This window comes from Sodalis sp. dw_96, from assembly GCF_018449575.1.
Classification (GTDB): domain Bacteria; phylum Pseudomonadota; class Gammaproteobacteria; order Enterobacterales; family Enterobacteriaceae; genus Acerihabitans.
On sequence record NZ_JAAVUT010000019.1, the window covers coordinates 1 to 104,779 of the forward strand.

At 54.7% G+C, this 104,779-nt stretch carries 83 protein-coding genes and 2 tRNA genes; 56 read left to right on the top strand and 29 right to left on the bottom strand.

The window, feature by feature from the left end; translation table 11 throughout:
* The 3 genes from HB631_RS21090 to HB631_RS21100 form a co-directional block, all read left to right on the top strand.
* Window positions 1-499: glucosaminidase domain-containing protein (locus tag HB631_RS21090; protein ID WP_213993146.1), on the top strand; the 499-nt coding region annotated here is incomplete at its 5' end.
* Complete coding sequence (locus tag HB631_RS21095) at window positions 496-870, top strand: hypothetical protein (RefSeq protein ID WP_213993147.1); 375 nt, start codon at window positions 496-498, stop codon at window positions 868-870. The genes HB631_RS21090 and HB631_RS21095, both read left to right, overlap by 4 nt.
* A 623-nt stretch (window positions 871-1,493) precedes the next feature.
* The gene (locus HB631_RS21100; RefSeq protein ID WP_213993148.1) at window positions 1,494-2,522 is read left to right on the top strand and encodes an NAD(P)H-quinone oxidoreductase; all 1,029 of its coding nucleotides are present in this window, start codon (window positions 1,494-1,496) and stop codon (window positions 2,520-2,522) included.
* A 125-nt stretch (window positions 2,523-2,647) separates the two neighbouring features.
* On the opposite strand, the gene HB631_RS21105 is transcribed toward HB631_RS21100, so the two are convergent.
* Window positions 2,648-4,243 carry a hypothetical protein gene (locus HB631_RS21105; RefSeq protein ID WP_213993149.1) on the bottom strand — a complete coding sequence of 532 codons (1,596 nt, stop codon included), beginning with the start codon at window positions 4,241-4,243 and terminating at the stop codon, window positions 2,648-2,650.
* 734 nt (window positions 4,244-4,977) lie between these two features.
* Here HB631_RS21105 and HB631_RS21110 point away from each other — a divergent pair.
* A complete protein-coding gene (locus HB631_RS21110; protein WP_213993150.1) occupies window positions 4,978-5,700 on the top strand; it encodes a tetratricopeptide repeat protein in 723 nt (240 codons plus the stop codon).
* 132 nt (window positions 5,701-5,832) lie between these two features.
* Window positions 5,833-6,990, top strand: a complete 1,158-nt coding sequence (locus HB631_RS21115; RefSeq protein ID WP_213993151.1) for an MFS transporter — start codon at window positions 5,833-5,835, stop codon at window positions 6,988-6,990.
* A gap of 138 nt (window positions 6,991-7,128) precedes the next feature.
* Here HB631_RS21115 and HB631_RS21120 read toward each other — a convergent pair whose 3' ends face one another.
* Complete coding sequence (locus tag HB631_RS21120; RefSeq protein ID WP_213993152.1) at window positions 7,129-8,055, bottom strand: LysR family transcriptional regulator; 927 nt, start codon at window positions 8,053-8,055, stop codon at window positions 7,129-7,131.
* Between the two features lie 139 nt (window positions 8,056-8,194).
* On the opposite strand from HB631_RS21120, the gene lysA reads away from it, so the two are divergent.
* Window positions 8,195-9,478 (top strand): diaminopimelate decarboxylase, encoded by a 1,284-nt coding sequence (gene lysA, locus HB631_RS21125; RefSeq protein ID WP_213993153.1) that lies wholly within the window; start codon window positions 8,195-8,197, stop codon window positions 9,476-9,478.
* 23 nt (window positions 9,479-9,501) lie between these two features.
* Here lysA and galR read toward each other — a convergent pair whose 3' ends face one another.
* The gene (galR, locus tag HB631_RS21130; RefSeq protein ID WP_213993154.1) at window positions 9,502-10,515 is read right to left on the bottom strand and encodes an HTH-type transcriptional regulator GalR; all 1,014 of its coding nucleotides are present in this window, start codon (window positions 10,513-10,515) and stop codon (window positions 9,502-9,504) included.
* Window positions 10,516-11,458: 943 nt separating this feature from the next.
* Here galR and HB631_RS21135 point away from each other — a divergent pair.
* The 3 genes from HB631_RS21135 (at window position 11,459) to lplT (ending at window position 15,727) form a co-directional block, all read left to right on the top strand.
* Window positions 11,459-12,175 (top strand): GNAT family protein, encoded by a 717-nt coding sequence (locus HB631_RS21135; protein WP_213993155.1) that lies wholly within the window; start codon window positions 11,459-11,461, stop codon window positions 12,173-12,175.
* 175 nt (window positions 12,176-12,350) lie between these two features.
* Window positions 12,351-14,507, top strand: coding sequence for a bifunctional acyl-ACP--phospholipid O-acyltransferase/long-chain-fatty-acid--ACP ligase (gene aas / locus HB631_RS21140; protein ID WP_213993156.1), 2,157 nt, complete (start codon window positions 12,351-12,353; stop codon window positions 14,505-14,507).
* On the top strand, window positions 14,504-15,727 hold the full coding sequence (lplT, locus tag HB631_RS21145) for a lysophospholipid transporter LplT (RefSeq protein WP_213993157.1): 1,224 nt from the start codon (window positions 14,504-14,506) through the stop codon (window positions 15,725-15,727). Before aas ends, lplT begins: the two co-directional genes overlap by 4 nt.
* 19 nt (window positions 15,728-15,746) lie before the next feature.
* Here lplT and HB631_RS21150 read toward each other — a convergent pair whose 3' ends face one another.
* The 4 genes from HB631_RS21150 to mutH all read right to left on the bottom strand — a co-directional run bounded on the left by HB631_RS21150 (window position 15,747) and on the right by mutH (window position 18,912).
* Window positions 15,747-16,787 (bottom strand): NADP(H)-dependent aldo-keto reductase, encoded by a 1,041-nt coding sequence (locus HB631_RS21150; RefSeq protein ID WP_213993158.1) that lies wholly within the window; start codon window positions 16,785-16,787, stop codon window positions 15,747-15,749.
* A gap of 132 nt (window positions 16,788-16,919) precedes the next feature.
* Window positions 16,920-17,138: a YgdI/YgdR family lipoprotein gene (locus HB631_RS21155; protein ID WP_213993159.1), complete on the bottom strand. Its 219-nt coding sequence runs from the start codon at window positions 17,136-17,138 to the stop codon at window positions 16,920-16,922.
* A 160-nt stretch (window positions 17,139-17,298) separates the two neighbouring features.
* Complete coding sequence (locus tag HB631_RS21160) at window positions 17,299-18,039, bottom strand: TerC family protein (protein WP_213993160.1); 741 nt, start codon at window positions 18,037-18,039, stop codon at window positions 17,299-17,301.
* Between the two features lie 180 nt (window positions 18,040-18,219).
* Window positions 18,220-18,912, bottom strand: a complete 693-nt coding sequence (mutH, locus tag HB631_RS21165) for a DNA mismatch repair endonuclease MutH (RefSeq protein ID WP_213993161.1) — start codon at window positions 18,910-18,912, stop codon at window positions 18,220-18,222.
* 691 nt (window positions 18,913-19,603) lie between these two features.
* Here mutH and rppH point away from each other — a divergent pair.
* The 12 genes from rppH to recD all read left to right on the top strand — a co-directional run bounded on the left by rppH (window position 19,604) and on the right by recD (window position 38,247).
* Window positions 19,604-20,131: an RNA pyrophosphohydrolase gene (gene rppH, locus HB631_RS21170; RefSeq protein WP_213993162.1), complete on the top strand. Its 528-nt coding sequence runs from the start codon at window positions 19,604-19,606 to the stop codon at window positions 20,129-20,131.
* Window positions 20,132-20,143: 12 nt separating this feature from the next.
* Complete coding sequence (gene ptsP, locus HB631_RS21175) at window positions 20,144-22,393, top strand: phosphoenolpyruvate--protein phosphotransferase (protein WP_213993163.1); 2,250 nt, start codon at window positions 20,144-20,146, stop codon at window positions 22,391-22,393.
* A 118-nt stretch (window positions 22,394-22,511) separates the two neighbouring features.
* The gene (gene lgt, locus HB631_RS21180; protein ID WP_213993164.1) at window positions 22,512-23,384 is read left to right on the top strand and encodes a prolipoprotein diacylglyceryl transferase; all 873 of its coding nucleotides are present in this window, start codon (window positions 22,512-22,514) and stop codon (window positions 23,382-23,384) included.
* Window positions 23,385-23,390: 6 nt separating this feature from the next.
* Complete coding sequence (thyA, locus tag HB631_RS21185) at window positions 23,391-24,185, top strand: thymidylate synthase (RefSeq protein WP_213993165.1); 795 nt, start codon at window positions 23,391-23,393, stop codon at window positions 24,183-24,185.
* Window positions 24,186-24,507: 322 nt separating this feature from the next.
* Window positions 24,508-24,987 (top strand): prepilin-type N-terminal cleavage/methylation domain-containing protein, encoded by a 480-nt coding sequence (locus tag HB631_RS21190; RefSeq protein WP_213993166.1) that lies wholly within the window; start codon window positions 24,508-24,510, stop codon window positions 24,985-24,987.
* Window positions 24,981-25,550 carry a prepilin-type N-terminal cleavage/methylation domain-containing protein gene (locus HB631_RS21195; RefSeq protein WP_213993167.1) on the top strand — a complete coding sequence of 190 codons (570 nt, stop codon included), beginning with the start codon at window positions 24,981-24,983 and terminating at the stop codon, window positions 25,548-25,550. Before HB631_RS21190 ends, HB631_RS21195 begins: the two co-directional genes overlap by 7 nt.
* Window positions 25,547-26,002: a DUF2509 family protein gene (locus HB631_RS21200; protein WP_213993168.1), complete on the top strand. Its 456-nt coding sequence runs from the start codon at window positions 25,547-25,549 to the stop codon at window positions 26,000-26,002. The genes HB631_RS21195 and HB631_RS21200 overlap by 4 nt, the downstream gene beginning before the upstream one ends.
* Window positions 26,003-26,057: 55 nt before the next feature.
* Window positions 26,058-26,423 carry a prepilin-type N-terminal cleavage/methylation domain-containing protein gene (locus HB631_RS21205; protein WP_213993169.1) on the top strand — a complete coding sequence of 122 codons (366 nt, stop codon included), beginning with the start codon at window positions 26,058-26,060 and terminating at the stop codon, window positions 26,421-26,423.
* Between the two features lie 82 nt (window positions 26,424-26,505).
* The gene (gene recC, locus HB631_RS21210; RefSeq protein ID WP_213993170.1) at window positions 26,506-29,916 is read left to right on the top strand and encodes an exodeoxyribonuclease V subunit gamma; all 3,411 of its coding nucleotides are present in this window, start codon (window positions 26,506-26,508) and stop codon (window positions 29,914-29,916) included.
* 19 nt (window positions 29,917-29,935) lie between these two features.
* Entirely contained in the window at window positions 29,936-32,821 is a 2,886-nt protein-coding gene (gene ptrA, locus HB631_RS21215) for a pitrilysin (RefSeq protein WP_213993171.1), read from the top strand.
* Window positions 32,822-32,836: 15 nt separating this feature from the next.
* Window positions 32,837-36,391: an exodeoxyribonuclease V subunit beta gene (gene recB, locus HB631_RS21220; protein WP_213993172.1), complete on the top strand. Its 3,555-nt coding sequence runs from the start codon at window positions 32,837-32,839 to the stop codon at window positions 36,389-36,391.
* The gene (gene recD, locus HB631_RS21225; RefSeq protein ID WP_213993173.1) at window positions 36,388-38,247 is read left to right on the top strand and encodes an exodeoxyribonuclease V subunit alpha; all 1,860 of its coding nucleotides are present in this window, start codon (window positions 36,388-36,390) and stop codon (window positions 38,245-38,247) included. Before recB ends, recD begins: the two co-directional genes overlap by 4 nt.
* A gap of 123 nt (window positions 38,248-38,370) precedes the next feature.
* Here recD and argA read toward each other — a convergent pair whose 3' ends face one another.
* Window positions 38,371-39,705 (bottom strand): amino-acid N-acetyltransferase, encoded by a 1,335-nt coding sequence (gene argA / locus HB631_RS21230; protein ID WP_213993174.1) that lies wholly within the window; start codon window positions 39,703-39,705, stop codon window positions 38,371-38,373.
* A 233-nt stretch (window positions 39,706-39,938) separates the two neighbouring features.
* Between argA and amiC the strand changes: the two genes are divergently transcribed.
* Complete coding sequence (gene amiC, locus HB631_RS21235) at window positions 39,939-41,204, top strand: N-acetylmuramoyl-L-alanine amidase AmiC (RefSeq protein ID WP_213993175.1); 1,266 nt, start codon at window positions 39,939-39,941, stop codon at window positions 41,202-41,204.
* Between the two features lie 138 nt (window positions 41,205-41,342).
* Here amiC and HB631_RS21240 read toward each other — a convergent pair.
* Window positions 41,343-41,419 (bottom strand) — tRNA-Met (locus tag HB631_RS21240).
* 62 nt (window positions 41,420-41,481) lie between these two features.
* Window positions 41,482-41,558 (bottom strand) — tRNA-Met (locus HB631_RS21245).
* A 214-nt stretch (window positions 41,559-41,772) separates the two neighbouring features.
* On the opposite strand from HB631_RS21245, the gene mltA reads away from it, so the two are divergent.
* Both mltA and tcdA read left to right on the top strand, forming a co-directional pair.
* Window positions 41,773-42,939 (top strand): murein transglycosylase A, encoded by a 1,167-nt coding sequence (gene mltA, locus HB631_RS21250; protein ID WP_213993176.1) that lies wholly within the window; start codon window positions 41,773-41,775, stop codon window positions 42,937-42,939.
* A 106-nt stretch (window positions 42,940-43,045) separates the two neighbouring features.
* A complete protein-coding gene (gene tcdA / locus HB631_RS21255) occupies window positions 43,046-43,900 on the top strand; it encodes a tRNA cyclic N6-threonylcarbamoyladenosine(37) synthase TcdA (protein WP_213993177.1) in 855 nt (284 codons plus the stop codon).
* A 114-nt stretch (window positions 43,901-44,014) separates the two neighbouring features.
* On the opposite strand, the gene csdE is transcribed toward tcdA, so the two are convergent.
* Window positions 44,015-44,467, bottom strand: coding sequence for a cysteine desulfurase sulfur acceptor subunit CsdE (csdE, locus tag HB631_RS21260; RefSeq protein ID WP_213993178.1), 453 nt, complete (start codon window positions 44,465-44,467; stop codon window positions 44,015-44,017).
* Window positions 44,468-44,538: 71 nt separating this feature from the next.
* The gene (csdA, locus tag HB631_RS21265) at window positions 44,539-45,747 is read right to left on the bottom strand and encodes a cysteine desulfurase CsdA (RefSeq protein WP_213993179.1); all 1,209 of its coding nucleotides are present in this window, start codon (window positions 45,745-45,747) and stop codon (window positions 44,539-44,541) included.
* 193 nt (window positions 45,748-45,940) lie between these two features.
* Between csdA and HB631_RS21270 the strand changes: the two genes are divergently transcribed.
* From HB631_RS21270 to rlmM, 4 genes are all read left to right on the top strand, one after another.
* Window positions 45,941-46,162 carry a YgdI/YgdR family lipoprotein gene (locus tag HB631_RS21270; RefSeq protein ID WP_213993225.1) on the top strand — a complete coding sequence of 74 codons (222 nt, stop codon included), beginning with the start codon at window positions 45,941-45,943 and terminating at the stop codon, window positions 46,160-46,162.
* A 464-nt stretch (window positions 46,163-46,626) separates the two neighbouring features.
* On the top strand, window positions 46,627-47,565 hold the full coding sequence (locus tag HB631_RS21275; RefSeq protein ID WP_213993180.1) for a transcriptional regulator GcvA: 939 nt from the start codon (window positions 46,627-46,629) through the stop codon (window positions 47,563-47,565).
* A gap of 99 nt (window positions 47,566-47,664) precedes the next feature.
* A complete protein-coding gene (locus HB631_RS21280; RefSeq protein WP_213993181.1) occupies window positions 47,665-48,060 on the top strand; it encodes a DUF423 domain-containing protein in 396 nt (131 codons plus the stop codon).
* On the top strand, window positions 48,053-49,153 hold the full coding sequence (gene rlmM / locus HB631_RS21285) for a 23S rRNA (cytidine(2498)-2'-O)-methyltransferase RlmM (RefSeq protein WP_213993182.1): 1,101 nt from the start codon (window positions 48,053-48,055) through the stop codon (window positions 49,151-49,153). Before HB631_RS21280 ends, rlmM begins: the two co-directional genes overlap by 8 nt.
* 147 nt (window positions 49,154-49,300) lie before the next feature.
* On the opposite strand, the gene HB631_RS21290 is transcribed toward rlmM, so the two are convergent.
* From HB631_RS21290 to queF, 4 genes are all read right to left on the bottom strand, one after another.
* Window positions 49,301-51,226 (bottom strand): glycoside hydrolase family 3 protein, encoded by a 1,926-nt coding sequence (locus HB631_RS21290; protein WP_213993183.1) that lies wholly within the window; start codon window positions 51,224-51,226, stop codon window positions 49,301-49,303.
* 243 nt (window positions 51,227-51,469) lie between these two features.
* Window positions 51,470-52,225 carry a flap endonuclease Xni gene (gene xni, locus HB631_RS21295; protein ID WP_213993184.1) on the bottom strand — a complete coding sequence of 252 codons (756 nt, stop codon included), beginning with the start codon at window positions 52,223-52,225 and terminating at the stop codon, window positions 51,470-51,472.
* A gap of 80 nt (window positions 52,226-52,305) precedes the next feature.
* Complete coding sequence (ppnN, locus tag HB631_RS21300; RefSeq protein WP_213993185.1) at window positions 52,306-53,670, bottom strand: nucleotide 5'-monophosphate nucleosidase PpnN; 1,365 nt, start codon at window positions 53,668-53,670, stop codon at window positions 52,306-52,308.
* Between the two features lie 130 nt (window positions 53,671-53,800).
* Window positions 53,801-54,649, bottom strand: coding sequence for an NADPH-dependent 7-cyano-7-deazaguanine reductase QueF (gene queF, locus HB631_RS21305; protein WP_213993226.1), 849 nt, complete (start codon window positions 54,647-54,649; stop codon window positions 53,801-53,803).
* 104 nt (window positions 54,650-54,753) lie between these two features.
* On the opposite strand from queF, the gene syd reads away from it, so the two are divergent.
* The 5 genes from syd to HB631_RS21330 all read left to right on the top strand — a co-directional run bounded on the left by syd (window position 54,754) and on the right by HB631_RS21330 (window position 58,543).
* Complete coding sequence (syd, locus tag HB631_RS21310) at window positions 54,754-55,302, top strand: SecY-interacting protein (RefSeq protein ID WP_213993186.1); 549 nt, start codon at window positions 54,754-54,756, stop codon at window positions 55,300-55,302.
* A 708-nt stretch (window positions 55,303-56,010) separates the two neighbouring features.
* Complete coding sequence (locus HB631_RS21315; RefSeq protein WP_213993187.1) at window positions 56,011-56,802, top strand: YdcF family protein; 792 nt, start codon at window positions 56,011-56,013, stop codon at window positions 56,800-56,802.
* Between the two features lie 140 nt (window positions 56,803-56,942).
* Complete coding sequence (locus HB631_RS21320; protein WP_213993188.1) at window positions 56,943-57,287, top strand: YqcC family protein; 345 nt, start codon at window positions 56,943-56,945, stop codon at window positions 57,285-57,287.
* A complete protein-coding gene (gene truC, locus HB631_RS21325; protein ID WP_213993189.1) occupies window positions 57,280-58,065 on the top strand; it encodes a tRNA pseudouridine(65) synthase TruC in 786 nt (261 codons plus the stop codon). Before HB631_RS21320 ends, truC begins: the two co-directional genes overlap by 8 nt.
* A gap of 25 nt (window positions 58,066-58,090) precedes the next feature.
* Entirely contained in the window at window positions 58,091-58,543 is a 453-nt protein-coding gene (locus tag HB631_RS21330) for a flavodoxin (RefSeq protein ID WP_213993190.1), read from the top strand.
* A gap of 62 nt (window positions 58,544-58,605) precedes the next feature.
* On the opposite strand, the gene HB631_RS21335 is transcribed toward HB631_RS21330, so the two are convergent.
* The 4 genes from HB631_RS21335 to map all read right to left on the bottom strand — a co-directional run bounded on the left by HB631_RS21335 (window position 58,606) and on the right by map (window position 63,679).
* Window positions 58,606-58,998, bottom strand: coding sequence for a DUF3461 family protein (locus tag HB631_RS21335; protein ID WP_213993191.1), 393 nt, complete (start codon window positions 58,996-58,998; stop codon window positions 58,606-58,608).
* A gap of 137 nt (window positions 58,999-59,135) precedes the next feature.
* A complete protein-coding gene (gene dapD, locus HB631_RS21340; protein ID WP_213993192.1) occupies window positions 59,136-59,960 on the bottom strand; it encodes a 2,3,4,5-tetrahydropyridine-2,6-dicarboxylate N-succinyltransferase in 825 nt (274 codons plus the stop codon).
* A 56-nt stretch (window positions 59,961-60,016) separates the two neighbouring features.
* Window positions 60,017-62,692: a bifunctional uridylyltransferase/uridylyl-removing protein GlnD gene (gene glnD / locus HB631_RS21345; protein ID WP_213993193.1), complete on the bottom strand. Its 2,676-nt coding sequence runs from the start codon at window positions 62,690-62,692 to the stop codon at window positions 60,017-60,019.
* Window positions 62,693-62,884: 192 nt separating this feature from the next.
* Entirely contained in the window at window positions 62,885-63,679 is a 795-nt protein-coding gene (gene map / locus HB631_RS21350; protein WP_213993194.1) for a type I methionyl aminopeptidase, read from the bottom strand.
* Window positions 63,680-64,073: 394 nt separating this feature from the next.
* On the opposite strand from map, the gene rpsB reads away from it, so the two are divergent.
* From rpsB to HB631_RS21440, 18 genes are all read left to right on the top strand, one after another.
* On the top strand, window positions 64,074-64,799 hold the full coding sequence (gene rpsB / locus HB631_RS21355; RefSeq protein ID WP_213993195.1) for a 30S ribosomal protein S2: 726 nt from the start codon (window positions 64,074-64,076) through the stop codon (window positions 64,797-64,799).
* 115 nt (window positions 64,800-64,914) lie between these two features.
* Window positions 64,915-65,772, top strand: coding sequence for a translation elongation factor Ts (gene tsf, locus HB631_RS21360; RefSeq protein ID WP_213993196.1), 858 nt, complete (start codon window positions 64,915-64,917; stop codon window positions 65,770-65,772).
* Window positions 65,773-65,870: 98 nt separating this feature from the next.
* Window positions 65,871-66,596 carry a UMP kinase gene (gene pyrH, locus HB631_RS21365; protein WP_132923230.1) on the top strand — a complete coding sequence of 242 codons (726 nt, stop codon included), beginning with the start codon at window positions 65,871-65,873 and terminating at the stop codon, window positions 66,594-66,596.
* 215 nt (window positions 66,597-66,811) lie between these two features.
* The gene (gene frr, locus HB631_RS21370; RefSeq protein WP_213993197.1) at window positions 66,812-67,369 is read left to right on the top strand and encodes a ribosome recycling factor; all 558 of its coding nucleotides are present in this window, start codon (window positions 66,812-66,814) and stop codon (window positions 67,367-67,369) included.
* 154 nt (window positions 67,370-67,523) lie between these two features.
* Window positions 67,524-68,720 carry a 1-deoxy-D-xylulose-5-phosphate reductoisomerase gene (gene ispC, locus HB631_RS21375; protein ID WP_213993198.1) on the top strand — a complete coding sequence of 399 codons (1,197 nt, stop codon included), beginning with the start codon at window positions 67,524-67,526 and terminating at the stop codon, window positions 68,718-68,720.
* Between the two features lie 323 nt (window positions 68,721-69,043).
* Complete coding sequence (gene ispU, locus HB631_RS21380; RefSeq protein ID WP_213993199.1) at window positions 69,044-69,805, top strand: (2E,6E)-farnesyl-diphosphate-specific ditrans,polycis-undecaprenyl-diphosphate synthase; 762 nt, start codon at window positions 69,044-69,046, stop codon at window positions 69,803-69,805.
* Window positions 69,806-69,814: 9 nt separating this feature from the next.
* Complete coding sequence (gene cdsA, locus HB631_RS21385; protein ID WP_213993200.1) at window positions 69,815-70,672, top strand: phosphatidate cytidylyltransferase; 858 nt, start codon at window positions 69,815-69,817, stop codon at window positions 70,670-70,672.
* Window positions 70,673-70,692: 20 nt separating this feature from the next.
* Window positions 70,693-72,048 carry a sigma E protease regulator RseP gene (rseP, locus tag HB631_RS21390; protein WP_213993201.1) on the top strand — a complete coding sequence of 452 codons (1,356 nt, stop codon included), beginning with the start codon at window positions 70,693-70,695 and terminating at the stop codon, window positions 72,046-72,048.
* A gap of 36 nt (window positions 72,049-72,084) precedes the next feature.
* Window positions 72,085-74,511 carry an outer membrane protein assembly factor BamA gene (gene bamA, locus HB631_RS21395; protein ID WP_213993202.1) on the top strand — a complete coding sequence of 809 codons (2,427 nt, stop codon included), beginning with the start codon at window positions 72,085-72,087 and terminating at the stop codon, window positions 74,509-74,511.
* 55 nt (window positions 74,512-74,566) lie between these two features.
* A complete protein-coding gene (gene skp, locus HB631_RS21400) occupies window positions 74,567-75,064 on the top strand; it encodes a molecular chaperone Skp (RefSeq protein ID WP_213993203.1) in 498 nt (165 codons plus the stop codon).
* 3 nt (window positions 75,065-75,067) lie between these two features.
* Window positions 75,068-76,090 carry a UDP-3-O-(3-hydroxymyristoyl)glucosamine N-acyltransferase gene (gene lpxD / locus HB631_RS21405; RefSeq protein WP_213993204.1) on the top strand — a complete coding sequence of 341 codons (1,023 nt, stop codon included), beginning with the start codon at window positions 75,068-75,070 and terminating at the stop codon, window positions 76,088-76,090.
* Window positions 76,091-76,241: 151 nt separating this feature from the next.
* A complete protein-coding gene (fabZ, locus tag HB631_RS21410; RefSeq protein WP_213993205.1) occupies window positions 76,242-76,697 on the top strand; it encodes a 3-hydroxyacyl-ACP dehydratase FabZ in 456 nt (151 codons plus the stop codon).
* A 4-nt stretch (window positions 76,698-76,701) separates the two neighbouring features.
* Window positions 76,702-77,490 (top strand): acyl-ACP--UDP-N-acetylglucosamine O-acyltransferase, encoded by a 789-nt coding sequence (gene lpxA / locus HB631_RS21415; RefSeq protein ID WP_213993206.1) that lies wholly within the window; start codon window positions 76,702-76,704, stop codon window positions 77,488-77,490.
* Window positions 77,491-77,492: 2 nt separating this feature from the next.
* On the top strand, window positions 77,493-78,641 hold the full coding sequence (gene lpxB / locus HB631_RS21420; RefSeq protein ID WP_213993207.1) for a lipid-A-disaccharide synthase: 1,149 nt from the start codon (window positions 77,493-77,495) through the stop codon (window positions 78,639-78,641).
* Window positions 78,638-79,231 carry a ribonuclease HII gene (gene rnhB / locus HB631_RS21425; RefSeq protein WP_213993208.1) on the top strand — a complete coding sequence of 198 codons (594 nt, stop codon included), beginning with the start codon at window positions 78,638-78,640 and terminating at the stop codon, window positions 79,229-79,231. Before lpxB ends, rnhB begins: the two co-directional genes overlap by 4 nt.
* Window positions 79,232-79,362: 131 nt before the next feature.
* Entirely contained in the window at window positions 79,363-82,845 is a 3,483-nt protein-coding gene (gene dnaE / locus HB631_RS21430; RefSeq protein WP_213993209.1) for a DNA polymerase III subunit alpha, read from the top strand.
* Window positions 82,846-82,857: 12 nt separating this feature from the next.
* The gene (accA, locus tag HB631_RS21435; protein WP_213993210.1) at window positions 82,858-83,817 is read left to right on the top strand and encodes an acetyl-CoA carboxylase carboxyl transferase subunit alpha; all 960 of its coding nucleotides are present in this window, start codon (window positions 82,858-82,860) and stop codon (window positions 83,815-83,817) included.
* Window positions 83,818-84,160: 343 nt separating this feature from the next.
* On the top strand, window positions 84,161-86,323 hold the full coding sequence (locus HB631_RS21440) for a lysine decarboxylase LdcC (RefSeq protein ID WP_213993211.1): 2,163 nt from the start codon (window positions 84,161-84,163) through the stop codon (window positions 86,321-86,323).
* Here HB631_RS21440 and HB631_RS21445 read toward each other — a convergent pair.
* Entirely contained in the window at window positions 86,320-86,658 is a 339-nt protein-coding gene (locus tag HB631_RS21445; RefSeq protein ID WP_213993212.1) for a hypothetical protein, read from the bottom strand. The genes HB631_RS21440 and HB631_RS21445 overlap by 4 nt on opposite strands.
* Window positions 86,659-86,667: 9 nt before the next feature.
* Window positions 86,668-88,332 carry an inositol phosphate phosphatase SopB gene (locus HB631_RS21450; protein WP_213993213.1) on the bottom strand — a complete coding sequence of 555 codons (1,665 nt, stop codon included), beginning with the start codon at window positions 88,330-88,332 and terminating at the stop codon, window positions 86,668-86,670.
* 443 nt (window positions 88,333-88,775) lie between these two features.
* Between HB631_RS21450 and HB631_RS21455 the strand changes: the two genes are divergently transcribed.
* A complete protein-coding gene (locus tag HB631_RS21455) occupies window positions 88,776-89,165 on the top strand; it encodes a VOC family protein (protein ID WP_213993214.1) in 390 nt (129 codons plus the stop codon).
* Between the two features lie 211 nt (window positions 89,166-89,376).
* Window positions 89,377-90,702 (top strand): tRNA lysidine(34) synthetase TilS, encoded by a 1,326-nt coding sequence (tilS, locus tag HB631_RS21460; RefSeq protein ID WP_213993227.1) that lies wholly within the window; start codon window positions 89,377-89,379, stop codon window positions 90,700-90,702.
* A 42-nt stretch (window positions 90,703-90,744) separates the two neighbouring features.
* On the opposite strand, the gene rof is transcribed toward tilS, so the two are convergent.
* Window positions 90,745-91,002, bottom strand: coding sequence for a Rho-binding antiterminator (gene rof / locus HB631_RS21465; protein ID WP_213993215.1), 258 nt, complete (start codon window positions 91,000-91,002; stop codon window positions 90,745-90,747).
* Between the two features lie 247 nt (window positions 91,003-91,249).
* Between rof and HB631_RS21470 the strand changes: the two genes are divergently transcribed.
* Complete coding sequence (locus HB631_RS21470; protein ID WP_213993216.1) at window positions 91,250-91,795, top strand: YaeQ family protein; 546 nt, start codon at window positions 91,250-91,252, stop codon at window positions 91,793-91,795.
* A gap of 303 nt (window positions 91,796-92,098) precedes the next feature.
* The gene (locus tag HB631_RS21475) at window positions 92,099-97,960 is read left to right on the top strand and encodes a hypothetical protein (RefSeq protein ID WP_213993217.1); all 5,862 of its coding nucleotides are present in this window, start codon (window positions 92,099-92,101) and stop codon (window positions 97,958-97,960) included.
* A gap of 212 nt (window positions 97,961-98,172) precedes the next feature.
* On the opposite strand, the gene proS is transcribed toward HB631_RS21475, so the two are convergent.
* The 6 genes from proS to metN form a co-directional block, all read right to left on the bottom strand.
* Window positions 98,173-99,900, bottom strand: a complete 1,728-nt coding sequence (gene proS, locus HB631_RS21480; RefSeq protein WP_213993218.1) for a proline--tRNA ligase — start codon at window positions 99,898-99,900, stop codon at window positions 98,173-98,175.
* Between the two features lie 130 nt (window positions 99,901-100,030).
* On the bottom strand, window positions 100,031-100,741 hold the full coding sequence (gene tsaA, locus HB631_RS21485) for a tRNA (N6-threonylcarbamoyladenosine(37)-N6)-methyltransferase TrmO (protein ID WP_213993219.1): 711 nt from the start codon (window positions 100,739-100,741) through the stop codon (window positions 100,031-100,033).
* Entirely contained in the window at window positions 100,738-101,148 is a 411-nt protein-coding gene (gene rcsF / locus HB631_RS21490; RefSeq protein WP_213993220.1) for an Rcs stress response system protein RcsF, read from the bottom strand. Before rcsF ends, tsaA begins: the two co-directional genes overlap by 4 nt.
* A gap of 120 nt (window positions 101,149-101,268) precedes the next feature.
* Window positions 101,269-102,084 (bottom strand): MetQ/NlpA family lipoprotein, encoded by an 816-nt coding sequence (locus HB631_RS21495; protein ID WP_213993221.1) that lies wholly within the window; start codon window positions 102,082-102,084, stop codon window positions 101,269-101,271.
* Window positions 102,085-102,284: 200 nt separating this feature from the next.
* Window positions 102,285-102,938 carry a methionine ABC transporter permease MetI gene (locus HB631_RS21500; RefSeq protein ID WP_213993222.1) on the bottom strand — a complete coding sequence of 218 codons (654 nt, stop codon included), beginning with the start codon at window positions 102,936-102,938 and terminating at the stop codon, window positions 102,285-102,287.
* Complete coding sequence (metN, locus tag HB631_RS21505) at window positions 102,931-103,962, bottom strand: methionine ABC transporter ATP-binding protein MetN (protein WP_213993223.1); 1,032 nt, start codon at window positions 103,960-103,962, stop codon at window positions 102,931-102,933. The genes HB631_RS21500 and metN overlap by 8 nt, the downstream gene beginning before the upstream one ends.
* Before the next feature lie 183 nt (window positions 103,963-104,145).
* On the opposite strand from metN, the gene gmhB reads away from it, so the two are divergent.
* Window positions 104,146-104,718, top strand: coding sequence for a D-glycero-beta-D-manno-heptose 1,7-bisphosphate 7-phosphatase (gene gmhB, locus HB631_RS21510; protein WP_213993224.1), 573 nt, complete (start codon window positions 104,146-104,148; stop codon window positions 104,716-104,718).
* Window positions 104,719-104,779 lie beyond the last annotated feature (61 nt).

Below are 104,779 nucleotides of genomic sequence, written 5' to 3' on the forward strand. Positions count from 1 at the left end.
GGTGTTTCTGGATGCGATTGCTCAGGTTCTCAGGGAAGTGGGGAAAGTCATAGGAAAGGAATTTGTAGATTTCGTTTTCAATCAAGCTAAAAATGATGAAGTTAATTCTCATGTCCCGGCTGCTGTAACCACTGCCCAAGCGATATTGGAAACTGGCTATGGCAAGGCTGTGCCTGTTGATATTTATACTAATAAATACAGTTATAATTTATTTGGTATAAAAGCGCACGGTAATCCGAACTTTGTCTGGGTTAATACACATGAATATATAAGAGGTGTAAAGACTAAAATTGTTGATAAATTTATGGCTTATTCTTCTTATGAAGAGAGTATCGCTGGACGCTCTGCTTTTTTTGTGAAAAATAAAAGATATCATTTCTTGTTTGATTACCAAGATCCCTGTGATTGGGCGAAAGGGTTACAGCGCGCTGGTTATGCCACAGATCCGTCTTATGCTGATAAATTAATCAGCATAATGAAGAGAGAACGATTGATATGATCAAATGTTATATATTTATGCTTCTTTTTATTCCATATGTTTCCTTTGCAAATGTTTTTTGTGAAAATCTAAACAGGAACGTAGAACGTGAGCAATATTATATAAACAGCAATGAGTCAGGTTATAAAGTTGGATCAATTGGCAGGGCATATTTCTACAGCGCGCCCAGCGAAGAATGCAAGATAAAGAGTTTGTTTATTGTCCACGGTGATCAGGTGGATGTGCTGGCTGAATACAATGGATATTCATCTATAATTTATTTTAAAAAAGATGAAAATCCTATATTGGGATGGATCAAAACAGAGGCTTTGATCTCAGCAGGGACGGGGATCGGGCCTAAAAAGTGTAAGTCAATTCCCCTTATACACTAACGAGATGCCTCGGCCCGGTTAAGGTTTTTCTCATACAATCTGGAGCCGAGGAAGAAAAGCCCGCACGGCATTGGCCGGCAAAGACGGGAAGACACTTATATATACAGCTTAAATGAATTCTTTTGTATGAAAAGATTCCGTTTAAATAGATTCGCTGGAAAATCTATGGGCACTATATACGACCACGTATAAGAATTATTTCGAGCATCACCGAAACTGTGGAATGATTTGCGTTCTCGAGCTCGAAATGAGAAAAGAGATTGACTTAAACTTCACGCCGAAAACAGAGAGGTAGATATAGGAGTGCACAGAGCGGAATTATTGGAAAGCCAATGTGAGCTTGATGCGGTCTCTGATTTCTATAATTTTATTAAAATATATATGATATCAATGGATGATAATTGATATCTTTCCAAAGAACCGCAATTCCTGTAGAGCATCTTTTCAGCAGCATTCAGCTAAATCATATTTTATCACGGCGCGATCTGCCTATCCACCTGCCTATGTGTCTCCCGTTCACGGCAACGACCTTTGACCCGCCGGATTTTGCCAGTTATCCGCTTTACCGTTATCACGGCATGGGGCTATTATCGCTAAAACCTACTCATAACGGGACGAGAGCCATGACTGCTAGTGCCATTCCATCTGTAATGCAAGCGATTGATATCAAACAGCCCGGCGGACCGGAGCAATTGGTGGCCATTGAAATGCCGGTTCCCCGGCCGGACGCGGGATATTTGCTGGTGAGAGTGGCAGCGGCGGGGGTCAACCGTCCCGATGTGATGCAACGGGCGGGATCCTATCCGCCCCCTCCCGGCGCTTCCCTGATCCCCGGTCTGGAAATCGCCGGTGAAGTGGTGGCGGTGGGACCAGATGTCAGCCGTTACGAGGTGGGAGATAAAGTATGCGCCCTGATTGCCGGCGGCGGCTACGCCGAGTATTGCGTCGTCCATGAAACCAACGCGCTGCCAATCCCCAGAGGCTTCTCTTTATTGCAGGCGGCGGCGCTGCCGGAGACTTTCTTTACCGTTTGGGCCAACCTGTTCCAGCGCGGGAAATTACAGGCAGGGGAAATCCTGTTGGTGCATGGCGGGACCTCCGGTATCGGCACGGTCTCAATCATGCTGGCAAAAGCGTTCGGCGCAACGGTCCTGACCACCGCGGGGTCGGAAGAAAAATGCGCGGCGGCTCTTAAACTGGGCGCCGATCACGCCATTAATTATCGTACCCATGATTTTGTCGCCGAGACGAAACGGCTGACCGACGGGCACGGCGCGGATGTGATTGTGGATTTGGTCGCCGGCGATTATGTGGCGCGAAATTATGCCGCCGCCGCGGTGGAAGGCCGGATTCTGCAAATCGGTATCCAGCACGGTCCGGCCAAGGAGCTCAATCTGATGCCGCTGCTGTCTAAACGTCTTACCCACACCGGCACCACGTTACGTCCGCGATCGATCGAGGAAAAAGCCGCCATCGCCGGCGATTTGCGGCTGAAAGTCTGGCCGTTGCTGGAGGAAGGCCGTTTGCAGCCGTTAATCGATCGCACATTTCCCTTATACCGGGCCTGCGATGCCCATACCCTGATGGAGGCCAGCACCCATATCGGCAAGATAATGCTGGTGACGCCGGGTTACGCCGAGCTGATGGCCTGAAGGGGCGTTGCAGGCTTCCAGGCAGACTTATTTGGACTTGACGATGTGGCACAGGATAAGTGAGGGGTAATCCGTCCGCGCCGGCGCGGCACGGATCTGGCCACCCGTTAGGTTATTTATGTCACTCAACCAGCCTGACGACTAAATCCTATATCGTCGTTAATCACCGCGGTGGGGCCGATGGGCACGCGTGCCGGCTGGGCCAGGGGCAGTTTGCGAAAGACAATTTTCTCTTTCCAGACTTTGCGCAGAAAATCCTCAAACACCTGGATGGTCAGTTGCTCCCCCGGACAGCGCCGGTAGCTGAAGCCAAACGGTGCGAAGCCGGCAAAATCGCAAACCGGCTTGGGCTGTCCGCCGGCTACGCCAAATACCGTACCGAAACCGCTATTGGTAATACTGACCTTGCGCCCATCTTTGACCTCGAAAGAGGTCATATCGAACGGGCAACGCGCCAGGCCAATCTGCCGGCATTTTGCCTCGTCGATTTCGGCGCTGGTGGGAACCTGGCGATAACGTTCGGGATCAAACGCCTCCGGCTCTTTCCACAGCTCCCGGCTATGGCTGGTGGTGGTATGCGGTGTGATAATATAGCTGTTGCGCTCAAACGAGAGGCCGAGCCGGCGATGGGGCGACTCGCCATAAGCGGAATTACGGGCGTCGTCTATGGCCGAAATACTGCCGCTGTTGGGCGAGATAGTACGGAACAATTCCATTACGAATAATTCCAGCGGGGTATAAGGGGCGCCGTTGGCATTATCGTAGTCTCCGCTCATGGTTTTTTGGAAACAGCTCCGCACGGCCTTGTCGCCGTCGTCTTCGCTTAAGCGCGACATGATGCCGTACAGGGAGTTGCCCCATTGGCTTAGGGCGACAAAGTTATGGAAACATTCAAAGATGATATCCTTCTTACTGAAATGGGCGCCGTCACCGGCATTTTTCAACCAATACCAGGCCAGGGTTTTTTCCGGATTGGCGATGCGGCCGGCGGCAATGTCCTCCACCCGTTCATTGATCCATGCCCTGAGGAAATCCAGCCGTTTGCGTACCGCCATATAATTTTCATACACGATGGGCTGTAGCGGATTGCGATAGGCCAGCACCGTATTGAATGCCTCGCCGATTTCGCGCACCTCGGCGGGAATGGCCTGCCCCTTTACCCCCACATGCAGGTCCCAGTAAATATCGAAATAGTAGTCCAGGTAGTGGCGCATAAAGGGGATGTCGGCAAATTTCGGATCCATTAACTCATCAAAGAAAGTCATCACCTTTTTGCTGTACATGGGCTGGTAGAGATCCGGCGTCATGGCGGTGAAATAGATGCGTTTACGCAGGTTATTTTCCCCGCGGTTTTCCAGCCCCTGCAAAAATACCGTGCTGCCTTCTTCCGGCATCGGCCGCCACTCTGAATAAATCAGCCCCCAGAGATCGTGGGGCAGGGCATTTTCTTTGCTCAGGATAAGATCGATTAACGGCAGCATCGGCCTTTCCCCTTCAAAAAAACTGCTGAGAAAATAGGGGACCACCACATTCTCAACGTAGGCCCGATCGAAATTGACGGGAATCGTTTCACGAAAACGCGCCAGCGCCGTGGCGATTTCATCTGGTAATGCTGACGTTTCCTGGGGATTGCCGTTATCGGCAGCGGCGGCATGTACTGCCGAGGTACCCGCTGTGAGACCTAACGCGGCAGCACCTTTTAAAAATGTACGTCTCTTCATAGGGGGACTCCTCAAAAAAGGTTAATAGTCGGTTTCATTCACTGTCCGACATCCTGAGTATTTATTTTTTTCAAACTGATCGGGCATAACACTCGTGATCGCATTTAATCATTCAGGTTATTAATTGATTGTTGCAAAAACGGTAGTGATTCCAGGAGGTTAAAATAGTACAGTTCGATGGTCTTCCCAGCTACCGTGACCGGCGCTGATATAATCATATATATTATCGGTTATCAAATTGCTGGCAAGATAAATGTTAGCATAGGTAGCTAATTAGATTCTAATTAAGGTTATAAATAAAAAATTCATTTTGAATTCATAATGCAATATTTTTTGTATTAATTTTTATTGAATTTAAAAATTTAAATGTTAGCCATTTTTATATTAATTATTGGAAATATTTTATTTTTCATAACGCTTTGGCGGGTATTTAATATGACGAAGCAACTACCTGGTCTGATGGACCCGTCTTACTTCAAGTTGCGGGCGTGTTGGCAATAGAGCCTCGCCCCTCTACCCGCTGCAAGCAGCGTTCGAATCTGTTCCAGACAGATTTGTTGCTGCGTCGCCGCTTTCCTGCAATTCGAATTAAATTGGGTATAGCAGTCAAATTCGCCACGGTAATTGCGAAAGAAACGTGAGGAGACTTTATCGAAAGGTGGTGACTTTACTTATCGCTTCCCGCCCTTCATTATTGTTATCGGACGATTGTCTTCCACAATTAATGAGCGTTTATGCACTGGAAATGTAAGGCATGGGTATTGTTCGCCGGGCTCTATGCGGTTACCGGTTATGCAGCGCAGGAAGATGAACAGATCAAAACCGACTGTGGCAAGATCGACGGCTACGGGAAGGCGGGCGCGGCGGCCTACCGGCAGGGAGATATGGCCCGCGCCGTTGAGGAGTTCAGCGCCCAGGCTGCCTGGGGAGAATTCTGCCGCCTGCCGGCGGCGGCTCTGGATACCGCTTATAATAATACCGCGCTGGCGTTGATTCGATCCGGTGAACCCTTAAAAGCCAACGCCTGGCTTTCGCTGGCCCCCCATTCCGCTAAAAGCGGGGTGAACCTGACGCTTATTCAGCCTGTGCTGGATCGCCTTAAGCCTGCGCTGGCGGCCACGCCGATGGGAAACTATTGGCGATATGCAGGTCAGGGACTGTGGAGCGTTTTGTCGGTCATGCCCGAGGGCAATACATGGAAAATCACTTTTAACGGATATTATATGCCGGGCATGGGGATGTATTATGGCCCGAATATGGGTTCGTTCTCGGTTGTGCAGCCTATCAGCGACGGCAAGGCGGTCTATCGTCAGGACGCCGCCGACGGCGATTCGGCCTGTCAGGTGAACATGACCTTTAACCCGCGGGAGGCACAGCTTGATACGGTCTCAGGCGATTGCGGCTTTGGCATGAACGTCCGGGCCGACGGAAAGTTTTTGCGGGTTTCGCTCTATTAATGCCGTGGCGTTGGCGCGGCATAACAATTGTGTTACTTTCCTAATCATAAAAACCATAACGATCTTCCTCTCTATCCCTCCGTTTTTTTCACAGCCTGCCCGTCCGGCGGCGGTTAAGTCATGGAGTATGTTATGCCTATTGCCCTATTGGCGCTGGCCCTGAGCGCCTTTGCCATTGGAACCACTGAATTCGTTATCATGGGGTTATTGCCGCAGGTGGCGGCGGATCTCAAGGTTTCTTTGCCGGATGCCGGCTGGTTGATAAGCGGTTATGCCCTGGGCGTGGCCATCGGCGCGCCTATCATGGCGGTGCTTACCGCCCGCTTGCCGCGTAAAAGCTGTCTGGCGTTATTAATGGTCATCTTTGTGGTGGGTAACGCCTTGTGCGCCTGGGCCTATGGTTATGGCCTGCTGATGGTTGCCCGTGTGGTGACGGCGCTTTGCCACGGCGCGTTTTTCGGTATCGGCTCGGTGGTGGCCGCCGGGCTGGTGGCGCCGAATCGCCGCGCTTCGGCGGTGGCATTGATGTTCACCGGCTTGACGCTGGCCAACGTGCTCGGGGTGCCCATCGGCACCTGGCTGGGGCAGCTTTACGGTTGGCGCGCCACATTCTGGTGCGTGTCGGCCCTCGGCGTGGTGGCTTTTATCGCCTTGCTGGCAAGCTTGCCGTCGCAACGAAACGCGACGCCTCCCGACCTGGCCCGGGAGTTTTCCGCCCTGCGCAACGGCAGCCTGTTGCTGTCGCTGCTGATGACGGTCTGTTTTGCCGCGGCAATGTTCACCTTATTCAGCTATATTGCGCCGCTGTTGCTACAGGTCACCGGCGTGGGGGATCGCGGCGTCAGCTGGACCTTGTTCTTGATCGGCGCCGGCCTGACCTTGGGAAATTTTATCGGCGGCCGCCTGGCCGACTGGCGGCTTTCCTTCAGTCTGCTGCTGAGTTTTTCGTTTATTGCGGTGTTTTCACTGCTGTTCAGTTGGACCAGCCATCAACTGCTGCCGGCGGAAATCACTCTGTTTTTATGGGCATTGGCCACCTTCAGCACCGTACCGGCATTGCAAATCAACGTTGTGACCCACGGCGACGATGCGCCCAATCTGGTGTCGACCCTGAATATCTCGGCATTCAACATTGGTAATGCGCTGGGGGCCTGGGCCGGCGGCAAGGTTATCGCCGTGGGTTTGGGACTGACCCGGGTGCCCATGGCCGCCGGCGCGCTGGCGCTGATAGGGCTGGCGGTCTGTCTGGTGACTTTTTATCGCCCAACGCGCCGAGCGGCGGTGGCGTAAGGGCCTGTTCCGGAGTCTGCCGGCAGTCTTTTATCACTCGTCGCGTCACCTGGTGGTGGCATAACGGCCTGCCCCGGGATTTGCCTGGCGGCCCCTCATTGGGCGCCAGGCCGTCCCTCGGCGCGCGAGGGTCTGTTATCAGGCGCGGCCCGTGGCCTGCGCCAGCCTGGCCGGTATGCTGTCGGCAAGGGTTTGCAAATGGTGGACGAAATGATTAACCAGGGATGAGGCCGGCCGATGCAGCGGCCGGACTATACTCACGGTAAAAGGTACGTCGATGCTAAAGGGTTTGATGACTATTCCGCTGGCGGCGTAGTCCAGGGCGGTAAGCGGATTGACAATGGAGATGCCCACTCCGGCGCGCACCATGGCGCATACCGATGCGGCGCTGTGCGTCTCCAGCATCAGCCGGCGGGTTATTCCCTGTTGCCCGAACAGCCGGTCCAACAGCTGGCGATAACTGTCGGTGACGGACAGGCTGATAAAAGGCAGGTCGTGGAAATCCTCCGGCGTCAGAACGTCCTTGGCGCTTAAGGGATGTCCGGCCGGCAGCACGCAGACTTCATTCAAGGTCATCAGGGTTTGCCGTTCGGTGCCGGCCGGGGTAAAGGTATTTTCCGTCAGGCCGAGATCATGGCGCTGGGCGGAGAGCCATTCATCCAGCAACGGCGATTCTTGCGGAATAACGCTCAGGCTTACCGCCGGGTAGTGCTGGAAAAAGGTCCGGCACACGTCAGGCAACAGCGACTGGGAGAATACCGGCAGGCAGGCCACCGAGAGCTGGGTCTGACGGTATTGGCGAATCGCCTGGGCGGCGCCGAGAATACGGTCCAGGCCATAATAGGAACGCTGCACCTCTTCAAACAGGCGTAACCCTTCGCCGGTGGGCTTCAGCCGTCCTTTACTCCGCTCAAACAAGGTCAATTGCAGCAGATGCTCAAAACGCGCCAGCTCGCGGCTTACCGTGGGTTGCGAGGTGTGTAGCAGCGCCGCGGCCGCCGTGAGATTGCCGGTGGTCATTACCGCATGAAAAATATCGATATGGCGCAGGGAGATGGCGGCCATGCTGGGGCTCCAAAACGGCAAAACCATATCATAGATGAATAGCTTTCACCTATATAGATATTTTATCGCCAATGAAAAGGTAGCGGATAATAGCCGGAGAGAAAACTCCCCCCGGAAAACGGAGTAAGAAGAGGAAGCCATGCCCCATAGCCTTTATGAAACCTCCGGCGCCCTGAACGCGAAGAATCTCCGTTCCCTGGCGCAATACTTCGGCGGCCCGGTCTGGGTTTATGAAGCGGAAATCATCATCGATCGTATTCGCCAGCTGAAAAAATTCGATGTTATCCGTTTTGCCCAAAAAGCCTGTTCCAATACGCATATTTTGCGCCTGATGCGAGAGCACGGAGTAAAGGTGGATTCAGTTTCCCTGGGGGAGATCGAACGCGCCTTGGTGGCGGGCTTTAAGCCGGGTCGTTCGCCAAGCGATATCGTTTTCACCGCCGATGTGTTCGACCAGCCGACCCTGCTGCGGGTGGCGGAACTGGGCATACCGGTGAACGCCGGTTCGGTGGATATGCTGACGCAGCTGGGCGAGCATTCGCCGGGGCACGGGGTCTGGCTGCGGATCAACCCTGGTTTCGGCCACGGCCATAGCCAGAAAACCAATACCGGCGGAGAAAACAGTAAACACGGCATTTGGCATGGGGATTTGCCGCGGGCTTTCGCCGAAATTCAGCGCTATGGGTTGAAACTGATTGGTTTCCATATGCATATCGGTTCCGGGGTGGATTACGATCATTTGCGGCAGGTGTGCGAGGCCATGGTGCAAACGGTCATCGCCTCCGGCCAGGATTTACATGCCATCTCCGCCGGCGGGGGATTATCCATACCCTACCGGCTTGACGAAGAGGCCATCAACACCTCGCACTATTTCGACCTATGGGATGCGGCGCGCCAGAAAATCAGCCGCCACCTGGGGCATCCGGTTACGCTGGAAATTGAACCGGGGCGTTTTTTGGTGGCGGAATCCGGGGTGCTGGTGGCTCAGGTGCGGGCGGTAAAAGAGATGGGCAGCCGCCATTTCGTGCTGGCGGATGCCGGTTTTAATGACCTGATGCGCCCGGCCATGTACGGCAGCTATCACCATATTTCAGTCATTCCCGCCGACGGACGTCCGCCCCGGGAGCAGGGAGACCGTGCCACGGTGGTGGCCGGCCCGTTATGCGAATCCGGCGATGTCTTCACGCAGTTGGCGGGGGGCGGCGTTGAACCGCGCTTATTGCCCGAGGCGCGGGTGGGGGATTATCTGGTGTTTCATGATACCGGCGCTTACGGCGCGTCCATGTCGTCAAACTATAACAGCCGGCCGTTATTGCCGGAGGTGTTATATGAGCAAGGACATGCGCGCCTCATTCGCCGCCGCCAAACCCTGGATGAACTGTTGGCGCTCGAACGGGTCTCGGAGGAACTGCCCCCGGCGTAACCGCTATCCACGATGACTTTAGTTCAGGGTGCGTCCAACGGCGGCGGCGCCACCGAATGGCGTCTGACAAGGGTTGGGCTGAAGGTATTGGTCACCTCCGGCAACGGATCGCCGTTAGCCAGCGCCAGAGCCAGCTGTGCCGCCTGAGTAGCCATCGCCACCACCGGATAGCGGATGGTGGTTAAACGGGGGCGCAGGTAACGGGAAATCAGGACATCGTCAAAACCCACCAGCGAAATTTGTTCCGGCACGTCGATACCGTTGTCGCTTAACACCGCCAGCGCGCCGGCAGCCATGGAATCGTTATAACAGGCGATGGCGGTAAAATTCCGGCCGCGGCCCAATAAATCGGTGATGGCCTGCTCGCCCCCCACTTCATCGGGCTCGCCATAGGCAATGAGCTTCTCGTCAATGTCGATATGGTGATCCGTCAAGGCGTCCAGATAACCCTGCAAGCGATCGGTGCTGTCGGAGATCGGATGACTCGAACAGATAAAAGCGATGCGCCGGTGGCCCTGCTGAATCAAATGCCGGGTTGCCAGCCAGGCGCCATATCTGTCGTCCAGCGCCACGCAACGATTAACATAATCGGGTAAAATGCGGTTAATCAGAACCATGCCGGGGATATGCGCCATCAAGGCGCTTAATTCCGCCTCCGGAATCATCTGGGCGTGCACCACCAGCGCGGCGCAACGATGCCGTATCAACTGCTCGATGGCCTGACGTTCTTTGTCAATGATATGGTAGCCGTTGCCGATCAATAAAAAATTGCCGGTACGGTATGCAACCTGCTCCACCGCCTTGACCATCGCGCCAAAAAACGGATCCGAGACATCCGCCACAATCAACCCCAGGGTTTCCGTTGACTGCTGCGCCAATGCGCGAGCATTGGCATTCGGATGGTATTGCAGCTCTTCCATGGCGCCGAGCACCGCCTGACGCGAACTGTCACTGGCTTTTGGCGAATTATTGATAACCCGCGAAACGGTGGCGACGGATACGCCCGCCAGTTTCGCTACGTCCTTTATGGTGGCCATATCGCTTTACAGGCTCTCAAAGAGTAATCGTTTACATTTCTAAGTTTTACGGAAAAGCCTCGCCGATGCAAGGCGTTAGCGCACAGGTTGAGCAAACAATCCATAAATAGGATTATCGGCAGATAGGGAAAGTCGGGGTTTACCTTTTTCTCCGTCGGTACATCACGTCCCAGTCCGCGGCTCATCGCCGCCGCGGTTAAAAATCGGTGGTGGATATAATCCTGGGGTAAATTTTACAGTTGGTTTCATTTCGAGCAGTAATCTTTCGATTGAACGGTAGTTTATTCATTTCACCCCCTTTAGAGTAGGTATTCCCAGAGGTATTGATTGGTGAGAAATCAGCATACTCTGTATGTTGAGACCATTTCAGTTGCACCAACCTACGCGGATGCGTAGGTTTTTTTTGCCTGTCGTTTAGCCTGCGAATTCCCATCCGGCCCCGCGTGTTTGTGGTATAGATCGCGTCTTTCACCGGCATTTACCCGTGTTGGTTGCGAAAGCTCCCCGTTATCAGGCAAGTTATCTATCGGCGTAACCCTTTTAACCAACGCGGAATAATTAGGATAGTGTTTTTATACCCGTCATACTTCAAGTTGCAGGCGCGTTGGCAATACTCGGCTCATCCCTGGGCCTCGCCCCCGCGGGGCCGCTGCAAGCAGCGTTCAAATCTGCTACCGGCGGATTTGTCCTCGCTCACCCCAGTCACTTGCCTATTCTTAATCGAATAAGTAAAGCTCCTGGGGATAGATGAACCTCATCCCTGAGGTTCACCCTGCGGGCCATCGCAAGCGCTGTTCAAATCTGTTCCAAACAGATTTGTCACTGCGTTGCCGCCTTCCTGCAACTCGAATTATTAGGGTATATATTCCTAATGGATGTCGTACCGCAGCACCAAGATAATGGATTTAACGCTAAATTCCTGCTTTCCAAGGAGATCCAACCGATGCCAACCGTGAATCAATATGATCAGCCTCTGGGGGACGCCTTACCTGACTGGCAACCCAGGGAACGCCCTGAAAAACGGATACTGACGGGCGGCTTTTGTCGCCTGGAGCCGCTGTCCCTTAAGCACAGCGCCGCGCTTTTTACCGCCTGGCACAGTATCAACGATGAACGGGACTGGACCTATTTTTCGATTGGGCGCCCGGCGACATCGGCGGCGTGCGATACCCTGGTAGCCGGCAATGCGGACTCCGGCGACCCGATGCATTATGCGGTAATCGATTTGATTACCGGCCTGGCGGTGGGCACCGTGGCATTGATGCGCATCGATCCGGCCAACGGGGTACTGGAGATTGGCTGGGTCAACTGGTCGCCGTTGATGAAACGTTCGGTATGCGGTACCGAAGCTTTGTTCCTGCTGCTGAATCATACCTTCGATACCCTGGGCTATCGACGCTGCGAATGGAAATGCCACAGCCTGAACCAGGCCTCCGTGCTGGCGGCCAAACGGATGGGCTTCCAGTACGAAGGAACCTTCCGCCAGGCAGTGGTCAATAAAGGCCATAATCGCGATACCTGCTGGTATTCCATTATTGATAAAGAGTGGCCGCCAATCAGCCGGGCGCTGCAAGGTTGGCTGCAGGGGGATAATTTCACCGCCGTGGGCGGGCAAAAAAGGCGGTTGAGGGAATTTATGGCGGCCAGGGGGGGCTTGTAACCTTCGGCGGAATTTTTGCATTGTGGCGGCGGGGGCCCCTCGGTTTTAAACCCTAACCGGGGGCCGAAAGGAGCAAGCGGTTGCTTAAAGATTCCCTTAACCTGCTAATATAACAGGGAGAAGCCGGTATGGAGCTCTTGTGCCGGCCACAATAATGCAACGATAAGGAGATGGCATGCTTTTTTACCTGCTGCGACACTTTTTCCGACTGCTTTACCGGGTGGAGGTCATCGGCGATACGCAGGTGCTGGGACAGCCCGGGGTGATGATCACCCCCAACCATGTTTCCTTTCTCGATGGCATGCTGCTGGCCCTTTTTTTGCCGGTGAAACCGGTATTCGCCATTTATGCCGATATCACCGATGCCTGGTTTATGCCGGTGGTCAGGCGTTATGTGGATATATTGCCGCTGGATCCCACCAAACCGGTAAGCATTAAAAAACTCATTAAATATGTCGGCCACGGCCGGCCGGTGGTGGTATTTCCGGAAGGCCGGATTTCGGTTACCGGTTCATTGATGAAAATCTACGACGGCGCCGCTTTTGTCGCCTCTCGCTCCGGCGCCACCGTTGTGCCCGTCTGGCTGGACGGGCCGGAATTGACGCCCTTTAGCCGCATGGGCGGTATTATCAAGCGTCACTGGTTTCCCAAGATCATCATCCATGTGCTGCCCCCCACCAAGCTGCCCATGCCCGATGCCCTCCGGGCGCGGGACCGCCGCCGCATCGCCGGTGAAAACCTGCATCGGATCATGATGGAGGCGCGGATGGCGTGCCGTCCGCATCCCACGCTGTACCGGGCGCTGCTGGCGGCGGCATGGCGCTATGGCTCGGACAAACCCTGCATCGAGGACATTGCCTTCAAAGCGGACAGCTATCGCGGATTATTAAAAAAAATCTTCGGCGTCAGCCGCATACTCGAGCGTTTCAGCGCGCCGGGGGAGTCCCTGGGGCTGCTGTTGCCCAATGCCACCATTACCGCGGCGGTTATCCTCGGCGCGAGCCTGCGCGGACGGGTCCCGGCCATGCTTAACTACACCTCCGGCGCCAGCGGCCTGAACAACGCCGTCAAAGCCGCCGAATTAAAAACCATCGTCACTTCACGGCAGTTTCTGGACAAAGCAAAATTGACCTCCTTGCCCGGACAGGTGACCGGCGTGCGCTGGGTCTATCTGGAGGACCTGAAAGACAGCCTCGGCCTGGGGGATAAGTTCTGGATCCTCCTTCATTTACTGGTGCCTTATCATGCCGAAGTGCCGCGACAGGCCCATGACAATGCGCTGATTCTGTTTACCTCAGGTTCCGAAGGCACGCCGAAGGGGGTGGTGCATTCCCATGACAGTATCCTGGCGAATATAGAGCAAATCCGCTCGGTGGCGGATTTTACGCCGCGGGATAAATTTTTGTCGGCGCTGCCGCTTTTTCATGCGTTCGGCCTGACGGTGGGGCTGTTTACTCCTTTGTTGACCGGCGCCAGGGTATTGCTTTACCCCAGCCCGCTGCATTACCGGGTAATACCGGAACTGGTGTATGACCAAAATTGTACCGTACTGTTCGGCACTTCAACGTTTTTGGCCCAATACGGCCGCCTGGCCCACCCTTATGATTTCGCCCGGGTGCGTTATATCGTCGCCGGGGCGGAAAAGCTGGCGGAAACCACCCGGCAGCTGTGGCTGGAAAAATTCGGCATCCGTATTCTGGAAGGCTATGGCGTAACGGAATGCGCGCCGGTGGTGGCTATCAATGTTCCGCTGGCGGCCAAATCACATACCGTCGGGCAAATCCTGCCGGGTATGGAGGCGCGCATCATCCCGGTGCCGGGTATTGAACAGGGCGGGCAGTTGCAATTGCGCGGGCCGAATATCATGAACGGCTATCTGCGGGTGGAGCATCCCGGGATGCTGGAACCGCCGGCCGCTGAAAACGCGGGAGGCCTACGGGAAGAGGGATGGTATGACACCGGTGATATCGTCACCATCGACAGTCAGGGGTTCTGCGCCATTCAGGGCCGGATCAAGCGCTTTGCCAAACTGGCGGGGGAAATGGTGTCCCTGGAGAGTGTCGAACAGCTGGCGACCCGCGTTTCGCCGGAGGCTCGCCATGGCGCGGCGGCAAAAACCGATCGTTTGAAAGGAGAATCACTGGTGTTGTTTACCACCGATACGACGTTAACCCGCGATTTGCTGTTACAGCAGGCGCGTAAAGAGGGCATCGCTGAAATCGCTGTGCCGCGGGATATCCGCCATATAAAGGAAATACCGTTGCTCGGCAGCGGTAAGCCCGATTTTGCCGCGCTGAAAAAAATGGCGGAAACGCCGGAGACCCAGGCATGAGCCAACCGGTGGTATTATCCGATCGCCTGCTGTCACGGCCCATGATCGCGGTGATCTGCGCGCAGTTTTTTTCCGCTTTCGGCGACAATGCCTTGCTGTTCGCCACCCTGGCGCTTATCAAGCAGCAACATTATCCCACCTGGAGTCAACCGGTATTACAAATGCTGTTTGTCGCCGCCTATATCGTATTGGCGCCCTTTGTCGGCAAATTTGCCGACAATTTCCCCAAGGGACGGGTTTTGATGGCGGCCAACGCGTTGAAACTGGCCGGAGCGCTATTGATTTGTTTCGGATTGAACCCGTTCTTAGGCTATTGCCTGGTGGGCGTGGGAGCGGCCGCCTACTCACCCGCCAAGTATGGCATCCTGGGCGAGCTTACCCAAGGCGGGCTGCTGGTGAAGGCCAATGGTTTAATCGAGGCGTCCACCATTGCCGCCATCCTCACCGGGTCGGTGGCCGGCGGGCTGCTGGCGGACTGGCATGTGCTCGCCGCACTGTCCATTTGCGCTCTGACCTATGGCGTGGCGGTGGCGGCTAATCTCTTTATTCCACGGCTGGCCCCGGCGCGCTCCGGCGGTTCCTGGCATCCCGCCCGGATGCTGGGCAGCTTCACCGCCGCCTGCCAAAGCCTCTGGCGGGATGGTGAAACCCGTTTCTCCATCATCGGCACCAGCCTGTTCTGGGGGGCGGGTGTTACACTGCGCTTTTTACTGGTCCTGTGGGTGCCGGTGGCGCTGGGCATCAACGATAACGCCACTCCCACCATGCTCAATGCCATGGTGGCGGTGGGGATAGTCTTCGGCGCGGCGGCGGCGGCGAAATTCATCAGCCTGGAAACGGTGCGGCGCTGCATGCCGGCGGGTATCATCATGGGCGGCGTGGTGGTGGCGCTCAGTTTGCAACATCACTTGCTGCCCTCCTACCTGCTGCTGGTTTTTATCGGTATCCTGGGCGGGTTTTTTATCGTACCCCTCAATGCACTGTTGCAGCATCGCGGCAAACTGAGCGTAGGGGCGGGCAACGCCATCGCGGTGCAGAATTTCGGCGAGAATACCGCCATGTTGCTCATGCTCGGGCTTTATTCGCTGGTGGTGAAACTGAATGTCCCGGCGGTCATCGTCGGTATCGGCTTCGGCCTGCTGTTTTCGGCGTCGATAGCTTTGCTGTGGTTCGGGACACGTACGGGTAAAACTGCCCGTGCCGGCGACCCCCGGGAATGAGAGCCACCGGGCTGCGGGTTTACGGCGCGGGAATGGTGAAGCGTTGATGAATTTCTTCCAATGCGCTGATGATTTCATCGTCCAGCGTCAGCGTCAGGCTGGCAAGATTGCTTTTTAGCTGATCCAGGGTCGAGGCCCCGAGAAGGGTTGATGCCACAAAGGGCTGCCGGCGCACGAACGCCAGGGCCATTTGCGCCGGGTCCAGGCCAAAACGTCCCGCCAAAGCGACGTATTCGGCGATTGCCCGCTGGGTATGCGGCGAACTATAACGGGTGAAACGGCTGAACAGGGTATTGCGCGCGCCGGCGGGCTTCGCGCCGTTAAGATATTTACCGGTCAGAGTGCCGAACGCCAGGCAGGAATAGGCCAGCAGCTCCAGCCCCTCAAACTGGCTGATTTCCGCCATGCCCACTTCAAAACTGCGATTGAGCAGGCTGTAGGGATTTTGCACCGTAACGATGCGCGGGAGATCGTGTTTTTCCGCCAACTGCAGATAACGCATGGCCCCCCAAGGGGTCTCGTTGGAAATGCCGAGATAGCGGATCTTTCCGGCCCGCACCTGCTCATTCAACGCTTCCAGTGTTTCCAGGATGGTCACCGCCAGCTTTTCATCGGTGTACTGGTAATTCAGTTTACCGAAACAATTGGTGGCCCGCTGCGGCCAATGCACCTGATAAAGATCGACATAATCGGTTCGCAGCCGCTTCAGGCTGTCATCCAGCGCAATGCGGATATTTTTGCGATCGAGAATTTGCTGTGGCCGGATACCGGCGTCGTTGCCACGGGACGGGCCGGTGACCTTGGTGGCCAGGATGATTTTTTCCCGTTGGCCGTGTCTGTGCAGCCAATTGCCGATATAGGTCTCCGTCAGGCCCTGGGTTTCAGGCCGGGGTGGAACCGGATACATTTCAGCCGTGTCGATCAGGTTGACACCCGCGGCGACGGCATGATCCAGTTGCTCATGGGCCTGGGCCTCCGTGTTCTGTTCACCAAAGGTCATGGTGCCCAAGCCCAGAACGCTGACTTCAAGAGAACTGTGGGGGATACGGTGATAATACATTGAGGCTGGTTCCTTAGTGTCTGAAAAGAGCAGGCGTTAATCTTCCTCCGATTTAATCGACTATAACCAAGCCAGGCCGCGGGGAAAAGCAAAAACGGCCGGGCCGACGGGTATAAATCGCCACGGGCGGTATTAACGCTGGATCATTTGCGACACGTCATTACCGTTGATTTGCATTTCATTGCCTTGCTCATCGGTATAGCTGATCATCCCGGTGGTTTTATCTACTTCGGGTTTCCCCTTGGTCAGAATCATCCGACCGTCTTTGGTGGCCATAACATAATCACTGGCACACCCCGACAGAAAACCCGCCAGGAGAATCGCCGAACAAATCATGATGCTTTTTTTCATTGTGATTTCCATCCATTGAGCGTTGGGATTGACCCTAAGTTTAGCAAAGCGCCGACACTCCATCCGCTGCCAAGCCCATTTTCAGACTGGTTTTCAGACAGGGCGAAAGTCATCAAAACGGCCCCGTCCGCATCAAAACATCAGCATTCCTTGAACAGCGTCATCCCTCAAGATCCGAACCGGAGCGATGGGCGGGGTTGGTTTTTTTGCTTCTGGCGAGATTGAGCGCTTCCACCGCCATTGAAAAAAACATCGCGAAATAAATGTATCCCTTGGGCACATGAACATCAACGCTTTCCAAAATCAGCGTAAAGCCAATCAGTATCAGAAACGACAGGGCCAGCATTTTCACGGAAGGATGCCGGGCGACAAACTCGCCGATGGGTCGGGCGGCATACAGCATCACCCCCACGGAGATCACCACCGCCAACATCATGATGAACAGATGATTGGACAAACCCACCGCGGTTATCACCGAATCCAGGCTAAAAATGATGTCCAACAGCATAATTTGTACGATGGCGCCGAGAAAGGAGGTGACGCGGCTGTCTTGTTCCTCATCTCCGCCCTCCAGCGACTGGTGGATTTCCTTGCTGGATTTCCAAATCAGGAACACCCCGCCGAGCATTAAAATCACATCCCGGATGGAAATGGCGTTATCGAAAACGGTGAATAGGGGATGAGTTAAACGGATCACCCAGGAAATGGATGCCAGCAGGCACAGCCGCATTAACATTGCGCCAAACAGCCCCATGCCGCGCGCTTTGTTTTGCTGGGCGGCGGGAAGCTTGGCAACCACCAGAGAAAGGAAAATGATATTATCAATACCAAGGACGATTTCCAAGATAGTCAGGGTGCCCAGCGCCAACCACGCGTCGGGGTCCAGGATCCAATCAAACATATAATGTTAACAACCTAAACGAATATTAAACAAATAGTATATACCCAATAGATTTCAAGTTGCAGCGGCCCCGAAGAGGCGAGGCTCATGAATGAGCCGGGAAACCAAGCCAGCACGGCTGCAAGTTGGTAGATGATGGGTATAAACAACACTGAATACCCACGGGCAAGAGCCTGCTGTTCAAATCAGGAAATGCCTGGCCAGCAATGGGCCGGTGAAGGTTTTCTTCAGGTAAAAACCCCGTGGCAGCGTCATGATCGGCTGCCCGAACTCGCCGATGGCGGCGGTAAGGGCCCGACTATTGGCGGCCTTTGGCCGCAACTGCAGGACTTCGCCGTGGCGGGCGGTGATTTTTTCCACCTGACCCAATACGATGAGATCCATCAGTTCCTCCCAATCTTGCCGCAGTCGCAGCTCTTCCTGTGCATCGGGGCTCCACAGCAAAGGCGTACCGACCCGGCGCGCGGCCAGCGGTATTTCCCGGCTGCCTTCCACAGGTATCCACAACACCCGCGCCAGTTTATAGCGCACATGGCTGGTTTCCCAGGTAACGCCACTGTTGCCGGTGAGGGGCGCGACGCAGACAAAAGTGGTTTCCAGCGGTCGTCCCGCACTGTCCACCGGGATGGTCTTGAGTTCAACGCCGATATCGGCAAAGTCCTGTTCAGGTTTGCTGCCGGCGCTGGCGCCGAGATAACGCTCCAGCAGCACGCCGATCCAGCCTTTGTCCCGCTTGAGATTGGCGGGCAGTACCAGGCCGGCGTGGGCTGCCAGTTCGCCTAAAGTATAGCCCGCCAAGGCACTGGCGCGGGCCAATAATTCCACTTCATTGCCCGGCGGCGTAACGAGGGTTGAAATCAACGGCAGGGTCATCGTTGTGTTATCCGCATGGTGTTTAAAAACTAGGCTGTCATAACCAATGTTCGTATTTAAATGATCATACAAAACCGGGTAAGTAATAATAGCATGATTTTCCTATTATTTTTTTCCTTACTTTTAACTTTTGCCCTATAGGCGACAGGGTTGTACACCAGTAGAGGGTAACAATGAACAGGATCTTACACCATGTTATCCACAGATCTATGGGATAACCTTAACAAAAATCCACTACTGTAGCTATTTACAGGCTTGACGACCGGTTTTATAGCTGGTTTGTTCCGATTTGGCAGACATTTATGCATCAAATTGTGGATAAAACCAGCATTGTCTGTTTTTTAGCCTTATTAGCTACCCGATCCACGCCACGAGATCCTTAAGGATCTCAGCATGATGGGATACGATCCCTAGCTGCATGAAATCGAAAGGTATTTCGCTGCCGCGAATCTGCTTCGTCCGCTTCCGGCCAAAAGTTTTCCCCCACTAATTCAGCGTTCTGCACAGTACTATCCACAGAAAAAGTGCATAAAGCCGTCGGCGGCGCAGCGTAACTGTTAATAACCTGGGCGCTTAATCCCGTTAAAACCGGGATTAAGGCCGGACATTACTGAAAAGCAGTGGTTTACCCTATTGAGGGGATGTGAAACAATCAAGACATGTTTGCACTATAAGTAATCGAGGTAGTCCGGTGATCGATGATGATGGCTACCGCCCGAATGTTGGTATTGTAATCTGTAATCGTGATGGACAGGTCTTGTGGGCCCGGCGCTACGGACAACACTCATGGCAATTCCCTCAGGGCGGCATAAATGCCGGCGAGACCGCTGAGCAGGCTATGTATCGTGAATTGTTCGAAGAGGTGGGATTGAGCCGCAAGGATGTGCGCATACTGGCCGCCACCCGGAACTGGCTGCGTTATAAACTGCCTAAACGCCTGGTCCGCTGGGACACGAAACCGGTCTGTATCGGTCAAAAACAAAAATGGTTTTTGCTGCAGATCATGTGCCAGGACGCCGATATCAATATGCAGCGCGGGGGCACCCCTGAGTTTGACGGCTGGCGCTGGGTCAGCTTCTGGTACCCGGTCCGCCAGGTGGTTTCGTTTAAGCGGGACGTTTACCGCCGTGTCATGAAAGAATTCTCCACCATTGTCATGCCGTTGCAGGAAGGCGCTCCGCAACGGTCTTGCCCTGCTTATCGACGGAAGAGGGGTTGAGCTACGCAGAATATGCTCACGCGTTTACGAGAAATCGTTGAGAAGGTTGCCGCCGCGCCGCGTTTGTCGGATACGCTGGATATCCTGGTTAATGAAACCTGTCTGGCGATGAATACCGAGGTTTGCTCGGTTTATCTGGCGGACAACGATCGTCGCTGCTACTACCTTATGGCTACGCGCGGTTTGCAAAAACCGCGCGGGCGCACCATCACGCTGGCGTTCGATCAAGGGATCGTCGGACTGGTGGGACGGCTGGCGGAACCTATCAACCTGGCCGATGCCCATACCCATCCCAGCTTCCAATACATTCCCGCCGTTAAAGAGGAGCGTTTTCGTTCCTTCCTCGGCGTACCGATTATCCACCGTCGCCAACTGCTGGGCGTGCTGGTGGTGCAGCAGCGTGAACATCGCCAGTTTGATGAAAGCGAAGAGTCCTTTATGGTGACGCTGGCCACGCAAATGGCCGGCATTCTTTCGCAATCGCAGCTGAACGCCCTCTTCGGCCAGTATCGCCAGACACGCATCCGCGCCCTGGCGGCAGCGCCGGGGGTGGCCATCGCCCAGGGCTGGGTGGATACCAGCCAGCCCTCGCTGGATCAGGTCTATCCGGCATCGTCCCTGGACAGCGCCCTGGAACGGGAGCGGCTGACCTCCGCCCTCGGCGAGGCGGCGGCTGAATTTCGCCGTTTCAGCAAACGTTTTAACGCCAGCGCCCAACAAGACAGCGCGGCCATCTTCGATCTTTATTCCCATTTGCTTAACGATGCCCGTCTCAAGCGCGAGTTGTTTGCGCAAATCGATGCCGGCGCGGTGGCGGAATGGGCGGTGAAATGCGTCATCGAACAATTTGCTGAACAATTTTCCCAGCTTAACGACAGTTACATGCGCGAGCGGGCCGGCGATTTACGCGCGCTGGGGCAACGGCTGTTGTTCCACCTGGACGACAGTACCCAGCGCGTGACCCAGTGGCCGTCCCGTTTTGTGCTGGTGGCCGACGAGCTGAGCGCCACGCTGCTGGCGGAAGTGCCGCAAAGTAAAATGGTCGGCGTCGTGGTGCGCGACGGCGCGGCCAATTCCCATGCCGCCATATTGGTCCGCGCCATGGGCATCCCGACGGTGATGGGAGCGGATATCCAGCCCATGCTGCTAAACCAGCGACTGCTGGTGGTGGATGGTTATCGCGGCGAGCTGCTGGTGGATCCGGAACCGGTACTGGTTCAGGAATATCAGCGCCTCATCAGCGAAGAAAAAGAGCTCAGCCGCCTGGCGGAAGATGATGTGGAACAGCCGGCGCGGCTAAAAAGCGGCGAGCGGATTCAAATCATGTTGAATGCCGGTTTAAGCGCCGAACATGAGCAGCGGCTGGGCGACCGGGTGGACGGCGTCGGGCTCTATCGCACCGAAATTCCGTTCATGCTGCAAAGCGGCTTTCCGTCGGAAGACGAGCAGGTGGCCCAATACCAGGGCATGTTGCAGCTGTTTCCCACCAAATCCGTCACGCTGCGCACACTGGATGTGGGATCGGACAAACAGCTGCCTTATATGGCCCCCATCAATGAAGAGAATCCGTGTCTCGGTTGGCGCGGAATCCGTATTACCCTGGACCAGCCGGAAATTTTCCTGATCCAGGTGCGGGCCATGCTGCGCGCCAATGCGGCCACCGGCAACCTGAGCATACTGCTGCCGATGATTACCAGCGTGGACGAAATCGACGAGGCCCGGCGGATGATCGACAGGGCCGGCCGCGAAGTGGAGGAGATGTTGGGTTATGCGTTGCCGCCCCTGCGGGTGGGCGTGATGATTGAAGTGCCCGCCATGGTGTTTATGCTATCTGCCCTGGTGAATCGGGTGGATTTTATTTCGGTGGGCACCAACGACCTGACCCAATATCTGCTGGCGGTGGATCGTAATAATACCCGGGTGGCGGCGATGTATGACAGCCTGCATCCGGCGATGCTGCAGGTATTGCAGAAAATTATTGTCGAATGCGGACGGCTCGGCCTGGATTGCAGCCTGTGCGGGGAGATGGCGGGCGATCCCATGGGGGCATTGCTGCTCACCGGCATGGGTTATCGTTCCCTGAGTATGAACGGTCGCACCGTGGCCAGAATTAAATACCTGCTGCGCAGCGTGGAGCTCGGCGATGCCGAACTGCTGGCGGAACGGGTGCTGGCGGCGCATAACGCCATTGACGTACGCCATCAGGTGTCGGCATTTTTGGAACGTCGCGGACTGGGTGGTCTGATTCGCGGCGGCCGCTAGGCGTAACCGCTATAGAACAACGTATATCATCGACGGGTAAATTTACCGCCGGTCCGCCGCGAAAAATGTACCCCCTATGCTATGATATGCCCTGAAATAAACTCAGTTCTGGTGATGAATGACAACGAATTATCTGGCTTTTCCTCAGTTTGATCCGGTGATTTTCTCCGTGGGTCCGGTTTCCCTTCATTGGTACGGTCTCATGTACCTGATTGGCTTCGTTTTTGCCATGTGGCTGGCGGTGCGCCGCGCTAACCGTCCCGGCAGCGGCTGGAAAAAGGATGAAGTGGAAAACCTGCTATACGCCGGTTTCCTAGGGGTATTCCTCGGCGGCCGCATCGGTTATGTGCTGTTTTATAACCTGCCGCTGTTTCTTGCCAATCCGCTTTACCTCTTCAAGGTATGGGACGGCGGCATGTCATTCCATGGCGGCCTGATTGGGGTCATTTGCGTCATGCTGTGGTTTGCCCATCGCACCAAACGCCATTTCTTCCAGGTATCGGATTTTATCGCGCCGATGGTTCCCTTCGGCCTGGGCGCAGGCCGGCTGGGCAACTTTATCAACGGCGAACTCTGGGGCAGGGTTACCACCGACACTCCCTGGGCCATGTTGTTCCCCGGATCTCGTGACGAGGATTTGGCTCTGTTGCCGTTTCATCCTGAATGGCAGTCGATCTTCGATCGCTACGGCGTATTGCCCCGTCATCCCTCGCAGCTCTACGAATTATTGCTGGAGGGGGTGGTGCTGTTTATCATCCTTAACTTTTTTATCCGCAAACCGCGCCCGTTGGGCAGCGTATCGGGTCTGTTTCTCATCTGTTATGGCGCGTTTCGCATTATTGTGGAATTCTTTCGCCAGCCCGATGCACAGCTGGGGCTGTTCGACGATGCCATCAGCATGGGGCAGATTCTGTCGTTGCCGATGATTATTGCCGGTGTGATTATGGTTATCTGGGCCTATCGCCGTCGCCCGCAGCAGCAATTGTCCTGAGGTTACATGAAACAGTATTTGGAATTGATGAGGCAGGTACGTGAACAAGGCACGCCGAAAGCGGATCGTACCGGTACCGGCACGCTGTCGATTTTCGGCCACCAGATGCGCTTTAATTTGCAGCAAGGTTTTCCATTGGTGACCACCAAGCGGTGCCATCTTCGATCGATTATTTATGAGCTGCTGTGGTTCCTTAACGGCGATACCCATGTCGGTTATCTCCATGACCATAACGTTTCCATCTGGGACGAATGGGCCGATGGGGATGGCAATCTCGGTCCGGTTTACGGTAAACAGTGGCGCGCCTGGGGCGCGGCGGACGGTCGCCAAATCGATCAGCTAAGCCGGGTGCTTGAGCAACTGCGCCAGGATCCGGACTCGCGGCGTATCATCGTTTCCGCCTGGAATGTCGGGGAACTGGACCAGATGAAGCTGGCTCCCTGCCATGCGCTGTTCCAGTTTTATGTCGCCGACGGCACGCTTTCCTGCCAGCTTTACCAGCGCTCCTGCGATATTTTTCTCGGTCTGCCGTTTAATATCGCCAGCTATGCGCTGTTGCTGCATATGGTGGCGCAGCAATGCAGTCTGAAGGTGGGCGATTTTGTCTGGACCGGCGGCGATACCCATCTGTACAGCAACCATCTGGAACAGGCGGATTTGCAATTGACCCGCGAGCCGCGCCCTTTGCCGACGCTGGTGATTAAACGCAAGCCGGCATCGCTGTTTGATTATCGCTTCGAGGATTTCGATATCCAGGGTTACGATCCTTATCCCGCCATCAAGGCGCCGGTGGCGGTGTGATCGGAGATATAGTCCGCTGGCCCGACTGCTACAAATATGCTCGGAGTCAATGAGGCGGGGCAGGATGATAGGGGAGTAAACCGTCCACGCCAGGGATGGCGTGGATCGAGCCTACAAGGACGTATTCATGGCGTGTTTACGATCTAGCATCCTGTCCCGGCTGGTGCACGTTGTCAGCCCGGTGGGACAGCCTCTATAATTGCAATATTCCTCGCATTTTTTTGTCGTTTTACCTTCACTTCCTCGTTTGTTTGCGCGCTGCTTTGCTCCCTGGAATTAACCCCATGGCGTGACCGGGCGGGTTCACGTTACGCTTTGCGGTATGAAAAAACCTATTCCCTCGCAGCAGGGTTATACCCTGATTGAAATGATGCTGGTGCTGTCGCTGGTGGCATTGATAGCGCTTACCGGCGGTTTCTCCTGGCAACACTATCGTCACCAGTCCCGGTTGTCCGAGGCGGGGCAACAGATAGCGGATTTTTTATCGCGTTGGCAACTGCATGCGGTGCGTAATAATCACAGCTGCCGAATCGGGATAAAAACCGGCGCCGATGCGGAGCTTACCGCTGTCTGTCACTCCCGTCCGGATGAAAGGTTTCGGTTCCGGCCGCCGCTGGTCGATATCCGCCTGGAGGTGTCGTCACCGGGCTATCTCACCTTCAGGGGGCTGCACAATACCGCCACGCCTGCGCACGTGGCGATCAGCAATCCGGCCGGAAGCATCAAAATCATTGTCTCGGGAACCGGGCGGCTGCGTTTGTGCAGCGTCAAGGGGCGCTTTGGGGGAATTCCCCCATGTTAAAAATCGGACAATCAGGTTTCAGCCTAGCGGAAACCTTGTGTGGCATGGCGATAGTCAGCCTGGTGCTGCTATCCGCAATGCGGCTGTTACCGCTGATGTATGGGCAGTGTTATGGCGGTATTCAGCACCTGCGGCTGGTCCGGCAACTTGACCACAGTCTGTTGTTGCTTGAAAAAGATCTGCGGCGGGCCGGGTTATGTTCGCCATCCTGCGGACGTCCGGCGGTTACCCTCAGCCAGCGGCGCGGCGAGAGGCCACACTCTTGCCTGCTGGTGACTTACGCCTTTTTGCCCTCCTCGGGGGCAACCGTGGGGGGCGTGCTGGTAAACGAAACCTTCGGCTACCGGTTGCGGCGTGGGGCGCTGGAGACGCAGCGCGGCGTAACGCACTGCGACGGCCCGGGTTGGGTAAACATGCACGATCCCCGCTTATGGGTCATAAAGCAGGTGCGGTTTGACGCGGTGGCGGACAATGCCTATCGGGTAACCCTGACCGGCGCTGCGCGAAGCGCACCGGCAATCAGGCATCGTTCCAGCCGGATCATGGTGGGGCGCAACGGATGACCCCGACTGGTGAACAAGGCGGCGGGGCACTGGCGGTTCTGCCGATTCTGCTGGCTATCGGACTGTCAGCCATGCTGGGCTGGCAGCGTTTTTTGGATGCCTCGGTGGCCCTGATGCATGACGAGCAGCGTTATCTTGAAGCATTCCATCGGGCTGAATCCGCGCTGTCCTGGGCAATGACCATACCCTGGCGGGGGGAGGACGGCGAGTGCCGCCGCCCCGAAGGAGAAGCATTCAGGGCCTGCCTTTGCGCGCCGCGTCCGACGGTCGGTTGGGTGCTGCATGCACAAAGCGGCGCTCTTGACGATGCGCGTGTACTCGGAGAAATAAACCTGTATCGACGGGTGGCGCTAGACAGAATGAAAGTGGCACCCGGGGGGACGGACATGGAACGGCGAAACTGCATGCTGACGCCGCTGGCCAACGGCTGGCTGGATTTTTACCCTGGCTGAATATGCCCGGCCGAACATCCCGGGGGCGTTGTATCGATGGGAAAGGAGACAGTTTATGCATAACGGCGATGAGCGGGGCCTGGGCATGGCGGAAGCAATGGTGACGGTGCTGCTGTTTTCCATGATTGCCTTGGCCTTGATGGACTATCTGCAGGCGCTCAAGCAAAGCCAGGACGGACTGGTTCGGCGTCAGCAGGCGTTGACCTTCGCTCATCAGGGGCTGGAGCTTTACCGCCTTGAAGGGATGAATTTTTCATTGGACCTGCCTCCCGGCTGGCGATTGCATAGGAGAGAGCTGCCCCGTGGACCGGCATGCCGACGTGTAACCGTCGAAGTTCGGATCCCGTCGGGGCGCGGTGTGACGCTCAGCGAATGGTTCTGCCGGGAAAGCGACGGGAATGTTGCGGCCCATGGCCGCTGATGACAGCTTGTTTTCAGCGCCAATCCAGTTAAAGTGTCCCCATGAATAGCGGGAAGCGGCAGGGTAGGCTCGGAGGAGCGGCATGTTTAGAATTTACCACTCAAATCAGCTGGATTTGCTTAAGTCCCTGGCCGCTGCCTTGATTGAAGGCCAGCCGCTACCGGATCCTTTCCAGCCGGAAGTGATCCTGGTGCAAAGCACCGGGATGGCCCAATGGCTGCAAATGGAACTGGCGGCGCGTTTCGGCATTGCCGCCAATATCGAATTTCCGCTACCGGCCAGTTTTATCTGGCAAATGTTTACCCGCGTACTGCCGGATATTCCGGCCCAGAGCGCTTTTTCCAAAGACGCCATGACCTGGAAATTGATGGCGCTGTTGCCGCAGCTCTGCAAGCAGCCCGGCTTTGAGGTGATTTGCCGATATCTTGAAGACGATGATGACCAGCGCAAATGCCATCAATTCGCCGCCAGGCTGGCGGATCTCTACGATCAGTATTTGGTGTTCCGCCCCGACTGGCTGGAAATATGGCAACGGGGCGAACGGGTGACGGGACTGGGTGAAGAACAGGAGTGGCAGGCCCCGCTCTGGCTGGCATTGGTTGAGTATACCGAACGTGCGCAGCAATCCCCCTGGCACCGGGCCAATTTGTACCAGCGCTTCATTCAGGCACTGGAACAAACGGAACACTGCCCGCCGGGGTTACCGCCGCGCGTGTTCATCTGCGGTATATCCGCGCTGCCGCCCACCTATCTCCAGGCCTTGCAGGCGCTGGGGCGCCATATCGATGTTCATCTGTTATTCACCAACCCCTGTCGGTATTACTGGGGCGACATCCGCGATCGGACTTTTCTGGCCAGGCTGCAAAACCGCACGCGCGGCCACTATCAGGACCGGCTGGATAAAAATATTTTCCGTCGTCCCGAGCAGGCCGGCAGCCTGTTTAACGATGAAGGCGAGCAGGCCGTGGGTAATCCGCTGCTGGCCTCATGGGGAAAACTTGGGCGGGATAATCTTTACCTGCTCGCTCAGCTTGACAATACACAGGAAGTGGATGCGTTTGTCGACCCCGCCGACAACCGGCTGTTATCCCTGTTACAGCGGGATATCCTTGAGCTTGAAGACCATAGCGTGGTGGGGATGAGCGCCGAGACGCTAGGGAACAGCCGGGGAAAACGCCTGCTGGCGACCGATGACCGGACCTTGAGCCTGCATGTTTGCCACAGCCCGCAACGGGAGGTGGAAGTCTTGCATGACCAACTGCTGGCCATGATGAGCGCCGATGGGGAACTCTCGCCGCGAGACATTATCGTGATGGTGGCGGACATCGATCGTTATACCCCGGCAATCCAGGCGGTGTTCGGCAATATCGGCACCGGGCGCCATCTGCCGTTCGCCATTTCCGACCGGCGGGCGCGGCAGATTCATCCGGCGCTGCCGGCGTTCCTCACCCTGCTGGAATTGCCCCGCAGCCGTTTTGCCGCTGAACAGGTACTGGCGCTGCTGGAAGTCCCGGCCCTGGCCGCCCGTTTCTCCATCAATGAAGATGACCGGAAGCTGCTCAGGCAATGGGTGGACGAATCGGGCATCCGCTGGGGGCTGGACGACGAGAATATCCGCGAACTGATGCTGCCCGCCACCGGCCAGCATACCTGGCAGTTCGGCCTGGCGCGCATGTTGCTCGGTTATGCCATGGACAGCCATAGCGGCGATTGGCACGGAATATTGCCCTATGATGAATCCAGCGGATTGATTGCCGAACTGGTGGGCCACCTGGCGGAGCTGCTGGCACAGCTCAGGCGCTGGCGCGACATCTTGAGCCAGCCGCGGATGCTTGAGGATTGGCTGCCCTGTTGCCGGGCCTTGATAACCGATTTTTTCCTGCCGGATCCCGAAGCCGAGGTTGCCCTGGCGCTGCTTGAAAGCCAATGGCAACAAATTGTGCAGTTCGGTTTGCAGGCCGGACTTGGTCGACCTGTCGCCGTAACCCTGCTGCGGGACGAGTTATCCGCGCGCCTGGATCAAGAGCGTGTCAGCCAGCGGTTTTTAGCCGGTACCATCAATTTTTGTACCCTGATGCCGATGCGTTCCATCCCCTTCAAAGTAGTCTGCCTGCTGGGCATGAATGACGGCGTCTATCCCCGCTCGCTGCCGCCCATGGGGTTTGATCTCATGGCAAGGCAGCCCAGGCGCGGCGATCGCAGCCGCCGCGACGACGATCGTTACCTGTTCCTGGAGGCCATGCTCTCAGCGCAGCGGCGTTTTTATATCAGCTTTATCGGTCGCTCCATTCAGGACAATACCCCGCGCTATCCTTCGGTGCTGGTGAGCGAACTCACCGATTATATCGCCCAAAGTTTTTATCTGCCCGGGGATGAAGACGCTGATGTGGATACCAGCGCCGAACGTATACGGGAACATCTTTATCAATGGCATACGAGGATGCCGTTCGCGGCGGAAAACTTTATCGCCGGAGCCGAATTGCAAAGTTATGCCGCGGAATGGCTGCCCGCCGCCAGCGCCGGCGGCACGCCCCACCCCGAGTTTAGCCGGCCGCTGGTGAACCGGCCCATTACGATGCTGTCCTTCGACGACCTTAAACGCTTTTACAGCCATCCGGTGCGCGCCTTTTTTCAGCAGCGCCTGGGGGTCTATTTCCATCTTGAAGAGCGGGAACTTTCCGCCGACGAACCCTTTGTCATCGAGGGCCTGACGCGTTATCAGCTCAACGGTCAGTTACTGAATACCCTGATTGCCGACGAAGACCCCCGGCAGCTATACCGCAAGGTCCGTGCAGCCGGTTATCTGCCCTACGGCGCGTTCGGCGAGCTTTATTGGACCAGGCAGTGCGACGAAATGGCCCGGCTGGCCGAGACCGTGCGTGAACATCGCCGCGAGGAGGCGCCAAGTCAGGAAGTGCGCCTTATGCTGGGGGAGATTGAATTAAGCGGTTGGCTCTCCCAGGTGCAAAACGACGGTTTACTGCGCTGGCGCCCCGGCGTTTTGTCCATGAAGGACGGGTTGTCTTTATGGCTGGAGCACCTGGTCTGGTGTGCCATGGGCGGTGTGGGCGAGAGCCGGATGTTCGGCACCAAGGGGGAATGGCGATTTGCACCTTTATCTCCGGAGAGGGCAAAATCATTTTTACTTAGGCTGGTATCGGGTTATGTTCAGGGTATGGATTCCCCGTTGTTGTTATTGCACCGTTCAGGCGGCGCATGGCTTGATTATTGTTTTGACCGTGACAAAGGCGGAATCGACTGGAGCGAAGAACGCCAGCGCCCGGCACGGGACAAACTGTTGTATGCATGGCTTGGTGACGATTATCTGCCTGGTGATAGCCAGGATCCTTATATCCAGCGGCTGATGCGACAGCTGGACGGGGATCATGTCGAGGCGATAATCCAGGCCGCGCAAAATTATTTATTAACGCCGTTCAGCCTTAATCTGGCCGCGACATCGGAAAAGTCAAAGCGGCCAAGGGCGGCCCTGTAGGGATTTGTTGGAGAGTGGAATGCGAAGACTGGTTAGCGGATTATTAAGCGGTATTTTATTTAGCGTTTTTTGCTTTTCAACCGGTTGGGCCGCCACCGGCTGGCAACCCATCAAGGAGACCATTCAAAAAAGCAGCAAGGACGCCCGGCAATACCAGGCGATAAAATTAGCCAACGGTATGACGGTCCTGCTGGTCAGCGATAAACAGGCGGTGAAATCCCTGTCCGCCATTGCGGTGCCGGTGGGGACGTTGGAAAATCCCGATAGCCAGCTCGGGTTGGCCCATTATCTCGAACACATGATCCTCATGGGTTCCAAAAAATACCCCCAGCCGGACAACCTGTCGGAATTCCTGAAGAAGCATGGCGGCGATCATAACGCCAGTACCGCCGCCCACCGAACCGCTTTTTACCTCGAGGTGGAAAACAGCGCCCTGCTGCCGGCGGCGGATCGTCTGGCGGACGCCATTGCCGAACCGCTGCTGGACCCCGGCAGCGCAGACAAAGAGCGCCATGCGGTGAATGCCGAGCTCACGATGGGCCGCTCCAATGACGGTTTGCGCATGGCGCAAATCCGTGCTGAAACCATGAATCCGGCCCATCCCGCGGCCCGTTTCTCCGGCGGCAATCTTGAGACCCTGAGGGATAAGCCCGGCAGCAATCTGCATCAGGCGTTAACGGCGTTTTATCACCGTTATTATTCCGCCAATCTGATGGTGGCGGTGCTTTACGGAAACCAGCCGCTGCCGCAACTGGCGGCCATCGCCACCCAAACCTACGGGCGCGTCGCCAACCACAATGCCGCTGTGCCGCCCATTACCGTGCCGCCGGTGACTAAAAAACAAACCGGCATAGTGATCCATTACCAGCCGGTACAGCCGCAGAAAATGCTGCGGCTCGAATTCCCCATCGCCAATAACAGCAGGGCGTTCCGCAGTAAAAGCGATACCTATATTAGTTATCTGATCGGCAATCACAGCCCCAATACCCTGGCGGACTGGCTGCAAAAACAGGGCCTGGCGGATGCTATTGACGCCGGCGCGGATCCGATGGTGGATGGAAACGGCGGCGTTTTCTCCATTGCAGTTTCACTGAGCGATAAAGGCTTTGCCCAGCGGGATGAAGTGATCGCCGCAATTTTCAGTTATCTTAAGACCCTGCGCGATCGCGGCATCCAACGGCAGTACTTCGACGAAATCGCCCATGTGCTGCAACAGGACTTCCGTTATCCCATCATTACCCGCGATATGGATTACATTGAGTGGCTGGTGGATTCCATGCTCAAGGTGCCGGTACAGCATGTACTGGACGCGCCCTATCTGGCGGATCGTTACGATCCCAAGGCAATCGCCGCGCGTCTGGACGGCATGAAACCGGAAAATGCCCGTATCTGGTTTATCAGTCCCGACGAGCCTCACGACAAGATTGCCTATTTCATGAACGCGCCCTACCGGGTGGATCCCTTGACGCCGGAACACCTGGCGGACTGGCGGCAAAAACAACAAAAAATTGTTTTGTCGCTGCCGACCCTCAATCCGTTTATCGCCAGCGATTTTTCTTTGATTAAACCGGGCAAGACGCCTGAGCATCCTGAGACCCTCATCGATAAGCCCGGACTGCGTCTGCTGTATATGCCCAGCCGTTATTTCGCCGATGAACCACGGGCAGATATTACGTTGAATTTCCGCAATGCCAACCTCATGGACACCCCCCGGGATCAGGTGCTGTATGCCATGAATGATTACATCTCCGGCCTGAATCTGGCGGAGCTGAGTAATCAGGCCTATGTGGGCGGCATTAATTTCTCAACCTTTGAGAGCGACGGATTGACCGTCAAAGCCAGCGGTTATACCCAGCGGCTGCCGCAACTGGTGATAAGCCTAATCGAACGTTATGCCTCATTCACACCCACCGAAGACCAGTTGACCCAGGCCAAGACCTGGTATCGCCAGCAGCTTGACGGCACCGATCGGGGCAAGGCCTATTCCCAGGCGGTCATTCCGGCCAGGGTCTTATCCGAATGGCCCTATGTGGAGCGGGACGAACGGCGGGGGCTGATTGACGGCATTACGGTGCAGGATTTGGTTGATTACCGCCAGAAATTATTTAAACCCGCCGCGCTGGAAATGCTGGTGGTGGGCAACATGACGCCACAGCAGTCCGCAGCGCTGGCGGATCAGTTGAAAAAACACGTCGGTTGGACCGGTATCCGCTGGCAACGAACCCCAAAAGTGGAAATCAGGCAACCGCAGCGGGCGTTGATTCAAAAAAACGGCGGCAGCACCGATTCGGCGCTGGCGGCAGCCTATGTGCCCACCGGTTACGATCGGATTCAAGGCATGGTCAATAGCTACATGCTGTCGCAGATTGTCGAGTCCTGGTTTTATCAGCAATTGCGGACCCAGGAACAATTGGGTTATGCCATCTTTATGACGCCGCTTTTTATCGGCGATCAGGGCGGCATCGAATTTGTGCTGCAAAGCGGCACCAGGCAACCCGCTTATCTTTATGAACGTTTCCAGGCGTTTTTCGCCCAGACCGAACAGCGTTTGCGCGCCATGTCTCCGGCGGATTTCGAACAATACAAACAGGGCGTCATCAGCCAGCTGTTACAGCAGCCGCAGACATTGGGCGAAGAAGTAGATCAATATACCGATGAGATGGCCCGGGACAATACCGCTTTCGACACCCGTGATAAAGTGGTGGCGGGGCTGCGGCAATTGACCCTGGACCAGATGGTGGCGTTTTACCATCGGGCGGTGATAGAGCCGCAGGGACTGGCGCTGTTGTCGCAAATCAGCGGCCAGAGTCACGACCCGGTATCTTTCGCCGCGCCCCAAGGCTGGACGCTGTATCCGAACGCAGCGTCGCTGCAAAAAACCTTGCCGCTTATCCGGCCTCAATAAAGGAATCCCTTATCCTTGACCCCGTTGACACTTGATCCGCTGACCCTGCCGCTGCAGGGGGCGAGCCTGATAGAGGCCTCGGCGGGCACCGGAAAAACCTATACTCTGGCGGCGCTGTATCTGCGCCTGCTGCTGGGTTTGGGACAACAGGCGGCTTATCCCCGCCCGTTAAGCGTGGAAGAGATCCTGGTGGTGACCTTTACCGAAGCGGCCACCGAGGAGCTGCGGGGCCGCATTCGTGAAAATATTCATCGTTTGCGGTTGGCCTGCGCGCGCGGCGGAAGCCAAAACCCGTTATTCAGCAGCCTGCTGGAGCAGATACCCGATACCGATTATGCCGCCCGTCTGCTGTTGGCGGCGGAACGCCAGATGGACGAAGCGGCGATTTATACCATCCATGGTTTCTGCCAGCGGATGCTCAGCCACAGCACCGTTGAATCCGGACTGTTGTTTCAGCAGACCCTGGTGGAGGACGAATCGGAGTTGCGGCGTCAGGTGTGCGCCGATTTCTGGCGCCGCCATTGCTACCCGCTGCCGGTGGCCGTGGCAAGGGTCATCAATAAAGACTGGGACGGTCCGCAAAAGCTTCTGGCGGAATTGCTGCCTTATTTGCAGGGTGAGGCGCCGGTGGTGCGCAACCCGCCGGAAAAGACCGAATCCATCCTCCAGCGCCATGAGCGGATCATTGCCCGTATCGATGAACTCAAACGGCGCTGGCGTCAGGCCGCTCCCGAACTGTTTCCGCTCCTGAGCGGATCGGGGGTGGATAAACGCACCTATAGCAGTAAAAACCTGCCGGCGTGGTTGGAAAAAATCTCTCTTTGGGCCGCTGCGCCCACCGAGGATTATGACGTGCCAAAGGAGCTCGAACGATTCCGGCAATCGGTGCTCGAGGCTAAAACCCTCAAGGGAACGCCGCCTAACCATTGGATGTTCGACTACATCGATGAATTCTTGCGGCAGACGCTTACCCTGCGTGAATTGATTTTTGTGATGGCGCTGGATGAGCTGCGCCTGGCGTTGGAGCAGGAGAAAAGGCTGCGGGGAGAAATGGGTTTTGACGATTTGCTGAGCCGTTTCGACCAGGCGTTGCACGGCCCCGGGGGGGAGGCGCTGGCGCTGTCGGTTCGCCGGCGGTATCCGGTGGCGTTGATCGATGAATTCCAGGATACCGACCCGCAGCAGTATCGTATTTTCCGCTGTCTCTACCAAGGGCAGCCTGACTGCGGGCTGGTGCTGATAGGGGATCCCAAGCAGGCGATTTATGCGTTTCGCGGCGCGGATATATTCACCTATATGCGCGCCAAGAATGAGGTGAGCGCCCACTATACTTTGGACACCAATTGGCGCTCGTCGCAGGCCATGATCAATGGGGTAAACCGGCTGTTTCAGTCCCTGCCGCTGCCGTTTATCTTTGATCAGATTCCCTTTTTGCCGGTGCGTGCCGCCGCGGACAACCACGGGCTGGCGCTGGAAATTGATCGGCAGGTCCAGCCGGCCCTGCAGCTGTGGCTGCAGCCGGGGGACGGTGTGGGTGTAAGTGAGTACCAGCATCTGATGGCGCGCCACTGCGCCGCCACCATTCGCCATTGGCTAAGCGCAGGTCAGGAAGGCCGGGCCGCCCTGGTGGGTCCCAAAGGGCGAAAGACGCTGCAGGCTTCCGATATTACGATACTGGTGCGTAACCGCAATGAAGCGGCGCTTATTCGCGATACCTTAAGCGCGCTGTCGATTCCGGCGGTGTATTTGTCCAATCGCGACAGCGTGTATGAAACCCCCGAAGCGCGGGAACTGCTCTGGCTATTGCAGGCGATACTGATCCCGGGGCAGGACAGCGCCCTACGCTGCGCGCTGGCCACCAGCCTGATGGGACTGGATGCGCCGGCCATTGAAGAAATCAACAATAACGGGCCGGCATGGGATGCCCTGGTGGATGAGTTCGCCGGGTATCGCCAGGTCTGGCGGCAGCGCGGCGTGCTGCCGATGCTGCGTCAGCTGATGATTCGTCACCGCATGGCGGAAAATCTGCTGGCCTCGGTGAACGGCGAGCGGCGTTTAACGGACCTGATGCATCTGGCGGAGCTATTGCAGGAGGCCTCGGCGACGCTGGAAAATGAGCACGGGCTGGTACGCTGGCTGGCATTGCAGATTGAATTGCCCGATACCCAGGCTGAAAACCAGCAGCTAAGGCTGGAAAGCGATCGCCATCTGGTACGAATAATCACCGTGCATAAGTCCAAAGGGCTGGAATTTCCCATTGTGTTCCTGCCGTTTATTGCCGATTTCCGCCAGCAGAAACGTCCGCTGTTCCACGATCGCCGCGATTTTCAGGCCTGGCTGGATCTCTCCGGGTCCGCCGAGAGCCTGCAGTTGGCGGAGGAAGAGCGCCTGGCGGAGGATCTTCGCCTGCTCTACGTGGCGGTGACCCGTTCCATCTATCACTGCGGCATCGGTATCGCCCCTCTGTTTCGCGGCGGACGGAGCAAAACCGGCAAATCCGATTTGCACCAGGGTGCGCTGGGTTATCTGGTCCAGCGGGCTGAGGCCTGTGACGCCGCCGGGCTTGAGACCCATTTGCAGACTCTGGCGGCGCAGGACATCGCCGTGACCGTTATCGGCCAGCCTGATGCGCAGCCCTGGCGACCGCAGGATGGCGCCTTGCAGCATCTGGCGGCCCGGGACTATCGGCCGCGGGCCGCGGAAAATTGGCGTGTGACCAGCTATTCCGGCTTACAGCAGCATGGCGGCGGTTCATCGCTGATGGATCTGCAGCCCAGGCTGGACAGCGACGCGGTGGGGGAACGGCAACAGGACGCGGAACCGGTCCTCTCCCCCCATACCTTCCCCCGCGGCGCGTCGCCGGGGACATTTCTGCACGGCCTGTTTGAAACCGTGGATTTCAGCCAGCCGCTGGATCCGGTCTGGCTGGATGCGCAGCTTTTGCAAAACGGTATTGATGAACGCTGGCAGCCGATCCTGGCCCGTTGGCTGACGGATGTGCTGCACGCGCCCCTCAACGGGGACGGTGTCCAACTGTCCCGGCTGGCGCCGGGGGACCGGCAGGCCGAGCTACAATTCTATCTTCCCATCGAGGCGCTCCTCACCGCCGGCGAGCTTGATGCGCTGTGCAAACGTTATGATCCCCTGTCCGCCGCCTGTCCGCCGCTGAGCTTCCCCCAGGTCAAAGGCATGCTGAAAGGCTTTATCGATTTGGTTTTTCGCTACGATGGCCGCTACTACCTGCTGGATTATAAATCCAACTGGCTGGGGGAGGATAAGGCCGCCTATACGCCCCAAGCGATGCAGGGTGCCATGGCCGAGCACCGCTATGATTTGCAATACCAGCTTTATACCCTGGCATTGCACCGTTACCTGCGGCATCGTCTGCGGGATTATGATTACGGCCGCCATTTCGGCGGGGTATTTTATGTGTTTTTACGCGGCGTCTCACCGGACAATCCTGGTGACGGGGTGGTGTTCCGACGTCCCGAACCGGCATTTGTCGATGCGCTGGACGCCCTGTTCGGCGGGGTAATGCTTACACCGGCGGAGCCTGAGGCGAACAAATGAATTCTCTTTTTGAGCAGGTGCGGCAACTGCGACTTTGGCGTCCCCTGGATATCCAGTTCGCCCGCATGCTTGCCGCGCCGGACGAGATAGCCCTGATGCTGGCCTGCGCCTGCCTCAGCGCCGACGCCGGAGCCGGACACGTCTGTCTGCCGCTAATGCGCCTGTCCCCCGACCGGCTGTTTGACGGTCGTTATCCCGAACTGGCCCGCCGCGCCTGGCGGCTTGCCGGCGAACCATCCCTGGAAGACTGGCGGAGGATATTACTGGACTCCGCGGCGGTAAGCGACGGTTCACGGCCCACGCCCCTGGTGCTGGATAACCAGCGGTTATATTTGCAGCGCATGTGGCAAAATGAATGCCGGGTGGCGGATTTCTTCAACGCTATCCGGCCCGTGGTCCTGGAGGATGAAGCGGCGGTCGGGCAAGTGTTGCAGCGCTTTTTTCCCACCGCCGAAGGCGTACCTGATTGGCAGAAAGTGGCGGCGGCGGTGGCCGTCAGCCATCCGGTTTGCCTGATTTCCGGCGGACCCGGCACCGGAAAAACCACAACGGTGGCTAAAATACTGGCGTCACTGGTGGTGCTGGGGGAGGGCCGGCGCATGCGAATCCAACTGGCGGCGCCCACCGGCAAGGCGGCGGCTCGTCTGAGCGAGTCCCTGGGCGACGCTCTGGAAACTCTGGGCCTTGATCAGGAGCAAAAGCGGTTGTTTCCGCCGGAGGCGGTGACGTTGCATCGTCTGTTGGGGGCACAGCCCAACAGCCAGCGTTTACGTTATCACCGTGGCAATCCGCTGCATGTGGACGTATTGGTGGTGGACGAGGCCTCCATGGTGGATCTGCCGATGATGGCAAATCTGATTGCCGCGCTGCCGGCGCAGGCCAAGGTGATTTTTCTCGGCGACCGCTGCCAATTGGCCTCGGTGGAGGCGGGCGCGGTGCTGGGGGATATCTGTTATTTTGCCGAAAACGGCTACAGCGCGGCCCGTAATGAGCAACTGGCGCGGTTGACCGGCTGTGTCCTGCCCCCCTGCAACGACGGAACGGGGCCCGCGACCGGGGACAGCCTGTGCCTGCTGCGTAAAAGTTACCGGTTCGACGATCGTTCCGGCATCGGCCGGCTGGCCAATGCGGTCAATGCCGGGGACGCTGCCGGTTCTCTGGCGTTATTGCACGGTGGACAGGATGCGGATGTGCGCTATGCTCCGGTTCGGGACGGCGATGACTACCGGCGACTGCTGACCGGGGTAGTCGAAGGTTATCGGGATTATCTGTCGCGGGTCAAGGCCGGCGAAAGCCCCGAGATTATTCTCAAGGCGTTTAATCAATTCCGCTTGTTATGCGCCCTGCGGGAAGGGCCGTTCGGCATAACCGGATTAAACAGCCGCATTGAGCAGGCCCTGGCCCTGGCCGGGCTGATTCATCCGCCGGCGGACTCTCTGGCAAAGGGATATGCCGGACGTCCGGTGATGATCGTGCGCAATGCTCCTTCCCTTGGACTCTACAATGGTGATATCGGCATTATGCTCACCGATGAATCGTCGGAATTGCGGGTCTATTTCTCCTTGCCCGACGGTAGGCCCAAACCGGTTCCCCTCAGCCGGTTGCCCGAGCATGAGACCGCTTTCGCCATGACGGTGCATAAATCCCAGGGATCGGAATTCGATCATACGGCATTGGCGCTGCCCAATCAGCTGTTGCCGGTGTTGACCAGGGAGCTGTTATATACCGCCATTACCCGTGCTCGTCGGTGTCTGTCCCTTTATGCCAATGATGACGTATTGAGCTATGCCATCGCCACGCCGACCCTGCGGCGCAGCGGCCTTATTGACCGCTTACGGAAGGGGATGGGCGGCTAGGAATGGTTTGCACGCTGTTGTCCGCGTTTTTATCCATGGTTTTTTATGCATGGCTTTTTATTCATAGCTCTTTATAGATAGTTTTTTATATATAACTTTTTATATATAAAAAGGGGGGCCGATTCAGCTATCAAGCAGGTCGGTCACCAAAATTTTGGAGCGGCGGTGGTAATTATAAAGCGCCTGTTTTTGCCGCGGCAGCACTTCCACCTCCGCCGGCGTAAAACCACGCTCCTGAAACCAGTGTATGCTGCGGGTGGTGAGCACAAACAGCTTCTTCAGCCCCATTTGGCGGGCCTGCTGGGCGATACGCTGCAAGAGCATCTCCCCGCGCGAGGAACTTCGGTAATCGGGATGCACCGCCACACAGGCCATTTCACCGACCTGTTCCTCGGGGAAAGGGTATAAGGCGGCGCAGGCGATGGTCAGATTATCCCGTTCGATAATGGTGAATTTATCGATTTCCATCTCCAGCTGTTCCCGGGAACGGCGCACCAGAATCCCCTGCTGTTCCAACGGGCGTATCAGCTCCAGAATACCGCCGATATCGTTAATGGTCGCCCGGCGAACCTGTTCGGCGCTTTCCATAACAATCTGTGTGCCGATGCCTTCGCGGGAAAACAGCTCCTGCACCAGCGCGCCGTCGTCCTGGTAGCTTATTAAATGACAGCGTCGTACACCGCTGCGGCAGGCTTTGACCGCTCCGCGTAAAAAACGGATTGTGCCGGAGTAATAATCGCCGGTTTTTTCCAATACATCGATATGCTGTTGCGCATCGTTGGGAAACAGCTCGGAGATGATCTCTCCCTTGTCGTCAATAACCCCCTGTGAAGAGCAAAAACCGATCATCTTTTCCGCTTTAAGCTTAATCGCCAGCTGGGTGGCCACTTCTTCCGCCGTAAGATTGAAACTTTCTCCGGTAACGGATACCGCCACCGGCCCCAGCAGCACAATGGCGTTGCTGTCCAACTGACGATGTATGGCTTCGTCATCGATGCGGCGGATCCGTCCGCTGTGACAATAATCCACCCCGTCATCGACGCCAAGAGGCTGCGCGATGATGAAATTGCCGCTCACCACATTGATGTGGGCGCCCTGCAGCGGCGTATTGTTCAGGCTCATGGATAAACGGGCGGTAATATCCAATTGCAGCAAACCCGCCGCCTGCTTCACCAGCTCGAGAGTCGGGGCATCGGTGACCCGGGTATGCTTATGGTAAATAGGCTCCAGATGATGCACCGCCAGATTGGCGTCAATCTGCGGACGCGCGCCGTATACCAGCACCAGACGGATGCCCAGGCTATGAAGGAGACCGATATCGTTGACGATATTGGCGAAGTTTTCATGTTCTATGGCTTCACCGCCCAGCATGACGACAAACGTCTTGCCACGATGCGCGTTGATATAGGGAACTGAGTGGCGAAAGCCCTGGACCAGTTCAGTACTACGTTCCTTCACGGCAAACCCTCTGTGAATGATTATTCGGATTTTGTGTATTTTTATGCTATTAACGCCAGGATGGCAAGCGGCATTTATCGCCAATTTCCTTTGTAAAGAAAGGAAAATTAACCCTCGGCACATAAGCATAGAGGGTTTTGGGGATGACAGAAACCGGCAGTTTAGCTAAAGTTTTCAGCCTTAACTAAAAAAACCTGATTTATCATTAGAATAGCTTCAACTATTGGGGGTTCATGCCAGATCATGATTTTATGCCTTCTCGCCGCCTTTTGTTAAAGGGTACGGCCGCCGCCTGGCTATTAAGTTTCAGCCGGGCGGGCATCGCCGCGCCGGTGACGCTGATTGCAGTACGTATCTGGCCGGCCACCAGCTATACCCGCATAACGCTGGAATCCCTGGCGTCCCTGCAATACCGGCATTTTATGCTGCGTGATCCCCATCGGCTGGTACTGGATATCCAGGGAATGCATTTGAATGGGGTAATGCAGGGTGCCGGTGCATTGGTGAAAGAACAGGATCCCTATATCCGGCGGGTAAGGGCAGGGCAGTTCAACAGCAATACCGCCCGGCTGGTGGTGGAACTCAAACAACCGGTGGATCCGCGTTTTTTAACCCTGTCGCCGGTGGCCGGTTTCAAGCATCGTTTAGTGATGGATCTGTATCCAAAGGCCGGCGGACGGGGCGCCGTGCAGGACGATCCGCTGCTGGCGCTGCTGGAGGATTATAACCAGGGGGATCTGTCTCGCAGTTTGCCGCCGGCATCCCGGGCGCCGCGGGCGGGCAAGGCGGGCCGGGATCGGCCCATCGTGATTATGCTGGATCCCGGTCATGGCGGCGAGGATCCGGGGGCCATCGGCAAGAGACGTACCCGTGAAAAGGATATTGTCCTTAAAATAGCACGGCATTTGCGGGCGTTAATTGAACGCGAAGCCCACATGAAAGTCTATATGACCCGCAACGAGGACGTCTTTATCCCCCTTAAGGTCCGGGTCGCCAAAGCGCGCAAACTTCGCGCCGATCTGTTTGTTTCCATCCACGCCGACGCGTTTACCGACCGATCCGCCCGCGGCGCCTCGGTATTTGCCCTGTCAACCAAAGGCGCCACCAGCGCCGCCGCCCGTTTTCTGGCGCAGACACAAAATGCCGCCGATGAAATAGGCGGCGTCGGCAAGAGCGGCGATCGTTATCTGGACCATGTTCTGTTTGATCTTGTGCAAACCGCCACCATTACCGATAGCCTGAAATTCGGCCGGCAGGTATTGGGTCGACTGGGTAAAATCGCCCATTTGCATAAAAATACCGTCGATCAGGCCGGTTTCGCCGTGCTTAAAGCGCCGGATATCCCTTCAATTCTGGTGGAGACCGGCTTTATCAGCAATATCGATGAGGAGCGCAGATTGACTACCACGCGATATCAACAGCAGGTGGCGGAGTCGATATTGGCTGGAATCAAGGCATATTTTGTGGCGGGGGGCGTCTTGGCGCATCGTGACGGATGACTAAAGCACAAAAATCGCCTTAAAAAAAAGGCCGGTTAATTTATTATCAGACAATGAGGTATTAAACGCTTGACTGTCAGAGGGTTGAATGTGAGATGCCTGCTTGAGGCTGGGTTCTTGAGGCTTATTTCTTGAAGTTGGTTGCGGGGGCCGGATTTGAACCGACGACCTTCGGGTTATGAGCCCGACGAGCTACCAGGCTGCTCCACCCCGCGTCCGATTATGACATCTGTGAGCAGTCAGATGTTGACTTCGTACGGTATGACGTTCTGTTAATTGGTTGCGGGGGCCGGATTTGAACCGACGACCTTCGGGTTATGAGCCCGACGAGCTACCAGGCTGCTCCACCCCGCGTCCGTGGATGCGCACTATACTCCGGACAGCATCTGATGCAACCCCTTTTTGCGATTAATCCCTTAGAATAATGATTTTTGTTTAAACAGGGGCGTTTTTGCTGGATTTATAGCCATATCCCACTGTTCTTTTTGAATTAATGCATTTATCTATTGAAAAACGTTTGCTATCTTTCGCCCTAAACGCAAGCACATGGTTTCAACATGAGAATAATATGAACAAGCATTGGCTAAGCTATCTTTCCATCGGTCTGGTTATCGCCATTCTGGCCGGATGTTCGTCCCGACCCACCGAACGCGGACAGCAGTATAAAGATGGTCGTCTTACGGAGCCTTTTGGGCTGGTGAACGAACCCAACGCCAAAGGGCGTCCGGTCAATGCCAAGGATTTTGCCGATCAGGTGACGCAAACTCAATATGCCGCCGCCGGGCTTTATAATCGCAATTATGCCGATTACGACGCGATCAAGCGCTGGGCGATGGCGGGAGCCGATACCCGGCAGCTGAGTCAATTCGGTATAAAAGCTTTCCAGATGGAGGGTGTGGATAATTACGGTAACGTCCAGTTCACCGGCTATTATACCCCGGTGATTCATGCCCGCTATACGGCGCAAGGGGAGTTTCAATATCCTTTATACCGTATGCCGCCGCGCGGGGCCAAGCGCCGGTTGCCGGATCGCGCGGCCATTTATGCCGGTGCCCTTGAAGGTCGCGGTCAGGCTATCGCCTACAGCAATTCGATGCTGGATAACTTCCTGATGGAAGTCCAGGGCAGCGGTTATGTGGATTACGATGACGGGCGGCCGATGATGTTTTTCGGTTACGGCGGCAATAACGGCCGTCCTTATCGCAGCATCGGCAAAATACTTATCGACCGCGGGGAAGTGGCGCGGGAAAATATGTCGATGCAGGCGATACGACAATGGGCCGCCCGTCATAGCCCGTCTGAAGTGCAGGAGCTGTTGGAACAAAACCCCTCCTATGTGTTCTTTAAGCCGATTCCCTTCGCGCCGGTTAAAGGCGCCAGCGCCGTGCCCCTGATAGCCAAAGCATCGGTGGCGTCGGACCGTTCCCTGGTGCCGTCGGGAACCACCCTGCTGGCGGAAGTGCCGTTACTGGACGATAACGGGAAGTTTACGGGCAAATATGAAATGCGCTTGATGATAGCGCTGGATGTCGGCGGCGCCATTAAAGGACAGCATTTCGATATTTACCAGGGGATTGGCCCGCAGGCGGGACAGGCCGCCGGCTACTACAATCATTATGGCCGGGTGTGGGTGCTGAAAGGTACGGGGTCGCTGAACGGCGGACCGTTAATGATCGGCAATAGCGGCACGCCTGCCGCCCAGGCCAATACCGTGCAGGTCAGTTACGATAACTGAATGGCGATTACCGGCCAGGTGTATGGGTCGGGACAGGGTAATAGATAGTAAACACGCCGTGAACCCATCCCTGGGGGAAAGAGCTTTTTCATTCGAGGTTTCAGTCATGAGCGGGCAGTATTCAGACGGATATTTACAACGTTTCGGCGGCACCGCCCGGTTATACGGTCAGGAAGCGCTGGCGGTGTTTCACCGCGCCCATGTTTGCGTGATCGGTATCGGCGGCGTGGGATCCTGGGCTGCGGAAGCGCTGGCGCGCACGGGGATTGGCGCGTTAACCTTGATCGATATGGACGACGTTTGCGTCACCAATACCAACCGGCAGATTCATGCGCTGCGGGAACAGGTGGGACGGCCTAAAACCGTGGTGATGGCCGCGCGTATCGCCTCCATCAACCCCGAATGCGTCGTCACCTGTGTTGATGATTTTATTACCGCGGACAACGTCGCCGCTTTGCTGGATCGCGGGTTTGATTATGTTATCGACGCTATTGACAGCGTGCGGCCGAAAGCGGCCCTGTTGGCCTATTGCCGGCGCAATAAAATCCCGGTGGTGACCATCGGCGGCGCCGGCGGGCAAATCGATCCCACGCAAATACGCGTCGCCGATTTGGCTAAAACCATTCAGGATCCGCTGGCGGCAAAATTGCGTGAGCGTCTCAAGCACGATTTTAACGTGGTGAAAAGCAGCAAGGGCAAGCTGGGTATCGATTGCGTGTTTTCCACTGAGCATCTGGTCTATCCGCAGCCGGACGGGACGGTGTGCGCGTCCCCTTCCACCGCCGAGGGGCCAAAACGCATGGATTGCGCCTCGGGTTTTGGCGCGGCCACCATGGTAACCGCCAGCTTCGGTTTTATTGCGGTTTCCCATGCGCTGAAAAAGATGCTGGCCCGCCAGGCCCGGCTGGCTGAAGTCACAACGCCGCCGGAGTCACAGACCGAGCCTGATCACGTGCAATGAGCGGTCATCGGCGGCGGACAGGAGTCCCGGCGCTTTCGTCAACCGCCGTGCCGGCGCCCACGTCACCCTCTCGGGATGTCATTGTCGACAAAAGCTTCAAACTCTCCGCCCCTATCATCCGGCGAGGTAGCTATCGACAATAGCGTTGATTCGACCGGCAATAGCCGCCAGCCCGCCGGCCCGGCTGGCGCTGAGTTCAGCCCGCAGGCCCAGGGCATCGAACGGCGCCAGTGGGTCCTGTCCGGCTAATTGTTGCGGGGTTTTGCCTTCCACCGCCGTCAGTACGATAGCCAGCAGTCCTTTAACGATACGGCCGTCGCTGGCGGCATAAAAATGCAAACTACCGTCCTCCAGCCGCACATGGCCGAGCCAGACGCGGTTCTCACATCTCGTCAGGGCGTTTTCGGGGGTCTTTAATGCCTCCGGCAATTCCGGCAGAGCCTTGGCCAGTAAAATAATTTGTCGCAGGCGGTCTTCCCATCGATGGCAGCGGGAGAAGCGCTCCTTGACTTCTTCAAGAGTAATAGCGTGGCCGAAGGGGTGCCGGTCCGATGTCGATTCATTCATGGCGTCAATTCTTCCGTTGGTTCTTTCGTTCTTTATCGTTGATATTAGGCCAGTAAAGGGTCCGGCGATCATTAATCCCGCAGCAGAGTCAGCGCTTTTTCCACCGCCGCCGCCAGCCGGTCGACATCCCGGCGGGTATTGTAAGGGGCGAACGAGGCGCGCAGCGTGCCGGTAACCCCCAGCGCCGCCATCAGCGGCTGGGCACAGTGCTGCCCGGCGCGAAGGGCAATGCCTTCTTGCGCCAGTATCATGGCGATATCCTGATGATGAATACCGGCAAAATCGAACGAGAGCAGGCTGGTGCCGGGGCAACGAAAGGCGCGAAAGCCCGGCAGCGCCGACAGGCGCTCTTGCGCTAAATCCGCCAGGGAACCGCTGTAGCGCTCCGCCGCCTCCCAATCTTGCTGTGAAAGCCACTCCAGGGCGGCGCTCAGCCCAATCACGCCGGCAATATTCGGCGTGCCGGCCTCAAAGCGCTGCGGGGCGGCCAAAGGGGTGAAACCCTCGAAAGTGACCGCGCTGAGCATTTTACCGCCCCCTTGCCAGGGCGGCATCTGCGCCAATAACCGCGGTTTGCCGTACAGCACGCCAATCCCGGTGGGACCATAAAGCTTGTGGCCTGAAAAAGCATAAAAATCTATATCGTCTTTAATGACATCCGGCGGCCGGTGCACCGCTCCCTGGGCGCCGTCCAGCACGATAACCGCCTGGGGATAACGGCGGGTGAGGGCGGTTATCGCCGTTAAATCCGGGCACCCCCCGGTCACATTTGACATTTGCGTCACGGCAACCACACGGGTACTGTCGTTCAATAAACTCGCCAGAGCGGCGGGCGAGGGCAGTAGATCCGTACCCAGCGGCCATTTAACAACCTTGGCGCCGGTTTGTTGCGCCACCATCAGCCAGGGCACCAGATTGGCATGATGCTCGGTTTCGCTGACGATAATCTCGTTCCCCGGACTCAGGCGCGGGCGGGCGTAACTTTGCGCCACCAGGTTGAGTGATTCGGTGGTGCCGCGCGTCCAAACCACGCTGTCCGGATCCGGCGCATGCAGCCAGTTCGCCACCTGCCGCCGGGCCTGCTCATAACGGGCAGTGAGGGAAACCGCCGCCGCATATTGGCTGCGGTGTACATTGCCGCTGTCATGGCGATAAAACGCCTCGGTGGCCGCAATGACCGCCTCGGGTTTCAATGCGGTGGCGGCGCTGTCCAAATACACCACTTCATCGTTGAGCGCCGGGAATTGCCCCCCGAAAGTCATGAAATCAAATTCACGCATTACCATGCTCTCACTGTCATAAAATTACAGACTTGTCCTATTATCGCCGTCTATGACGAGGAAGCGGCAGGATTTAATCCCGTTTTGTGGAAAAATGACGATTACTTGTTATGCTAATTAACATAAGGTAAGAAAAATGACCTGCTTACCTAAATACTTCAGTTAAGTTTTTTTAATCTGCGAGGAGTTAATGATGAAGAAAACAGCCGCAGTAATCACTGTTTTTTTGCTTGGGTTAACCCTGAGTGCGTGTTCAAGTAATTATGTGATGCATACCAATGATGGTCGCACTATTGTCTCTTCCGGTAAACCCAAAGTCGATGATGAGACCGGCATGATCAGCTACAAAGACGCCAACGGTACTCAGCAGCAAATTAACCGTGCGGATGTAAAAGAAATGATGGAATCGAAATAATTCACTGCATATTAAGTGTTCGAATCCATTTATTTTAAACACATAAGCCAATTAAATTATCTCTAGTCCTCAGGTTGCGCTTAATAAAAGCACCGCTTTCGCGGTGCTACATATTCACTCTGGACAGACAGAAAACTTACCTATAATCCATGGAATACCAAGCGGCCTTATCCAGACCAAACCTGCAACACAACATCACACGATTAGCCAAAAGCCATTCAGACTCTCCACGATCTTCGACTCTTTACAACTCACACTTCACTGCTTTGCGCGAGACGTTGCGCGAGTCTCATACCCTGCAAGAATCCGCATGTCTTTTCGTTCCGGCTCATCGGTAGCGCAACTATAGGTATTTGCTGGTACATCGACAACGGACAATTTATAATGGCTCGGATAAAAAAAACTAATAAGTCAGCTATCCATGCTTATTTTGCCATCCACCGGCTCTGATAAAGTGTCCCGACATGTCTAAACGCCTACCGCCGCTTAATGCCCTGCGGGCATTTGATGCGGCAGCCCGTCATTTAAGTTTCACCAAAGCGGCGGAAGAACTGTTTGTTACCCAGGCCGCGGTCAGCCATCAGATCAAATCGCTGGAGGATTTCCTGGGGTTGAAGCTATTTAGCCGCCGCAACCGTTCGCTGTTGCTAACCGAAGAGGGACAGAGTTATTATATTGATATAAAAGAAATTTTCTCGAATTTGGCGGACGCAACGCGAAAATTACAGTCGCGCAGCGCGAAAGGGGCTCTGACCGTTAGCCTGTTGCCCAGTTTCGCCATCCAATGGCTGGTGCCGCGACTGTCCAGTTTCAATGCCGCCTGGCCGGAAATCGATGTGCTGATCCAGGCGGTGGATCGCGAAGAGGACAAGCTGCCGGACGATGTGGATGTGGCGATATTTCATGGGCGCGGCAACTGGCCGGGGCTTAAGGTAGAAAAGCTCTACGCCGAGTATCTTTTGCCGGTATGCGCGCCATCTTTGCTCAGCGGCGAACATCCGCTGACGTCTCCGGCGGAGTTGATTAACCATACCCTCTTGCATGATGCTTCTCGCCGGGATTGGCAGGCTTTTACCCACCAGCTCGGGCTGTCGCATATCAATGTCCAGCAGGGGCCGATTTTCAGCCATAGCGTTATGGTATTGCAGGCGGCGATCCACGGCCAGGGCGTCGCTTTGGCGAATAATGTCATGGCGCAGATGGAAATCGAAGCAGGTCGGCTCATCTGCCCCTTTAACGATGTGCTGGTAAGTAAAAACGCTTTTTATCTGGTTTGTCATGACAGCCATGCGGAAGTGGGTAAAATAGCCGCCTTTCGTCAATGGATAATTGGGCGTGCCGCCAGCGAGCAGGAAAAATTTCGGGTTCGCTACAACAACGGCCAGACAGTTGGACCACAATGACACTAATAATATCCCCAATAGATTTCATGCTGCGGGCAGCCAACACACCCGCGTCTTGAAAGATGAAGGGTATAACAACGTAATCGTTAGGATTGTGATATGCGAAGTCGTTCCATGTTGGTTTTTGCCGCCGTCAGCGGCCTGGTCTATGTCGTGCTCGGCGCTTTCGGCGCCCATGTGTTGAGCCAGACGCTGGGTGAGTTGGAAATGTCCTGGCTGAGAACCGGCCTGCAGTACCAAGCTTTCCATACGCTGGCCATTATGGCGCTCAGCGTTGCGACGCAGCGCCACGCCAGCCTGTGGTTTTATTGGAGCGGCGTCATGCTGGCTATCGGCATCGTGCTTTTCAGCGGCAGTCTTTACTGCCTGGCCTTGTCGCACCTGCATATGTGGGTGTATATCACCCCCGTGGGCGGGGTCTGCTTTTTAGCCGGTTGGCTATTAATGCTCACCGGTGCGCTGCGTCTCAAAAAGAAGGCCGAACGCCGTGAATAAAGTGATTTTGTATTGTCGACCCGGGTTTGAAAAAGAGTGTGCGGCGGAGATCACCGATAAAGCCGCCGCGCTGGAGATTTTTGGTTTTGTGCGGGTAAAAGAGCACAGCGGCTATATCATATTCGAGTGCTATCAGCATGATGAAGCCGATCGATTGCTGCGTGAAATTCCCTTCGCCGACCTGATCTTTGCCCGGCAAATGCTGCTCACCGGCGAGTTATTGCGTGATTTGCCGCCGGAGGATCGCATTACACCTATCGTCGGAATGTTGACCGGCGCCGTTAATGGCGCGGGGGACGTACGGGTGGAAGTGCCGGATACCAATGAAAGCAAAGAACTGATGAAGTTCTGCCGCAAATTCACCGTGCCCCTGCGAGGAGCTCTGCGTGCCCAGAAGCTGCTCACCCCGCAGGAAAAAGCCAATCGCCCGGTTATCCATGTGTTTTTTATCGCGCCGGGCTGTTGTTATGTGGGCTACTCCTACAGTAATAACAACTCGCCCTTTTATATGGGGATCCCCCGCCTCAAGTTCCCTTCCGAGGCTCCCAGCCGGTCCACGCTTAAGCTGGAAGAAGCGTTCCACGTCTTTATCCCCAGCGATGAATGGGATGAACGGCTGGGCAGCGGCATGTATGCTGTGGATTTGGGGGCCAGCCCCGGCGGCTGGACCTATCAATTGGTGAAGCGCAGCATGATGGTGCATGCTGTGGATAACGGCGACATGGCCCAAAGCCTGATGGACACCGGCCAGGTCATCCATCACCATGCCGACGGGTTCAAATTCGAGCCGCCGCGCAACAATGTCTACTGGCTGGTGTGCGACATGGTGGAACAGCCGGCGCGGGTGGCGCAGCTTGCCGCCGATTGGCTGGTAAAAGGCTGGTGCCGCGAAGCCATCATCAATCTCAAATTGCCGATGAAAAAACGATATGAAGAAGTCTGCCAAAGCCTGGATCTGCTGCGCAATAGCCTGAAGGAAAACAGCGTCCATGGGGAAATCCATGCCAAACAGCTTTATCACGATCGCGAAGAGGTGACTGTGCATATACGCCGCTTTTGGAGCGCCGTACCCGGACGCCGCGATGAGCGATAATCGACGGGCCCGGGTAGAATAAGGGTCCGAAAGGGCCTTTGGTGACATGCACCTTACCACTCCCGAACATAAGCGCAGCCATGGGACGCAAATAACATTGAAGTCATGCGGGAGCGCTCTGACACCCGCTATGGTTGCTTCCGACGCCTAGCTTGTCAGCCCGAAGCCGCGGGGATATAGTAGCCCCGCGGTATGACCGAGACTGTCGACATTATAAATATTGACCGGCAATCCGCCCTTCGCCGACAGTTTGCCGATGATAACCTCAGTGGCCGCGTTCAGGGACATGCCGCGCTGGTTATGCTTATCGGATCCATAAAAAGAGTAGGTCGCCAACACCGCATCGGCCTTGTCGTGATAATTAGCAACGTCATAGGGCGCTTTCAACGAGAGATAGATCACCTTCTTACTGGCTGCTTTAGCGATGTTAATGGCTTCCTGAATTTTATCTTTTTCAGAAGAGGCTGAAGAGGACGGATCGGGTGATTTCGACGATCCGGCGACGTTTATTTTCTCACTGACGCGGTCAGACATATTACCGATAATCAATATATCGTATTTTTTGATGTTCAACTTCCGCAGCCAGGCCTTTTCATATGAATCCTCACTCCGTACCGAATGGTAGCCATTTTCACGCAGGGTATATTCAATGGCCGCGCTCTGTTCAGCCCAGGGCATTAAAATATAGATATTTTGAGATTTTTCTTTTAGGGGGATAACTTGATTGTCATTTTTTAATAAGGTAACTGAGCTGTCGGCAATCTCCTTTTCCAACGTTCTGCTCAGCGTTACGTCATGAGAAAAATCTTTTCTAACCGGCGCTATAATGTTTTTTTCCAATTTTAAATCGATAATCCGGCTGACGGAGGCTGTAATGGCCTTTTCATCAATAACCTTTTCGGTAATTTTTTTAGCCAGGTAATTTATCAAAGTCTTCAATTTAAACTCGTCTTCAGCGCAGTATACGCGCAGGGGCATAAGCGCGATATCGACACCGGCCTTGAATATCTCTTCCATTACAGTATGTATATGAAAATTATCACTGATCGCTTTCATATCCAGCGCGTCGGTAATGGTGACCCCTTTAAACCCCAGTTCGCCGCGTAATAAATCGGTCTGTATTTTTTTTGACAAGGTTGCCGGCAGGATGATCTCTTCTCCTCCTTTGTTCTTCACCTTAGTGTCGTCAAGGGCCGGATATTGGATATGGGCGGTCATAATCATATCCGGCGCTTCACCGGAGGTTATAGCGTCGCGGTAGGGGGCCAGATCGATGTCGTGAGCATCCTGGCGGCTTTTGGTCACCACCGGCAGGCCAAGATGAGAGTCGGTTACCGTATCCCCATGGCCGGGGAAATGTTTGGCGACGCTCACCACGTTTTTGCTGCCAATGCCTCCGATCATCTTCCGGGCCAGAAGGCTGACTGTTGCCGGATCGTCGCCAAACGAACGAACATTTATCACCGGGTTGTTCTGGTTATTGTTGACATCCATCACCGGTGCGAAAAGGGTATTAATACCGAGGGATAACACATCCCGTGCCATGACGCACCCCTGCTTGTAGGCCAGTTCGTTTTCCCCCCGGCCCTCCATGGCGGCGCCCAATGCCATATTACCCGAAAAAGAGGAGAACTCGCCCCGGGGCAGCCGAAAGACGCTGCCGCCCTCATTATCAATGGCGATAAATAACGGAATGCCTTCCGCCGTCATGGTTCCCCGGAGATCTTCAGTGAGTTTTTGTATTTGCTCTTTATTCTTCAGATTATTGGCAAACAGAATAATTCCACCAATGTGATTATGCCAGATGATGTTTCTTATGGTTTCGGTGAGCAGCACCATATCCTGCTTATCGTTAATTAAGTTATCTTCCCACCAGAAACGAAAATCCAGCATGATTTTTTGACCTATTTTTTCTTTTAAGGTCATTTTTTCCACTATTTTGTCGCTATTGCTTACCTCCGCCAAAGCGTTGTTGAGAGCCTGGTTAACCTTCGGATCGTCATTGGGGAAATCAGCAAGACGATCAATGGACGGCAAGGCATTAGCAGAGGCAGGAAATAATATTGGGAGCATATATTTCTCACAATTATAATGTGCAATTGAATGACAAGATATATAAGTAATGAATGAAAAGCGTTGCCGGCAGAATATAATACAGTTTGAAAAATACAATGTTGATATTATCTTAACAGACTAACTTCAACTGAAAGAGAACGGCCTTCCAATATTAAACACGGCGACTTCGAAGATATTTTGGGCAAAACGCGGAGCGGTTTATGTCACCGAAGGCGGCGCGGTGGCCACCTGAATAGAGATTCAACGGGGTAGCCGTAACTGCTGCAGATTGCCTTGCAGTGTAACGCCGGTATCAAGCGTCGCCACCCGGCGGCATATAAAGGCTATTTCCCGCTGCGGCTCAAGTTTGTTCCGCCATTTTGGCGGGACATCGGCCAATTGTTCATAAAGGTTTTCCAGGCTGCCGGCCTGGCTGATGAGCTGCGCCGCGGTTTTGGCGCCGATACCGGCGACGCCGGGAATCTTGCTGCCGTTGATGCCGGCCAACCCCCAGTAATCGGGCAATTGCTGTGGCTGTACACCGAAGGTACCGGTGATAAACGGCAGGTCCAGCCAGCGTTTCTGAAAATAATCCCTGATTTGGATCGCCGGAGACAATAGCTGGCAATATCCCTTATCGGTGGAAACCAGGGTAACGCGATGCCCGGCGGCGGCGACTTTAAAGGCCAGCGTCGCGGCGATATCGTCCGCTTCATAACCGGTTAACTGCCAGGATGCCACCCCGGTTTGGCTGAACAGATGCTTGATGTCGGGCAACAGTACGCGCAGCTCGCCGGGCATCGGCGCGCGTCCGCTTTTGTAGCCCGGCAATAGTCGATGACGCCAGCTTTCGTTACGCTGTTCATCGTCGAACACCGCCACCGCGTGGGTCGGTTCACTATGAAAAATCAGCTGCTTCAGCGCATGGTCGCAGGCTGAGGGGCAGGATGGACCCTGGGTGGCGTGCATGCGGCGAATGAGATTCAAGGCATCCACAATCAATAAATGAACCGTCATGGCGTGTCGTCCTTATCATCATCCAACGGGAGGGGGACAGGGTATCCATGTTTCACCCTGTCCCCTGGCAGGTCTGGGGGCTAAATGCAGATCTCGTAGCAGGGAATATAGGCGCTGCCCGGCAATTTCATGCGGTGTTGCGCGACAAAACCTTGCAGCAGGAGATCCATGCGTTTCATGATATCCGGGTCGCCGCGAAGTTTATAGGGGCCGTGCTGTTCAATGGACTGGATGCCGTTTTCCTTTACGTTGCCGGCGACAATGCCGGAAAATGCCCGCCGCAATGCCGCCGCCAGCTGTTCGGCCGGCTGATCGCGGTGCAAATTCAGATTAGCCATGTTTTCATGGGTGGGATCGAACGGGTGCTGCAGATCCTGCGCCACCTTCAGCGACCAATTGAAGCTGTAGGCATCGCCGCTGCTGCGCCGGTTTTCCTTGACCCTGGGCATGGCTTTTTTCATTTGGCGGGCCACTTCCGCCGCATCGTCAATGATGATGGTGTAATGCCTGCGGGCCTCTTCCCCCAGGGTACTGACGACAAATTCGTCCAACACCCGGAAATAATCGGCGCTGATGCCCGGACCGGTAAGAATCAGCGGCAATACCTGTTCCTTATTGGCCGGATTCATCATGATCCCCAGCAAATATAACAACTCTTCGGCGGTGCCCACCCCGCCCGGGAAAATAATGATGCCGTGGCCGATGCGGACAAACGCTTCCAGCCGTTTTTCAATATCCGGCATGATAATCAGTTCATTCACCAGCGGATTGGGCGGCTCGGCGGCGATAATGGACGGTTCGGTCATACCGATAAAGCGTCCTTCCTTGTAACGCTGCTGGGCATGGCCCACCGCCGCGCCTTTCATCGGCGCCTCCATGGCCCCCGGCCCGCAGCCGGTGCAGATATTCAGTTCACGCAGGCCCAATTGGCTGCCTACTTTACGGGCATACAGATATTCGGTTTCACTGATGGAATGACCGCCCCAGCAGACAATCATATTCGGCGCTTCCCCCACATGTAAGCCGCGGGCGTTGCGCATAATGGAAAAGATTAAATTGGTGATATGCACTGAATTATTCAGGTTAAGACTCTGATGGTGGCCGGCTGAGACAATCTGTCCATTAACGAACAGAATATCCCGCAGCACCGCGAACAGGTTCGCCTGGATCGAGCGGATAAGACTGCCGTCGACAAAGGCCTCTTCAGGCGGGTTCACCAGTTCCAGCTTCACCCCGCGCTCACGGCGCAGCACATTGATATCGAAATCCTGGAAGCGGGCCAGCAGTTCTTTGCTGCTGTCGGTCTGGGCGCCTGAATTTAATACCGCCAGCGAACAGTTGCGGAACAGACGATAGAGATCGCTGCTGGCAGTGCGTTTGAGCATATCCACTTCAAGTTGTGACAATAAATCCATTGAACCGAGGGGGCTGATATGCGTAATCAAAATAACTCCTTGGTGCGCGGTTTCGCACAAAATTTTTATTCAAATGCTCGTCGTTATATACCCAATTGATTTCGAGCTGTAGCCAGGCGCAGCCAACGCACCTGTAACGTGAAAGATGACGGATAAAACATTATTGCCGCGCCAGACGGCCGGACGACGGCACAAATTGCGTATTGCTGCGCCACGGGTTGATATCCAGTCCGCCGCGACGGGTGTAGCGGGCATAGACCGATAGCTGCTCCGGGTGGCATAAATGCATCAGATCGGTAAAAATCCGTTCCACGCATTGTTCATGGAATTCGTTATGATGGCGAAAAGACACCACATAGCGCAATAAGGCTTCGCGATTGATGCGCGGGCCGCGATAGGTGATTTGCAACGATCCCCAATCCGGCTGATGGGTGATCAGGCAATTAGATTTCAACAAGTGGCTGACCAGGGTTTCGCTGACCGTTGCGCCATCGTCCGCGGCGTGCCGAAGCCATTTATTGCTGAAGGTATAATCGTCGATGCGGATATCCTGCCCGTCAATGCATTCGCCGGAAAATTCGGCGACGCCCCGGCTGCCCATCTCGCCAAGGGGCATCAACGCCAGATTCACGTCCCCTTCGGCGCAGCGGGCGAGATCGCGGATTAAAACATCCCGTACCGTAGCCCAGTCGGCAAATCGGGTCTGGTTAAAGCTGTTAAGATAAAGCTTGAAGCTTTTGGATTCGATGAGATTGCGGCTGGCGGCGTCAAGACTCATTTCACCAATGGCCACCTGCGGCACGCCCCGGTCGTTGAGCCAGGACAATTCGTACAGCGTCCAGATATCGGCGCCGTGAAATCCCAGCGTTTGCGGCGTCAAACCCAGGGGCTCGCGGTTAAGGGCGCGCGGCACCGCCTGCAGTAAGGCGGCGTCATAGCGATCGCTATAGGGAGTGGGTTTACCCAGCGTCAGCGATGCCAACGCCTGTTGATTTTCATAAGCGGACATATCTTTCGTAGACATAGCTTTAGTGGACATAAAATAGTTACCCTGAATCCTTCTTGTTACTATGGGTCTAGTGTAACGTAGAGCGCCGCAAGATGAGAGAGATTATGGATTACCAAGTGTCACAGGCATTGCAGGCATTCACCCGCCGCTATCAGCAGCACTGGCAGACCGCCACCGGCGGCGCCCCCGCCAGCCGCGCGCTGTTCGGGGTGCCGTCCCCTTGCGTTATCGGTGAGCATGGGGATCAGGTCTACTGGCAGCCCTGTCCGCCGCCGGAAGGCCTGACCCTGGCCGGGGTGGAGCGGGCGCTGGAGATGCAATTGCAGCCGGCGGCGGAAGCGTTTTATTGCAGTCAGCTGGCGGGAGATATGTCGGCACGTTATCTCGATCGCCCGCTGGAATTGCTGCAGGTATGGAGCGAGGCCGACGGTATTCGCATCCAGGAAAATCTTATCGGCCATCTGCTGATGCAAAAAAGGCTGAAATTGCCGCCGACGCTGTTTATCGCCACTACCGAATCCGAACTGACGCTCATCTCCGTTTGCAATCTCAGCGGGCAAATTCTCCTGGAAGAACTCGGCCGAAAAAACCGCACGGTGCTGGCTGATAACCTGCCGGCGTTTTTATCTCTGCTGGAACCTGAAGTAGCCTGAATGAATTTGTCGTATTTGTTGAAAAAAATGTAAGAGATCTCTTACAAATACTGTGAGACATTGCAGGAAAAATAACTTTAAATTCTGGCCTGAAATGCTGATAATTTCCCATTAATCAATGAATTAATTAGCAGTATTAGCAGTGCAAGTGAGAACAATATCTTCCGTTATGTATAACTGTCTTGTATAAAGCCTTCAATTAAGCGATCTTATCAATCAATTTAACGACGCGGCTATTTTAAATGTTTTAGCCGCCGACGGACAAGGATGGGCTCAGGAAGAGCCGGAATAGGGAGGGACGCAGGAACGCGCCCGGATATTACAGGACGATGATCGGGACACCTCCAGGATGGAGAATGTGAGTGGATCAGGGAGAATCCGCGGGCAGGAAGGCCACAAGGACATACGTCGGACGACGTAGTCGGTTTCAAGGATGGAAATTGCCGATACGGATCGTTGCAAGGTTATAGCGTTTATAACTTTTCATGGATGAACGCAGGGAGCACAGCGATAGCGGGAGTGCTATAAATGAACCGGGGGTACTGTTTCGACAGTACCCCCTTTTCTTTGTGCGTTTATCCCCTCGTTAATGGCGGAGATCCACCATGATGGTCTATCATGGGCGGCTATATACCCCTCATCATTCAAGTTGATACGCTTAGCCGCAACTCGACTTCCATCGGGTATGGTTAATTAAGGAGCGTCGCCATGTTTTCAGCCGCCCAGGTAGCGGATCTCAATCTGCTGGCATCGTTTTTGTCCTGCGATCAAACCCGGGGTGCTTCGCCGCAGCAGCTTGCCGGCTGTGGCAAAGCCGACCTGCTGGTGCTGCTGGGCAACGCGGTGCTTATTACCGCCGAACGCGTCTTTCAGGCCGCATCCGCCGGCGTCGCGCCTAAAATTCTCATCGCCGGCGGCGTGGGGCATGCCACTGAATTATTGTACCGGGCTGTGCAACGACATCCACTGTATCACGACGTCGCCACCGCCGGGCGCAGTGAAGCGGAGATACTGCGGGATATCGGCCGGCGGTTTTTTGGTCTGGCCGATGAGCGGATCCTGCTGGAAACCCAGTCCACCAACTGCGGCGACAATGCCCTACGGGCCCGTCAGGTATTGACGGCGGCCGGTGAACGGCCGCGCACCCTCATCCTGACGCAGGATCCGCTGATGCAGCGACGAACCGACGCCAGCTTCCGAAAGGTCTGGCAGGATAGTCCGGAAGTGAGGTTTATCAATTGGCCGACGCTGGTTCCGGGCTTTGAGGCGAAGGCGGGTCAGGTGGTATGGAGCCCGCGGGACAGCGCCGAATCATGGCCGTTGCCGCGTTTCGTTTCCCTGCTGCTGGGGGAAATCCCCCGGCTGCGCGACGCCCCGGGGGGTTACGGCCCGGCGGGGTCCGGTTTTATTGCCCACGTGGAGATCCCGCCGCGCATTGAAGCAGCCTATGCCCGTCTTGAGCCGGCGTTAAGATCAGAATACGGTGACCGGCTGATGTGAGCCTAGGCATTGCGGCATTAGCGCCGGGCCGGGTTCAGTGCTATTCTCTGGCGTTTTGCAACCGGGGGGCAACGGCCTTTTAATCAGGTCTGTGTCGTTTCACAACCTCGGGGCGGCGGCCTTTCAGTTTGGAGCGCATCATGAACTTACACCTTGAGATTCGGCAACATTTGTTTGATATCGAGCAGACGATGCAAGCCTTGGCGATTTGGCAATCGCAGCCGCCGGCGCAAACGGCATTCGACAGCATCGAGCCTTTCTGTATTGATACGATGCAGGCGGAGCAGTGGCTGCAATGGATTTTGCTGCCGCGCATGCATGCATTATTGGATAAGCACGCGCCGTTGCCGGCCCGTTTCTCCATCACCCCCTATTTCGAAGAAGCATTACCCGATGCCGCGCCGCTGTTGATTCAACTGCGGCGGCTGGATGATTTGCTTAACTCGAACCCCTCTTCCGGCGAGCGGACAGTCCAGCATGATTGAAATATGTTATCAGGATGAGTTTTTAGTGGCGGTGAACAAACCAGCCGGTTGGCTGGTGCATCGCAGCTGGCTGGATCGCCGGGAAAAGATTGTGGTCATGCAAACGGTACGGGATATGCTGGGACAGCATGTGTTTACCGTACATCGTCTTGACCGGCCCACCTCGGGGGTGTTGTTGCTGGCGCTGTCCGCCGAGGTAGCCCATACCTTGTCCGGGGAGTTTGAGCAGCATCGGGTGAAAAAAACCTACCATGCGGTGGTGCGGGGTTATATGGATGGCGACGGCACTATTGATTATGCCCTGACGCAGGAGCTTGACAAGATTGCCGATAAATTCGCCCAGCCGGATAAAGCACCGCAGCCGGCCATAAGCCACTATCGCGCCTTGGCCCAGGTGGAAATGCCGGTGGCTATCGGCCGCTATCCCACCTCCCGCTACAGTCTGATGGAGCTCACGCCGCAAACCGGCCGCAAGCATCAACTGCGCCGCCATCTTTCCCACGTCCATCATCCACTGATTGGCGATTCCACCCATGGCGATCTGCGCCAAAATCGCGGCTTCGCCCGCACGTTCGACTGTCCGCGCCTGATGCTGCACGCCAGCCGTCTGGAACTGGCGCACCCGGTAACCGGTCTGCCGCTGGTTATCGACGCAAAATGGGATCAGACCTGGCAAAATCTCCTGGGCCGGTTTCAATGGACCGGCATTCTCCCTGCTTATGAAAGGGTTGAGTTTGCCGCGGCCACGGGTCAGGATATGGCGACATTGACACGATAAATATTTATGCGAGGGAGTTAGGCCAATGGCACAAGTGGGTATTTTTGTCGGCACGGTCTACGGTAATGCGTTATTGGTTGCCGAAGAAGCGGAAACCATTCTGGTGGAACAAGGCCATGAGGTGAAGCTGTTCGAAGAGGGTACGCTGGAATCCTGGCAATTTTATCGGCATCATTTTGCGCTGATCGTTACCTCCACCACCGGCCAGGGAGATTTTCCCGACAGCATCGCCCCGCTGTTCCAGGCGGTGAAAGAGCACGTGGGTTATCAGCCGGAATTGCGTTACGGGTTGATTGCATTGGGAGACAGCAGCTACGAGAATTTCTGCGGAGCGGGGCATACCTTTGATGCTCTGCTACAGGAGCAGGGCGCTGTCAGGATCGGTCAACTGCTGGAAATCGACGCACAGGAAAATCCCGAACCGGAAGTTGTGGCCATCCCCTGGGTGGAGAAGTGGAGCGGTCTGATCGGCGCCTGAAGCGTCCAGCCCCGGAGTCTCTGACCGCCGGGGACGGAAGCCTTGGGGCCTTGGCCCTGCCCTCAGGATTTGCCGCGGGTCAGCTTTTCCAGATCCGCCTCGATCTCGGCTATTTTATTGGTCACCACGCTGTCAAGATGGCGCAGATCGTCCAGGATTTTTTGCTTTAAATCCACTTCAGTTTGATCCCGCAGGCAGAGCTGATCCAGCTCGTCGATCACATAACGCAGGTTGGGGCTGATTTCGTTGATTTCACGGTAACCCTCTGCGGCGTTATCGGAAACCACGGTTTTACGCTGGCGCGGGTATTTAAATTTCACGCTTTTAGCGAAAAATTCACCTTTGTCCCGGCGAAAATAAATTTTCAGAATATCGTTATTGGCTTCCTGACGCAGGCTGTAACGGTCGATATCGTCCGGATGATTTACGCCAAGGCTTTTCAAGTTATCGTACATAGGGCTACCTCTGGTGTGTAATATCCTGTGATGAGTATGACGCCCTCAGGCGCCATAAAATGTGATAAACGGCTTGCATTACAGCCGGCTCTCTATCCGTGGGGGCCGCGCGGGAAGCGCATTCGCCAATAAAGATATTAGTCTATCGTTCTTAATAACTCATTGATGCCGACTTTACCGCGGGTTTTTTCGTCGACTTTTTTAACGATAACCGCACAGTACAGGCTATAACGCCCATCTTTAGACGGCAGGTTGCCTGATACCACCACTGAACCGGCCGGAACGCGTCCATAATGCACTTCACCGGTTTCGCGATCGTAAATTTTGGTGCTCTGCCCGATAAAAACCCCCATGGAGATAACCGAACCGGTTTCAACAATGACCCCTTCCACCACTTCGGAGCGTGCGCCGATAAAGCAGTTGTCTTCAATAATGGTGGGGTTGGCCTGCAGCGGCTCAAGCACCCCGCCGATGCCGACACCGCCGGACAAATGGACATTCTTGCCGATTTGCGCGCAAGATCCCACTGTGGCCCAGGTATCCACCATGGTGCCTTCGTCCACATAAGCGCCGATATTGACATAAGAAGGCATCAACACGGTATTGCGGGCGATAAACGCGCCCTGGCGAACGGTGGCGGGGGGCACCACCCGGAAACCTTCCCGCTGGAAGCGCGCCTGATCGTAACCGGCAAATTTCATCGGCACTTTATCAAAATAGCGCGTTTCCGCCCCGTCCATAAGCTGGTTGTCGCTGATACGGAATGACAGCAATACCGCTTTTTTCAACCATTGATGGGTTATCCATTCGCCATTGATTTTTTCCGCCACCCGCAGCGTGCCGCTGTCCAACTGGGCGATGACCTGGTTAACCGCATCGCGGGTAACGTTATCCGCCGTTGCCGGCGTGATGTCCCCACGGCGTTCAAAGGCATTTTCAATGATCTGTTGTAATTGCTGCATCCTATCTGTGTCCCGTGTCTTGTCGAATGAAATGAATTAACTCGTCATCACTTGTATCATATTTTTTCGTTTGGAGTGAGCGCCTCCGTTAAGCGCCGCTGCAATTCCTGGCGGATCGCCGGACTCAATGCGCGTCGGTCGCTGCCGGCCAGGATAAACAAGTCCTCCACCCGTTCGCCGATGGTGGAAATCCGGGCGCCGTGGAGCGATACGCCCAAATCCACAAACACCTCGCTGACCCGTGCCAGCAGGCCGGGCTGATCCAGTGCCGTCAACTCCAGATAACTACGCCGGTCGGAGTGTCCCGGCAGGAAATCCACCAGAGTGGGCACAAAGAAATGACGGAGTTTGGGCGAGGGTCGCCGCGAGCGCGGATGCTGGTATTTGCCGGGTTGCAGCGTTTGCAGCAGCGCCAGGCAAATCATGTTGTGGCGATCCGGCGCCAGCGGGCTGCCGTCCGGTTCAAGCACCACAAAGGTGTCCATGGCCATTCCGTCGCGGTTGGTGAAGATTTGCGCGTCATGGACGCTCAGGTTACGCCGGTCCAGTTCCCCCGCCACGGCGGCGAACAGGTAAGGACGGTCCTGGCTCCAAATGAATATTTCCGTGCCGCCGCGGGTGGCCTGTGGACTGATGAGCACCAGGGGCTTTTCGGAGTTGTGCTCCAGTAAGTGGCGGGCGTGCCAGGCCAACTGATTGGGGGAGTGACGCAGGAAATAGTCCGCGCGGCAGCGGCTCCAAAGAAGATTCAGCGCCTCTTCGTCAACGTTTTCCATGCGCAGCAGCGCAAGCGCCTGCGAGCGGTGGTGACGGATGCGCGCGCGCATATCCGGCATATTTTGCATGCCGCGCCGCAGCTGTTTTTCCGTGGCGAAAAACAGCTCGCGCAACAGGCTTTGCTTCCAACTGTTCCACAGGGTCTCATTGGTGGCGCAGATATCGGCCACCGTCAGGCAAAGCAAATAGTGCAGCCGGCTTTCCGTTTGCACATCGGCGGCAAAATGCTGCACCACCGCCGGGTCCTGGATGTCCCGCCGCTGAGCGGTTACCGACATGACCAGATGGAATTGCACCAGCCAGGCCACCAGCTGCGCTTCGCGGGAGTGCAGACCATGCAGCTCGGCGAATTCCATTGCATCTTTGGCGCCGAGGGTGGAGTGATCGCCGCCGCGCCCTTTGGCGATATCGTGAAACAGCGCCGCCAGCAATAACAGATGCGGGTGCGCCAGCCGGGGGAAGAGCTCGACACACAGCGGGTGCTTGGGCCGCTCTGTCTCGTCGGCGAAGCTCTCCAGTTTCATCAATACCTGGATTGTGTGCTCATCCACGGTATAGGCGTGAAACAGGTCAAACTGCATCTGTCCGACAATATTGCCCCACTGCGGCATATAGGCCCATAACACGCTGTGGCGATGCATGGGCAGCAAGGCATGCCGTACCGCCCCCGGATGGCGAAGGATAGCCATGAAAAGCTGCCGGGCCTCGGGGATATTGCACAGCGGGCCGTCGAGATGACGACGGGCATAACGCAGCTGGCGGAGGGTGGCGGAATAGATGCCGGAGATGTTCTGATGCTGCACCATCCGATAGAACATGCGCAGTATCGCTTCGGGCCGGCGGGCGAACAGGGTATCGTCCCGTAAATCGATCAGGTCGCCGCGCAGTTGGAAGTCTTCGTCCAGCGGCTGTGGCTTCTCGTCCGGCGCCAGCGCCAGGATGGCTTCGTCAAACAGTTGCAGCAGCATCTGATTCAGTTCGCTGACCCTGCGGGTGACGCGGAAAAAATCCTTCATCATACGTTCAACCGGCACATTGCCCTCGCCGCGATAACGCAGTATCTGCGCCACGCTTTGCTGCCGGTCGAATAACAGACGATTATCATAGCGGGTTATGGCCAGATGCAGCGCAAAACGGATACGCCATAAGAAACTCTGGCATTCATTGAGCTCATCGCGTTCGGCCTGGGTCAAAAAACCGAACCCCACCATTTCGTCCATGGAAGTGGCGCCGAAGTGGCGATGGGCCACCCATAACAGCGTATGGATATCCCGCAGGCCGCCGGGGCTGCTTTTAATATCCGGCTCAAGGTTATAGCTGGTGCCGTGGTAACGCTGATGGCGCTCCTCCTGCTCCGCCAGCTTGGCGGGGAAGAATTGGCTTGATGGCCAAAAATCCTCGCTGAAAATGCTCTTTTGCAATTTCAGGAACAGCGCCACATCGCCGCATATCAGGCGGGACTCGATAAGATTGGTGGCGACGGTCAGGTCAGCCTTACCCTCTTGCAGGCATTGGTCGAGGCTGCGTACGCTTTGGCCCACTTCCAGTTTCAAATCCCAGAGCAGCGTCAGCAATTCGCTGATATGCTGCGCCTGCGGTGCGGTGAGGGGGTTCTGGCTCAATACCAGCACATCGATATCCGATAGCGGATGAAGTTCGGCGCGCCCATAGCCTCCCACCGCCACCAGCGCGGTTTCCGGCGCCGCGTCGAAACCGTGAAAGCGCCAGAGCTGCCGCAGCAACTGGTCGATATAGAGGGCGCGGGCGTCTATCAGCGTTTCCGCCGGTACGCCGGCGTTAAAGGCATCCGCCAGCCAGGCGTGGAAATCATCCAGACGATCCCTCAGGAAGGCGCGATTCAGGTCCTCATCGGGCCAGGTCAACGGCGATGAGGGTTTGATCGGCAGAATACTGTCGACGGGGGGTTCGGCATACTGAAGGATTCTATCCGGCATATGAGGCCCATGGTAAAGCCGGTAACTCCGCGGGGGGGCAGCCCGACCCCGGCATTACCGCACGAGTAGTAGGTCTGTGCCGGGGAACGGGATTCGGCAACTGCCGCCGGTTACCCGCCCCGGGTTACTGATGAAGTCCGCCGTTTCGGCTTTCAGCGCCGGACCCGATGCGGTATCGGCGCGAGCCGTGACTCAGGCCGGATGCGTAATCACCTGCGGCAGGGTGTCGTCGCTGCGCAAGGTCATAATTTCGCATCCATTATCCGTCACCACAATAGTATGTTCATATTGCGCCGACAAGCTGCGATCCTTGGTTTTTACCGTCCAGCCGTCTTTCATGGTGCGGATGCGGTAGTCGCCGGCGTTCACCATGGGTTCGATGGTGAAGGCCATGCCCGGCTGCAGCACCACGCCGCCGTCATCGGCATCATAATGCAGCACCTGCGGATCTTCATGAAAGCCCCGGCCGACGCCGTGCCCGCAATACTCCCGCACCACGGAAAAACGTTCCGCTTCGACGAATTGCTGGATTGCCTTGCCCAAGGTGCGCAGGCGAATGCCCGGTTTTATCATCTTGATGGCCAGGTTCATGCTCTCCTTGGTGACCCGGCACAGGCGCTCGCCGAGGATGGTGGGTTTGCCCACCAGATACATTTTCGAGGTATCGCCATGGAAGCCGTCTTTAATCACCGTGACATCGATATTGACTATATCGCCGTCTTTCAGTTTTTTTTCATCCGAGGGAATCCCGTGGCAAACCACTTCATTCACCGAAATACAAACGGATTTGGGAAAGCCGTGATAGCCGAGGCTTGCGGAAATGGCGTGCTGATGCTCGGTAATATGCTGATGGCAGAGACGATCCAGTTCGCCGGTGCTTACACCCGGCACAACATAAGGTTCGATAATTTCCAGAACTTCGGCGGCCAGATGGCCGGCAACGCGCATTTTTGCTATATCGTCAGAATTTTTAATGGGAATAGCCATGAATAGATCCGCAGTCGGCGTACGCGTCGACAATGTATGATTACAATAAAATAAAGGATAATGTTATCAGCCAAGCCAAAGACTGCCAAATTATCATTTGGCGGAGCGGCGGCAAAGAACAAATAGTGGAGTCTCGACGCGGATTATGGTATAAAGCGCGCCGACGATCGGCGTAGAGTATTTTGGTCTTATGCGCCGCTCAGATCAACTATACCCATTAGATTTCGAGTCGCGGCCAACACAGCTGCAACTCAAAAGATAAAGGGTATAAACTCAATTGTGTTATTACACACACGTATCGGCACATGTGCCGGGGTGCCTTGGCCTGTAAGGCGGGGTCGGCCGCATGGGATACGTGGAGGCATAACCCCAAACAATCTATAGAGGTTTAATCATGGCAACTGTTTCCATGCGTGACATGCTCAAGGCCGGTGTACATTTCGGTCACCAGACCCGTTACTGGAATCCGAAAATGAAACCTTTCATTTTTGGTGCACGTAATAAAGTCCACATCATCAACCTTGAGCAAACGGTACCGATGTTCAACGACGCCCTGGCCGAGCTGAACAAAATCGCCTCCCGCAAAGGCAAAATCCTCTTTGTCGGCACCAAGCGTGCGGCAAGTGAAGCGGTAAAAGAAGCGGCCAACAGCTGCGATCAATTCTTCGTGAATCATCGCTGGTTAGGCGGGATGTTGACCAACTGGAAAACGGTTCGTCAGTCCATCAAGCGTTTGAAGGATTTGGAAACCCAATCCCAGGACGGCACTTTCGAAAAGCTGACCAAGAAAGAGGCGCTGATGCGCACTCGTGAACTGGACAAGCTGGAAAACAGCCTGGGCGGTATCAAGGACATGGGCGGTTTGCCTGACGCGCTGTTTGTTATCGATGCGGAACATGAGCACATCGCTATCAAAGAAGCCAATAACCTGGGCATTCCGGTGTTTTCCGTGGTGGATACCAACTCCGATCCGGACGGCGTGGATTTCATCATCCCGGGCAACGACGATGCCATTCGTGCCATCAATTTGTATCTTAGCGCCGTCTCCACCGCCGTTCGTGAAGGCCGCTCCCAGGATCTGGTTGAACTGGCCGAAGAAAGCTTTGCGGAAAACGAATAATAAGGCATGCTCTTTTTGAGCCCTTATTAACCAAGTTTAAAATATGTTGGTTAGAGGGCCTGTCTTCAGGCCCTCTTTTTTACCTATCCCCCCACGGGATAACGAGGAAAAAATAATGGCTGATATTACCGCCGCCCTGGTTAAAGAACTGCGCGAACGTACCGGCGCAGGCATGATGGAATGTAAGAAAGCCCTGGTTGAAGCACAGGGCGATATCGAGCTGGCTATCGATAACATGCGTAAATCCGGTCAGGCAAAGGCGGCCAAGAAAGCCGGCCGTGTCGCCGCCGAAGGCATCATCCTGACCAAAATTGCTCAAGATGGTAAATACGGTGTTATCGTTGAGTTGAACTGTGAAACCGATTTCGTGGCCAAAGACGGCGGATTCAAAGCCTTCGGCGACGACGTGGTGAGCGCCGCATTGGCGGAACGCATTTCCGATATCGAAACGTTGAAAGCGAAATTCGACGACCAACGCGCCGCGATGGTGGCCAAGATCGGTGAACATATCAATATTCGCCGCGTTGCCGCGCTGGAAGGGGACGTACTGGGTTCATACCTGCATGGCGCCCGTATCGGCGTTCTGGTTGCCGCCACCGGTGCCGATGATGAACTGGTGAAGCATGTGGCCATGCATATCGCCGCCAGTAAGCCCGAATATGTCAATGCGGACGATGTACCGGCCGACGTCGTGGCGCGTGAGCACCAGATTCAGCTGGATATCGCCATGCAATCCGGCAAGCCCCGTGAAATCGCCGAAAAAATGGTGGAAGGCCGTATGCGCAAATTCACCGGCGAAATCTCCCTTACCGGTCAGCACTTCGTTATGGATCCGAACAAAACCGTCGGCCAGCTGTTGCAAGAGCATAAAGCCGGCGTGATTAACTTCATCCGTTTCGAAGTGGGCGAAGGCATCGAAAAAGCGGAAGTGGACTTTGCCGCTGAAGTCGCCGCCATAAGCAAACAGTCTTGATAAGTGGTCTGAACCGCCGTCGGGGGGTTCAGACCGGAAGAGCTATCCTTATGCCCTGAATCCACCCATCTTGTTATCGCTGCTTTAGGAACAGAAAAATGGCAACCAATGCGAAACCCGTTTACCAGCGTATCCTGCTTAAATTGAGTGGCGAAGCTTTGCAAGGCGCAGAAGGTTTCGGTATCGACGCGAGCGTCCTGGATCGCATGGCCCAGGAAGTGAAGGAACTGGTGGAGTTGGGCATTCAAGTCGGGGTGGTGATCGGCGGCGGCAATCTGTTCCGTGGCGCTGGATTGGCCCAGGCCGGCATGAATCGTGTGGTGGGCGACCATATGGGCATGTTGGCGACGGTGATGAACGGATTGGCGATGCGTGATGCGCTTCACCGCGCTTATGTCAATGCGCGCCTGATGTCGGCGATTCCGCTGAACGGCGTTTGCGATAATTACAGTTGGGCTGAAGCCATCAGCCTGCTACGAAACAATCGTGTGGTGATTTTTGCCGCCGGTACCGGTAATCCGTTTTTTACCACGGATTCGGCGGCCTGCCTGCGCGGTATTGAAATCGAAGCCGACGTGGTGCTGAAAGCCACCAAGGTGGACGGCGTGTTCTCCGCCGATCCGGTGAAAAATCCCGATGCTACACTGTATGAACAGCTGAGCTACCAGGATGTCCTGGAGCAGGAGCTTAAAGTGATGGATCTGGCGGCTTTCACGCTGGCGCGGGATCATAACATACCCATCCGGGTGTTTAATATGAACAAGCCGGGCGCGCTTCGGCGCGTGGTGATGGGTGAAAAAGAAGGTACGCTTATCTGCAAATAATGCCGTTTACCTGATGGATTTCGCGTTACTGCCAACACAACCGTAACGCGAAAGGCGAAGGGTTTAGGATAAATAGCAGTATTATACGCTTGATAGGAATAGGACAGACAGGGCGAAATGCCTAATGTCAGAACCTGCCGCCGCGGGTTTTGACTATCATGGGCTTGGCATATGCTTAAGCCCGCCCGGATAACTCGTTTCCAAGGGTTCGCACCGTGATTAATGAAATTCGCAAAGATGCCGAAATGCGTATGGAAAAATGCGTCGAGGCATTCAAAAACCACATTAGCAAAATCCGTACCGGCCGCGCCTCTCCGGGCCTGCTTGATGGCATTCATGTTGAGTATTACGGTACGGCGACACCGTTGCGCCAACTGGCTAACGTGGTGGCCGAAGACTCCCGTACGCTGGCTATAACGGTATTTGATCGTTCGCTGGCCCCGGCGGTGGAAAAAGCGATCATGGCTTCCGATCTGGGATTGAATCCTTCGTCCGCCGGTACCGTGATCCGTGTTCCCCTGCCGGCGCTCACCGAGGAACGTCGCCGCGATCTGATCAAGGTTGTCCGGTCCGAGGCTGAGCAGGGCAGGGTATCGGTGCGCAATGTACGCCGCGACGCCAATGAAAAAGTGAAGGCCATGCTGAAAGATAAAGTGATCAGTGAAGATGAGGATCGTCGTTCACAGGACGAGATCCAAAAGCTTACCGATGGGTTTATCAAAAAGGTCGACAGCGCGCTTGCGGAAAAAGAAGCGGAATTAATGGAAATTTAACCTGCCGCCATTATAGTGACGCCGTAGCGGCAGATCCCGCGGGATCTGCCGCTACGGCTTTTTTTTGTCGGTAACGCCATAGACAAATGTTGCGCAACGTTTCAGACTATTGTGCTCCTATCATCCATTTGACTTGCGGTTTTCAGAGTACCTCATGAGGCATTTGACGATTCTTGGTTCTACCGGTTCCGTTGGCATCAATACGCTGGCCGTAATTAAACAAAATCCCGATAAATTCAGCGCCTACGCGCTGGTGGCCGGTAAAAATGTCGACGTGATGACCGAACAATGCCTGACCTTTCGGCCTGCCTATGCCTGTATGGCCGATGAGGCGTCGGCGCGGAAACTCAAACAGCGCCTGCACGACGCCGGAGCAACCACGGAGGTCATGGCGGGGTCTCGTGCGGCCTGTGAGCTGGCTGAGATGGACAAGGTGGATCAGGTGATGGCGGCCATCGTCGGCGCCGCCGGTTTAATGCCGACCCTGGCGGCTCTGCGCGCCGGCAAAAGCGTGTTGTTGGCAAACAAAGAGTCGTTGGTGACCTGCGGCCGCTTGTTTATGAACGAAGCCCGCCGCAGCAATGCTCAGCTTTTGCCGGTGGATAGCGAACATAACGCGATTTTTCAGAGTTTGCCTGAACCCATTCAACACCGGTTAGGCTACGCTTCACTGGAAGAGAATGGGGTATCCAGCATTATTCTTACCGGTTCCGGCGGTCCCTTCAGAGAAACCCCGCTGGCGGATTTGGCGGCTAAAACGCCGGATCAGGCCTGTGCCCATCCGAACTGGTCCATGGGACGTAAAATCTCGGTAGACTCGGCGACGATGATGAACAAAGGCCTGGAATATATTGAAGCACGCTGGTTATTCAACGCTTCGGCGGAGCAAATGGAAGTCATCCTGCATCCGCAGTCGGTGATTCATTCCATGGTTCGCTATCGCGACGGCAGCGTGCTTGCCCAATTGGGCTCGCCGGATATGCGCACACCCATAGCCCATGCCATGGCTTATCCCCACCGGGTGACGACGGGGGTCGAGACGCTTGATTTCCACCGCATCGGCCAGTTGACATTCGAGCGTCCGGACTACGCGCGCTACCCTTGTTTGCAGTTGGCGATCCTCGCCTCCGATCTCGGCCAGGCGGCCACTACGACGCTTAACGCCGCCAATGAAGTGGCGGTGGCGGCATTTCTGCATGGGGAAATCGGATTTACCGATATCGCCGCGTTAAACCGTACCGTGCTGGAGGGAATGGCGTTGACCGAACCTCACAGCATCGAAGATGTGATAGCCATCGATCTGGAAGCGCGCAGCAATGCGGGGCGTGAAATCAGGGCGTTAATGCATTAACCGGTTCGCCTGGAGCGCTTGCCTGATTTGTTCCGCCGCTGTCGAAATGTTATAGTCAGCGCCACCTCCCTCCTGGGCTGACGGTTGACTGGAAAAACGTCAGGAGCGAGCCGTGTGAGCGCACGGCTTTTTTGCGTATTCGGGGCCTATTGTTCCGGAAAGATGGTTGAATACCCAAAATAATTCGAATTGCAGGAAGGCGGCGACGCAGAGAATCCCCAGGAGCTTACGAAGGTAAGTGACTGGGGTGAGCGAGGAAAGCCAACGCACCCGCAGTTTGAAGTATGATGGGTATATTCTTATTGAGGAAATACGTAAGCGTTATGTCGTCCGAAAATCAGCAAGAGGCTACTGTTCCGCTGTTATCCGCGCCACGGCATGTGGCCATCATTATGGATGGCAACGGCCGTTGGGCGAAAAGCCGTGGAAAATTACGTATCTTCGGTCATAAAGCGGGTGTGAAATCGGTCCGGCGCGCGGTCAGCTTTGCCGTAAGCCATCATTTCGATGCGCTGACCCTATATGCGTTCAGCAGTGAGAACTGGAATCGGCCGATGCAGGAAGTCTCCGCACTGATGGAACTGTTTGTCAGGGCATTGGACAGCGAAGTGAAAAGCCTGCATAAGCACAACGTACGCTTACGTATTATCGGCGATACCAGCCGTTTCGGTCTTCGTCTGCAGGAGCGGATTCGTCGCTCCGAGGCGCTAACGCAAAATAACGATGGCCTAACATTGAATATTGCCGCGAATTATGGCGGCCGTTGGGATATCATTCAGGGCGTGAAACAACTGGCTGAAAAAGTACAAGAAGGTCTTTTGCGTCCGGATCAGATTGATGAGGATGCGCTGTGCCGTCATGTCTGTCTGCACGAACTGTCGCCGGTGGATTTGGTCATTCGCACCGGTGGCGAACACCGTATCAGTAACTTCTTGTTATGGCAGATAGCTTATGCCGAACTTTACTTTACCGATGTGCTGTGGCCGGATTTTGACGAAGATGTTTTTGAAGGTGCGCTGAATGCATTTGCTCAACGCGAGCGGCGTTTCGGGGGAACTACACCTAATGATGCCGATGCGTCCTAGGGGGGATTTTTGCTGAAGTCTCGCTTGATTACTGCCTTTATTTTAATACCGATTGTTATTGCCGCGCTCTTTTTGCTGCCTCCGGTGGGTTTTGCGCTGGTCACCCTGGCGGTATGTATGTTGGCCGCATGGGAATGGGGTCAATTCGCGGGTCTGCCTGCACGCAGTCAACGGATCTGGCTGGCTATCCTGTGCGGCTTGCTGCTGGCGTTAATGATGCTGACCATTCCCGATTACCACCCCTTTACTTCCGCCTGGCAGGTGGAATACGCATTGGGCGCCTCCCTGGTATGGTGGCTGGCGGCCCTGGTGCTGGTACTATGCTATCCGCAATCCGCGGCTTTGTGGCGCCGTTCAAGCTCCCTGCGGCTGTTATTCGGTATCCTGACCATCGTGCCTTTTTTTTGGGGCATGCTGGCGCTGCGCCAGCATCAGTATTCCCTGAATCATTTTATCGGCGCCTGGTGGTTACTCTACGTCATGCTGTTGGTGTGGGGCGCGGATTCAGGCGCTTACCTGTTTGGGCGGGCGCTGGGCCGGCATAAGCTGGCGCCCAGAGTTTCCCCCGGAAAAACCTGGGAAGGATTGGCGGGCGGCCTGCTGACCTCGGCGGTATTGTCCTGGCTGTTCGGCAAGTACGCGCCGCTGGATGCCGCACCTCTGAGCCTGCTGCTCTGTTCGGTCATCGCGGTGATGGCCTCGGTTTTGGGAGATTTAACGGAAAGCATGTTTAAACGTGAAGCCGGTATCAAGGACAGCGGCCATCTGATACCGGGGCACGGAGGCGTTTTGGATCGCATTGATAGCCTGACCGCCGCGGTGCCGGTTTTTGCCTGTTTGATGCTGCTGATTTTTAGAGCTATTTAATCGAGGAGCCAGGAGTTATCATGTTGCACTTTCTCTGGAGTCTCGCTGCGTTTATCGTTGCACTGGGCATATTGATTACGGTGCATGAGTTCGGCCATTTCTGGGTGGCGCGCCGGTGCGGAGTCACCGTGGAGCGCTTCTCCATCGGTTTCGGCCGCGCCTTGTGGCGCTGGACGGATCGTCGCGGCACCGAGTATGTTATTGCGGCTATCCCCCTGGGGGGATATGTGAAAATGCTTGATGAGCGGGTGGATACCGTGCCGCCGGAACGCCGTCATGAAGCCTTCAATCATAAAAAGATATGGCAGCGCGCCGCCATTATCAGCGCGGGTCCCATTGCCAATTTTATTTTTGCGGTGTTTGCCTATTGGCTGGTGTTTATTATCGGTGTGCCGAGTTTTCGTCCGGTTATCGGTGAGGTTACCCCTGATTCTATCGTTGCCCAGGCGGAAATTTCACCGGGCATGGAACTAAAGTCGGTTGACGGCATCGAAACGCCTGACTGGGATTCGGTTCGTTTAGAATTGATTGGTAAAATAGGCGACAACCAGACCACGGTGGGCGTCGCTCAATTCGGTTCTCCACAGGTGGAGAGAAAAACCCTCGATTTGCGCAACTGGAAATTCGAGCCGGATAAGCAGGATCCGATTATTGCATTGGGGATCATTCCCCGCGGTCCGCAAATAGAGCCGGTGCTGTCGGAAGTTCAAAAAGCCTCCGCGGCGGAGAAAGCCGGTTTGCAAGCAGGCGACAGGATCGTTAAAGTCGATAGTCGCCCGCTGGTGCGCTGGCAGGATTTTGTTATGCAGGTGCGTGACAAACCCGGCCAGCCGCTGTTGCTGGAAATAGAACGGCGGGGAGAAACGTTGCCGATTACCCTGACGCCCGACGAAAGAACGGTGGGTAGAGGCGAGGTGGAAGGTTTCGCGGGGGTGGTGCCACAAGTGATACCGCTGCCCGAGGAGTATAAAACGATACGCCAGTACGGCCTGATTCCTGCGGTTTATCAGGCTGGCGATAAAACCTGGCAACTGATGAAGTTAACCGTCGGTATGCTGGGTAAACTGGTGACGGGGGATGTGAAGCTGAATAACCTGAGCGGGCCGATTTCAATAGCCCAGGGCGCGGGGATGTCGGCGGAATATGGTTTGGTTTATTACCTGATGTTCCTGGCGCTGATCAGCGTCAACCTGGGTATTATCAATCTGTTCCCGTTACCGGTGTTAGATGGTGGTCACTTGCTCTTCCTGGCGATAGAAAAGCTTAAGGGTGGGCCGGTTTCCGAACGAGTGCAGGATTTCAGTTATCGCATCGGTTCGATTTTGCTGGTGTTGTTAATGGGACTTGCCCTTTTCAATGATTTCTCCCGGCTCTAGCGCCGGGGATTATGTTAGGAAGAACGCATAACCACGATGGCGATGAAAAAGTTGCTCATAGCGTCGCTGCTTCTTAGCAGCGCCACCGTATACGGTGCAGACGGGTTCGTAGTGAAGGACATTCATTTCGAAGGACTGCAACGAGTCGCCGTCGGTGCGGCGTTACTCAGTATGCCGGTACGTGTCGGAGACACGGCCAGTGATGAAGATATCGGCAATACTATCCGCGCCTTATTTGCCACCGGAAACTTTGAGGATGTCCGGGTGCTGCGTGATGGAGATACGCTGGTCGTTCAGGTCAAGGAGCGCCCCTCCATTGCCAGTATCACCTTTTCCGGCAATAAAGCGGTGAAAGAAGAACAGCTCAAGCAGAATCTCGACGCCCAAGGGGTCCGCGTCGGCGAAGCGCTGGATCGCACCACCATCTCCAATATTGAGAAGGGGCTTGAGGATTTTTATTACAGTGTCGGCAAATACAGCGCGACGGTGAAAGCCGTGGTGACGCCATTGCCGCGTAACCGGGTGGATCTGAAATTTGTCTTCACTGAAGGCCTTTCAGCCAAAATCCAGCAGATCAATATCGTCGGCAACCATGCCTTCACCACCGATGAGCTGGTATCCCGGTTCCAACTGCGGGACGAAGTGCCGTGGTGGAACGTCGTGGGGGATCGCAAATACGAGAAGCAAAAGCTGGCGGGCGATCTGGAGACATTGCGCAGCTACTATCTGGATCGCGGTTATGCGCGCTTTAGTATCGATTCCACCCAGGTCAGTCTGACGCCGGATAAAAAAGGCATCTACATCACCCTGAACATTACCGAAGGCGCGCAGTATACGCTGTCCGGTACGGTGGTGAACGGTAATCTGGCCGGCCATTCCGCCGAAATCGACGCCTTGTCCAAGGTTAAGCCGGGTGATTTGTACAGCGGCGCCAAAGTCACCAAAATGGAAAACGACATCAAGCAGCTGCTGGGTCGTTACGGCTACGCCTATCCCCGCGTGGTGACACAGCCCGAGATAGACGACACCGCCAAGACCGTGAAGCTCCATATCAACGTTGATGCGGGTAACCGTTACTACGTTCGGCGCATAAGGTTCGAAGGCAACGACATCACCAAGGATGAAGTCCTTCGCCGTCAGATGCGCCAGATGGAAGGCGCCTGGCTGGGCAGCAATCTGGTGGATCAGGGCAAGGAACGTTTGAACCGGCTCGGCTATTTTGAAACCGTCGATGCCGACACCCAGCGCGTGCCAGGCACCGACGACCAGGTTGACGTGGTTTATAAGGTCAAGGAGCGTAATACCGGCAGCATCAACTTCGGTATCGGTTTCGGTACCGAAAGCGGTGTCAGCTTCCAGTTCGGGATTCAGCAGGACAACTGGCTGGGTACCGGTAACTCGGTGGGTATCAGCGGTACCAAGAACGATTATCAGACCTACGCCGAACTCTCTCTCACCGACCCCTTCTTCACCGTTGACGGTGTGAGCCTGGGGGGACGTATTTTCTATAACGACTTTAAGGCGGACGACGCCGATCTGTCGGATTATACCAACAAGAGCTACGGTATCGGCTCTACGCTGGGCTTCCCTATCAGTGATACCAATTCACTGAACTTCGGCGTGGATTATGTCCACAATGATTTGTCGAACATGCAACCCCAGATTGCCATGTGGCGTTATCTGAATTCCAACGGCATTTTCCCGAAGATCGTGGTGGGTGAAAACGAAACGTCCGACTCCGATTTCAGCGCCGATGACTTCTTCTTCACTTCAGGCTGGAGTTACAACAATCTCGACCGGGGATATTTCCCGACCTCCGGCACCACCGCCAGCCTGAGCGGTAAAGTCACCGTTCCGGGTTCCGATAACAAATATTACAAGGTGACCTTCGACACCACCAGCTATCTGCCGCTGACCGACAATGGCAGCTGGGTGCTGATGGGCCGCGGACGCGCCGGTTATGCCGATGGTTTGAGCGGCAAGGAAGTGCCGTTCTACGACAACTTCTTCGCCGGCGGTTCCACCACGGTGCGTGGTTTCCGGTCCAATACCATCGGGCCGAAAGCCATTTATTACAATTGCGCCGCCGGAGCCACCTCCTACAGCGCCTGTCCGCTGGATAAATCCAGTGACGCGGTGGGGGGGAACGCCATGGCGTTGTTAAGCGCGGAATTGATCGTGCCGACGCCGTTTGTCAGCGCAAAATACGCCAACTCCATCCGTACCTCGTTCTTTGTGGACAGCGGCACGGTATGGGATACCGCCTGGCAGAATACCGCGCAGACCCGCGCGGCGGGGGTGCCGGACTATAGTGAACCCGGCAATATCCGTGTTTCCAGCGGTTTCGCGTTGCAATGGATGTCACCATTGGGGCCGTTGGTCTTCTCCTACGCCCAGCCGGTTAAAAAACAAGAAGGCGACAAAGCCGAGCAGTTCCAGTTTAATATTGGTAAAACGTGGTAGTATTGCGTCGATTTGAAATGATTTTAAACATACATGTAGGGTTAAGGAGTTTATAGTGAAAAAGTGGTTGTATGCCGCGGGCCTCGGATTAGCATTGGCTGCCTCAGCCAGCGTGCAAGCTGCTGATAAAATTGCTGTCGTCAATATTGCGAGTATTTTTCAGCAATTACCTCAGCGCGCTACTGTAGCTGCGCAGCTTGAAAATGAGTTCAAGGGTCGCGCTGCTGATCTGCAAGCTCAAGAAAAGGACCTGCAAAGCAAAATGCAACGTCTGCAACGTGACGGCTCTACCATGAAGGCCAGCGATCGCAGCCGTATGGAAAAAGACGTCATGGCTCAGCGTGAGGATTTTTCCGCCAAAGCCCAGGCTTTTGAGCAGGACAACCGTCGCCGTCAGGCAGAAGAACGCAATAAAATCCTGAGCCGTATTCAGGATGCGGTGAAAACCGTCGCCAGCAAACAAGGCTATGATATCGTTATCGATACCAACGCCGTGGCGTATGCCGGTGCTTCACAAGACATTACTTCCGACGTGTTGAAACAGGTCAAATAAGTCATGCCTTTAATTCGACTTGCTGATTTAGCGCAGCAGTTGGATGCACAATTGCACGGTGATGGCGATCTCGTCATCACCGGCATTGCCTCCATGGGTTCCGCCTCCGCCGGCCAAATCACTTTTCTGGCCGACAGCCGCTTTCATGAAAAACTTTCTACCTGCCAGGCCTCGGCCGTGGTGCTTTCCGCCGCCGATTTGCCTTACTGCAAAAGCGCGGCGCTGGTGGTCAAAAATCCCTATCTGACTTATGCCCGCATGGCGCAACTGATGGATACCACCCCGGCGCCGGCGGAAGATATCGCCGCCAGCGCGGTAATATCCCCGGCGGCGCAGCTGGGCAAGCAGGTAGCCGTCGGTGCCAACGCGGTTATCGAATCCGGTGTCATCCTGGGGGATAACGTCATTATCGGCCCGGGTTGTTTTATCGGTAAAAATAGTAAAATCGGGACAGGCACAAGGTTATGGGCCAATGTCACCGTATATCATGAAGTCCGTATCGGCGAGCATTGCCTGATACAGTCCGGGACGGTTATTGGCGCCGATGGTTTCGGTTATGCCAACGATCGCGGTACCTGGATCAAAATTCCTCAGCTGGGCACGGTGATTGTGGGCGACAAGGTTGAAATCGGGGCCTGTACCACCATTGATCGTGGTGCTCTTGATGATACCGTTATCGGTAACGGCGTCATTATCGATAATCAGTGCCAGATTGCACATAACGTTATTATTGGCGACAATACTGCTGTTGCCGGCGGTGTGATTATGGCCGGCAGCTTGACCATCGGCCGTTATTGCATGATTGGCGGTGCCAGCGTCATTAACGGCCATATGGAAATTTGTGACAAGGTGACCATTACCGGTATGGGAATGGTGATGAGACCTATCACTGAACCCGGCGTATACTCTTCGGGTATTCCATTGCAGCCCAATAAAGTTTGGCGAAAGACCGCAGCGCTGGTCATGAATATCAGCGAGATGAGCAAGCGATTAAAAGCTATCGAGCGAAAATCAGCAAAAGACTAACCGCCTTCGCCAACTGAGCTGATAATGCGCGTTCGGGCCTTATGCCTGACGAAGACATTTTTTTATTTGCGGCCTGCTAATGTACCCATAATCGGGTTATTGCAGGCCGTGTTGTTACTGCCATCGTTTTTTTTAAGACAGGAAGAGTATTTTGACTACTGACACACATACTCTGCAAATAGAAGAGATATTGGAATTATTGCCCCACCGCTTTCCATTTCTGCTCGTGGATCGCGTTCTGGATTTTGAAAAAGGGAAATTCTTGCGCGCGGTAAAAAATGTCTCCTACAACGAGCCGTTTTTTCAGGGACATTTCCCCGGTAAACCTATTTTTCCGGGGGTGCTGATTCTCGAAGCGATGGCTCAGGCGACGGGGATACTGGCATTCAAGAGCGTCGGTAAACTGGAACCCGGTGAACTATACTATTTTGCAGCAGTGGATAACGCTCGTTTCAAACGTCCGGTTCAGCCCGGCGATCAGATGATCCTCGAGGTTGAATTTATCAAAGAGCGCCGCGGAGTTGCTCGGTTCCAGGGAGTTGCCAAGGTAGACGGCGAGATAGCCTGTGAAGCGTCAATGATGTGCGCCCGCCGTCGGGAGTCCTGATAACGTGATAGATCAATCCGCCTTTATCCATCCCAGCTCCATCGTTGAAGACGGTGCCATACTTCATGCCGGCGTCCATATCGGACCCTTCTGCTTTATCGGCCCACAGGTGGAAATCGGCGCCGGTACGGTGCTGAAATCCCATGTGGTCATTAACGGCATCACCCGAATCGGTGAAGAAAACCAGGTCTATCAGTTCGCCACCATCGGCGAAGTGAATCAGGATCTGAAATATGCTGGTGAGCCCACCCGGGTGGAAATCGGCAACCGCAATCGGATCCGCGAAAGCGTGACTATCCATCGCGGTACCGTGCAAGGCGGTGAGGTGACCCGGGTCGGCAACGATAATCTGCTGATGGTCAATACGCACATCGCCCATGACTGTCGCGTGGCCAATCACTGTATTCTGGCGAACAACGCCACCCTTGGGGGCCATGTCTCCATTGATGATTACGCCATTATCGGCGGCATGACCGCGGTGCATCAGTTTTGCTCCATCGGCGCCCATGTCATGGTGGGTGGATGTTCCGGCGTCGCCCAGGACGTCCCGCCCTATTTAATAGCCCAGGGTAATCATGCCACGCCTTTCGGCCTTAATATTGAAGGGCTGAAGCGTCGGGGTTTTGATAAAGAAGCGCTGCAAGCCATCCGTTCCGCCTATAAATTGATCTACCGCAGCGGTAAAACCCTGGACGAGATCAAGCCGGAACTCGAGGTGATGGCGGCACAGCATCCGGCGGTGGGGGCATTCACCGAATTTCTTGCCCGTTCACAGCGGGGCATCATTCGCTGATTATGTCCGCGCCTTCCGTGGTTATCGGCCTGGTGGCCGGCGAGGCGTCAGGGGATATCCTCGGCGCGGGACTGATTCGCGCCCTCCGGCGGCATTTGCCCGAAGCCCGTTTTGTCGGCGTGGCCGGGCCGCGCATGCTGGCCGAGGGATGCGAGGCCTGGTATGAAATGGAAGAGCTGGCGGTGATGGGGGTGGTGGAAGTGGTGGAACGCTTGCCGCGTTTGCTGAAGATTCGCCGTGACCTGACCCGGCGTTTCGGCGCGTTGATGCCGGATGTGTTTGTCGGCATAGACGCCCCCGACTTTAATATCACCCTGGAAGGCCGGTTGAAACGCCGCGGCATCCACACTATTCACTATGTCAGCCCCTCCGTATGGGCCTGGCGTCAGAAGCGGGTGTTTAAAATCGGTCGGGCCACCGACAATGTGCTGGCGTTTTTACCGTTTGAAAAAGCCTTCTACGATCGTTTTAACGTTCCCTGCCAGTTTATCGGCCATACCCTGGCGGACGCCATGCCCCTGGTCCCCGACAAAACTGCGGCGCGGCAAGCGCTGGGTATTCCCGTCGCGGCCCGCTGTCTGGCGTTGCTGCCCGGCAGCCGCAGCGCCGAAGTGGAGATGCTCAGCGCGGACTTCCTGCATACCGCCCAATTGCTCAGCGGGCATTTTCCCGATCTTGAGATCCTGGTACCGCTGGTAAATGCCCGCCGACGCGAACAGTTTGAAAAAATCAAAGCGCGGGCCGCCCCCCGTCTCCGGGTACATTTGTTGGACGGGCACGCGCGGGAAGCCATGATAGCCGGAGACGCCGCCTTACTGGCGTCAGGCACCGCCGCCCTGGAGTGCATGCTGGCCAAATGCCCGATGGTGGTGGGTTATCGCATGAAACCGCTGACCTTTTGGCTGGCGCGCCGGCTGGTGAAAACCCCCTACGTTTCCCTGCCCAATCTGCTGGCGGGCCGTGAATTGGTGACGGAGCTGCTTCAGGAAGAGTGCGTGCCGGAGAAGCTGGCGGCGGCGCTGCTGCCGCTATTGAACAGCGACACCCGCAGCCGGGAACTCAAAGAGACCTTCCTGGAGCTGCATAAAAGTATTCGCTGCAATGCCGATGAGCAGGCCGCCCAGGCGGTCATGAAACTCATAACATTATGACGGAATTGTTTGTCTATCCGATAGCCCGGTGCATCGCCGGCGTCGATGAAGTAGGACGCGGCCCGCTGGTGGGGGCGGTGGTGACCGCCGCGGTAATCCTGGATCCCTTACGTCCGATTTGCGGTCTGGCGGATTCAAAAAAACTCAGTGAAAAACGCCGCCTGGCGCTCTACGATGAAATTCAGGATAAAGCCCTGGCCTGGAGCCTGGGCCGCGCCGAGGCGGTGGAAATCGATCGCTTGAACATCTTTCACGCCACTCTGCTGGCCATGCAGCGGGCGATACAGGGGCTGTCTCTGGCCCCGGATTACGTCTTAATCGATGGCAATCGCTGTCCGGTGCTGCCTATGCCGTCCCTGGCGGTGGTCAAAGGTGATAACCTGGTGGCGGAAATCAGCGCCGCATCGATTATGGCCAAAGTGTCACGAGACCGTGAAATGGCCGAATTGGATTTGGAGTTTCCCGGATACGGTTTTGCTCAACATAAAGGCTATCCCACCGCGTATCATCTGGAAAAACTGGCGCTGCTGGGGGCGACAGTGCATCATCGGCGGAGTTTCGGCCCGGTGAAGCGGGTACTGGGGCTGTGATGAGATTTCGAGATGCCGTGCGGTTTTTAGGCCCATAAATTAAAATACCCTAGATAATTCAAGGCGCAGGAAAGCCAACGCACCTGCAACTTGAAGTATCACGGGTATAATCAACCTTTGGTGGCAGGATAATGACCGAACCCCGTTTTATTCACCTGCGGGTGCACAGCGACTATTCCATGATCGACGGGCTGGCCAAAGTCGGCCCATTGGTGAAAAAAGCCGCGGCGCTCAAGATGCCCGCGCTAGCCATCACCGATTTTACCAACCTGTGCGGACTGGTGAAATTCTACGGCAGCGCCCATGGCGCGGGTATCAAACCCATTGTCGGCGCGGATGTCCTGGTGCAAAGCGAGATGCTGGGAGACGAACTGGCGGAACTGACCATTCTGGCGGCGGACAATACCGGCTATCAAAACCTGACTCTGCTGGTTTCGGAAGCCTATCAGCGAGGCTACGGGGCCGCCGGACCGATTATCGACCGGGATTGGCTGATTACCCACAGCGAGGGTCTGCTGCTGCTCTCCGGCGCCCGCAAAGGGGACGTGGGCAAGTTTCTCCTGCGCGGCAATAAACCGCAGGTGGAGCAGTGCCTGGAGTTCTATAAGCAGTATTTCCCCAATCGCTACTATCTTGAGCTGATACGCACCGGCCGGCCGGATGAAGAGACCTATCTGCACGCGGCGGTGGCCATCGCCATCGAACATCAATTACCGGTGGTGGCCACCAATGATGTCCGCTTCCTCGCCGAGGACGATTTCGACGCTCATGAAATCCGCGTGGCGATCCATGACGGTTTCACCCTGGACGATCCTAAAAGACCCCGTCATTACAGTTCCCAGCAGTTTATGCGCAGCGAAGAGCAAATGTGCGAGCTGTTCGCCGATCTGCCGGAAGCGCTGCTCAACAGCGTTGAAATCGCCAAGCGGTGTAATGTCACTATCCGGCTGGGGGAATATTTTCTGCCGCAATTCCCCACCGGCGATATGTCCACGGAAGACTTTCTGGTGGCCCGCGCCCACGAGGGGCTGGAAGAACGGCTGGCTTTTTTGTTTCCCGACCCGCAGGAGCGCCAGTCCAAACGGACGCCTTATGACGAGCGGCTGGAGCGGGAACTCCAGGTTATCAACCAGATGGGATTCCCCGGTTACTTCCTGATTGTGATGGAATTTATCCAGTGGTCCAAGGACAACGGCGTACCGGTCGGCCCGGGACGCGGCTCGGGTGCGGGATCGGTGGTGGCATACTCCCTGAAAATCACCGATTTGGATCCGCTGGCGTTCGATTTGCTGTTTGAACGGTTCCTTAATCCCGAACGTGTCTCTATGCCCGACTTTGATGTGGATTTTTGCATGGAGAAGCGGGATCTGGTGATAGATCACGTGGCGGAAACCTACGGGCGGGACGCGGTTTCCCAAATTATCACTTTCGGCACCATGGCGGCCAAAGCGGTTATCCGCGACGTCGGCAGGGTGCTGGGCCATCCTTACGGTTTTGTCGACCGCATTTCCAAGCTGGTGCCCCTCGACCCGGGCATGACGCTGGAAAAAGCCTTTGTCGCCGAACCGCAGCTGCAGGCCATCTACGACGCCGACGAAGAAGTCAGGTCGTTGATCGACATGGCGCGCAAGCTGGAAGGGGTAACCCGTAATGCGGGTAAACATGCCGGCGGCGTGGTGATCTCTCCCACCAAAATCACCGATTTCGCTCCGCTGTATTGCGATGCCGAGGGTAATCACCCGGTCACACAGTTTGATAAAAACGATGTGGAATATACCGGACTGGTGAAGTTTGACTTCCTCGGACTGCGCACTCTGACCATCATCAACTGGGCGCTGGAAATGATCAACGCCCGGCGCGGCAGGCAGGGCTTGCCGCCGGTGGATATCGCCGCCATTCCGCTAGATGACAAAAAAAGTTTCGACATGCTGCAGCGCTCGGAAACCACCGCGGTTTTCCAGCTGGAATCCCGCGGCATGAAGGATCTTATCAAGCGTCTGCAGCCTGACTGCTTTGAAGACATGATAGCCCTGGTGGCGCTGTTCAGACCCGGGCCGCTGCAATCCGGCATGGTGGATAACTTTATCGACCGTAAACACGGCCGCGAGGCGCTGTCATATCCGGATATCCAATGGCAGCACGAATCCCTGCGGCCGGTGCTGGAACCCACCTACGGCATTATCCTGTATCAGGAACAGGTGATGCAGATTGCCCAGGTGCTGGCGGGATATACGCTTGGGGGGGCGGATATGCTGCGCCGCGCCATGGGTAAAAAGAAACTGGAAGAGATGGTCAAGCAACGGTCGGTGTTCAAGGCCGGTGCGGAAAGTATCGGCGTCGACGGCGAACTGGCGATGCATATTTTCGACCTGGTGGAAAAATTCGCCGGTTACGGTTTTAACAAATCGCACTCCGCCGCCTATGCGCTGGTATCCTACCAGACGCTATGGTTAAAGGCGCACTATCCGGCCGAGTTTATGGCGGCGGTGATGACCGCCGATATGGATAATACCGAAAAGGTAGTGGGACTGGTGGACGAATGCTGGCGCATGGGGCTGAAGGTCTTGCCGCCGGATATTAACAGCGGACAGTACCATTTCCATGTCAATGACGAAGGTGAAATCGTCTATGGCATCGGCGCCATCAAAGGGGTGGGGGAAGGTCCGATTGAGGCCATTATCGATGCCCGCAACCTGGATGGACACTTCAAAGAGCTGTTTGATTTATGCGCCCGCACCGATATTAAAAAGCTTAACCGCCGGATGCTGGAGAAATTAATCATGTCCGGCGCGTTCGACCGGCTTGGTCCCCATCGCGCGGCGCTGATGAATTCCCTTGGGGATGCGCTCAAAGCGGCTGAACAGCATTCAAAAGCCGAAGCCATCGGGCAGGGTGATATGTTCGGCGTACTGGCCGAGGCGCCGGAAGCGGTGGAAGCCTCTTACAGTACGGTTCCGCCCTGGCCGGAACATGTGGTGCTGGACGGTGAGCGGGAGACCCTCGGGCTTTACCTGACCGGCCATCCCATTACCCGTTATTTGAAGGAAATCGAGCGTTATGCCGGCGGTTTGCGGCTCAAGGACATGCATCCCACCGACCGTGGTAAAATGGTCACCGCGGCGGGTTTAGTGTTGTCGGCCCGCGTGATGGTGACCAAACGGGGCAACCGTATCGGCGTTTGTACCTTGGACGATCGCTCCGGGCGTTTGGACGTGATGCTGTTCACCGACGCCCTGGAGAAATATCAGCATTTGCTGGAAAAAGACCGTATCCTGATAGCCCAGGGACAGGTCAGCTTTGACGACTTTAACGGCGGCCTTAAAATGACTGCCCGCGAGCTGATGGATATCAGCGAAGCGCGTGAAAAATATGCCCGCGGGCTTGCTATATCGCTGACCGACAGGCAAATTGATGACCAGCTTTTAAACCGTCTCCGCTTATCGTTGGAACCGCATCGATCGGGGACGATTCCAGTGCATCTTTATTACCAACGTGAAGATGCTCGTGCCAGGTTAAGATTTGGCGCGACATGGCGTGTCACGCCGACCGACCGGTTGCTGAATGATCTGCGTACTCTGGTGGGCAACGAGCAGGTGGAACTGGAATTTGACTAATATAGGAATAATATGAGTCTGAATTTTCTTGATTTTGAACAGCCGATTGCAGAGCTGGAAGCGAAAATTGACTCGCTGACCGCAGTCAGCCGTCAAGACGAAAAATTAGATATTAATCTGGATGAGGAAGTTCAGCGTTTACGCGAGAAAAGCGTAGAGCTGACCCACAAGATTTTTTCCGATCTGGGCGCCTGGCAAATAGCCCAATTGGCCCGCCACCCCCGTCGGCCGTATACGCTGGATTATATCCAGCACGTCTTCTCTGATTTTGATGAGTTGGCGGGGGATCGCGCTTATGCCGACGACAAGGCCATTGTCGGCGGTACCGCGCGTCTCGACGGACGGCCGGTGATGATTATCGGTCATCAGAAGGGGCGTGAAACCAAAGAGAAAATCCGCCGCAACTTCGGTATGCCGGCGCCGGAAGGCTACCGTAAAGCACTGCGTTTGATGGAAATGGCCGACCGGTTCAATATGCCGTTGCTCACCTTTATCGATACTCCCGGTGCTTATCCGGGGGTCGGCGCGGAAGAGCGCGGACAGTCGGAGGCCATTGCCCATAATCTGCGGGAGATGGCGGGTTTGCGGATTCCGGTTATCTGCACCGTTATCGGTGAGGGGGGATCCGGCGGCGCGTTGGCTATCGGCGTGGGGGATAAGGTCAATATGCTGCAATACAGCACCTATTCGGTGATTTCGCCGGAGGGCTGCGCGTCCATATTATGGAAGAGCGCGGACAAGGCGCCCATTGCCGCAGAGGCCATGGGCATCATTGCTTCGCGCTTGAAGGAGCTGGAGCTGATTGACAGTATTATCCCGGAACCTCTGGGCGGCGCCCACCGCGATGTGCCGGCCATTGCCTCGTCGTTGAAAGCGCAACTGCTGTCGGATCTCGGCGAACTGGATACCTTTAGTGAAGAAGAGTTATTAAATCGCCGTTACCAAAGGTTGATGAATTACGGTTATTGCTGATCGGCCTCCCTTTAACACGATCGTTGCACGCTGGGTGATGGCGGACCTAGCGTGTCATGTCACGCCTGTGGGCGGAAAATCACGCCCGCTTCGACCTCATCGGCGCGGTCTCCCTTTAACAGGTTCGTTGCACGCTCGGTGATCGCGGGCCTACCGTGCTATGTGGTGCTCTGTCGGGCAGAAAAACCATGCCCGACTCGACCACATTGGCACGGTCTCCCTTTAACACGATCTTTGCACGCTCGGTGATGGCGGACCTACTGTGTCAAAGATGGTGTATTGTCATCTATTATTAGACTGAAGGTTTTTCAGCGAAGCAGCCCGGAAAATAAGGATTGGCTGGATGAATATCATTGCAATTTTATGTCCGGAACAGGTGTTTTATAAACATGAACCGATCCGGGAATTGGATGAAGCGCTAAAGGCGCGGGGCTTTCAGCTAGTCTATCCCAACGGCAGCGAGGATTTGTTAAAGCTGATTGAGCAAAATCCCCGGATATGCGGCGTGGTTTTCGACTGGGATCAGCACAGCATGGATCTCTGCACCGAAATCAATGAGCTGAACGAATATCTGCCGCTGTACGCATTTATCAATACACAGTCATCCCTGGATGTGAGTCTCAATGAAATGCGCATGGTCCTGTATTTCTTTGAATACGGACTCGGCGTGGCGGACGATATCAGCAACCGCATACGGCAATACACCGACGAATATATTGACACTATTATTCCGCCTTTCACCAAAGCCCTGTTCAATTACGTCAAAGAAGGCAAATACACGTTTTGTACGCCCGGTCATATGGCGGGCACGGCTTACCAGAAAAGCCCTGTGGGCAGCCTGTTTTACGATTTTTTTGGCGCCAACACCCTCAAAGCGGACGTCTCCATATCAGTGACAGAACTAGGATCCTTATTGGATCACTCCGGACCGCATCTGGAGGCGGAAGAGTTTATCGCCCGGGTGTTTGGTGCCGAACAGAGTTATATGGTAACCAACGGCACCTCCACCGCCAATAAAATGGTGGGCATGTATGCCGCCCCGGCGGGGGGAACGGTGCTGATCGATCGCAATTGCCATAAGTCCCTGACGCATTTGCTGATGATGAGCGACGTGGTGCCCCTGTATTTATGTCCGATTCGCAATGCCTACGGTATTTTGGGGGGCATCCCGAAAAGCCAGTTTCAGCGGGAGAGTATCGCCGCGAAAGTGGCGAATACCCCGCGAGCCAGCTGGCCGGTATATGCGGTAATCACCAATTCTACTTATGACGGCTTGCTTTATAACACCCGGTACATAAAAGAAACCCTAGATGTGCCGGCAATTCACTTCGATTCCGCTTGGGTCCCCTACACCCATTTTCATCCTATCTACCAGGGTAAAAGCGGGATGAGCGGAGAACGAACCCCGGGTAAAGTCATTTTCGAAACGCAATCCACCCATAAGCTGCTGGCTGCGTTCTCTCAAGCATCACTCATTCATATTAAAGGTGATTATGACGAACGTACCTTCAACGAAGCCTATATGATGCACACAACCACCTCTCCCAATTACGGTATTGTGGCTTCCATCGAGACGGCGGCGGCCATGGTGCGCGGTAAATCGGGCCGGCGGCTCATTTTACGCTCCATCGAACGGGCACTGCATTTTCGCAAAGAGGTTCAGCGGCTGCGGGAGGAGTCGGAAGGTTGGTTCTTCGATATCTGGCAACCGGAAATTATCGATGAGGCGGTATGCTGGCCCATTGAACCCGGCGCCCCCTGGCATGGCTTCAAGGGTGCCGATGCGGATCATATGTATCTCGATCCGATCAAGGTCACGATACTGACGCCCGGCATGGATGAATTCGGCGCCATGGCCGATGAAGGCATACCGGCGGCGCTGGTGGCCAAGTTTCTGGATGAGCGCGGCGTGGTGGTTGAAAAAACCGGTCCCTATAATTTGTTGTTCCTGTTCAGCATCGGTATCGATAAAACCAAGGCCATGAGCCTGTTGAGGGGATTGACCGAGTTTAAACGTTCATTTGATCTTAATTTACGCATCAAGAATATGTTGCCGGACCTCTATGCGGAGGACCCTGATTTTTACCGGAATATGCGCATACAGGATTTGGCCCGGGGCATACACAACTTGATCCGCCGGCATCGTTTGCCGCAGCTGATGCTTACCGCCTTCGACGTGTTGCCGGAAATGAAAATGACGCCCCATGACGCTTTCCAGCAACAGGTGCGCGGCAATGTTGAAACCGTGGAGTTGCCGGCGTTAATCGGTCGTATATCCGCCAATATGCTATTGCCTTATCCGCCGGGCGTGCCGGTGGTGATGCCTGGCGAAATGATCACCGAGCAAAGCCGCGGAGTGTTGGATTTTCTTATCATGTTATGCAGTATCGGCATCCAGTATCCGGGGTTTGAAACCGACATCCACGGAGCGCAGCTGACGGAGGACGGCCGTTATCTGGTGCGGGTATTAAAAACCGATCCCGCCGGTGGCGAAAGCCCGGTCTAGCCTGGGACGAAAAATTTTTTGGCCGATGAAATATCAACGATGAATGTGTTGAAATGCTGCGCCATATCGACGGCGGATGCTTCTTTATAAACCGCCCGTCGGGCCACCACGATATCCTCCGCCGCGCCGTAAAGGGTGTCGCCCTGGCAGTTGAGCGTCAGCAACGCCAATAGCGCATGCTGCTCGTGAGGCACGGGGAAACAGGGGCAAAGTAGGGTGATGTCGTCACCCTGTTCGCCAAGGTAAATAAACGTGTCTACATCGATCTTAAAGACATTGTCTTCATCGGGAAGCAGCTCAAAATGGTCATAAACCGACTGAATAAATCTCTCCATTTCAATCACCTATACATAGTCGGATAAGCCTTTACCTCTATCCGCGATTTCATTATTTCCAATACGCTCGCGCAGCGTTAAACCGCCGATAATCGCATTGACCAGTTTGCTGTTTTTAAGGGATTTATTTCCCTCGGCCCCGGTATTGTATTTTTGTATTTCTTGATTGCCGCTATTAAGCAGGACCGTTTGCATCAGGCGCTGTCCCTCTTTATTCAACCTACCAATTGCGTCGCCGGCCAGACCCATATGGGCCGCCGCAGCCGCACGCTTCATTTCCACGTCCAGCATACCGGTGCGATCCTTGCCGCTTTTACAGTTCCAGCAGGGCACAATGCCGATTTCATGGGATAACAATCCGATGCGCAACGCGGCTTTATAGGGTTCGCCGCCGTCGTTATGATGAGATTTGTTAGCAATAATGGTTTTTAATTGCTTTGCCAGCAGGGTCACCCGCTCGGCATTTTTCGGCGCGGTGGCGAGGTATTGCCCCACCCATCCACCGGGAGCGGCATCCGGCGTGAGATTATTCCCTAATAATTTATGTAATGCGCCCTGGTTCATCTTATCCGACATACCATGACCCAATTTTAATAGACCCAATGCCAGTTCGTTAACGCCGAAGTTAAATGCGGCCACATCCACCTTGATATTTACCGGCACCACTTCCCCGTGGGAATTTCTGATATTCAATACCAAGGGCTTGGCGCTAATGGGTGCCCATGCCGCTAACTGGTCGTTGAGTTGGGACTTTTCCGTCAAAGGACCAATATCAACAGGTGTCAGTAAGCTGGTGGATGTCAACGCCAGCTCCACCTGGCCGCCCGCCAAAGCCTGCGCCATTTTGTCCGGTTGCAGGTATAGGGCGGCGGTAACCACCTCTTTGGCCCGGGCCAGCGCTCCCTCGCGGCGTTCTTCGCTATGTGCCATGAGGTCGTAAGGGCTGAGCACCCCATGACGTATGCCCTTAAACAGGGTGCGCCGGGTATCCCCCTGGGCCACGGAAAACGTCGAGGACCACAGGTTCACCGCATGGGTGGTTTCGTCACTGGACTTGCTGCAAATACCCTTGTCGTTATAGCCGGCGGCAAAAACGTTTTCTGCGCCTGATTTCATCTGTGCGGCGGGAATATGGGTGCTGAAAAACTGATTATCGGCATAGCTAAAATCTGTTTTAACAGTATCCCAACGGGCATGATTCAGCAAATCCTTGATATTATTTTCAAGCTGATGCCTGGCTTCCCGTTTCGCTTCATTGCGGCTACAGCCGGTTTTCTCCTTTATACAGGCGGCGAGATTATCGATGATCTCTTTTTTTAACGCCAGCATGGCTGAAATCTCTTTTTTACCCGCCGGCGTCATGATGTCATCAAGGTCATCCTCGTTATCAAGCATCATTTCAAATTCTTCGCTTCTTTTTTGGCCTGCCAAACTGCGAATTGCCCGCCCGCCCGCCCGCAAATGCAACAATCGTAATGATTGTATCTGGCCGCGTACGGTGATTGCCGGCCCCCGGCCCTTGGCAATGCTCGCCGGCGCATGGGGTTGTGGCGTATTAATCTGCCGGAAAATGCTTTGAATAACATCCGACTTGCTCTTGTCGACAACCTGCGCCATTTTTTGCGCCGAATAAAATCGTAAGGGGGCCAATAGTGGATGTAGGGGAAGTCGCATAAGTATCCTTCGGATGCAATCATCCATATATATATGTCATTTGACCTGATAATAGAGCATATAGGTATTGTTGACTATTTAGGAAGTCGACAATAAGCGTTTTATGCATCTTATTGTTAATGCAATTACTAATAAGAAGTTTTAATAATAGGATATCGATCAGCTTGTTTATATCATTGAATTAGGTGCAGCATAGTAGTCTATAATATTAAGAAAATTAATGATGGCTATTTTTCGTTAGACTATTTTATTCCTTTTGGAATCGATAAGGGTGTCGGCCTTGATATGCTCGAGACCGATGACGGACGGATCGATGCCGGGCCTCGATGCCGTCGGGCGCAGGGACTTATTTATCCGGGACCCGCCTCGGGGTATACTCTGCCGATTGACGCGCGGGGCAGCTAATGTGAACCGTAAAAGATAAGCCGGGAAGTGAAACGCTGATGCTTAAACTTAAAAAAATACATCATATCGCCATTATCGCGGCGGATTATGCAGTCAGTAAGCGCTTTTATTGCGATATCATGGGATTTACATTGCAAAGTGAAGTGTATCGCGCTGAGCGGGCTTCCTGGAAAGGCGATCTGGCGCTGAACGGCGTTTATCTCATCGAGTTGTTTTCTTTTCCCGACGCGCCGGCACGCCTTAGCCACCCTGAAGCCCTGGGGTTGCGTCATCTGGCTTTCGGCGTCGACAATCTGGCGGATGCCGTGGCGTCGCTGTCAAACGCGGGTGTTGTGGTGGAACCTATCCGCCGGGATGCCTTGACGGATAAACAGTTTACCTTTTTCAGCGATCCCGACGGATTGCCGCTGGAACTCTATGAAGCCTGATCACACCCCCCGAACCGCCGCCGCGCATGATCCCGTTTCGCCCGTAAACGACCTCGGCTTGGCCGAGGGTGAATTCGCTCAAGTCGTTAGTGAACCACCTCCGGCCGATAAGGATCTAGTCCCAACCCTGAAAGAACTCGCCCCGGACAACAATGACATCGGCCCGTCCGCTGGTGAACTACCCCGCGGCCGGGCGACATCCGATCCCACCATGATGCTTTGCGAATATCTTGCAGAAACATTGGGGTCACGCAGAAGGCTGCTGGTGGCCTTTAGCGGTGGTTTGGATTCCACCGTGTTACTGGATGCCCTGGTCTGGCTGCGGCAGCGGCGATGGCCCGATTTGGCTCTTCGCGGGGTTTATATACACCATGGCTTGAGTCTTCACGCCGATGAATGGGCGGCCCATTGCCGGGCTCAGTGCCTGCGTCTGGACGTGGGGTTTCAATCCATACCGGTGCGGGTCAACCCCGAGTCGGCCGGCCTGGAAGCGGCGGCGCGGGAAGCGCGTTACCTGGCGTTGCAACAGGCGCTGTTACCCGGTGAGACCCTGGTCACCGCTCAGCATCTGGATGATCAAAGTGAAACCTTCCTGTTGGCGTTAAAACGAGGCAGCGGCCCGGCAGGGTTGTCGGCCATGGCGGTATCCACGCCATTTCACGGCCAAGAGCTTTTGCGGCCTCTTCTGGATTGGAGCCGGGGGCAATTGCAAGATTATGCCCGGCGTCGCCGGTTGCGCTGGATTGAAGACGACAGTAACCGGGATGAGCGTTTCGACCGAAATTTTCTTCGCCTGCAAATCATGCCCCTATTGACCCGGCGATGGCCGCATTTCGGCCAGGCGGTGGCGCGCAGCGCCCGGCTGTGTGCCGATCAGGAGGCTTTACTGGATGAATTGCTGCAAGAGACGCTGGAACGGTTAACCCTGCCCGACGGTTCTCTGGACGTCGCGCCCATGGTGGCCATGAGCGCTTCGCGGCGGGGCGCGCTATTACGGCGCTGGCTGGCAGGCGCGGGGGCGCGGATGCCGGCCAAAGATCAGCTGGAGCGCCTATGGGTCGAGGTGGCGCTCAGCAGGCCGGATGCGGAACCCCGTTTTCAATTAGCGGATCGGCAGGTGCGGCGGTTTCGCCATCGGCTGTATCTTTTGCCATTATGGCGTCCGCTGAAAGACCTGATTCTTCCCTGGACGAAAACCAGCCGTCCTTTGGCATTGCCGGATGACCTGGGTTGTTTGCAGCGGACCAGGACGGGTGTGGCGGTGCGGGCCGCCGGTGAGAATGAAAAGGTCACGGTTAGATTTGCCGCCGGCGGCAAATTACATATTGCCGGTCGACGGCACGGACTGAAAATAAAAAAATTATGGCAGGAGCTGGGTATTGCCCCCTGGTTGCGTGAGCGAACGCCCCTGATATTTTATAATGAGGTATTGATTGCCGCGCCAGGGATATTCACCACCCGCGAGGGGCAGACACAGGATGACCAAAGGGTTTGGTATATAGAATGGCTGGGCGGTAAAAACGGCAACGGGCAGTAAGTAGGATACTGCCCGTCAGGGGGAAGGGGCCGCGCGAAGCGGTTAAACGCTGACCACCACCGTGCCAAGCTCCGGATGGGTGAAACTGGCGATATGATCCAACCGCAGGTCGTGACTGGTGCCCGCATCGTCAATTACCAGATATTCCACATGCTTTCTTGAGATCATATCACGCGCTACGCCGTTCACGGTATCTCCATTCCGAAGCGTCAAGGCAAGTACCCAATGGCGCTGACAGGCGAGCTCAAGATTATCGTAATCATCGCAATTAATGGGTTGATATTCTTCATTCGTTGACATAATAGCTCACCTACATGTTACGGCGGTGTTACCGCCTATTCCCTGAGGGCGGCATAAGGAGTCCTCCTGAAGAGGTTCTTATCCCGCCACCATCGTTCAACAGTAATTTCCTTATCAGACTATAGCACAGAGCATCCATTTCTCTGTCATTAATGGCGCCGGTGACCGCCCGTTTTGTCGCTTTTCTGGCGACACACTGGCATTGTCGGTTACACTGCCGGGCCTGAACTAACCGAATGAGGATATAATGGCATTAAAAGCAACCATTCATAAAGCGGCGGTTAATATCGCCGATATGGATCGAAACTATTTCTCGGATGTTAACCTGGTTTTAGCACAACATCCTTCGGAAACGCCACAACGCATGATGTTACGCTTGCTGGCCTGGGTCTATCACGCCCATGACCATCTTGAATTTACCAAAGGTCTCAGCGCGGAAGATGAACCGGCGTTATGGCTGCGCAGCGACAGCGGCGAACTGGAGTTATGGATTGAATTGGGACTGCCGGATGAAAAAAGGCTGCGCAAAGCCTGCCATGTGGCGCGCCAGGTGGTGTTGTATGCCTATAACGAACGGGCGGCGCGAGTTTGGTGGCAGCAGGCCGGGCCAAACCTGACCCAGCACGGTAATCTCTGCGTACGCTTTGTCGATGATGGGCAGATGGCCCAATTGGCGGCTCTGGCAGCACGCAATATGTCCCTGCAGGCAACGCTGCAAGACGGGCTGATGTGGCTTTCCGACCAGCAAACCCAGCTGGAAATCACGTTACAGACCTGGAAAGACGCGGTTTAAGGGTCGTGAATCACGCTTGGGGCCTCACCGCGGGCAACACCCGGCGTCGTTGCGTCGATCCGAAATATCGGCGGCATGAAACCGAATAAAAGAGACTGACAGCCGCGGGCCCCTGCCGGTGCATCCGTTGGCTTAAATATTGATTAACCTGATCCTGCGTTGACTCGGCGCAATCGCAAAAGTTAATGTTCGCTATCATTTATAAATAGACGGTGGCCGCTTCAATAGGACAATGCCTGCGGGTATTTAGGGCCTCGACAACGTTTATTGCGAATAACTCTGGCGAATAAGGATATCATATTTATGCTGACGACGGATAATATCCAATCAAATGCATCTATTCCGGGCAGAAAAGATGAAGGAAATAATAATAAAACGCCATTATTAGAGAAATTTAATTCTATAAAAAATATAAATAATAACGGAGCAACGGTCGATGATATTACTATCGACGTTCAGCTCGGCAATAATGATGCGGATACCGTCGGCAACGAAATTCCCGCAGCGTTTCCCGCCAGGCCCACCAGCGGAAAGGTGGATTGGGGTAAATCAGTCCTAAGCTGGGGTACAAAAATCATAACGCTCATGGCCGGTCTGATGGGCGGCGGGGCGATAGGCTACTATTTACGTTATGGCAACGCCGGGGAGCATGGCAATCACTGGCGGTCGGCATTACCCGCCAACGAACGGCAAGAGTTGAGTGAGATACTTGCCATTGTTCACAACGATTCAGTGGGGGATTTTTTATCAGGCGCTCCGCGTGAGATGCGTTTTACCGAGGCGTTAATCCGCGCCTTTGCCCATATCCGTGTATTAAATAATGTGTCTGATACACCATCGATACCACCGCCTGCGGCAGATAATAATTTACTCTTTCCGACAACAGCCTTGATAAGAAACACCGATCTATCATGGCAGAATAGCAGGGAAAGCTACCGGCCCAGTACTATGAAATATCCAAGCTCTCCCCCGATTTTTTTTACTTCCAAACCAGATAAAAGCCAGCGGCGGAAACAAAAGAAGCGGATAGCGGCGGAGCGGCTGCGAGTGAATACGGCGCGGATGAAGAGGGGCGGGCAGACTGAAATGGGATATTCTCCGGCAGTGGAGTGTATCTTCAAAAGCAACAAACTGAATTATTGGATGCGTATGTTTAATAATAAATTAAGATATTCGATTTTGAATATAGAGTTAAACAAAGGCACGTGGAGTTCGAATTATGCTTTGATGTCTGATACATATTTTGAACATGCAAATAAGAGCGTTAGGATACCACCTGCTCGAAAAAGCCCGCAGGTGGGAGATCGATGGTTGCATACCTATGGCCTGTCCCGTGAATTTTTGGGAACAAGTGAGAATATGAACAGGGATTTGATCGATACAATGTTAAGCGAGATTATATACAGAAAGTTTGGTTTATCTCTTTCATCTGAGCAGTTTTCAAGAATGGTTGAGTTAAATTCAACCTATAAAAGGGATCCACAAGATAATAATGAACCTTTAAAACATTTTTTTCACGGAAGTTATCCTGTTAGGGAAATTTTTTTAAAAGAGCCTTATAAATACTTTTTTGAATTATCTCCATCGGGGAAAAAGCATTTTACCGTACTAAACACCACAATTAAAGAATCAGATGCTGATAATCTTCTATCTTATTTGGAATTTATTATAAACGGAGAAACACCCAATGTAATGGATGAATTTTACCATATATTGAAGTTTATCAGCGCAAGCCAGGATATTGATGATGCCTATATTGTCATGGCAAAAAATCGGCTGGTGGCCGCATTATTTCCTATAATCAATGATGTGCTTTACCAGGAAGTGAGAAACATTGTCGAACATTGGATGGATGGCCTGATCGAGGAAAAATTAGTCGGTTTTTCTACTTCGGAAGGTCGTTTTATGGTGCCGGGTATCGTTGCCATCACTGAGCCGACAGGAGGAATATTGATCTCCCTGGCTACCGGGGCTCTTTATCTATGGACGCCAAACGACGTGTCCCATGAGCTGAAAAGCTTTATTTGCGGCCATCTTTCAGTCCAGCAGCAGGAGTGGTTTGAGTCTGTCTCCATAACGCCTTATCTGGACGTGGACGCCTGCGTTTTATACCCCGCTATCATCTTAATGGCTTCAACTGATATTTGGCACGATCTTAAAAACTTGGATATTGAAAAATTAGATGAGCACCTTGATTATCATTCTTTAGCTATTGCCGGTTTGACAGACAGCAACCATGATCCTGCCCTACAACAGCGTTTGCTAGCCGCCGCTAACGCTGTTTCAATCCTGGCCTTTTTTATCGCCGGCGGTTCACCTGCCGGCTGCGTTGCCATAATGTTGGGTAATCTGGCGGCGGGAGTGAGCAACGCTATATATCTCCAGCGCGCCCTTGACGAACAGGACCCGCAAAAGCGCGGGGAGGCGTGGCATTCCGCGCTTTTCAGTCTCTTTATTACCGGATTGGGCGGCGCGGGCGATCTGTATAGGCTGATAAAAGCCGAGGGTAGCCAAGGATATGCATTGCTCAATGGGGCGGTGACTCAACTCCAGCAGGTGCTCGGACGCGGTACCCTGGCTGAGGAGGCCGAGACATTTATCCAGGGGGATGCCCGTGAACGTGCGGTTATGCTTTTGAAGGGCTTGCTATCAGATACAGACACGCCGTTCGATATGTTCGGTAAAAACAGCGTTGAGGCAATGGTTAAGCTTTTGCGGATGTGCGGTCGAATCAGTGACGCACAATATCAATACGTACTTGAAAACTCGGCTATCTCCGACATTCTAGGCCAAAAAATTCCTATCGCCGACAAGGACCTGTTGCCCTCCATTCCTGCCGGCAATGTGATTGCCATCTTGGACAATGACAGCCATGAATTAAGGCTACTGCTGCTTTGCCTGGGTGATAATCGATTTGGCGGGTACAATTTACAAGAATTAGAACAGACAATTCCTTCTTCAGGATGGCAAGTGGTAAATAACCATCATTTCCGCTTTATCAATGATGAACTGATGTTAAAAAATGGCAATTCAGCTACCGCCTACGTTGAGAAATTTCATGCTGAATTGATCGCTCCCGTTGAAGCGGAATTGATAGAGCGTGACAGTGCCATTGCGACCAAATTTAGACGTTATTGTAATCTATACAAATTTAATAATAATATTGAGGGCCTGCTTAATGGTGTGGAAAGATTTGCTCTCAATAATGGGTTTGATGATATTCAATATCGTGCCTTATTCATATTCGATCCCCGATTGGAAAATCACACAATCCGGCATTATGTTGTTGTAGCTAAACGGGGAGCTTGTAATTATATTCTGGAGCCTCATGCTGAAAATATCAGTTTTTTAAAATTACCGGATATCGAAGACGTCGCTATTCTAACCGAGGAACAATGGGGCGAAAGCTTTAAAAACTCCGAGACCGGCGCCTTGGTCACTTATAAGGATTTTGCCACAGAACAAATGGCTCTAGACTATAAACACACATTCAATATCTATGGGGATAATGAGAAACTCCTTTCGTCGCCACCGGGTTTTATCGAGCTGATGGCACCCTCCGCCCCAATCACGTTCTCGATGTTCATGTCTCATTATGACGGAGTGGAACGACAACTGCTGCTGCAAAAAAAAGTGCGCGGCATCATTACGAAAGATCGAAAATCAAAAAATGATTATGAATTTATACTATCGGTTTTGAAAAATATTAATGCCCTGACGAATGCACATAAAGAACAGCTGCTGACGCTGTATAGAGACAACCCGCAAAGCGCCATCAAGGGAATCATTAACGACCCCGTACCTGTTGAAAGCTTTAACGATATGTTGCGCATCGAGCCGGGCAAGCTGGTACGTTTAACCGAGATGGATGACGGCGCAATTTCACATATCATGATGTGCGTTGGAAACGGCAGATTTGCCAGCATGAATAATAGTATCCTGGATAGCGGGCTAACGGATGAAAAACGCATTCTAATCGGCGAGCAACTGGGTGTGTTCCATGAAGGAACGTTATGTTCATATGATCAAAACAACCGTTTTATCGTCGAGAAGGGGGATTTCTCGACCTTGAAGGTGCCGCATAAATCCCTTATGGAAATCGCGCAAGATCTTGACGGCAGGCCGGACAGTGAAAAAAACGGCATTCGCTTTGTACTGAATATGCTGGTGACCGGCAAAAAACTGGTGCCCCAGCAAGCCGATGCTCTTGAACGATTGGCCACCTTGATGATGAGTAAGCTTGATGGTGATATACTCTCGACAATAAAATTGAATAAATTTTTGGCTATAGATAAATATATTGATAATAATGCCGAACTTGAAAGGGTTCCAGCGGGGAAACTGGTGGTATTTTATACCGAAGAAAAGGATTTTCACCCGTTGGTTAGTCTTGGTAATAATCGTTTCGCCGGCGCCAATAATCATCTGATTAACCATGAAATCGATGCTAATAAGATAATAATTTCTTCGCAGGAAATAGGTGATATTGTCGATGGTATAAGACTCAATAATCAAAACAACTTCAAAGTGGCGCTGGGTGATGTTAATTTGGAGAAAACCCGTATTTCTGCCTTACTGGGGCCGGATGGGCGTATTGAGTATGTTCGCGATGGGTTGAATAACTTGCAAATGGAAATTAAGGCCCATGGCGCGCTAGCCAGCATCAATCATTATGACGCTATTGAACTATCGGACATTATCAACGGTATACATCGCTCGCTATATCCGGATTTGCCCCTTAACCATATTGAGCTTATCTCTTGTTTTGGCGCTTTAGGCGGGCGCCGTTCGTCCGCCCAGGTTATTTCCAACAGGCTTGGCGCCACGGTTGAAAGCTATAGGGGTATCATCAGCGACAGTAAATCGCGCAAGCGGGGTTCAGGTATTATGTTTATGCCCCGGCCTGGCTACGGCGTTGAAAGAATTCGGGAAAATGAGCGCTGGCACCGGAGAATCCATGATTTTATCGAAGATGCGCTAAGTCTGTTCGGCCATCTGCCGTTTCAACGCCATAGCCGGGCCATTAGTGAACACACGCCCTTCGCCATGGTGGTTATTGACGTCGTGCACTTTCTCAGGAAAGAAATCAGCGCCTCAACGCTGATACGTCAATATCCCGACCTGATGTCCGAAGAGTCTCTCCGCCAGGCCGCGTTGTTGGCAAACCCCACCAATAGGGAAGAGATGCTGATAGCCGCCATGCTGACCATATTTTATGGTAACAGCGATATGACCAATGCCATGGATGCCTATATTTTGTCCAGGGAATATAAAAATCAGCCCTCAGGGCCGGTGGTGGTGAATGGCGAGAACTTGCGTCATTCGCTGCTTTGGGAAGATATCGAACCCTCACTGGCTACATTCCGGCAGCTGCCGTCGGTCATTGTTGAAAACGATTTGTTAAGCGGGAGCAATATTTATGTTTCCATGGAAAACGATGAATCTGACCTAAAGGAATATATGATCCGCGTCGGCAGTGAATGTAATAATAAGAGACTATGGCCACTGTTGCTCGCCAACTTTTTTCGCGAGCAGTCGGAATCTTTTCCCATTTTGGCTGGTGTAAGGGAACAGGATATCTTAAGCATGGGATTCGACTTTACCCAATTTCATTTTTATTTGAATTCTTGGTTCAGAAATGATTTCAGCCTGCAAATAGACATGGTCGCCGCTGAGATCAGCCCCGAACCATGCCTGCCTGCGAACTATGTCCATTTTGCCGGCAGGGGACGGCGCGTCACAGATACCCGGGATGATATTGGATTGGGTCACTCTTTGCTATTGGAGCAGGAAGGATGGCTGGCTTTGCAGGTAAAAGAGACATTGGCCGTCGAACGCCCGTCCGGGCCCAGCCATAGCGCACAAGATGACGCAGTGACTTCACCATTGCAGTCCATGTCCAGGGTCGTCATGACGCTGGTGGAAAATAATGAAAGATTTATTATGCTGCAGAGAAAAATTCCCAAGGAAATATTATCAAATCCGGGGGAGATCGCTTTCTTTATTGCCGGAGAGATTAATAAATACACACAAAGTATCAAGCTGGGGGCAAAAAACAGCCAGGACATCATACCTGTGAGGTCAAATTTATCAAATTTTGTCTATGGCGATCCCGTGGCCCTGCAAAAAAGCTGGATATTGATCAATTTGATCCACAATGATTAGCGAATTACGTACGTGCAGTCAGTCAATATAGCAAAAAATACCCGGCCGGTTGTGCCACCGGGCCGGGTAGTCTATGTGTCGAAGCTCCACGTTGTGCCTTGCTGATTTCACCGGCCAGGCAGCAGACAATTTCGCTATGCCTGGCTGATTCATCGGCCTGGCAGCAGGCGTTATCGCTGCGCCTTGCTGATTCATCGGCCAGGCAGCAGGCATTATCGCTGTGCCTTGCTGATTTCACCCACCAGGTAATCGACGATCTCGCTGATTTTTATCATCTGTTTTTCACCGGAACCGCGGTGTTTATATTCGACCTCTTCACTGTCGAGATTGCGATCGCCGATAACAATGGTATGCGGTATGCCAATCAGCTCCATGTCGGCGAACATGACCCCCGGCCGTTCCTTGCGATCGTCCAGCAGCACCTCAATGCCTTTGGCGCGCAAAGTCGCATATAAATCCTCGGCGGCATCTTTAACCCGAAAAGACTTATGCATATTCATCGGCAGGATGGCAACATGAAACGGCGCTATGGCTTCCGGCCACAAAATCCCGCGCTCATCATGGTTTTGTTCAATGGCCGCGGCCACGACACGGGTCACCCCGATACCGTAGCAGCCCATGGTCAGCGTTTGGTTGCGTCCGTCTTCTCCCTGAACCGTGGCCTTCATCGCATCGGAATACTTGGTGCCGAGCTGGAAGATATGTCCCACTTCGATACCGCGTTTAATCAGCAGCGTGCCCTTGCCGTCAGGGCTGATGTCTCCTTCCACTACCTTGCGCAAATCGGCAACCTGCGGCAGCGGCAGATCGCGCTGCCAGTTGATGCCGAAATAATGCTTGCCGTCGATATTGGCACCGGCGCCAAAATCGCTCATGACCGCCACGCTGCGATCGACCACCAGCGGCAGCGGTAAATTCACCGGTCCCAAGGAGCCGGGACCGGCGCCAATCGCCCGGCGGATCTCCTCTTCGCTGGCGAATTCCAGCGGGCTGGCCACCTGGGGAAGCTTCTCGGCCTTGATTTCGTTAAGCTGGTGATCGCCCCTTACCAGCAGCGCCACCAGGGGATAACCGGAATCTTCCCGGCCATGGACAATCAGGGTCTTGACGGTTTTTTCCACCGGCAACGCAAACTGTTCCACCAACTGAGCGATGGTTTTGGCGTCGGGCGTATCCACCAGACGCAGCTCCTCGGCGGCTTCGCCACGCGGGGTAGCCGGCGCCACGGCTTCCGCCAGTTCGATATTGGCGGCGTAATCGGAACCGCTGGAAAAAACGATATCATCTTCGCCGCTGTCCGCCAGTACCTGAAACTCATGGGAAGCGCTGCCGCCGATGGAACCGGTATCGGCCTGCACGGCGCGGAAGTTCAGGCCCATGCGGGTGAATATCGCGCTGTAGGCTTGATACATCGCATCATAGGTGGCCTGCAGGGATTCCTGCGTGGTGTGGAACGAATAAGCATCTTTCATGACAAATTCACGTGAGCGCATCACGCCGAAACGCGGGCGGACTTCGTCGCGGAATTTGGTTTGGATCTGGTAAAAGTTCAGCGGTAATTGTTTGTAGGAACTGATTTCATTGCGTACCAGATCGGTGATGACCTCTTCGTGAGTCGGGCCAAGCACGAACGGCCGCTCGCCGCGATCGTTAAAGCGCAGCAGCTCGGGGCCGTACTGCATCCAACGGCCGCTTTCCTGCCACAGGTCCGCCGGCTGGACCACCGGCATGGATATTTCAATGGCGCCGGCATTATTCATCTCCTCGCGCACGATGGTTTCCACCTTGCGCAAAACCCGCAGTCCGGTAGGCAACCAGGTATAAAGGCCCGAGGCCAGCTTACGGATCATTCCGGCGCGCAGCATTAACTGATGGCTGATGACTTCTGCATCGGCGGGAGTTTCCTTAAGGGTGGAGAGTAGATATTGGCTAGTACGCATAATAATCAGGTTCCAAAAGGACGGCTAAACGTCACGGCTGCTTAACGGCAGCGAAATATAAAAAGTGGCTTAGTTTACCAGTGCCGGCGGGCGGTCAAAAGAGACAGGACAAAAAATTAACCAAAAGCGTCTACTCAGCATCTTCAATGGCAATGACGTCGGCACTATTGCCGGATACGCGCCAGCGGATATTGAATTCCATCAGCCGTACCGCATAGGTTTGCTCGCCGGCGTGTGTTTTGCGATAGGCCGGGCGGGGATCCTGCGCCAGTACATCGGTGATGAAACGTTGCAGGTAGGGATAACGGGGGGCCAAGTCCTCCAAACGCGCGGCCGCGTTAGCGGAGAAACTCACCGCCATATGGGCGGAAGGGGCCTGTTGTGCAAAACCCGCCCGAGCCGCCGGGATACTCTCCGCATAAGGCAGATAAGGTTTGATATCCACCACCGGGGTACCGTCCACCAGATCCAGGCTGCCCAGTTCAAGTATCACCGCCGATTTGAGAATACGTATGCCGCGCAGGGCCACCAGGGACATGCCGAGAGCATTGGGCCGAAAGGTGGAACGGGTGGCGAACACGCCGACCCGGCTATTGCCGCCCAGGCGCGGCGGGCGCACCGTGGGATGCCAGCCTTGACCCATGGTCTGGTTAAAGATGAACAGCAGCCAGATATGGCTGAACGACTCCAGACCGCGTACCGCCTCCGGCTGATTATAAGGCGCCAGTAAATGCAGTTCGCCGGTGCCGTCCGGCACCAGCCCCGGCTGTCGGGGTACCGCGAATTTCTCTTTATAGGGTGAGCGGATCACGCCGATTTGGCTAAGACCGAACTCGCTCATTGCGTCACTTTAAGCGCCGTACCCTGGCAGACCGCCTGTGCATAACACCCGGCCACCGACCTGACCATTTCGCATTGGTGCAACAAAACGGCGTTGCCCTTCATATGGGCTGCCCGTACCTGCATGTCTCTGCGCGCCGCGGCGATACTCGGCGGCGGATCCTGCAGATTGACCTGACAGGTTGAGCCATAGACTTCCCCTAAATCACGAAAGGGCTTGCCCACCAATTCTTCCGCGGATTTATATAATTTTGCCGGTAGCGGGCGCACTGCGGGTTTATGGCTCGTTAAGGGGCTGCTCGACGGGGTGATGGCGGTATTTTGATTAGCGGTTGATGACGCGGGCGAATGTATCCATGAACATCCTGTCAGCGAGAGCACCAAGATACATCCTGGTAAGGCACGCATACGTATTCCTCGGAGTGGAGTTGTTATTTAACTGGCGCTATTGAATCAATGTACGGACCAAATAACAAGGCGGGCCGAAGCCCGTCTTGATAAAATCGCACTAAAGTGACAAATAAAATATTACCAGCCTTTAACGGCTCCGCCATTAAAGATTTTATTAGCCGCGTCGTTAACTTCATCTGACTCATAGGCCTGGACGAATTTTTTCACGTTTTCAGCGTTTTTATTATCTTCACGGGCCACGATCAGATTGACATAAGGAGACTCTTTATCTTCTACAAACAGCCCGTCTTTGGTGGGCGTCAGGCCAATCTGGCTGGCATAGGTGGTATTAATAATGGCCAGGGCGATCTGCTGGTCGTCAAGGGAACGCGGCAACTGCGGCGCTTCCAATTCCACCAGTTTCAGGTTTTTCGGATTTCCCACCACGTCCAGTACGGTGGGCTGCAGTCCGGTACCGTCTTTCAAAGTGATCAGACCGACTTTTTGCAGCAGCAGCAGGGAACGGCCCAAGTTGGTGGGATCGTTGGGCAATGCTACCTGAGATCCATCTTTCAATTCACTGAGGGATTTAATCTGTTTTGAATAACCGGCAATCGGGTAGACAAAGGTGTTGCCTACCGGAACCAGTTTATACCCGCGATCCTTGATTTGTTGATCGAGATAGGGTTTGTGCTGGAAGGCATTGGCATCGATATCCCCTTTGCTGAGCGCTTCGTTGGGCAGAACGTAATCATTGAAGGTCACCAGTTCCACATCAAGTCCGTATTTCTCTTTGGCGACTTTCTGCGCGACTTCAGCCACCTGCTGTTCCGCGCCGACAATAACTCCCACCTTGATATGGTTCGGATCTTTCTTATCCGGTCCACAGCCTGCCAGGGCCAAGACGCCTACCAATGCGCCAACGGTCGCCAAGGCTTTAAAATTAAAAGACATATCCCTTTCCTCTTCTGTATAGATTAATGTTGCATTTACCCGTCATACTTCAAGTTGCAGGTGCGTTGGCTCTCCTCGCTCATCCCAGTCACTTACCCGAGTAAGCTCCTGGGATTCGCTGCGTTGCCGCCTTCCTACAACTCGAATTATTTAGGGTATAGAGCGCCGGTAAGGCGGCTTCATTTTTCATCGACTACTTGTCATTTGTGGGTGACCGCTTTAACGATCTTATCCCCGCTGATTTGAATCAAGAATACCAATATCACCAGTAAGATCAGTACGATATTCATCACCGTGGCGTTATATCCGATATAGCCGTATTGAATACCGATTTGCCCGAGACCGCCCGCGCCTACCGCGCCGCCCATCGCCGAATAGCCCACCAGGGTAATCAGCGTAATGGTGGCGGCATTCACCAGGCCGGGCAGGGCTTCGGGTAACAAAACCTTTCGGATGATTTGCATCGGCGTTGCGCCCATGGCGCGAGAGGCTTCAATTAGGCCGGTGGGTATTTCCAGCAGCGCGTTCTCAACCATCCGGGCAATAAAGGGCGCGGCGCCCACCGTCAGCGGCACGATGGCCGCCTGCAGCCCGATGGAGGTGCCGACGATCATGCGGGTAAACGGGATCATCCAGACCAATAAGATAATAAACGGAATGGATCGGAAGATGTTAACCACCGCGGATGTGGTGCGATAAAGCCTGGGATTTTCGATAATCTGCCCGGGGCGGCTGGTATAAAGCAAGACGCCGATGGGCAATCCCACCACAAACCCAAAGAAACCGGAAACAAAGGTCATGGCCAGCGTCTCCCAGATCCCCTTGGCAAACAGTCCTAACATGGCCTCAGACATAACCTAGTACCTCCACCTTGACGTGCTGTTGCTGCAAAAAGGCGATGGCGGCGCGGGAGCTTTCCGCATCGCCCGCCATCTCCGTCAGCATAATGCCGAACTTAACCCCGCCGGCGTAATCCATCTGGGCGCTGATAATATTGTTATTGACGTTGAAACGCCTGGCAGCTTCGGACAACAGCGGCGCATCCACCGACTGGCCGGTAAACTCCAACTGCAGTATGGGGATCTTTCCCTCCCCAGCCTGAGGCGTCATACGCTGCAAATAATCCTCCGGAATATCGAGGTGCAGGGTAGAACGGATGAACTGTTGGGCCAGCGGCGTTTTCGGATGGGAAAACATTTCGCTCACGGTATCTTGTTCTATCAACTCTCCTTGGCTGATGACCGCGACCTGATCACAGATGCGTTTGACTACGTCCATTTCGTGAGTAATTAATAAAATGGTCAATCCCAGCCGGCGATTGATATCCTTGAGTAATGCCAAAATCGAACGGGTGGTTGCCGGATCCAAGGCACTGGTGGCCTCATCGCACAACAGGACTTTGGGATTACTGGCCAAGGCGCGGGCGATGGCTACCCGCTGTTTCTGGCCGCCGGACAAATTGGCCGGATAGGCATCGGCTTTGTCTTCCAATCCCACCAGGATCAATAATTCCGACACACGTTTTCTGATTTCATTTTTCGGCAGATTGTCCAACTCCAGCGGCAGGGAAATATTGCCTGAAACCGTGCGGGAAGACAGTAGGTTAAAATGTTGGAAAATCATGCCCATTTGTCGGCGGGCAATGATAAGTTGCCGCTCCGGCAAGGTGGTCAAATCCTGCCCATCCACCAATACCGAACCGCTGGTAGGTCGTTCCAACAGGTTTACGCAGCGAATCAAGGTGCTTTTGCCGGCGCCGGACGCGCCGATCACCCCGTATATCTGGCCGGCGGCGACGTGCAGACTTACGTCAGACAATGCGGCGATGGTCTGCGATCCCTGGATAAAGTGCTTGGTAATATGAGAGAGTCTAATCATATTTTTTTATTGTAAACAGTTACCTGTGGCAAGTATGAAATTAAGTTATTAACACCCACGGGCATCAATGGAGTGGATGTTAGGGCGTCTAGACGTCTAAGTCAACCAGGATTCATTTTCTAGGTTTTCCACTGTCTAAAACGTGCGATACTAGCGGCTGTTTATATCCTCAGGAGCCAATCAGTGGCAGAGCTCGTTCCCGCAATATTTTTAGACCGTGACGGTACCCTCAATGTCGATCACGGTTACGTATATGAAATCGATGATTTTCAGTTTATAGACGGCGCTATTGAAGCCATGCAGGAACTGAAAAAAATGGGTTTCGCCCTTGTGGTGGTCACCAATCAGTCCGGCATTGCCCGCGGTAAATTCACGGAAGACCAATTTACGCGCTTAACCGAGTGGATGGATTGGTCGCTGGCGGACCGCGATGTGGAACTGGACGGTATCTATTTCTGCCCGCACCATCCGGACATCGGTGAAGGCGAGTATCGTCAGGATTGCGACTGCCGCAAACCCAAACCCGGGATGTTGCTGGATGCGCAAAAATTCCTGCACATCGATATGGCGGCGTCTTATATAGTGGGCGATTCGATCAAAGATATCCAGGCCGGCAAAGCGGCCGGCGTCGGCACGACGGTATTGGTTCGTACCGGCAAACCGATCGGCGCCGAGGGTGAACAGTTGGCGGATTGGGTCATTGATAGTTTGGCACAGCTGCCGGATGCGATAAAACGGCAGTCGGCAACGGCATAACGGGCGGTTTTTGACCGGTTGAAAAAAAAGTGGTGATATTTGCTTGCCATTTTGCAGCACC

Bases quoted from the DNA above. Each gene is read 5' to 3' on its own strand.
- HB631_RS21095 (WP_213993147.1), top strand. From the start codon at position 496: ATGATCAAATGTTATATATTTATGCTTCTTTTTATTCCATATGTTTCC.
- HB631_RS21100 (WP_213993148.1), top strand. From the start codon at position 1,494: ATGACTGCTAGTGCCATTCCATCTGTAATGCAAGCGATTGATATCAAA.
- HB631_RS21105 (WP_213993149.1), bottom strand. From the start codon at position 4,243: ATGAAGAGACGTACATTTTTAAAAGGTGCTGCCGCGTTAGGTCTCACA.
- HB631_RS21110 (WP_213993150.1), top strand. From the start codon at position 4,978: ATGCACTGGAAATGTAAGGCATGGGTATTGTTCGCCGGGCTCTATGCG.
- HB631_RS21115 (WP_213993151.1), top strand. From the start codon at position 5,833: ATGCCTATTGCCCTATTGGCGCTGGCCCTGAGCGCCTTTGCCATTGGA.
- HB631_RS21120 (WP_213993152.1), bottom strand. From the start codon at position 8,055: ATGGCCGCCATCTCCCTGCGCCATATCGATATTTTTCATGCGGTAATG.
- lysA (WP_213993153.1), top strand. From the start codon at position 8,195: ATGCCCCATAGCCTTTATGAAACCTCCGGCGCCCTGAACGCGAAGAAT.
- galR (WP_213993154.1), bottom strand. From the start codon at position 10,515: ATGGCCACCATAAAGGACGTAGCGAAACTGGCGGGCGTATCCGTCGCC.
- HB631_RS21135 (WP_213993155.1), top strand. From the start codon at position 11,459: ATGCCAACCGTGAATCAATATGATCAGCCTCTGGGGGACGCCTTACCT.
- aas (WP_213993156.1), top strand. From the start codon at position 12,351: ATGCTTTTTTACCTGCTGCGACACTTTTTCCGACTGCTTTACCGGGTG.
- lplT (WP_213993157.1), top strand. From the start codon at position 14,504: ATGAGCCAACCGGTGGTATTATCCGATCGCCTGCTGTCACGGCCCATG.
- HB631_RS21150 (WP_213993158.1), bottom strand. From the start codon at position 16,787: ATGTATTATCACCGTATCCCCCACAGTTCTCTTGAAGTCAGCGTTCTG.
- HB631_RS21155 (WP_213993159.1), bottom strand. From the start codon at position 17,138: ATGAAAAAAAGCATCATGATTTGTTCGGCGATTCTCCTGGCGGGTTTT.
- HB631_RS21160 (WP_213993160.1), bottom strand. From the start codon at position 18,039: ATGTTTGATTGGATCCTGGACCCCGACGCGTGGTTGGCGCTGGGCACC.
- mutH (WP_213993161.1), bottom strand. From the start codon at position 18,912: ATGACCCTGCCGTTGATTTCAACCCTCGTTACGCCGCCGGGCAATGAA.
- ptsP (WP_213993163.1), top strand. From the start codon at position 20,144: ATGCTCACGCGTTTACGAGAAATCGTTGAGAAGGTTGCCGCCGCGCCG.
- lgt (WP_213993164.1), top strand. From the start codon at position 22,512: ATGACAACGAATTATCTGGCTTTTCCTCAGTTTGATCCGGTGATTTTC.
- thyA (WP_213993165.1), top strand. From the start codon at position 23,391: ATGAAACAGTATTTGGAATTGATGAGGCAGGTACGTGAACAAGGCACG.
- HB631_RS21190 (WP_213993166.1), top strand. From the start codon at position 24,508: ATGAAAAAACCTATTCCCTCGCAGCAGGGTTATACCCTGATTGAAATG.
- HB631_RS21195 (WP_213993167.1), top strand. From the start codon at position 24,981: ATGTTAAAAATCGGACAATCAGGTTTCAGCCTAGCGGAAACCTTGTGT.
- HB631_RS21200 (WP_213993168.1), top strand. From the start codon at position 25,547: ATGACCCCGACTGGTGAACAAGGCGGCGGGGCACTGGCGGTTCTGCCG.
- HB631_RS21205 (WP_213993169.1), top strand. From the start codon at position 26,058: ATGCATAACGGCGATGAGCGGGGCCTGGGCATGGCGGAAGCAATGGTG.
- recC (WP_213993170.1), top strand. From the start codon at position 26,506: ATGTTTAGAATTTACCACTCAAATCAGCTGGATTTGCTTAAGTCCCTG.
- ptrA (WP_213993171.1), top strand. From the start codon at position 29,936: ATGCGAAGACTGGTTAGCGGATTATTAAGCGGTATTTTATTTAGCGTT.
- recD (WP_213993173.1), top strand. From the start codon at position 36,388: ATGAATTCTCTTTTTGAGCAGGTGCGGCAACTGCGACTTTGGCGTCCC.
- amiC (WP_213993175.1), top strand. From the start codon at position 39,939: ATGCCAGATCATGATTTTATGCCTTCTCGCCGCCTTTTGTTAAAGGGT.
- mltA (WP_213993176.1), top strand. From the start codon at position 41,773: ATGAACAAGCATTGGCTAAGCTATCTTTCCATCGGTCTGGTTATCGCC.
- tcdA (WP_213993177.1), top strand. From the start codon at position 43,046: ATGAGCGGGCAGTATTCAGACGGATATTTACAACGTTTCGGCGGCACC.
- csdE (WP_213993178.1), bottom strand. From the start codon at position 44,467: ATGAATGAATCGACATCGGACCGGCACCCCTTCGGCCACGCTATTACT.
- csdA (WP_213993179.1), bottom strand. From the start codon at position 45,747: ATGCGTGAATTTGATTTCATGACTTTCGGGGGGCAATTCCCGGCGCTC.
- HB631_RS21270 (WP_213993225.1), top strand. From the start codon at position 45,941: ATGAAGAAAACAGCCGCAGTAATCACTGTTTTTTTGCTTGGGTTAACC.
- HB631_RS21275 (WP_213993180.1), top strand. From the start codon at position 46,627: ATGTCTAAACGCCTACCGCCGCTTAATGCCCTGCGGGCATTTGATGCG.
- HB631_RS21280 (WP_213993181.1), top strand. From the start codon at position 47,665: ATGCGAAGTCGTTCCATGTTGGTTTTTGCCGCCGTCAGCGGCCTGGTC.
- HB631_RS21290 (WP_213993183.1), bottom strand. From the start codon at position 51,226: ATGCTCCCAATATTATTTCCTGCCTCTGCTAATGCCTTGCCGTCCATT.
- xni (WP_213993184.1), bottom strand. From the start codon at position 52,225: ATGACGGTTCATTTATTGATTGTGGATGCCTTGAATCTCATTCGCCGC.
- queF (WP_213993226.1), bottom strand. From the start codon at position 54,649: ATGTCCGCTTATGAAAATCAACAGGCGTTGGCATCGCTGACGCTGGGT.
- syd (WP_213993186.1), top strand. From the start codon at position 54,754: ATGGATTACCAAGTGTCACAGGCATTGCAGGCATTCACCCGCCGCTAT.
- HB631_RS21315 (WP_213993187.1), top strand. From the start codon at position 56,011: ATGTTTTCAGCCGCCCAGGTAGCGGATCTCAATCTGCTGGCATCGTTT.
- HB631_RS21320 (WP_213993188.1), top strand. From the start codon at position 56,943: ATGAACTTACACCTTGAGATTCGGCAACATTTGTTTGATATCGAGCAG.
- truC (WP_213993189.1), top strand. From the start codon at position 57,280: ATGATTGAAATATGTTATCAGGATGAGTTTTTAGTGGCGGTGAACAAA.
- HB631_RS21330 (WP_213993190.1), top strand. From the start codon at position 58,091: ATGGCACAAGTGGGTATTTTTGTCGGCACGGTCTACGGTAATGCGTTA.
- HB631_RS21335 (WP_213993191.1), bottom strand. From the start codon at position 58,998: ATGTACGATAACTTGAAAAGCCTTGGCGTAAATCATCCGGACGATATC.
- dapD (WP_213993192.1), bottom strand. From the start codon at position 59,960: ATGCAGCAATTACAACAGATCATTGAAAATGCCTTTGAACGCCGTGGG.
- glnD (WP_213993193.1), bottom strand. From the start codon at position 62,692: ATGCCGGATAGAATCCTTCAGTATGCCGAACCCCCCGTCGACAGTATT.
- map (WP_213993194.1), bottom strand. From the start codon at position 63,679: ATGGCTATTCCCATTAAAAATTCTGACGATATAGCAAAAATGCGCGTT.
- rpsB (WP_213993195.1), top strand. From the start codon at position 64,074: ATGGCAACTGTTTCCATGCGTGACATGCTCAAGGCCGGTGTACATTTC.
- tsf (WP_213993196.1), top strand. From the start codon at position 64,915: ATGGCTGATATTACCGCCGCCCTGGTTAAAGAACTGCGCGAACGTACC.
- pyrH (WP_132923230.1), top strand. From the start codon at position 65,871: ATGGCAACCAATGCGAAACCCGTTTACCAGCGTATCCTGCTTAAATTG.
- ispC (WP_213993198.1), top strand. From the start codon at position 67,524: ATGAGGCATTTGACGATTCTTGGTTCTACCGGTTCCGTTGGCATCAAT.
- ispU (WP_213993199.1), top strand. From the start codon at position 69,044: ATGTCGTCCGAAAATCAGCAAGAGGCTACTGTTCCGCTGTTATCCGCG.
- rseP (WP_213993201.1), top strand. From the start codon at position 70,693: ATGTTGCACTTTCTCTGGAGTCTCGCTGCGTTTATCGTTGCACTGGGC.
- bamA (WP_213993202.1), top strand. From the start codon at position 72,085: ATGGCGATGAAAAAGTTGCTCATAGCGTCGCTGCTTCTTAGCAGCGCC.
- lpxD (WP_213993204.1), top strand. From the start codon at position 75,068: ATGCCTTTAATTCGACTTGCTGATTTAGCGCAGCAGTTGGATGCACAA.
- lpxB (WP_213993207.1), top strand. From the start codon at position 77,493: ATGTCCGCGCCTTCCGTGGTTATCGGCCTGGTGGCCGGCGAGGCGTCA.
- rnhB (WP_213993208.1), top strand. From the start codon at position 78,638: ATGACGGAATTGTTTGTCTATCCGATAGCCCGGTGCATCGCCGGCGTC.
- dnaE (WP_213993209.1), top strand. From the start codon at position 79,363: ATGACCGAACCCCGTTTTATTCACCTGCGGGTGCACAGCGACTATTCC.
- accA (WP_213993210.1), top strand. From the start codon at position 82,858: ATGAGTCTGAATTTTCTTGATTTTGAACAGCCGATTGCAGAGCTGGAA.
- HB631_RS21440 (WP_213993211.1), top strand. From the start codon at position 84,161: ATGAATATCATTGCAATTTTATGTCCGGAACAGGTGTTTTATAAACAT.
- HB631_RS21445 (WP_213993212.1), bottom strand. From the start codon at position 86,658: ATGGAGAGATTTATTCAGTCGGTTTATGACCATTTTGAGCTGCTTCCC.
- HB631_RS21450 (WP_213993213.1), bottom strand. From the start codon at position 88,332: ATGCGACTTCCCCTACATCCACTATTGGCCCCCTTACGATTTTATTCG.
- HB631_RS21455 (WP_213993214.1), top strand. From the start codon at position 88,776: ATGCTTAAACTTAAAAAAATACATCATATCGCCATTATCGCGGCGGAT.
- tilS (WP_213993227.1), top strand. From the start codon at position 89,377: ATGATGCTTTGCGAATATCTTGCAGAAACATTGGGGTCACGCAGAAGG.
- rof (WP_213993215.1), bottom strand. From the start codon at position 91,002: ATGTCAACGAATGAAGAATATCAACCCATTAATTGCGATGATTACGAT.
- HB631_RS21470 (WP_213993216.1), top strand. From the start codon at position 91,250: ATGGCATTAAAAGCAACCATTCATAAAGCGGCGGTTAATATCGCCGAT.
- HB631_RS21475 (WP_213993217.1), top strand. From the start codon at position 92,099: ATGCTGACGACGGATAATATCCAATCAAATGCATCTATTCCGGGCAGA.
- proS (WP_213993218.1), bottom strand. From the start codon at position 99,900: ATGCGTACTAGCCAATATCTACTCTCCACCCTTAAGGAAACTCCCGCC.
- tsaA (WP_213993219.1), bottom strand. From the start codon at position 100,741: ATGAGCGAGTTCGGTCTTAGCCAAATCGGCGTGATCCGCTCACCCTAT.
- rcsF (WP_213993220.1), bottom strand. From the start codon at position 101,148: ATGCGTGCCTTACCAGGATGTATCTTGGTGCTCTCGCTGACAGGATGT.
- HB631_RS21495 (WP_213993221.1), bottom strand. From the start codon at position 102,084: ATGTCTTTTAATTTTAAAGCCTTGGCGACCGTTGGCGCATTGGTAGGC.
- HB631_RS21500 (WP_213993222.1), bottom strand. From the start codon at position 102,938: ATGTCTGAGGCCATGTTAGGACTGTTTGCCAAGGGGATCTGGGAGACG.
- metN (WP_213993223.1), bottom strand. From the start codon at position 103,962: ATGATTAGACTCTCTCATATTACCAAGCACTTTATCCAGGGATCGCAG.